105 protein-coding genes and 1 riboswitch (2 of these 106 running past the window's edge) are annotated in these 115,343 nt (G+C 60.4%); of the genes, 39 read left to right on the top strand and 66 right to left on the bottom strand.

The genetic code is table 11. The features are described 5' to 3' along the window. Positions 1-40, bottom strand: partial view of an outer membrane lipoprotein periplasmic chaperone LolA gene (gene lolA, locus DBAC_RS08415; RefSeq protein ID WP_015773861.1) — the beginning only. 599 nt of this gene lie to the left of the window's left edge; the window shows 40 of its 639 coding nt (coding positions 1-40); it begins with the start codon at positions 38-40; the stop codon falls past the left edge of the window. A 103-nt stretch (positions 41-143) separates the two neighbouring features. On the opposite strand from lolA, the gene DBAC_RS08420 reads away from it, so the two are divergent. Continuing rightward, positions 144-1,334 carry an MFS transporter gene (locus tag DBAC_RS08420; RefSeq protein ID WP_015773862.1) on the top strand — a complete coding sequence of 397 codons (1,191 nt, stop codon included), beginning with the start codon at positions 144-146 and terminating at the stop codon, positions 1,332-1,334. 44 nt (positions 1,335-1,378) lie between these two features. On the opposite strand, the gene DBAC_RS08425 is transcribed toward DBAC_RS08420, so the two are convergent. From DBAC_RS08425 to DBAC_RS08470, 10 genes are all read right to left on the bottom strand, one after another. Beyond that, positions 1,379-1,699, bottom strand: a complete 321-nt coding sequence (locus tag DBAC_RS08425) for a PilZ domain-containing protein (protein ID WP_015773863.1) — start codon at positions 1,697-1,699, stop codon at positions 1,379-1,381. Between the two features lie 83 nt (positions 1,700-1,782). Beyond that, positions 1,783-2,622, bottom strand: a complete 840-nt coding sequence (gene panB, locus DBAC_RS08430) for a 3-methyl-2-oxobutanoate hydroxymethyltransferase (protein ID WP_015773864.1) — start codon at positions 2,620-2,622, stop codon at positions 1,783-1,785. A gap of 11 nt (positions 2,623-2,633) precedes the next feature. Then, entirely contained in the window at positions 2,634-2,984 is a 351-nt protein-coding gene (panD, locus tag DBAC_RS08435; RefSeq protein WP_015773865.1) for an aspartate 1-decarboxylase, read from the bottom strand. Further along, complete coding sequence (panC, locus tag DBAC_RS08440) at positions 2,985-3,839, bottom strand: pantoate--beta-alanine ligase (protein ID WP_043812185.1); 855 nt, start codon at positions 3,837-3,839, stop codon at positions 2,985-2,987. A gap of 5 nt (positions 3,840-3,844) precedes the next feature. Beyond that, positions 3,845-4,069 carry a hypothetical protein gene (locus DBAC_RS08445; RefSeq protein ID WP_143890860.1) on the bottom strand — a complete coding sequence of 75 codons (225 nt, stop codon included), beginning with the start codon at positions 4,067-4,069 and terminating at the stop codon, positions 3,845-3,847. After that, positions 4,056-4,469, bottom strand: a complete 414-nt coding sequence (locus tag DBAC_RS08450; protein WP_015773868.1) for a DUF2721 domain-containing protein — start codon at positions 4,467-4,469, stop codon at positions 4,056-4,058. Before DBAC_RS08450 ends, DBAC_RS08445 begins: the two co-directional genes overlap by 14 nt. 11 nt (positions 4,470-4,480) lie before the next feature. Next, positions 4,481-6,358 (bottom strand): ATP-binding cassette domain-containing protein, encoded by a 1,878-nt coding sequence (locus DBAC_RS08455; protein ID WP_015773869.1) that lies wholly within the window; start codon positions 6,356-6,358, stop codon positions 4,481-4,483. A gap of 76 nt (positions 6,359-6,434) precedes the next feature. After that, positions 6,435-7,115, bottom strand: coding sequence for a zinc metallopeptidase (locus tag DBAC_RS08460; RefSeq protein WP_015773870.1), 681 nt, complete (start codon positions 7,113-7,115; stop codon positions 6,435-6,437). Beyond that, entirely contained in the window at positions 7,115-7,858 is a 744-nt protein-coding gene (locus tag DBAC_RS08465) for a SagB/ThcOx family dehydrogenase (RefSeq protein WP_143891053.1), read from the bottom strand. Before DBAC_RS08465 ends, DBAC_RS08460 begins: the two co-directional genes overlap by 1 nt. Positions 7,859-7,860: 2 nt before the next feature. Next, positions 7,861-9,000: an AI-2E family transporter gene (locus DBAC_RS08470; RefSeq protein ID WP_015773872.1), complete on the bottom strand. Its 1,140-nt coding sequence runs from the start codon at positions 8,998-9,000 to the stop codon at positions 7,861-7,863. 251 nt (positions 9,001-9,251) lie between these two features. Between DBAC_RS08470 and DBAC_RS08475 the strand changes: the two genes are divergently transcribed. Next, positions 9,252-11,141 carry an AMP-dependent synthetase/ligase gene (locus tag DBAC_RS08475; RefSeq protein ID WP_015773873.1) on the top strand — a complete coding sequence of 630 codons (1,890 nt, stop codon included), beginning with the start codon at positions 9,252-9,254 and terminating at the stop codon, positions 11,139-11,141. Between the two features lie 48 nt (positions 11,142-11,189). Continuing rightward, positions 11,190-12,728, top strand: coding sequence for an O-antigen ligase family protein (locus tag DBAC_RS08480; RefSeq protein WP_015773874.1), 1,539 nt, complete (start codon positions 11,190-11,192; stop codon positions 12,726-12,728). Here DBAC_RS08480 and DBAC_RS08485 read toward each other — a convergent pair. The 3 genes from DBAC_RS08485 to DBAC_RS08495 form a co-directional block, all read right to left on the bottom strand. Next, positions 12,725-13,438 carry a J domain-containing protein gene (locus DBAC_RS08485; protein WP_015773875.1) on the bottom strand — a complete coding sequence of 238 codons (714 nt, stop codon included), beginning with the start codon at positions 13,436-13,438 and terminating at the stop codon, positions 12,725-12,727. The two genes, DBAC_RS08480 and DBAC_RS08485, sit on opposite strands and share 4 nt — an antisense overlap. Positions 13,439-13,505: 67 nt before the next feature. Further along, positions 13,506-14,720 carry a hypothetical protein gene (locus tag DBAC_RS08490; protein ID WP_015773876.1) on the bottom strand — a complete coding sequence of 405 codons (1,215 nt, stop codon included), beginning with the start codon at positions 14,718-14,720 and terminating at the stop codon, positions 13,506-13,508. A 73-nt stretch (positions 14,721-14,793) separates the two neighbouring features. Beyond that, positions 14,794-17,052, bottom strand: a complete 2,259-nt coding sequence (locus tag DBAC_RS08495) for a GumC family protein (protein WP_167320925.1) — start codon at positions 17,050-17,052, stop codon at positions 14,794-14,796. 423 nt (positions 17,053-17,475) lie between these two features. On the opposite strand from DBAC_RS08495, the gene DBAC_RS08500 reads away from it, so the two are divergent. Continuing rightward, the gene (locus DBAC_RS08500) at positions 17,476-18,546 is read left to right on the top strand and encodes a polysaccharide biosynthesis/export family protein (protein WP_015773878.1); all 1,071 of its coding nucleotides are present in this window, start codon (positions 17,476-17,478) and stop codon (positions 18,544-18,546) included. A 432-nt stretch (positions 18,547-18,978) separates the two neighbouring features. Then, on the top strand, positions 18,979-19,692 hold the full coding sequence (locus DBAC_RS08505) for a hypothetical protein (RefSeq protein ID WP_015773879.1): 714 nt from the start codon (positions 18,979-18,981) through the stop codon (positions 19,690-19,692). A 218-nt stretch (positions 19,693-19,910) separates the two neighbouring features. Here DBAC_RS08505 and DBAC_RS08510 read toward each other — a convergent pair whose 3' ends face one another. Next, entirely contained in the window at positions 19,911-20,687 is a 777-nt protein-coding gene (locus tag DBAC_RS08510) for a tyrosine-protein phosphatase (protein ID WP_015773880.1), read from the bottom strand. Between the two features lie 161 nt (positions 20,688-20,848). Here DBAC_RS08510 and DBAC_RS08515 point away from each other — a divergent pair, with 161 nt between their 5' ends. From DBAC_RS08515 to DBAC_RS08545, 7 genes are all read left to right on the top strand, one after another. After that, positions 20,849-22,231, top strand: coding sequence for an undecaprenyl-phosphate glucose phosphotransferase (locus tag DBAC_RS08515; RefSeq protein ID WP_015773881.1), 1,383 nt, complete (start codon positions 20,849-20,851; stop codon positions 22,229-22,231). Between the two features lie 231 nt (positions 22,232-22,462). Then, complete coding sequence (locus tag DBAC_RS08520; RefSeq protein ID WP_015773882.1) at positions 22,463-23,662, top strand: MATE family efflux transporter; 1,200 nt, start codon at positions 22,463-22,465, stop codon at positions 23,660-23,662. A 10-nt stretch (positions 23,663-23,672) separates the two neighbouring features. Beyond that, positions 23,673-24,959 (top strand): nucleoside/nucleotide kinase family protein, encoded by a 1,287-nt coding sequence (locus tag DBAC_RS18390; protein WP_143890862.1) that lies wholly within the window; start codon positions 23,673-23,675, stop codon positions 24,957-24,959. Between the two features lie 260 nt (positions 24,960-25,219). Continuing rightward, positions 25,220-25,975, top strand: coding sequence for a phosphotransferase family protein (locus DBAC_RS08530; RefSeq protein ID WP_167320926.1), 756 nt, complete (start codon positions 25,220-25,222; stop codon positions 25,973-25,975). After that, a complete protein-coding gene (locus tag DBAC_RS08535) occupies positions 25,966-27,186 on the top strand; it encodes a glycosyltransferase family 4 protein (protein ID WP_015773884.1) in 1,221 nt (406 codons plus the stop codon). The genes DBAC_RS08530 and DBAC_RS08535 overlap by 10 nt, the downstream gene beginning before the upstream one ends. 48 nt (positions 27,187-27,234) lie before the next feature. Continuing rightward, on the top strand, positions 27,235-28,713 hold the full coding sequence (locus DBAC_RS08540) for an O-antigen ligase family protein (RefSeq protein ID WP_015773885.1): 1,479 nt from the start codon (positions 27,235-27,237) through the stop codon (positions 28,711-28,713). Next, the gene (locus tag DBAC_RS08545) at positions 28,710-29,942 is read left to right on the top strand and encodes a glycosyltransferase family 4 protein (RefSeq protein WP_015773886.1); all 1,233 of its coding nucleotides are present in this window, start codon (positions 28,710-28,712) and stop codon (positions 29,940-29,942) included. Before DBAC_RS08540 ends, DBAC_RS08545 begins: the two co-directional genes overlap by 4 nt. A gap of 130 nt (positions 29,943-30,072) precedes the next feature. Here DBAC_RS08545 and DBAC_RS08550 read toward each other — a convergent pair whose 3' ends face one another. From DBAC_RS08550 to DBAC_RS08575, 6 genes are all read right to left on the bottom strand, one after another. Then, positions 30,073-31,158: a M23 family metallopeptidase gene (locus tag DBAC_RS08550; protein ID WP_081434403.1), complete on the bottom strand. Its 1,086-nt coding sequence runs from the start codon at positions 31,156-31,158 to the stop codon at positions 30,073-30,075. A gap of 130 nt (positions 31,159-31,288) precedes the next feature. Continuing rightward, positions 31,289-31,681 carry a hypothetical protein gene (locus DBAC_RS08555; RefSeq protein WP_143890863.1) on the bottom strand — a complete coding sequence of 131 codons (393 nt, stop codon included), beginning with the start codon at positions 31,679-31,681 and terminating at the stop codon, positions 31,289-31,291. A 478-nt stretch (positions 31,682-32,159) separates the two neighbouring features. Further along, complete coding sequence (locus DBAC_RS08560; RefSeq protein ID WP_015773888.1) at positions 32,160-33,470, bottom strand: TRAP transporter large permease; 1,311 nt, start codon at positions 33,468-33,470, stop codon at positions 32,160-32,162. Then, the gene (locus tag DBAC_RS08565) at positions 33,467-33,952 is read right to left on the bottom strand and encodes a TRAP transporter small permease (protein ID WP_015773889.1); all 486 of its coding nucleotides are present in this window, start codon (positions 33,950-33,952) and stop codon (positions 33,467-33,469) included. The genes DBAC_RS08560 and DBAC_RS08565 overlap by 4 nt, the downstream gene beginning before the upstream one ends. 79 nt (positions 33,953-34,031) lie before the next feature. Beyond that, on the bottom strand, positions 34,032-35,036 hold the full coding sequence (locus DBAC_RS08570; RefSeq protein ID WP_015773890.1) for a TRAP transporter substrate-binding protein: 1,005 nt from the start codon (positions 35,034-35,036) through the stop codon (positions 34,032-34,034). 53 nt (positions 35,037-35,089) lie between these two features. Beyond that, a complete protein-coding gene (locus tag DBAC_RS08575) occupies positions 35,090-35,686 on the bottom strand; it encodes a TetR/AcrR family transcriptional regulator (protein WP_015773891.1) in 597 nt (198 codons plus the stop codon). Positions 35,687-35,814: 128 nt separating this feature from the next. Beyond that, positions 35,815-35,994, top strand: a riboswitch (cobalamin riboswitch). An 87-nt stretch (positions 35,995-36,081) separates the two neighbouring features. Between DBAC_RS08575 and DBAC_RS08580 the strand changes: the two genes are divergently transcribed. From DBAC_RS08580 to cobJ, 10 genes are read left to right on the top strand one after another with little or no spacing between them, the layout of a single operon-like run. Next, on the top strand, positions 36,082-36,963 hold the full coding sequence (locus tag DBAC_RS08580; protein WP_015773892.1) for a sirohydrochlorin cobaltochelatase: 882 nt from the start codon (positions 36,082-36,084) through the stop codon (positions 36,961-36,963). Positions 36,964-36,967: 4 nt separating this feature from the next. Next, on the top strand, positions 36,968-37,975 hold the full coding sequence (locus tag DBAC_RS08585) for a FecCD family ABC transporter permease (protein ID WP_015773893.1): 1,008 nt from the start codon (positions 36,968-36,970) through the stop codon (positions 37,973-37,975). Beyond that, complete coding sequence (locus tag DBAC_RS08590) at positions 37,972-38,757, top strand: ABC transporter ATP-binding protein (RefSeq protein WP_015773894.1); 786 nt, start codon at positions 37,972-37,974, stop codon at positions 38,755-38,757. Before DBAC_RS08585 ends, DBAC_RS08590 begins: the two co-directional genes overlap by 4 nt. Then, entirely contained in the window at positions 38,684-39,619 is a 936-nt protein-coding gene (locus DBAC_RS08595; protein ID WP_143890865.1) for an ABC transporter substrate-binding protein, read from the top strand. Before DBAC_RS08590 ends, DBAC_RS08595 begins: the two co-directional genes overlap by 74 nt. Further along, the gene (cobI, locus tag DBAC_RS08600) at positions 39,616-40,326 is read left to right on the top strand and encodes a precorrin-2 C(20)-methyltransferase (protein ID WP_015773896.1); all 711 of its coding nucleotides are present in this window, start codon (positions 39,616-39,618) and stop codon (positions 40,324-40,326) included. The genes DBAC_RS08595 and cobI overlap by 4 nt, the downstream gene beginning before the upstream one ends. A 15-nt stretch (positions 40,327-40,341) precedes the next feature. Beyond that, positions 40,342-41,694, top strand: coding sequence for a cobyrinic acid a,c-diamide synthase CobB (locus tag DBAC_RS08605; RefSeq protein ID WP_015773897.1), 1,353 nt, complete (start codon positions 40,342-40,344; stop codon positions 41,692-41,694). Then, on the top strand, positions 41,691-42,779 hold the full coding sequence (locus DBAC_RS08610) for a cobalt-precorrin-5B (C(1))-methyltransferase (RefSeq protein WP_015773898.1): 1,089 nt from the start codon (positions 41,691-41,693) through the stop codon (positions 42,777-42,779). Before DBAC_RS08605 ends, DBAC_RS08610 begins: the two co-directional genes overlap by 4 nt. Beyond that, the gene (locus DBAC_RS08615; RefSeq protein WP_015773899.1) at positions 42,776-43,987 is read left to right on the top strand and encodes a bifunctional cobalt-precorrin-7 (C(5))-methyltransferase/cobalt-precorrin-6B (C(15))-methyltransferase; all 1,212 of its coding nucleotides are present in this window, start codon (positions 42,776-42,778) and stop codon (positions 43,985-43,987) included. The genes DBAC_RS08610 and DBAC_RS08615 overlap by 4 nt, the downstream gene beginning before the upstream one ends. Then, positions 43,984-45,780, top strand: a complete 1,797-nt coding sequence (gene cobM / locus DBAC_RS19945) for a precorrin-4 C(11)-methyltransferase (protein WP_015773900.1) — start codon at positions 43,984-43,986, stop codon at positions 45,778-45,780. The genes DBAC_RS08615 and cobM overlap by 4 nt, the downstream gene beginning before the upstream one ends. After that, the gene (gene cobJ, locus DBAC_RS08625; protein ID WP_015773901.1) at positions 45,765-46,517 is read left to right on the top strand and encodes a precorrin-3B C(17)-methyltransferase; all 753 of its coding nucleotides are present in this window, start codon (positions 45,765-45,767) and stop codon (positions 46,515-46,517) included. The genes cobM and cobJ overlap by 16 nt, the downstream gene beginning before the upstream one ends. Positions 46,518-46,546: 29 nt before the next feature. Here cobJ and DBAC_RS08630 read toward each other — a convergent pair whose 3' ends face one another. Beyond that, positions 46,547-48,148: a glycosyltransferase family 4 protein gene (locus tag DBAC_RS08630; protein WP_015773902.1), complete on the bottom strand. Its 1,602-nt coding sequence runs from the start codon at positions 48,146-48,148 to the stop codon at positions 46,547-46,549. Between the two features lie 186 nt (positions 48,149-48,334). On the opposite strand from DBAC_RS08630, the gene DBAC_RS08635 reads away from it, so the two are divergent. Further along, positions 48,335-49,786, top strand: a complete 1,452-nt coding sequence (locus DBAC_RS08635) for a GGDEF domain-containing protein (protein WP_015773903.1) — start codon at positions 48,335-48,337, stop codon at positions 49,784-49,786. Between the two features lie 103 nt (positions 49,787-49,889). On the opposite strand, the gene DBAC_RS08640 is transcribed toward DBAC_RS08635, so the two are convergent. The 3 genes from DBAC_RS08640 to DBAC_RS08650 form a co-directional block, all read right to left on the bottom strand. After that, positions 49,890-51,164 carry a TRAP transporter large permease gene (locus DBAC_RS08640; protein WP_015773904.1) on the bottom strand — a complete coding sequence of 425 codons (1,275 nt, stop codon included), beginning with the start codon at positions 51,162-51,164 and terminating at the stop codon, positions 49,890-49,892. Then, complete coding sequence (locus tag DBAC_RS08645) at positions 51,164-51,658, bottom strand: TRAP transporter small permease (protein ID WP_015773905.1); 495 nt, start codon at positions 51,656-51,658, stop codon at positions 51,164-51,166. The genes DBAC_RS08640 and DBAC_RS08645 overlap by 1 nt, the downstream gene beginning before the upstream one ends. 103 nt (positions 51,659-51,761) lie before the next feature. Then, positions 51,762-52,814, bottom strand: coding sequence for a TRAP transporter substrate-binding protein (locus tag DBAC_RS08650; protein ID WP_015773906.1), 1,053 nt, complete (start codon positions 52,812-52,814; stop codon positions 51,762-51,764). Positions 52,815-53,096: 282 nt separating this feature from the next. On the opposite strand from DBAC_RS08650, the gene DBAC_RS08655 reads away from it, so the two are divergent. The 5 genes from DBAC_RS08655 (at position 53,097) to DBAC_RS08675 (ending at position 61,759) form a co-directional block, all read left to right on the top strand. Further along, positions 53,097-55,910, top strand: coding sequence for an FAD-binding and (Fe-S)-binding domain-containing protein (locus DBAC_RS08655; protein WP_015773907.1), 2,814 nt, complete (start codon positions 53,097-53,099; stop codon positions 55,908-55,910). Positions 55,911-55,972: 62 nt separating this feature from the next. Continuing rightward, on the top strand, positions 55,973-56,425 hold the full coding sequence (locus tag DBAC_RS08660; RefSeq protein ID WP_015773908.1) for a cupin domain-containing protein: 453 nt from the start codon (positions 55,973-55,975) through the stop codon (positions 56,423-56,425). A gap of 515 nt (positions 56,426-56,940) precedes the next feature. Beyond that, positions 56,941-57,573 carry a LutC/YkgG family protein gene (locus DBAC_RS08665; protein WP_015773910.1) on the top strand — a complete coding sequence of 211 codons (633 nt, stop codon included), beginning with the start codon at positions 56,941-56,943 and terminating at the stop codon, positions 57,571-57,573. Then, the gene (ldhH, locus tag DBAC_RS08670; protein WP_015773911.1) at positions 57,573-59,711 is read left to right on the top strand and encodes an L-lactate dehydrogenase (quinone) large subunit LdhH; all 2,139 of its coding nucleotides are present in this window, start codon (positions 57,573-57,575) and stop codon (positions 59,709-59,711) included. Before DBAC_RS08665 ends, ldhH begins: the two co-directional genes overlap by 1 nt. Positions 59,712-59,956: 245 nt before the next feature. Beyond that, positions 59,957-61,759, top strand: a complete 1,803-nt coding sequence (locus DBAC_RS08675) for a protein-disulfide reductase DsbD family protein (protein ID WP_015773912.1) — start codon at positions 59,957-59,959, stop codon at positions 61,757-61,759. A gap of 88 nt (positions 61,760-61,847) precedes the next feature. Here DBAC_RS08675 and DBAC_RS08680 read toward each other — a convergent pair whose 3' ends face one another. The 5 genes from DBAC_RS08680 to mqnC all read right to left on the bottom strand — a co-directional run bounded on the left by DBAC_RS08680 (position 61,848) and on the right by mqnC (position 65,761). Next, positions 61,848-62,123: a GIY-YIG nuclease family protein gene (locus DBAC_RS08680; RefSeq protein WP_015773913.1), complete on the bottom strand. Its 276-nt coding sequence runs from the start codon at positions 62,121-62,123 to the stop codon at positions 61,848-61,850. Positions 62,124-62,126: 3 nt separating this feature from the next. Next, complete coding sequence (gene trhA, locus DBAC_RS08685; RefSeq protein WP_015773914.1) at positions 62,127-62,771, bottom strand: PAQR family membrane homeostasis protein TrhA; 645 nt, start codon at positions 62,769-62,771, stop codon at positions 62,127-62,129. A 28-nt stretch (positions 62,772-62,799) separates the two neighbouring features. Next, positions 62,800-63,429 (bottom strand): NYN domain-containing protein, encoded by a 630-nt coding sequence (locus DBAC_RS08690; RefSeq protein WP_015773915.1) that lies wholly within the window; start codon positions 63,427-63,429, stop codon positions 62,800-62,802. Between the two features lie 74 nt (positions 63,430-63,503). Further along, positions 63,504-64,727 (bottom strand): M24 family metallopeptidase, encoded by a 1,224-nt coding sequence (locus DBAC_RS08695; protein WP_015773916.1) that lies wholly within the window; start codon positions 64,725-64,727, stop codon positions 63,504-63,506. Further along, positions 64,724-65,761, bottom strand: a complete 1,038-nt coding sequence (gene mqnC / locus DBAC_RS08700) for a cyclic dehypoxanthinyl futalosine synthase (protein WP_015773917.1) — start codon at positions 65,759-65,761, stop codon at positions 64,724-64,726. The genes DBAC_RS08695 and mqnC overlap by 4 nt, the downstream gene beginning before the upstream one ends. 182 nt (positions 65,762-65,943) lie before the next feature. On the opposite strand from mqnC, the gene DBAC_RS08705 reads away from it, so the two are divergent. Next, a complete protein-coding gene (locus tag DBAC_RS08705; RefSeq protein ID WP_015773918.1) occupies positions 65,944-66,402 on the top strand; it encodes a YkgJ family cysteine cluster protein in 459 nt (152 codons plus the stop codon). After that, positions 66,402-67,127 (top strand): J domain-containing protein, encoded by a 726-nt coding sequence (locus tag DBAC_RS08710; RefSeq protein WP_015773919.1) that lies wholly within the window; start codon positions 66,402-66,404, stop codon positions 67,125-67,127. The genes DBAC_RS08705 and DBAC_RS08710 overlap by 1 nt, the downstream gene beginning before the upstream one ends. A gap of 81 nt (positions 67,128-67,208) precedes the next feature. Here DBAC_RS08710 and DBAC_RS08715 read toward each other — a convergent pair whose 3' ends face one another. The 10 genes from DBAC_RS08715 to DBAC_RS08760 form a co-directional block, all read right to left on the bottom strand. Next, on the bottom strand, positions 67,209-69,215 hold the full coding sequence (locus tag DBAC_RS08715) for an elongation factor G (RefSeq protein WP_015773920.1): 2,007 nt from the start codon (positions 69,213-69,215) through the stop codon (positions 67,209-67,211). Between the two features lie 18 nt (positions 69,216-69,233). Beyond that, on the bottom strand, positions 69,234-69,947 hold the full coding sequence (locus DBAC_RS08720; protein ID WP_015773921.1) for a hypothetical protein: 714 nt from the start codon (positions 69,945-69,947) through the stop codon (positions 69,234-69,236). 97 nt (positions 69,948-70,044) lie between these two features. After that, on the bottom strand, positions 70,045-71,118 hold the full coding sequence (leuB, locus tag DBAC_RS08725) for a 3-isopropylmalate dehydrogenase (RefSeq protein ID WP_015773922.1): 1,074 nt from the start codon (positions 71,116-71,118) through the stop codon (positions 70,045-70,047). A gap of 267 nt (positions 71,119-71,385) precedes the next feature. After that, positions 71,386-71,880 (bottom strand): 3-isopropylmalate dehydratase small subunit, encoded by a 495-nt coding sequence (locus tag DBAC_RS08730; protein WP_015773923.1) that lies wholly within the window; start codon positions 71,878-71,880, stop codon positions 71,386-71,388. A gap of 12 nt (positions 71,881-71,892) precedes the next feature. Further along, on the bottom strand, positions 71,893-73,155 hold the full coding sequence (leuC, locus tag DBAC_RS08735; RefSeq protein WP_015773924.1) for a 3-isopropylmalate dehydratase large subunit: 1,263 nt from the start codon (positions 73,153-73,155) through the stop codon (positions 71,893-71,895). Continuing rightward, positions 73,140-74,672: a 2-isopropylmalate synthase gene (locus DBAC_RS08740; RefSeq protein WP_015773925.1), complete on the bottom strand. Its 1,533-nt coding sequence runs from the start codon at positions 74,670-74,672 to the stop codon at positions 73,140-73,142. Before DBAC_RS08740 ends, leuC begins: the two co-directional genes overlap by 16 nt. A 127-nt stretch (positions 74,673-74,799) precedes the next feature. Next, positions 74,800-75,558: a CDP-diacylglycerol--serine O-phosphatidyltransferase gene (gene pssA, locus DBAC_RS08745; protein ID WP_015773926.1), complete on the bottom strand. Its 759-nt coding sequence runs from the start codon at positions 75,556-75,558 to the stop codon at positions 74,800-74,802. A gap of 25 nt (positions 75,559-75,583) precedes the next feature. Further along, entirely contained in the window at positions 75,584-76,225 is a 642-nt protein-coding gene (locus DBAC_RS08750) for a phosphatidylserine decarboxylase family protein (RefSeq protein ID WP_015773927.1), read from the bottom strand. Positions 76,226-76,300: 75 nt separating this feature from the next. Beyond that, a complete protein-coding gene (locus DBAC_RS08755; protein ID WP_015773928.1) occupies positions 76,301-77,575 on the bottom strand; it encodes a CgeB family protein in 1,275 nt (424 codons plus the stop codon). Next, complete coding sequence (locus tag DBAC_RS08760) at positions 77,568-78,830, bottom strand: glycosyltransferase family 9 protein (protein WP_015773929.1); 1,263 nt, start codon at positions 78,828-78,830, stop codon at positions 77,568-77,570. The genes DBAC_RS08755 and DBAC_RS08760 overlap by 8 nt, the downstream gene beginning before the upstream one ends. 171 nt (positions 78,831-79,001) lie before the next feature. On the opposite strand from DBAC_RS08760, the gene DBAC_RS08765 reads away from it, so the two are divergent. The 6 genes from DBAC_RS08765 to DBAC_RS08790 all read left to right on the top strand — a co-directional run bounded on the left by DBAC_RS08765 (position 79,002) and on the right by DBAC_RS08790 (position 83,861). Continuing rightward, positions 79,002-79,691 (top strand): precorrin-2 dehydrogenase/sirohydrochlorin ferrochelatase family protein, encoded by a 690-nt coding sequence (locus DBAC_RS08765; protein WP_015773930.1) that lies wholly within the window; start codon positions 79,002-79,004, stop codon positions 79,689-79,691. Next, entirely contained in the window at positions 79,669-80,496 is an 828-nt protein-coding gene (locus tag DBAC_RS08770; protein WP_015773931.1) for a cytochrome C assembly family protein, read from the top strand. Before DBAC_RS08765 ends, DBAC_RS08770 begins: the two co-directional genes overlap by 23 nt. Positions 80,497-80,516: 20 nt before the next feature. Beyond that, the gene (gene hemA, locus DBAC_RS08775) at positions 80,517-81,845 is read left to right on the top strand and encodes a glutamyl-tRNA reductase (protein WP_015773932.1); all 1,329 of its coding nucleotides are present in this window, start codon (positions 80,517-80,519) and stop codon (positions 81,843-81,845) included. Positions 81,846-81,856: 11 nt separating this feature from the next. Next, entirely contained in the window at positions 81,857-82,189 is a 333-nt protein-coding gene (locus DBAC_RS08780) for a hypothetical protein (protein ID WP_015773933.1), read from the top strand. An 11-nt stretch (positions 82,190-82,200) separates the two neighbouring features. Next, positions 82,201-83,205, top strand: coding sequence for a tRNA lysidine(34) synthetase TilS (gene tilS / locus DBAC_RS08785; RefSeq protein WP_015773934.1), 1,005 nt, complete (start codon positions 82,201-82,203; stop codon positions 83,203-83,205). Positions 83,206-83,516: 311 nt separating this feature from the next. Further along, positions 83,517-83,861, top strand: coding sequence for a PilZ domain-containing protein (locus tag DBAC_RS08790; RefSeq protein ID WP_015773935.1), 345 nt, complete (start codon positions 83,517-83,519; stop codon positions 83,859-83,861). A 37-nt stretch (positions 83,862-83,898) separates the two neighbouring features. Here DBAC_RS08790 and DBAC_RS08795 read toward each other — a convergent pair whose 3' ends face one another. The 10 genes from DBAC_RS08795 to DBAC_RS08840 all read right to left on the bottom strand — a co-directional run bounded on the left by DBAC_RS08795 (position 83,899) and on the right by DBAC_RS08840 (position 94,882). Further along, positions 83,899-85,542, bottom strand: a complete 1,644-nt coding sequence (locus DBAC_RS08795; protein ID WP_015773936.1) for an FAD-dependent oxidoreductase — start codon at positions 85,540-85,542, stop codon at positions 83,899-83,901. 181 nt (positions 85,543-85,723) lie between these two features. Further along, complete coding sequence (locus DBAC_RS08800; RefSeq protein WP_015773937.1) at positions 85,724-86,800, bottom strand: glycosyltransferase family 4 protein; 1,077 nt, start codon at positions 86,798-86,800, stop codon at positions 85,724-85,726. Then, a complete protein-coding gene (locus tag DBAC_RS08805; RefSeq protein ID WP_015773938.1) occupies positions 86,797-87,747 on the bottom strand; it encodes an aminotransferase class IV in 951 nt (316 codons plus the stop codon). The genes DBAC_RS08800 and DBAC_RS08805 overlap by 4 nt, the downstream gene beginning before the upstream one ends. Before the next feature lie 108 nt (positions 87,748-87,855). After that, the gene (locus DBAC_RS08810) at positions 87,856-88,881 is read right to left on the bottom strand and encodes an aspartate-semialdehyde dehydrogenase (RefSeq protein WP_015773939.1); all 1,026 of its coding nucleotides are present in this window, start codon (positions 88,879-88,881) and stop codon (positions 87,856-87,858) included. An 18-nt stretch (positions 88,882-88,899) separates the two neighbouring features. Continuing rightward, positions 88,900-89,787 carry a methylenetetrahydrofolate reductase [NAD(P)H] gene (gene metF / locus DBAC_RS08815; protein WP_015773940.1) on the bottom strand — a complete coding sequence of 296 codons (888 nt, stop codon included), beginning with the start codon at positions 89,785-89,787 and terminating at the stop codon, positions 88,900-88,902. Positions 89,788-89,803: 16 nt separating this feature from the next. Then, a complete protein-coding gene (locus tag DBAC_RS08820; protein ID WP_015773941.1) occupies positions 89,804-91,009 on the bottom strand; it encodes a type II secretion system F family protein in 1,206 nt (401 codons plus the stop codon). A 66-nt stretch (positions 91,010-91,075) separates the two neighbouring features. Next, positions 91,076-91,480, bottom strand: a complete 405-nt coding sequence (locus DBAC_RS08825; protein WP_015773942.1) for a (deoxy)nucleoside triphosphate pyrophosphohydrolase — start codon at positions 91,478-91,480, stop codon at positions 91,076-91,078. After that, positions 91,477-93,420, bottom strand: a complete 1,944-nt coding sequence (gene abc-f, locus DBAC_RS08830) for a ribosomal protection-like ABC-F family protein (RefSeq protein WP_015773943.1) — start codon at positions 93,418-93,420, stop codon at positions 91,477-91,479. The genes DBAC_RS08825 and abc-f overlap by 4 nt, the downstream gene beginning before the upstream one ends. Further along, positions 93,420-93,842, bottom strand: coding sequence for a hypothetical protein (locus DBAC_RS08835; protein ID WP_015773944.1), 423 nt, complete (start codon positions 93,840-93,842; stop codon positions 93,420-93,422). Before DBAC_RS08835 ends, abc-f begins: the two co-directional genes overlap by 1 nt. 38 nt (positions 93,843-93,880) lie before the next feature. Next, positions 93,881-94,882, bottom strand: a complete 1,002-nt coding sequence (locus tag DBAC_RS08840) for a glycosyltransferase family 2 protein (RefSeq protein WP_015773945.1) — start codon at positions 94,880-94,882, stop codon at positions 93,881-93,883. Between the two features lie 251 nt (positions 94,883-95,133). Here DBAC_RS08840 and mutY point away from each other — a divergent pair, with 251 nt between their 5' ends. Both mutY and DBAC_RS08850 read left to right on the top strand, forming a co-directional pair. Beyond that, the gene (gene mutY, locus DBAC_RS08845) at positions 95,134-96,216 is read left to right on the top strand and encodes an A/G-specific adenine glycosylase (RefSeq protein WP_015773946.1); all 1,083 of its coding nucleotides are present in this window, start codon (positions 95,134-95,136) and stop codon (positions 96,214-96,216) included. After that, positions 96,213-97,067: an esterase/lipase family protein gene (locus DBAC_RS08850; protein ID WP_015773947.1), complete on the top strand. Its 855-nt coding sequence runs from the start codon at positions 96,213-96,215 to the stop codon at positions 97,065-97,067. Before mutY ends, DBAC_RS08850 begins: the two co-directional genes overlap by 4 nt. 42 nt (positions 97,068-97,109) lie before the next feature. Here the strand turns inward: DBAC_RS08850 and DBAC_RS08855 are convergent, their stop codons facing one another. From DBAC_RS08855 to DBAC_RS08880, 6 genes are all read right to left on the bottom strand, one after another. Then, entirely contained in the window at positions 97,110-97,970 is an 861-nt protein-coding gene (locus tag DBAC_RS08855; RefSeq protein ID WP_015773948.1) for an ABC transporter permease, read from the bottom strand. Beyond that, complete coding sequence (locus DBAC_RS08860) at positions 97,967-98,803, bottom strand: ABC transporter permease (RefSeq protein ID WP_015773949.1); 837 nt, start codon at positions 98,801-98,803, stop codon at positions 97,967-97,969. The genes DBAC_RS08855 and DBAC_RS08860 overlap by 4 nt, the downstream gene beginning before the upstream one ends. Continuing rightward, complete coding sequence (locus tag DBAC_RS08865; RefSeq protein ID WP_015773950.1) at positions 98,800-99,885, bottom strand: ABC transporter ATP-binding protein; 1,086 nt, start codon at positions 99,883-99,885, stop codon at positions 98,800-98,802. The genes DBAC_RS08860 and DBAC_RS08865 overlap by 4 nt, the downstream gene beginning before the upstream one ends. Before the next feature lie 59 nt (positions 99,886-99,944). After that, complete coding sequence (locus DBAC_RS08870) at positions 99,945-101,000, bottom strand: extracellular solute-binding protein (protein WP_015773951.1); 1,056 nt, start codon at positions 100,998-101,000, stop codon at positions 99,945-99,947. A 205-nt stretch (positions 101,001-101,205) separates the two neighbouring features. Beyond that, a complete protein-coding gene (locus DBAC_RS17895) occupies positions 101,206-103,434 on the bottom strand; it encodes a hybrid sensor histidine kinase/response regulator (protein WP_015773952.1) in 2,229 nt (742 codons plus the stop codon). Between the two features lie 151 nt (positions 103,435-103,585). After that, positions 103,586-104,623, bottom strand: coding sequence for an acyltransferase family protein (locus DBAC_RS08880; RefSeq protein ID WP_015773953.1), 1,038 nt, complete (start codon positions 104,621-104,623; stop codon positions 103,586-103,588). Between the two features lie 200 nt (positions 104,624-104,823). Here DBAC_RS08880 and DBAC_RS08885 point away from each other — a divergent pair, with 200 nt between their 5' ends. Beyond that, positions 104,824-105,720, top strand: coding sequence for a VgrG-related protein (locus DBAC_RS08885; protein ID WP_015773954.1), 897 nt, complete (start codon positions 104,824-104,826; stop codon positions 105,718-105,720). On the opposite strand, the gene DBAC_RS08890 is transcribed toward DBAC_RS08885, so the two are convergent. The 10 genes from DBAC_RS08890 to DBAC_RS08935 all read right to left on the bottom strand — a co-directional run. After that, positions 105,705-106,211: a GNAT family N-acetyltransferase gene (locus tag DBAC_RS08890; RefSeq protein WP_015773955.1), complete on the bottom strand. Its 507-nt coding sequence runs from the start codon at positions 106,209-106,211 to the stop codon at positions 105,705-105,707. The two genes, DBAC_RS08885 and DBAC_RS08890, sit on opposite strands and share 16 nt — an antisense overlap. Next, a complete protein-coding gene (locus tag DBAC_RS08895) occupies positions 106,204-107,226 on the bottom strand; it encodes a D-alanine--D-alanine ligase family protein (RefSeq protein WP_015773956.1) in 1,023 nt (340 codons plus the stop codon). The genes DBAC_RS08890 and DBAC_RS08895 overlap by 8 nt, the downstream gene beginning before the upstream one ends. Further along, on the bottom strand, positions 107,223-108,218 hold the full coding sequence (locus DBAC_RS08900) for a D-alanine--D-alanine ligase family protein (RefSeq protein WP_015773957.1): 996 nt from the start codon (positions 108,216-108,218) through the stop codon (positions 107,223-107,225). Before DBAC_RS08900 ends, DBAC_RS08895 begins: the two co-directional genes overlap by 4 nt. After that, positions 108,203-109,438 carry a KamA family radical SAM protein gene (locus DBAC_RS08905; protein ID WP_015773958.1) on the bottom strand — a complete coding sequence of 412 codons (1,236 nt, stop codon included), beginning with the start codon at positions 109,436-109,438 and terminating at the stop codon, positions 108,203-108,205. Before DBAC_RS08905 ends, DBAC_RS08900 begins: the two co-directional genes overlap by 16 nt. Positions 109,439-109,756: 318 nt before the next feature. Continuing rightward, a complete protein-coding gene (locus DBAC_RS08910) occupies positions 109,757-110,731 on the bottom strand; it encodes a hypothetical protein (RefSeq protein ID WP_015773959.1) in 975 nt (324 codons plus the stop codon). A gap of 1 nt (position 110,732) precedes the next feature. Then, on the bottom strand, positions 110,733-111,770 hold the full coding sequence (gene pyrC, locus DBAC_RS08915; protein ID WP_323740350.1) for a dihydroorotase: 1,038 nt from the start codon (positions 111,768-111,770) through the stop codon (positions 110,733-110,735). Beyond that, positions 111,742-112,176 (bottom strand): YqaA family protein, encoded by a 435-nt coding sequence (locus tag DBAC_RS08920; RefSeq protein ID WP_015773961.1) that lies wholly within the window; start codon positions 112,174-112,176, stop codon positions 111,742-111,744. Before DBAC_RS08920 ends, pyrC begins: the two co-directional genes overlap by 29 nt. A 1-nt stretch (position 112,177) precedes the next feature. Beyond that, positions 112,178-113,200, bottom strand: coding sequence for a tRNA dihydrouridine synthase (locus DBAC_RS08925; protein WP_015773962.1), 1,023 nt, complete (start codon positions 113,198-113,200; stop codon positions 112,178-112,180). Positions 113,201-113,273: 73 nt separating this feature from the next. Beyond that, positions 113,274-113,699 (bottom strand): DUF4079 family protein, encoded by a 426-nt coding sequence (locus DBAC_RS08930; RefSeq protein WP_015773963.1) that lies wholly within the window; start codon positions 113,697-113,699, stop codon positions 113,274-113,276. Positions 113,700-113,819: 120 nt separating this feature from the next. Further along, positions 113,820-115,343: the 3' portion of an efflux RND transporter permease subunit gene (locus DBAC_RS08935; protein ID WP_015773964.1), read on the bottom strand. Its footprint extends 1,608 nt past the window's final position; 1,524 of the gene's 3,132 nt are visible here — the last part of the coding sequence; the start codon falls outside the window, past its right edge; it ends in the stop codon at positions 113,820-113,822.

Genomic DNA, 115,343 nt, shown 5'->3' on the forward strand with positions numbered 1-115,343 from the left:
TGGTCAGGACGAAGAGAAGCCCCATAAAAAAGCGCGGCACACGTACCTCCTGGTTGATGTTGCTTTCACGATTCAATGGACGTATCGGAAAAACCCTTTACGCCAATTGGGCAAATACAGAGTTTCCTCACGGTTGTTAAGCTATGAACCCAGACCCGAAAAAAATTCCCCCGCTGCCCTTCACCCCGGTCCTGCCGGCCCTGGCGCTGCTGACAACGGTCTTTCTGGCCAATTTTCTGGCGCGGACCATGTTCGGCCCCCTGCTGCTACCCATCAGCGAACATCTTGGCCGCAGCCTTGCCGCCAGCGCCAACCTCTTTGTCTGTCTGGCAGCCGGATACAGCATCTCCGTCCTGTGCGCGGGCTTCGTGTCCCAGCGCCTCGGACACAAGGGCACCATCGTCGCGTCCGTGATCGGCATAGGCATCGGCCTGCTGGGCCTGGCCGGGAGCGACACCTTTACCGGCTTTTCGATCTGGATCACCCTCATGGGCATTGGAGCGGGCCTGTACATGCCATCAGGCGTGGTGACAATCACCGAGATCACGCCTCCGGCTTATTGGGGACAAGCCTTCTCCATCCACGAATTGGCCCCGAACCTGGCTTTTATCGCAGCGCCCTTCATCAGCGAACTGTTCATGAAATCCCTGGGCTATGCGGCCCTTTTCCGCCTGCTCGGAGTTGCATGCCTGATTCTGGCGGCAGTGTACGCCCTGCGCGGTCGGCGCACCGTGCGGCCGGGCATGGCTCCCGTGCTTGGCAACATAAAGACCATCGTAACCAGGCCGGCCTTCTGGATCATGGTTCTGCTCTTTGTTCTGGCCGTGGGCGTGGAAATAGGCATCTACAATCTTGTGCCCGCTTTTCTGGTCATGGAAAAAGGAACAACCCGGGAAATGGCGAACATCATCCTGGGGTGTTCGCGCACCGCGTCCCTTGCCTTTTTGCCCGCCACGGGGTGGATCATCCGGCGCATCGGTTATCGCCGCACTCTGGCCCTTTGCCTGCTGGGCACGGGGCTGACGACGCTGCTGGCCGGATACGGCCCGCTGTGGTGGACCGTGACCATGCTGACCCTGCAGCCCATCTTCGTGGTCTGCTTTTTCCCGGTGGGATTCGCGGTCCTGGCCCTGGTCTGCCCCAAGGCCACGGGCGACCTCTCCGTGTCCCTGACCGTCACATGCACGTCCATAATCGGGGCCGGACTCATTCCCGCCGTGCTGGCCTGGAGCGGGGAGCGGTTCAGTTTCGCCCTGTCTTTCACGCTCTTTGGCGCGGCCCTGTTCGCGGTGAGCCTTATGGCCATATTGAAGCTGCGCATCCCCGAATCCTAGAAAATCCGCGAAGCCCCAAAATGGAAAAGGCCCTTTGCGGGGCCTTATTCGTATCTGGTCCAGAGCAGCGGCTCTTCGTACCGGATACCGATGGAGTAGCCTCCCTGGCTGGAAGGCACGCACCATGTGACTTTGGCTTTCACGTCCCGGGCCAGGCCCACCAGATCCTGCGGCAGGCGGACCATGACCCCGCTCCCCTTGTCCAGTGGTTCGGGATGGACGAAACACAGGCCCCCGCGACTGAAATTATACACCGTGGCCGGGCTGTACCCGCTTTGCAGCGACGTGGATATCTGCACCAGATATTTCTTTTCGTGACGCGGCCACTGTCGCCGATTGATATTGGGGCGAATGATGTTGGGCATGCTCATCTCCTCGCGGCTGATCGTGAATCTTCACACCGCGTGCATCCCTAGCAAAAAAAACGAAAACCGAACAGAGCCGGATGTCAGCCCTGAACGTCGCCGTAAATCTTCTGCAACTGCTCTTCATTCATGGAAAAGGAATGCGCGGCATCAGGAAATGTGCCGCTGCGGACTTCATCGGCATAGACGCTGAGCGCGTCCCTGGCTTTCACTCCAAGCGTCTCGAACTGCTTGACGAATTTGGGCACGAACCGCTCAAAGAGGCCCAGGGTGTCGTGAAAGACCAGCACCTGTCCGTCGCATGCCGCTCCGCCGCCGATGCCGATGGTGGGTATGGAGAGACGCGTGCTGATCAGCTCCGCGACCTGCGCCGGGATGCACTCCAGCACGATCATGAACGCGCCGGCCTCTTCAAGCGCCACGGCGTCGTGCAGCAGCTTCGTGGCCGCCTCGGCAGTGCGCCCCTGGACCTTGTAGCCGCTCAACGCGGTGGCCGACTGCGGGGTCAATCCGATGTGCGCGCAGACCGGAATTCCGGCTTTGACCAGGGCCCGGACCTGCGGCGCGATCTCTTCCCCGCCCTCGATCTTGACGCCCTCGCATCCGCCCTCCTGCACCAGCCGGGCCGCGTTCTCCATGGCCTGAGCCGGGGATATCTGAAAGGTAAGATACGGCATGTCCGTGAGCATGAACGTGCCCTTGGCCCCGCGCCGGGCAGCGCGGCTGTGATGGATCATGTCGGCCATGGTCACAGGCACGGTGGAATCGTAGCCAAGCACGACCATTCCCAGCGAATCCCCCACCAGCACAATGTCGATCCCGGCCTCCTCGGCCAACCGGGCCGATGGATAATCGTAGGCCGTCAGCATGACGATCTTCTCGCCGTTCTTCTTCATCTGGAGGAAATCGCTTATGGTCTTCATGCTTTTCTCCGCTAGGATCGGGTGATTTCGTTGTCCGGTCCGACCAGGACCACGGTGGGCTGGTGGCCGGGGATCTCTTCGGGGGCCAGTTGCACATAGGAGGCGATTATGACCCTCTGGCCGCGGCTGCCCTTGTGCGCGGCGGCACCATTCAGGCAGATCTCGCCCTTCTGGCCGAGAATGACGTAGGTGGAGAGTCGCTCTCCATTGTCCACATTGTAGATATCGACGCGCTCGTTCAGATAAAAACCGGCGGCACGGATGAGGTCGGGACAGATGGCCACGGAGCCCTCGTAGTCGACCTCGGCCCCGGTGATGGTGGCGCGATGCAGTTTAGCCTGCAAAAAGGTACGTAAAGACATTTATTTCTCTAAGTTGATTCGTTTGTTGTCAATGAGCCGCGCCTTGCCGATTCGCAGGGCCACGGCGGCCAGAACATCGGTGCGGATATGATCCACGGTCTCGATACGCTCGGGGTCGACCAGCTCAAGATAATCAAGCACTCCTGTAGGAATCCGCGCAGCGTAATACTCCATGACTCCCCGGCGCAGCACGGCGCAATCGTCCTCTCCGGCCCGGATCATGCTTTCAAGCAGACAGAGCCCCTTCTGGATATGCGGGGCCACGGCCCGTTCCTCCGGAGTCAGATAAACATTGCGCGAGCTCATGGCCAGCCCGTCGGCCTCGCGCACGATGGGCCTGCCCTCGACGCGCACCGGAATGTCCAGTTCACGCGTCATCTTGCGGATCACGGCCAACTGCTGCCAGTCCTTCTCGCCGAAGGCGGCAAAGGTCGGCTGCACAAGATTGAAAAGTTTGCAGACCACCGTGGCCACGCCCTGAAAATGAACCGGGCGCGAACGTCCGCAGAGATTTTTCGTCAACTCCGGAACAGTGACCCAGGTGCCGTGGTCCGGAAGGTACATCTCGTCCTTGCGGGGCGTGAAGAGCACGTCCACGCCGCACTCGGCGGCCAGGGCGGAGTCGCGCTTGGTGTCGGAGGGGTAGTTTTCCAGATCCTCGCCAGGACCGAACTGGGTCGGGTTGACGAAAATGGAGGCCACCAGCAGGTCGCAGTGTTCGCGCGCCCAGCGCATCAGGCTCAGATGGCCCTCGTGCCAATAGCCCATGGTCGGCACCAGACCGACGCGAAGCCCCTGCCTGCGCCACTCAAGACCCAACTCCTGCATGGACTGCGGGTTTTGGACGCAGCGCATCGCGCTCATTTGCCCCTCTTGGAATGGATCTGCATATCGAAAAATTCACACCCGCAATCGCACACGATCTGATCTCCCTGGCGCCGTCCATCCGGGTCGTCGATGACGTCGTAAAGAACGCCTGTGGCCGGATCGTACACGAACTCCATGCCGATGACATCGACCATTCCGTACAGGCCGCATTTTCTGCAAATGAAATCCCGAAACTCACCAAAGTCAGCGTGCATCATCTTCCTCCTGCGAGAGGCTCAGGCTCTCCAGTTGGATGTTCAGGGCCTGGGTGGAAATGTGGATCTCGCGCGTGGACAGTCCCAGGGAGACCAGCATGGACAGAAGGCTCAATCCGAATACGATCTTGCCCATGATCACAAGCCCGGCAAAAAGAAAAAACATGCAGAGAACACACAAAAAAAGACTCAAAACCCCGTACAGCTGCATGAGACGGATCAGGTTGACCCGCAGGCGCAGACTCTCGATCTGGGCCAACAGGGACTTGCCGTGACTGGACTGATAGCGGTCGTGCAGAGCCCGAATCCTGCTGCCCAGGGCCAGAAAGCGGTTGGTATAGGCCAGGAGGATGAGCGACAGGGTCGAAAAAAGCAGGGCCGGAGTGGTCAGAGTGATATCCATAACATCCTTGTCTACGCTTCGCAAAGCCTGCGCAGCTCTTCGAGCTCGTCCCAGCGGGTCAGGAGCGAGTCCAGTTCGGTTTCCAGAACCTCAAGCCGAACGGCCGCGGCAGCGACGACAGTGTGATCGTTGGTGTAAAATTCGGGGTCGTTCATCTGTTCCTGCACGGCCGCGATGTCCGCCTCAAGCTGCTCGATGCGCCCGGGCAGGCCGTCCAGTTCCAGATTTTCCTTGTAGGTCAGCTTGCGCGCCTTTGTAGACCTGGATTTTTGCGCCTTGGCCGGAAGCGGTTCGGGCTCCCGGGTCTCGGGCCGCTGTGAGAGCCAGTCGTCATAGCCGCCGGCATACTCGACCACCCGCCCCTCGCCCTCGAAGACCAGACAGGACGTGACCGTGTTGTTCAGAAATTCCCGGTCGTGACTGACCACGAGCACGGTGCCCGGAAAATCGCCGATAAGTTCCTCCAGAAGCTCAAGGGTCTCCTGGTCGAGATCGTTGGTCGGTTCGTCAAGAACGAGTACGTTGCAGGGCCGGGTGAAAAGCTTGGCCAGAAGCAGGCGGTTGCGCTCCCCGCCGGACAGGAGCCCCACCGGAGTCTGGGCCCGGTCCGGAGTGAACAGGAAATCCTTCAAGTAACCAATGACGTGGCGGCGGTTCTCGTTCACGTCGATGTAGTCCGCGCCCTCGCCGACAATTTCGCGCGCGGTCCTGGTCTCATCAAGCAGGGATCGCATCTGGTCCGAATAGGCGACCTCCAGATGCGTGCCCTGCCGAACCTTGCCGCTCTGGGGGGCGAGATCGCCGAGGAGCAGCTTCAGGAGCGTGGTCTTGCCCACGCCGTTGGGGCCGACGATGCCGACCTTGTCGCCGCGCATGATGTTGGCCGAAAAATTGCGAATGACCGGCTCACTTCCCCAGGAATAGGAGATGTCCGTGACCTCCAGAACCAGCCCCCCGGTCTTGCGCCCCTCCTGAATCTGCATGGACACCGTGCCGGTTCGTTCACGCCGCTGACTGCGCTCGGCGCGCATGGCCTGCAGCGCGCGCACGCGCCCCTCGTTGCGGGTGCGGCGGGCTTTGATGCCCTTCCTGATCCAGATCTCCTCTTCCTTGAGCTTCTGGTCGAACTTGCGCCACAGGGTCTCCTCCGTGGCCAGCACGTCCTCCTTGCGCTGCAGGAAGGTGTCGTAATCGCAGGCCCAATCCACCAGCACGCCCCGGTCCAATTCAAGGATGCGGTTGGCGACATGACGCAGGAACATGCGGTCATGGGTGATGAAGAACAGGGTCCGGGACTGCTTGATCAGAAATTCTTCGAGCCAGCGGATGGAGTCCACGTCCAGATGGTTGGTCGGTTCGTCCAGAAAAAGGATATCCGGCTCCCCGGAAAGCGCCCGGGCCAAGAGAGTCTTGCGCTTCACGCCGCCGGACAGGGAAGTGAACTGCGCGTCCGGGTCCAGACCCAGATGGGTGATGACCGTGTCGATCTTGCGGGTCAGGCTCCAGCCGGCCTGCTCGTCGAGCATGCGGTGGGCCCGCGCGAGCAGCGCCGGGTCGACGCAGGCGTCGTCATGACCCTCGTGCCGCAAGGCCGCCAGGCAAAGCCCGGCCTCCCCGGCTCCGGAAGCCACCACGTCATAGACCGTGCCCGTCAGATCCGCCGGGACCTCCTGCGGCAGGGATGCCGTGGTCAGTCCCTTGCTGAGGCCGACCTCGCCCGAATCAGGGGAAAGTTCACGGGACAGGATGCGCATGAGCGTGGACTTGCCTTCGCCGTTGCGGCCAAGCAGGCAGATGCGTTCGCCCGCATGAATCTGCAGGCTGATGTTGTCCAGCAGGAGCGGGCCGGAAAATGAAAGGGAGATATTGCTTGCGCTGATGAGTGCCATGGATTGGGGAAAGCGGGTTGGTTGTTCGGACGCCCCGACTAGTAGGGAGAATCACCCGGATTGTCCAGAAAGGAATCTACCGCCTGAAAAGCCTGACCCAGCGCAGGATGTTGAACATGCTGGCCAGGGCCTGGGCCAGGTAGGTCAGGGCGCAGGCCGTCAGAATCCGGCGGGCCGCCCTTTCGTCCTCGGGCGGAATGTATTTCCCGGTCTTGAGCAGCGGCAGCGCGCGGTTGAAGCTCGCGTCCAGTTCCACGGGCAGGGTCACGAGATGAACGACCACCGGGATGCCGAGCACGAATACCGCGCCGACCAGCAGCAGGCGGCCGACCATGGGCACCTGCAATGCCGCGCCCAAAAGCGGCGCGATCATGAGGGCCGCCGCCCCGATGCGCTCGGCCCAGATCCCGAACATGACCAGCCCGGTGCGGAAACGCAGCAGTCCGTCCCCGGACTGGTCCTGCAGGGCGTGCCCCACCTCGTGGGCGGCCACGACCACGGCGGTCAGGGAACGCTTGCCGCTGCTCGCGGGATTGAGACGCACAACCTTGTCCCTGGGGTCGTAGTGGTCGCCAAGCTCCGTCGTCTCCACGCCCACGCCCGCAAGATTCAGATCCCGCACCAGAATCCGGGCCAGATCGATGCCGGTGCCGGAAAAATATTCATCCCGGCCGTAGCGCTCCAGCACATGTCTGGCCCATAGTCCTGGCCCGGCTATGAGCACGATCAGGACGACAAGCCAGGCAACATAGGGCATCAGACCTTGCCCACGGGAGCCAGGTACAGGGCGAACTCGTCTTCCCCGTCAACGCCCAAGAGCTCGTCCAGCGCCTGCTGGTGAAAGGCTGCCACGGCGCAGGTGCCGCAGCCCACGGCCTGCACCGCCAGATACAGGTTCTGGCAGGCGTGCCCGGCGTCGAGGGCGATGACCCGGTGGGCGGCCTCCATGTAGCGCCATTCCATGCGGTACGGAATGGTCGCCCAGACCAGGACCACGGGCGCCCTGGTCACAAAGGTCTGCATGAGCACGGCCTCGTGCTGACGGGCCGTGAACTCCGCGCTGGCCACAGATTCCAGCACCAGGGCGTGGTCAAGGGGCAGATAGCGGTACACGCCCTGCTCCAGGGAACTACAGTTGTTGACCAGTACGTATGTTTCCAGGGCATGCCTGCACCCGGCCGAAGGGACGGTGCGAAAGACACTGGCCGGACCGCCCTTCCTGCGCACGCCCTGCACAGCCCAGAGCAGAAAACCAAGCTCTTCGGGACGAAGCGGCTCATCGCGCCAGGCCCGATGGCTTTTGCGTTCAGCCAAGGCGCGGACCAGATCGACGCGCCCGGCAAAGGCCGTGGCCGGGTCGCCCGGCAGCGGGATACGAATCTGACCCTCCCGGACTGGTTTCTGCACCGGAGGCGGCGCGATGCCGCGATTCTGGTCCGAGCGGGAAAAATCGAGCTGCAACCGCAGGTCATCCCTCAAAAAATCGCGCATGGTCCGCATGTTCACGATCCACCCTCCTCTCCTGGGTTGACAATCAACCGTGACGCGGCAGGCGCCAGCACCAGCCGCCGATAATAGGCCAGCACCAGACAGGTCATGGGCAGGGCGATCAGGAGGCCGAGCATGCCCAGGAGCTTGCCCCAGATCGAAAGCGACAGGAGCATCACGGCCGGGGACAGACCCATGGCCTTGCCCAGAATGCGTGGCACGAGCACAGCGTCCTGGATGATCTGCACGACCACGAAGACAAGTCCGGTCATTCCCATGACCACCCAGAAGGACTGGCCGGTCTCGAGAGCGTGGATGGCGGCCAGCACAACGGCCGGAATAAGACCGATCAACTGGAGATACGGCACGAGATTAAGGAGCCCGACGAAGAATCCGAGCAGGATGCCCATGGGCAGACCCACCAGGGAGAAGCCGGTGGCAAAAAAAATACCGAGGATGCCCGCGATGGTCGTCTGTCCACGAAAATAGCGGTTCATGGCCACATCGAATTCCTCGACGAAAGACACCACGCTGTCTCGGTACTGGGGCGGAATCATTTCTTTCCAGGCGACCCGAACCTTCTGGAAATCCATGAGCAGAAAGATCAGGTACAAAAGAACCACGGCCGGCACGACCAGAGCCAGGAGCACGCTGTAGGTGCCGCTGATGATCCCCATGAGTCCCGGCAAAACCTTGCGCAGGGTGGACTGGGCCATGGAAATGAAACTGTCGGTGCGAAAGAAATTCCGCACTTCGGGCGTGTCGAAATAATCCCGCAAGGCCTGCCACACATCGGGCGGCAGGCGGTTGGCGGCCTCCTCGGCCAGTTTGGAGTTGCTGACCAGATCGGAAATGAGCCGACCCATGTGCGCCGCCTCGCGGCCCATGAGCGGGATGACGATCCAGCAAAGCCCGCCGAGCACGGCAAAGAAAAAAAACAGGGTCAACCCTATGGCCAGCCCCCTGCTCTTCACGAACATCTGCACGCGGTAGACCAACGGATTTAGGATATAGGCCAGGAGCAGGGCCACGGCAAAGGGGATGAGCACGTCGCTGAGGTACCCGAGGGTCGTGATGACGCCCCAGAGCAGTCCTGCGGCCAGGGCCATGCGCACGACGCGATCGAAGGAATACGGTGTCTTGTCGAGAATCATCAGCCCTCCCGAGGCTTGGCGATGCAATAAATGCGCAGGAAAACGACTGTCTTGCTTGCCGATAGCAGAGTAGAGAATGCCTTGGAAGTCCCGTATTCGTACCCTTGATTTGATACCGGGCTTGTCATACATTCATTAACTTATTCAATGCTTACCGCTTCGTGATCATGGCATCTTCTTCCGTTTGGCATACCCGTTGCCGGAGAAGTTTTTATCGATCGGATTCATTTCCATACCGGGAGACCATCAAAATGGCCTTTGCACCCACGTTTTTCCACACCTTTTTGGAAACTTGCGATCGGCACCGCGACAACCTCGCTTTCATCTACCGCGTGGGCGAAGACGAATTCAGGGTCACCTACGAAAAATTCTTCGAGGACGTGCTCATCCTTGCCCGGGCTTTCAAGGCCAACAAAGTGCGCAAAGGCGACAAGGTCTTCATCCTCTCCGATAACCGCTACTCCTGGATCGTCACCGACATGGCCCTGCAGGCCCTGGGAGCGGTCAGCGTTCCGCGCGGCACCGACACGCCTCCGAGTGAAATCGAATTCATCGTCAACCATTCGGACGCCGAATTTCTAATCGTCGAGACGGACAAAATCTACAAGGATTGCCAGGCGCTGATCAAAAGCCTCAAACTCAAGGGCGTGTTCATCTGCGCCAGCTCCGAAAAGCACTCCTGGTTCGAAAAGGCCACCTCATACGCGGAACTGCTTGAAAACCGTTCCATCGAGCCAAAAGAGATCGAATGGTTCAAGGGCCTTGCCGACAGCATCTCCCCGGAGGACGTGCTGACCATCATCTACACCTCCGGCACCACCGGCACCCCCAAAGGGGTCATGCTCGACCATTCCAACATCATGCACAACGTGCGCACCCTGCCTCCGCTCATCAGGCTGCAGTCCGATGATGTCTGGGTATCCATTCTGCCGACCTGGCATATCTTCGAACGCACGGCGGAATATATCGGCATCGCCAACGGCAGCTGTCTGGTCTACTCCTCCATCCGCACCTTCGCCGCGGATCTGGAATCCTACAAACCAACGCTGGTCGCCACAGTGCCGCGCATCTGGGAGTCCCTGTATTCCAAAATCACGACGGGCCTGAAGAAGAAGGATCCCAAAAAAGCCAAGATCTTCAATCTGCTGGTGCGGGTTTCCGCCGCCTACCGCCGCAACGCTCGCGTGCTGCGCGACCAGTTGCCCGTGTTCCAAAAAAAATCCTTGCCTGTGCGCTTTGCGGACAAGGTGCAGGCCCTTGTTTCAAACATATTCCTCTTCCTGCCCAACCTCTTGGCCAAGAAAAAACTTGTCCTCGTGCAGGAAAAATTCGGTGGCCGACTGAAAGGCGCCATCAGCGGCGGCGGCAGTCTGCCGCCCTATCTGGATGAATGGATCGACGCCATCGGCATCCGCATCATCAACGCCTACGGCATGACGGAATGCTCGCCAGGCATCGCCGGACGCGGATTCAACTGCGACGTCTTCGGCACCATCGGCCCCCCTGTGGGCGAAACCGAACTGCGCATCGTCAATGACCAGGGGGAGCCGGTTCCCAATGGCATTGAAGGCGAAATCCAGGTTCGCGGGGCGCAGGTCTTCAAGGGCTACTACAAGAACGACGAAGCCAACGCCGGTGCCTTCACCTCCGACGGCTTCCTGCGCACCGGCGACCTCGGACGGCTGACCCTCACCGGGGAACTGGTCATTACCGGCCGGGCCAAGGAGATCATCGTCCTGGCCAGCGGCGAAAACGTCGACCCGACCAACATCGAGGCCACCCTGTCCATGTTCCCCTTCGTCCAGGATGCGGTGCTCGTGGGCCAGGACAAGAAGGGCCTGGGCGCGCTTATCGTCCCGGATCTGGAGAAGCTGCGCGAGTTCGTGCTGGAGAAGTACAACCAGGTGCTCGAAGAGACAGAGGGCGCCCTGCGCGACAAACAGCTTCTCGACCGTCTGCGCGAAGAGATGAACAAGCTCCTCAATGCCAAGAAAGGGTTCAAGCCTTACGAAAAGCTCCAGAACATCCATTTTCTCGACAAGGAGTTCACCCTCGGCGAAGAGTTGACCAACTCCTTCAAGAAAAAGCGCCATGTCATTGAACAGAAATACAAGGATATCATCAACCGATTGCTGAAATAATTTTGCCGCCTTTGGGCAGGACGCGCGAAAAGTCCGCTCAGAGCGGCCATGGCGCGATTTAACCCCCGCGTGATTGCGGACATGCTCCATCCCGGCTGCGACGAGGATTCCACAATGGCCTCTCACGAGCTTGTTCGGCATTGGACGCGCTTCTCCGACACCGCGATCCTGCCGGATCGGGAGCGCGAAACGAAGACGCTGCGCGTGCTGGTCCTTGCACCCATAGCGCTGCTGACTTTTTTCTTCGGCGGCGCCAGACCCTGGATCTGGCAAAGCGTGGCCGGACTTTTCTTCATCTGCCTGGGGGCATGGCTTTTGCGGCACTCGATTCCCGCGTCCGCAAAGCGTTTAAGCGGCTTTGCGGGCATGGCGTGCGCACTGCTGCTCGTGCCGCTCGCGCAGACCATCCCGCTCCCAGCCGCGCTGCTTGAAATCCTCTCGCCGGTCCGCGCCCAATGGACCCAGGCCCTGCTTCAATTTGGGAACACCTCCAACGTGACCATCAGCTACGATCTCCTGACGACCTGGACGCAGCTGGTCTGGTGGCTCTTCCTGGTTATTTTTGCTGTATTGCTGAGCCAGGCGTTATCTCGCGAGGCGAAATTGCCGACCTGGCTTCTGCACTTTCTTTTCGTGCTGGCCGGACTGCAAGCCATGTACGGCATCGCCCAGACCCTGCTTCCTTCCCTGGGCGTATTGTGGGACACCCACGCGGCCACCGGACAGGCATACAAAGGGTACGCACGCGGCACGTTCATCAACCGCAACCATTTCGCGGCTTTTCTGGGACTGCTCTGGCCCGTGCTCCTGGCCTACCTCCTGGTCCTCAAATCCCCGCGCAAAATGGAACAAATCCTGGGCGAGCGGCAACGGGCGCAACTCCTCGTGCAGAAAAAAGCCTTCGGCATCTTCTGCCTTGCCCTGGTCGTTCTCGCCCTGTTCTTCAGTCAGTCACGGGGCGGCATTCTGGCTGCCATGCTCGCGTTCACCCTACTCTCTCTTTTTGCCGGGCTCTGGCGCAAACGGGTGGCCGTCGCCCTGGCGACCTGCTGGATCATCATGCTCGGGTACGGGGCGGTCATCGGCCTTGAAGGCCTGACAAACCGATTCCTGCAGCTCGACCACGGTATGGCCGGAAGGGTGGAGATGTGGAAAGACGGTTGGAAAATCCTGCAGGACCACCCCCTGACCGGCACCGGGCTGGGAACCTATCCCGAGGCTTCCCGCGCCTACCAGAACGCCTTCAGCCCGGAACGGCGGGCCGACCATGCCCACAACGACTACCTCGAGACTGCCGTGGAACTGGGTCTGCCTGCCGCCTGCGTTCTCATCGGGGGTATCTGGGGACTGTGGTGCCTGCGGGCCGTTCTTCTGTGGCGCGCGCGCACGACCATGGATCCCGACCGCCTGCTCCTGGCCGCGGGTTCCCTGGCGGCTCTGGGAGGATACATGCTGCACGGCTGGGTGGAGTTCAACAACGCCATTCCGGCCAATCAACTGACCGCGGTGACCATGGCCGCGTTCCACTTCCACATCACGGAACACGGGATTTTCCGGCATCCGGTAAGACCGCAAAAGGCCCTCTAGCGGTGGGGATGGTTCGTCTCGCCGCCAGGCGTTGACGCGGTCCTTCCAGTGCAGCGAGGAAGACAGGACGGTTCCAGCTTAAGGACCGAACCGGAGCAAACCGAGGCGTCGATGACAGGACCAAACCCCACAGCCGCCACGCTGGACAGGAACGCGGAACGCACGCGAGGGCTCTCAAGATCCGTCACCGCCACGGCCAGAACAAGGACCCCCACCACAAGAATGAGCGGCATCAGGAGTCGCATGCGGGTCCGGGTCCGACGCGGCCGGCCATAGGCGACGTCGTCCCAGGCGCAGGCCCCGGACCCTGCCGCCCCTGCCGACTGTCCGCACGCCTCCCCGGCCGCTGCCAGCATGTCGTAAGCGGCCTTGATCTGCAAAAATCGCCTGGCGGCCTCGGGATCGCCCGGATTCAAATCGGGATGCCAGGTGAGGCACAGCTTGCGAAACGCACCCTGGACGAGTTTCGGTCCCGCCCCGGGCATAAGGTCCAGAATCCGGTACGGCGCGAGCCGGACCGGCGAGCCGGGAAAAAGCGACGCCATGGCCCACAGCCTGGATCGCAGAAGCCCCTCGGAAACGCCGAAGCTCCGGCACAACGTGCGGCAGTGCTCCGGCACATCCTCGCCGCGAAGCAGGGGCTGGGCCAGGGTTCTGGCCGCCGTCACCACGCCCTGATCCCCGGTCGCGCGCGCAATGAAGGCGTGCACCCCGTGCTCCTCGGCAATAATGTGAAGGAGCCGCCGCAGGGATGAATCCCCGCCCTGTCCGCTCTTTCTATCTCGCGCTCGACTTTTCAACCAGTTCCACGGCATCGATCCACACGTCTCCCCTGATTTTACTGTCAAATTTCAGACTTTCGTCGCGCTGGAACGCGATTTTCGCCATCCGGCACTGATCAGGCACATCAAAAATCAGATTTTCCGCGCTCCAGTCCCGGGTGCCGGTGATCGCGGGGCTGCGCACGGACAACCCGTCGCAACCCACGCCCCGCACTTCCGCGTACATGCCCTGGTCCGTGTTCAGCCGCCTCGACTTCCAGAAAAAGCGCAGTTCGCAGGTTGTTCCGGGCCGAAGCGGCAGATACTGCCAGAAATGGGCGAAACGCAGGTTAACGGTGCCAAGAAAATGAAAACGCATGGCGGAGTGAGCCCCGACTCCGTCGCGAGGCTCCCGCTTCGTTTCGACGCCCGCAACTCTGCCCATCCGCCAGTCAAAGGCCTTGCCGGACACGGGCGCGTCAAAATGGCCATTGGTCACGCGATCGTTTCGGAACAACCCGCCGCTTTGCCCGGCGGCGACAGCCTCGTCCCACCTTTTGTTTCTGAGCAGAAAATCCATGAATTCAGCCTGCCGCAGGGGCTCAAGGATCGCGCCGCAGTCACTCTCCAGAAGCGGATACAGCCCGATGCACGTGTCGACCGCCTGTCTGGCCATGCATTCCGCAAGCAGCGTCCACCTGTTTTCGCAATCCGTATGACGGAGGATGGCGGGCCACCCGCCCCAGAACCCCAGCGCCATTTCCACAGCTTCCTGGCGATATCCGGACTGGCGTTTCAACACAAAATTGAAGGCGTGCTCAAACCGGGCCTCATCCCTTCTGTCAGCGGCCAGCAGCAACTGGTGCCAACGCCAGGGAGTGGAGACGGGAGCGTGCGCGAGCAGGAAATCATGCAGAGCGTCCGAGCGAGGCCCCGCGTCGAGCTGTCGCTCCAAGCGGGCCAGGGCGAACCAGCCGCCGAGCAAAAGCGGATTGCGACCGACCCCGCGCCAATACGCGTCCATGGCGCGGACGGTGTCCAGGTCCTGAAATCTCGCGCGGTCTCCTCGCCACAACCAGGTCTGGGCCCAGGGCTCCATCCACGGACTGCGCAACACAAAATCCAGGTCCCGGACAGCGAAGCGGGAGGAGCAAAACGCCACGAAAAGCAAAACGCAGCCCAGCCCGACGCTCAAAGCGGCGCACAGATACCGGCCCTGGTTTGACTTCATGGACACGACCGTGATGCTGCCAATTATGTCCCCTCACCTTCCACGCACCGCAGCCCAGAACGCATTCGGCGAGTCAGGACGCGCGGGGTTCTTCCAGTTGCGGAACGCCGCCCTGCGCACGTTCGGTACTGCCGTCGCCGTAGGCGTAAGGATGGTAATAATACCTGCCATATTTGGAATAATAATCCCCAAACCGGTTCTGCACATTGAGGCGATTGACGATGGTGCCCAGCAGCCGGGCGTTGATATTGAGCAAAGAGCGCCGAAACAGACGCAGCGCCTGCCTGTGGGTCCTGCCCAGGGTGCTTATCAGAATGACTCCGCTGGCCAGGCTGCTGAGCACGAGCACATCGGCGAAACCCACCGATGGCGGGCCGTCGATAATGATGCGGTCGAAATCCTCATGCAATTGTTCCAAGTACATACGCATCCGCCTGGAGGCCAGAAGCTCGGCAGGGTTGGGGGGCACCAATCCCGCCGGGATGAAAAACAAGTTCTCATGCTCGGTGGCGCAGATCACATCGTCCAGACTCTTGCTGCCGATGAGCAGTTCGCTCAGTCCCCCACCGCCTGAAGCGGACGGGGAAAACACCTGGTGCAATCTGGGCCTGCGCAGATCCGCGTCGATGATGAGCACCCTGTCGCCTGCGGCGGCAAAGGTCAGGGCCATGTTCACCGCGATGGTCGACTTGCCCTCCCCTTCCGAAGTGCTGGTGATGAGCAGCGTACGGGTGCCGCCCTCGGCGGCGGTGGACAGCTGAATGGAGACGCGGGTGGTGCGGATGGCCTCGGAAAACCCCGCCCGGGGATCGGAAACCACCAGGCGGTCCAGCCTGTCCGCGAATTTCTTTTCGGCTTCCGGGAGCACGCCCAGGATGCCGATGCCGAAGCGGTCGGTGATCTCATCAATGCTTTTGATCGTGTTATCCAGAAATTCGAGCAGGAAGGCGGCGGCCACGCCAAGCAGCAGACCGATCCCGATGCTCAGCATCAGGTTCAGCTGGATACGCGGCTTGTCCGCCTTCACCGGGAGCAAGGCGTGGTCCACCACCTGGATATTGCTGATGTCCGTGCCCACCGTTGCGTCGATCTCCTTGCCGCGCTGCAGCAGGGACTGATGAATCTCCTTGTTTGTCTCGACTTCGCGCTCAAGAATCTTGTACTGCGTGGCCCGATCGTTCAGATCCAGGGCGCTGGTCTTGGCCAGATCGGCCTGCGTGCGCAGGGACTCCTCGTTTTTGAGGGCCACAAGATAGTCGTTGCGGATGCCGCCCTGGATCCTGCTCTCCTCATGGCGGATCTTGGATGCGACATCGTCGAGCCGGGCCTTCAGCCGCCTGGCCTCAGGGTAATCGGGCTTGAAGACGACAAGCTTATCCTCGTATTGGGACTCAAGCTGGACGTATTGCTGCCGAAGTTCCTGAATGAGCGGATTGTCGATGACCATGGGCAGGGCCGAAACGCCGACTTCACGGGCCTGCGCATCCAGGGCCTCCCTGCCGAGGCGCTGGGCATGGGCCAGGGCCAGGGCGGAATTGATCTCCTCAAGCTGCTTGTAAACAAGGTTCATGCGGCTATCCAAAGAGACGATGCCTGCTTTCTGGGCAAAAGCGTTCATCTCCGCTTCGGATTTCTCCAGGCGGATCCGCGCCACCTCGACCTGCTTGCGCAACTGCTCGTTGGCCACGCCGGCGGCCCCGATCTTTTTGTCAAGCTGCCAGGCGATGAAGGAGCCGATGAACGTGTTGACCACGTCCCGGGCCAGCGCCGGGTCCGGGGAGGAAAAGGCCAGGTTCAGGATGGTGGTGTCCCGCTCCGCCTTGATCTCCAGATTGTCCAAGAAGACCTTGAGCAGTCGCTGCTGCACCTCGGCCTCCCGGACCTGCGCATCAAGGTCCTCGCCCTGGCCGGGCATCGTGGTCAGCATGCGGCGAAGATCGCTCAGAATGCCGCCGGAATCCTCGCCCTCGGCCGTGATCTCCGTGTTGAAGCGAGGGTTGTGGACCAGATCGAGGGTTTCGATCACCCGCCACGCCAGCGAGTCGGAGGTGAGCAGCTTGGTCTGGGTGTTCATGAACTCCCGGGTCTGAGTCTGGGGAACGAGCATGTCCTCAAACGTGGTGACCTTGGGCGGCTGCAGATTGAATTCAAGCTTGCCCGTGGCCTTGTAAATCGGGGTCATGGCCAGAGTCACGATGAACGTGGTCACGAAAACAGCGAACAGCACACCGCCGATGAGCCATTTACGGCGAACAAGCACCTCCAGGCAGTCCCGCAGATCGATCTCGTCTTCCGCCTGCGGAAATGACGCTGGAAATTCCGATGCATGCACCACGGCCTGACTTGGGTGCACGGCCGGGAAAAAAGAAGGACTACCAGAAGGAAGCGAATCCAAAGGGCCATTTTCACGCATATACAAAAAACCTTGTCAACATATACAGGTTACGACTACTTGAACATCGAACCGCCTATCCATGTCAACAAAGCATTGTCAATCGCATAAAAAACAGAAAACACGCAAATAAGTCTTTATGTGCATAAAATATAAATCATATATAAATAATTACGTACACACAAAAAATAAAAATACATAATAATACTTATTCAAATACATCAATAATTAGTCTTCAGACCAATCTCAAACGCATCACTCATTTCGCATAACGCATCAGCATCACGCGCAGCGATGGCAGACGGGCATCGGCAACGCCGCCGCAATTATCCAAGAAATTACCAACAAAAAACGGATCCCGACATGAAAAAAATCCTGCCCTTCCTCATCGCGCTCAGCCGCACCGCACAGAAAGTGAGCGTCCTCTGCCTGCGGCTTCTGCCCATGGCCCCCCTGATCCTGTGTCTGGCATGCGGAGCCAAAGGTCCGGCCGCCACAACCGAACTCGATCAGTTGGCCGACCCCGCCGCAACGGAATACAACGCGCTGGAAGTGGCCGAACTGAACGGAAAGCTCTACGAATCCTTCACCGCCACGCCCATTTACGAGGACTACGTCATCGGCGGCGGGGATCTCATTGAACTGACCATCTTCGAAGCGCCGGACCTGAGCATCGAGACACGGGTCAGCGCGCGCGGAAGCGTTACCCTGCCGCTCTTGAGCACGGTGCGGATCGCCGGCCTTTCCGTACTGGAGGCGGAACGGCACGTGGAGGAGCTTTATCGGGAGAAATACCTTCAGGACCCTCACATAACCATCTTCGTCAAGGAACAGTTCGGGTCGAAAATCACCATGATGGGGGCGCTCAAAAAGCCTGGTACCTATGATTTTTACGCCAGCATGAACCTCATGGACGTGCTCGCCATGGCCGAAGGCTTGAGCGACGCGGCCGGAAGGACCGTGCAGATTCGCCGCAAGCCGGAAAGCAGTGAAGACGCGAGCTCGCTGGTCATCGACCTGGACCAGCTGGTCAAGGATGGGCAGGGCAATCTCAATGTGGGCATCAAAGGCGGGGATGTCATCTACGTGCCGGAAGCGGGCTCGGTCTATGTCGACGGAGCAGTCCGCAAGGCCGGATCATACCCCATCCGCAAGGAAATGTCCGTCCAGGAGGCCATTGTCGCCGCAGGCGGCCTGCAGTCCTTTGCCGATGCCAAGAACGTCAAGCTCATCCGCTACCTCGGCGAAGGCAGGAGGGAGGTGGCCAAGCTGTCCCTCGCCGAGCTGCAGACCGGCGAAACCGGCAAACTTAAAGTCCGGGACCGCGACGTCATCTTTGTGGAATCAAGCGCGGTCGGCACCTTTGTCCAGGGGCTGCGCCTGACGCTTGGGGCGGGGCTGTTTGGTGTCGGCTACACGCCACCGTCTCAGTAGGCCGTCCGCCGCAACGAGAAGATTCAGAATTCATTGCGCCCGGTTAACGTTCCGGAAATGCCATGCGAAAACACGCAAAAGACCGTCAAAGCCATTCCCGCAAACGCTCGCCCAGCAGGGGTTGGAAGCATCCTGCGTTTACAGGCGATTGAGTCCTTCCCTTTTTACATAGGGGTGACGGCTTTTTGCAGTCGCCCCAAGTACTCTTTTTCAGAAGTCTGGGCACTCAGTATCTACATAAACATACGTAACGCGGAAGTACTTCACACCGTAATTGTAAGTATTGACTTACACAGCACAAATTGTTTTTTTGCTGAACTGATATTGGCGCGTCGTACAGATATACGGCCATCATCGCCAAACTTATTTTCGCGATAACGACAGCCCAAAGGCGACAGGCGCGAACCACCACGAACAAAGCAGGCAACCATCATGCCCCAACAGCTTCTCGCATTCCTGATCTCGGTCATGTTGATCATGCAACCGCTACTGGCCGCGGCTGGTTCGTCCCCCATGCTGATACCCACGAATCACGTAACCCTGCTGGCCACCGGCCTCGTCGTGGACAAGGAAATACCGGCACCTTCGGGGATGCTCATGGCGTGTACGGGAGAATGCGTGGTCGAAGCTGACGGATTGCAGCTCATCGGCGCCGACAAGACCGTTTTTTCCCTGGAAGAAGGGAGCACCAGATATCTGGTCACCATCATGGAGGGCGAGCTTGGTTTCGCACTGCGTTCCGATGCCAAACCGCTGGCGATCAAGACTCCTTTTCAGGATTCAGCAGACACCAACAGCTACCTTATTCCGGCCAGTTCCGACGAGGTTGTGAGGGGCACCCTCCAGATAGACACTCAAAAAGGCAATGCGATCCTGGCCATGCGCAAAGGCTCGCTCAAGCTTGTGGCCATAGATGGGCAAAAACTAGTTCATGCAGGCAACGCCATCTTCCTGCCCCGACATCCTGCGCCGGGAGAAAACTCGCTGAGCTTCACTTCCGCGTCTCACCAAGCGGAAACCTCGTTCAGCGGTCTGGCCGTTGGAGCGGGAGCCCTGGCCATCCTGGCTGCCACGGGCATGGCCCTGGCCGGCGGTGGGGGTGGGGGCGGAGGCGGCGGGGGCGGCAGCGAAGCCAGCCCGAGGTAACGTCCAAAGTTCGCTGGTTGCATTGGCGCGTAAAACGACTGGCGCGGCAAAAAGGTTTCACCCCCTTGAAGAAAGGGAGCATGCGCTTTCGTTCTTGCAGATAGCAGACCGCAGCCTGCTCGCACGGAACAGTTGTCCGCAGGAATTGCATAGGACGGCATTGCCCGGCTCATTGCCGTGAGCGCCGGACAACACGATACGCAGCGCCAGGCGAATTCTCACCAGAATTTGAACCAAGAGCGTTTTCTGGGCAGGGACAAGGGCGTGAAATCCGTCAGGGGCAAAGGCTCGTTGTGAACCACCGCCTGAGGGTGCATCTCGGTCAGTCGCATGGCATCATCGATCCCCGCAATTTCGCCCGCAACCCTGCAAGCCTCCCGCAGCAAGGGACGACGATTTTCGACACCATGGCCATCGCTGGCCAGGAAATGAACCAACCGGTGCTCCAGCAGAATGCGGCACAGTGTTGCGATTTCAGGCCCCAGTCTGCCGAGCAGGCTGGCCGCCGTGATCTGCACGGCCACGCCCATCTCGACCCAGGCATGCAGCCGCGCAGGATCGCGCAAGATAAAAGGATAACGTTCGGGGTGGGCAAGAACTAGCCGTCGGCCCGAACGGTGAAAATTCAGGAGAAAATTGTCGATGCCCGAGGGCGGGAAAGGACCGGGCAACTCAAGCAACACCCATGATCCGCCGTTCAGGGTTGCCAGACGCCCGCCTGCGAGCCCGGCCTCCAGATCGGCGTCCAGGCTGAGTTCGCTTCCGGGCCAGACATCAAAAGCAATGTCTTCGGCCTGCAAACGCAGCCGAAGCGTATCCACGGCAATGGCAATGGCGTTTCGCTCATTGGGCCAAAACAGTGGATGCCAATGCGGGGTGCAGATCGCCCCCCGGATTCCATCAGCCACGGCCAGACGGACCATGGCCAGGGATTCGTCCATACTGGATGGACCGTCGTCCATTCCGGGAAGCACGTGACAGTGGATATCAATCATGGAGTCCGCTTCAATGCCGTCGCGTAAAATCGGTTAAGAGACGATAAAATCATCGTTCAGGCTACAACCATACCTAAAATTGTTCGTTTCCGTCACGATACGTTTGCATCATGATCGTTGACGTTCATGCATGGTTTGAAAAACAATATCAAGGACCTGGAATGGCGAATATTTCACCGGGAATTTCCACGCTGACCCGCATCGCAGAAATCCTGGCGATTGCCGGTGGCATGCTCGTGGCCCATCGAATCCATCCCATTGGCGATCCTGCCAGCCTCGCCATCAGTGCCCTGCTCGGCGCCATCGTGTACTCCTTTGCCGCAGAACTGACCGGAGCCTACGGCGAATTGCGCCTGCGCCCCTTCATCATCGAGGCCCGCCGCGTTCTTGGCGCCTGGATCCTGACCTTCCTCTGTCTGGTGCTCATATCCTGGGCGCTGAGGTCCACCGCCGCCTTTTCCCGATTGCAGATCGGTCTCTGGATCGTCATCGGCGCGGCCATGCTGCTGGGTTCACGCTGGAGCATCCGGGCGCTGCTGCGCGTCCACCGCCGCCGGGGCCGCAACCAACGCCACGCCGTGCTGATCGGCGCGGGCAATCTGGCCCGGCAGTGGGTCCAGACCATAAACGCCTATCCGGAACTTGGAATCAGGCCCGTGGCAGCCTTCGACGACGACCCGGCCAAGATCGGCGGCACATGCGAAGGCGTCCCGGTTCTGGAGCGTTGCGCCCAGGCGGTGCGGTACGTCAACGAACATCGCGTCCCCATGGTCTTCGTCGCCCTGCCCCTTCGCGCCGAAGAACGCATGCACTTTGTTCTTGGGCAATTCCTCAATAGTCCGGCCAACATCTATATCATCCCGGACATCTTCACGTTTGAGCTCATGAATCTCAATGCCTTCCAGGTCGGCGGAACACCCGTCATCGCCCTCTCCGCATCGCCCATGTCGAAACGCAAGGTAATTCTCAAACGCGCCGAAGACCTTCTCCTCGGAACCCTGGCCCTCATCGTCGCCAGCCCGCTGATGCTGCTCATCGCCCTGGTCATCAAGCTCACCTCGCCTGGGCCGGTTTTTTTCCGGCAGCGGCGACATGGGCTGGATGGAGAGGAAATCCGGGTCTGGAAATTCAGAACCATGCGCGTGACGGAGGACGGACGCGAATTCAGGCAGGCGGTCAAAAACGACTGCCGGGTCACTCCTTTCGGTGCCGTGCTTCGCCGCACCTCCCTGGACGAACTGCCGCAACTCTTCAACGTGCTGGACGGCAGCATGAGCCTGGTCGGCCCCAGGCCGCATCCCGTGGCCCAGAACGAAAGCTTTCGCAGACTCCTGCCCGGCTACATATGGCGCCTGAAGATCAAGCCCGGCATCACCGGCTGGGCCCAGGTCAACGGCTGGAGGGGCGAAACGGATACGGTCGAGAAGATGGAACAACGCATGCTTCACGATCTCCATTACATCGAAAACTGGACCCTGTCCTTTGATATCTGGATCTTATGGATGACTATCCGGCGCGGTTTTGTGAACACAAATGCGTACTAAACACCTTGCCCCGACAACATATTTTGCCTGACTTATACCGCATACAATACTCCATGAATTATCCGATAGACGATGCAGCAATTCAAATATCCGGATTCAGGCACAACAAGACTAGAGCGTATCAAATAACAACCATGCATCAACCACAGATCAATTTTGTGTAAATCTCCAACACAACAGCATGAAACACGTGCTTCCCTTCGGAATTGGACAGGAAGGGGCTTTTGGGCCGTGACCGATCAGGCCCTCTTTGCCGGAGCCAATTTTCTGGTCAGCATCCTCCTGGCCCGCTGGCTGGAACCGGCAGCATACGGGGCCTTTTCCTTGGCCTATGCAATCTTCCTGCTGCTCGGCACCGTGCATACGGGCCTCTGGACCGAACCCATGCTGGTCTACGGCTCGGGACGCTTCCGCGAGGCTTTCACCTCATATCAACGGATTCTCCTGCGCTCCCACTGGCGTTTCGGGGGCGCTGCATGTCTTTTCTTTCTCGTGCTGCATCTGGGATTTTGGGTCTGCGGAGCACGTGAAATCGCGCTGAGCTTCCTTGGACTCTCCCTCGCGGCCCCGACCGTGCTGTATTTATGGCTCGTGCGCAGGGGGGCATACGTGCTTCTGAAACCACGCCTGGCCGCCCTGGGCGGAGGGTTTTACCTCCTCCTCTACCTGGCCCAGACGTTCTTCTTTTTACGCACGAACACACTCAACACCTTCACCGCGCTCCTGGCCATGGCCGTGGCCGGCCTCGTTTCGGCGGAAACTATCCGATGGCGCATGAATACAGAAACCGAGCAGGTCGTGGATGCAGAGGAAGTGCACAACCTGCATTGGCACTACGGACGCTGGGCACTGCTGGCGGGAATATTTTCCTGGGTGCCGGGAAATATCTTCTATCTCATCCTGCCCGCATTTCATGGCTTTGAGGCCGCAGCGCATTTCAAAGCACTCATGAACCTGCTGATGCCGATTCTCCACGTTAACGGAGCCCTGGGACAACTTCTGGTGCCGGGGATGGTGCGGGCCGTGGATCAAGGCAAGCTTCTACCATTTGCATTAGCCAACCTGGCGGTCCTTTCGACACTTGCTTCGCTCTATTGGCTCTTACTCATCGCCATGGGTCCACAATTCATGGAGTGGATGTATGGTGGGAAATACACTCATGATGCAGACTGTCTCCTCTGGCTTGGCCTGTTGCCGGTTTTGGCGGGCGCCGTCTCGGTCATGAATTCAATGCTCCGGGCATTGGAGAAATCAGATGCTGTAGCCCGTGCGTATGCGCTTATGGCCGGATTTTCGTGTATAGTTGGATTATTTTTAATCTCAAATACAAAAATTCAAGATGTATTTTTATTATATTTCTTTACATATATTTTTGGAATTATAATTTTTTACTCATACACAAATAAACTAAATATTCATATCACAAACTAATGAGATAATAGTGAAAAATATTGATCATTTTATAAATTTTCTCAAAAAAAATAGAGATTACACACTACTACGAAATACTGATGTAAAAAAACATGTAGAAAATGGTGGAGATATTGATATATTATCTAATGATTTTAAATGCTACATGACAAACCTTTTAACATCGACCGATCTCCCATTAATGTATATAAACAGAAGCTATCTGCATTCTTTTTTCTGGAAATGGGCCCATATTGATATTTTCACTTCCATTGAGTTTCGTGGGGCCAATTTTATTTCAAATGAAGAAATAATTTCAGCCAAAATTATAAACTCTAACGAATTACTTGAAGCCCCCCTTCATATTCAAGCGCTGGTGTGCTGGCTTTCCAACTTGCTCTTGGGCGGCTTTTTCAAATCAGAATACAAATCCATGATTATCCAAGCAGCCCAGGAATCAGGAGAGGCTTTCCATGCGTCCCTTGAATACGCCCTTGGACCGGTTTGGGGTCAACGTTTGTTCTCCTTGGCATGCGAGGAAAGACCTGAAATTTCCGAAAAATGGATACGGCCACTTCGTCACGCGCTATGGTGGAGAGCTTTCAGGCGTGCACCCTTCACCACCCTCACTCGTTGGGCTATTTATCGGAAAAATCAAATATCACGTTGCGCAAATCCTCCTGCGCCTTGGGTTGCAATCCTCGGGTTGGATGGAAGTGGAAAGAGCACCATTGCAAAATCCATTAAAGAAACACGCGGTCGTGGCAAACCATTTATGGATGTTCACATTACACATTGGAGACCGCTTTTTTTCCATAAGAGTCAAGACATGGGTCCAGTTGTCGAACCACACGACAAACCGGAGCGTGGGACTCTTTCCTCCTTGGCCAAATTGGGCTTTCTCGTTTTGGAATGGATTTTCGGATTCTGGCAATACGTTCTGCGTCCAAGAGCAAAGGGCCAGCTCGTAATTTTTGACCGCCACTACGTAGACCTTCTGGTTGATCCCCGCCGCTACCGCTACGGCGCTCCTCTCTGGGCAGCGCGACTGATTGGCACCCTCATCCCCAAACCGGACCTATTCATCCTCCTTGATCTTCCGGCTGAAGTGGCACGTTCCCGTAAGCCGGAGGTTTCCTTGGATGAAGCCCGGCGACTGAGGAAGCGCTATCTGGATCTGCCGCGAATCTTGCCGAACGCGCATGTGGTCAATGCCGCCCGCCCCCTTGATGAAGTGGTCGCCGAGGTGGAAGAAATCATCCTGACGGCGCAGCAGAAACGGACCACGGCGCGGATGTGTAAAGCGGGACTGCTGTGAACTGGGCAAACTTTTTCCCGGAAGGCACGCACATCTTGGCCATGCCCGATTGGAAGCAACCGCGCCTTTTCGTTTCAGCCCAACCACGAGGCCTGCGCTGGAGGGCGAGCAGGCTTTTTCCGGCGACGACACTGCTGGCTCGCGTGCGCCGCTGGTTGCTGCGGGGATGGGCGCAGGTTCCGGGCCAAACGCGCCAATCTCATGTGCCGTATGTTTTGCGAACGCGCCTGCCCGAAATGTGGGATCACAATGTCCTACCCGTGGCGGCACTGCTGGGAACCCCGGGTCCGGCGCAAAAGCTGGTGGTGCAATTCGCAGACGCCAATGGAATCGCGGTGGGATACATGAAATTCGGGGAGAGTCCGGCCGCCATGCGCCGACTGGAGCAAGAATTTCGCGTGCTGACCGGTCTTCCAAAAGGCCTGGGACCTGAGGCGCTCAAACTGGAAAAAATCGGAACCGGGCTCGGACTATTTCTTTCCGCCTTGCAGGGTTCCCCTTTGCCGGGCCGTGTAGCGCCCTGTGCACATACGATAACGCTGCTGCGCAGATTCCAGAACGGCGCAGAATCGCTTCCGGTGCACGACCATCCATGGCTGCAACGCGCCCTTCGCGCAAACCCTGCTGCCGCACCCTGGATCGAAATATTGGAATCCCGGCCGTGGCCGGTGACAGCCATTCATGGAGACTTGGCTCCTTGGAACATTCTAACCGGTCCTCATGGGTTGCATTGCGTAGATTGGGAGTGCGGCGCACTGGATGGATTCATCGGCAGTGATGCGGCACATCACGTCCTTCAAACGGCTTTTTTGCTCAAAAACTGGACTCCGGAAAAGGCAAGACTGAAGTCCACGGATTGGCTTTCGCAAAAAATGGAATTTGAACCGCGTGAAGCAGAGGCCGTGGTCCGTCTCACGGCCCTCATGGCTCGCCACGAGAGCTTGACGGATGGCCATGCCGCAGATGCCCCCTTACAGAAGTGGCGTTACAAGGTCTGGGGTGAGTTGTGCGACTGAAAATTCTTCTGTCGGCCTACGCCTGCGAGCCAGACAAAGGCTCCGAACCCGGGGTGGGCTGGAATTTCGCCCGGCACATGGCCGAGCGTCACGAAGTGTGGGTTCTCACCCGATCCAACAACCATCAGGCCATCGAAGATGAGTTGACTCGAAACCCGGTTCCGGGGCTGCACTTCATCTACCATGACCTTCCGGCCTGGGCCCGCTTCTGGAAGCGAGGCCAAAAAGGCGTCCAACTCTATTACTATCTCTGGCAACTCACGGCCATTCCCGTGGTGCGTCAAATGCACCGTGAGATGAAATTCGATCTGGTTCAGCACGTGACTTTCGTAAAATACTGGGCACCGAGCGCCCTGGCATTTTTGGACGAGGTGCCTTTCATCTGGGGGCCGGTGGGCGGCGGAGAATCCGCGCCTCTGCCATTCTGGCCATCCTTTGGGCTCCGGGGGATCATTTACGAAACCCTCCGCAGCTTGGCCCGAAGACTAGGCGAATTGGATCCCTTTGTGCGCCGCACTGCGCGACGTGCAACCCTGGCCCTGGCGACCACTCCGGAAACCGCATCCAGGCTCAGACGAATGGGGGTACAGCAGGTAAAAATTTTCGCTCAGCTTGGCCTGTCAGAAGAAGAACTGACGTTGCTCAGCGCCCTCCCCAATTCATCTCATAACACCATAGTTTTTCTGAGCCTTGGACGTCTTCTCCACTGGAAGGGTTTTCACCTGGGAATCATGGCTTTCGCCAAAAGCGGGCTCTCCGACGCCCAATACTGGATCTTGGGCGATGGCCCGGAACGGAGACGCCTGGAACGCTTGGCAAAACAACTAGGCGTGACTGACCGGGTCCATTTCTTCGGCCAACTCCCCCGCACTGCGGCGCTGGAATTGTTAGGCCAGTGCCACGCGTTGATCCACCCCAGCCTGCACGATTCCGGCGGATGGGCGTGCATGGAAGCCCTGGCCGCCGGTCGCCCGGTCATCTGTCTGGATTTGGGCGGACCGGCAGTGCAGGTCGCTGATGAAACGGGATTCAAAGTCGCCGCCCGAAATCCGGATCAGACTGTGGCCGAATTGGCAGAGATCATAAGACAATTAGGGACCTCGAATGATTTATGGCGACAGATGGGCAATCACGCACGGCAACAGGTTCAACAAAACTGCTGCTGGCCAAACAAAGTGAAAGTCTTGAGCAAACTCTACCGAGCACGATAAATGGCGCAACGCATAATGAATAGCACACAGCACGGGACATGACCGAGCATGCGAAATAAACTCACAACCAAAAACTTTGGAATGGAGTTGCGGGATTCACGGACTGTCACTGTCTCGCGCATTCCTGCCACTCACCGCCTACGCGGAACGGCACGTCTCTTCGTCTTCATGTTAGGACTTGCGCTAGTCGGATATACCTATGGAAACAAAGGATTCGCCTACATCGGAGTTGCTCCGTTTTATATAGACACACTTATCGTCGCCACGGCAGTGCTCGCGCTCATTTTGCGTCCGCGCTGCTTGAGAATGATTAAGGATCCGACCATTGCACTGCTTTTATTGTTCATGATTTGGGGAACCGCACGAACGATTCCATTTGTCGAGATTTATGGAATAAACGCGCTTCGCGACAGCGTGGTCTGGGCATGGGGAACGATTGCCCTGGTGGTCGCCCTCCTCGTTGCCCAGGGCTTGTCGCTGCATGCCGTAGCATCATGGTACGGCACGACCATGAAGTGGTTTGTTGCATGGATCACTCTTACGTTCCCTTTATACATATTCCTGGGCGACATGCTTCCACGTTGGCCGTGGGGGCCGGATGGGGGAGTGCCAATCATTGTTTTCAAGGGGGGCGATGTTGGCGTCCAACTCGCTGGAATCATCGCCTTTTACCTTGTCATAGCTCCATCAATGCCAAGCAGGGGTCCCATGCTGCCAGCGTGGATGACGCTACCCTGCTGGCTCGTAAGTTTTGTTATCGCTGCGTCCATTAATCGTGGCGGATTTCTTGCCCTGCTTATTGCATCTGCTTTTGTCGCCTACAACGCCCGATTCAAACGAGTTGGATTATTGGGACTTGTTTTTGGCCTGTTCGTCCTGGTTGGCGTGTTCAGTTCAGCCAATGACATGTTGCCGGAATACAGGCGTGGAGATCGCGCCATCAGCATCGAACAGCTTTCTAACAACATTCAAAGCATATTTTCCGATGTCGATAATTTTGGAGGAGCCGGAACCAAACGTTGGCGCCTGGAATGGTGGAACTCGATCATCGCATACACTTTCGACGGGGAGTATTTCTGGACCGGCAAAGGGTTTGGAATCAACCTCGCTGACGACGACGGGTTTCAGGTTACGGCCGATAAATCGCTACGCAGTCCGCACAACGGTCATCTGACCATCCTCGCTCGCATGGGAGTTCCCGGTTTTGTAATCTGGATATTGTTTCTCCTGACACTCCTATCCAGGCTATGGAGACGTTACAAACAGTGGAAACGCCTAGGTGAAGACTTCCACGCCAGCGTTTGCATCTGGGTACTGACCTTTCTAGGGGCAGCCCTGATCAACACGGCCTTCGATGTTTACCTTGAAGGGCCAATGGGAGGAATCTGGTTCTGGTCGGTGGTTGGCTTGGCCATCGGCTTGATCAATCAGAGACATGAGACCAAGGGCACGCCAGAGCTTTACCCAATGGGACGAAGCCCTAATGTCCCCTCAATCAACATAAGCTCTTGTCACATGTGGCGATGAAAATCCTCATCCTCCACACTCACTACCGACAGCCAGGTGGTGAGGACCAGGTTTTTGCCGCTGAGACTGCCTTGTTGCGAGAAAAAGGACATGCGGTGCAAACCGTTGCCTTCCACAACCGGGATTTGGAGGTCATGCCGTCCTGGAAGCAAGCCAAGAATGCAATGTGGAACAGGACGGCGTACCTTCAGGTGAGGGAAAGCATCAGAAGATATCACCCCCACTTGCTGCATATCCACAACACGTTCCCTCTGGCCTCGCCCGCCGTCCTCCACGCGGCCAAAGCCGAGAAGACTCCTGTAACCCTGACTCTGCACAACTACCGGCTGATCTGCCCTGGTTCCCTGCTCATGCGCAGTGGCCAGTTGTGCGAGGACTGTATCGGCAGAAAGATTCCTTGGCCGGGGGTGATCCACAAATGTTGGCGCGGCTCAAGGACGCACACCGCAGTGGCGGCGACCATGCTTGCCACGCAACGTTTTCTGAAAACCTGGTCCGAGCAGGTTGCCCTTTATATCGCCTTGACCGAATTCTCGCGAAAAAAATTCATCCAAGGTGGGATTCCGGGCGACAAGACCGTGGTCAAGCCGAATTTCGTAACTGACAGCGCGCTAAGCGAGGCGAACGAAGTCACAACTCACGGATTACAGAACGCATTTCTGTCATCAGAGATCCCCCCCTATGCCCTCTTCGTCGGCCGTTTGTCTCCGGAAAAAGGCATTCAAACCCTGTTGCAGGCATGGCGCACGCTGCCGGAGATCAAGCTCATAGTAACCGGAGACGGCCCTCTCCTGGGTGAGACTCAACGTTTTATTCACCGATATAATATGAAGGACATTTTGCTTCTGGGCAGACAGCCGCAGGCCGATGTTTTGCGACTCATGCATGGAGCGCGGCTCCTGGTGTGCCCATCAGAATGCTACGAGAATTTTCCTATGACTCTTGTTGAAGCCTTCGCCAGCAGCCTGCCCGTCATTGCCTCCCGCCTTGGTGCAATGGCTGAGATCGTCGAGGATGGCCGCACGGGGCTACTCTTTGAGCCAGGTAATGCGCACGACCTGACGAATAAAGTGGCCTGGGCCTGGGCGCATCCTGAAGAGATGGCCGAGATGGGCAAAGAAGCCAGGCGCGAATACGAAGCCAAGTACACGGCGGAAAAAAATTACGGAATGCTGATGGAGATTTATGAACGGGCCATCGCAAATCATGGCCGGGGAAGTTGGAAGTAGTTTTAAAGTTGTAGATTATTTACAGCGACATGGCAGGAGATAACGAGTTGCATGGACATTTGCGATATGGTCGCACAAAACAAGAAGAGCTGAAATCCGTATGGCGTAGCAGTCATTATTTCCGATCTCCTCACGGCACCTCAATCCCGCGCACCACCGACACCACATCCCCCGCCCCCTCTCTGGTCAGGCGGAACTCTCCCCGATAGAAGCCGGGCTGCCAGCCTTTGCCTCTTTTTTTACCCACGTAGCGCATGGCCTGGGCCTGGTGGCGGTCCTGGGTTGTGCGGGATTCGGCCAGGATCTGGCCGTCCGGACCCACGACTCGCAGGGTCCAGACATCCCCTGACCGAGGCCCGAAAACCTGCACGCCGAAGACCAGGACGTCCGGATCGCCTGCACGGCCTTCGATCCAGCCGTGGCGACGCAGCAAGGCAATGGGATCTTTGGGCGGCGCGTTGAAGAACCCGGCCTCAAGAAGCCCGCTGGCCCGGTAGGTCAGCACGGGGGAATGTAGCGCGGCCCGACTCCAGAGAACTTCGCGCGGCCCGCCGCAACCGCCGGAAACCAGCCCCATATACGGGTCCACAGGTCGGTCCTGATGGCGCACGCTGATCTCCAGATGGGGAAACTCCGTGATGCCGGACAACCCCACCAGCCCGAGGACGTGCCCGGCCTTGACGTGTTGACCCGAGCGCACGGCCACCGAGCCTCGCTTCAAATGGCTGTATTGGGTCTCAAAACCCCCTCCATGAACCACCACGACAGCGTTGCCCGCCCCGCGCCCTGTCACCGACGCCTTGCCGCGCAGAGAAATCTCCCCTTCCGCCTCGCCATCCCGCACGGCGCGCACCACCCCGTCGGCAACGGCCAGCACCGCCACTCCCCGCTCCATGTCCGCGTAGGAAATCCGGATATCGGTGCCCGTGTGCGTGTCGTAGGAGAGAGGCCCGCAGACATAGTCAGCGTATGCGGGTGAAGGGTCGTGATCGAAATAGTTCTGCGGAGCGCAAAACTCGGCCCCGGTGCAATTCACCGGCAGTTCCATGGAAAAAGCCCGGGCTGAAGCCGGCAGGAAAAAGAGCCCCGCCAGCGCGAGCATCACGCTCATAAGCATTGTGACCGGATGCGCTTCAAGCAGTGCCGGCACGTTGAAATCATAACCGTTCAAGTCCTGGAAGCTAACCGTCAGCCCGTTTTGCCGATCACGCATCATTGTCTCCTGTCGCCGTCCGTCACCGCTGTCCGACACTTTGACGCACCCAGTCTCTGCCGTCGAATCTCGATCCGGCTACGCAGGGCCTCCAATTTGTCCCTCCAAGTCGCCAATAACAGTGACAGAGCCCTCAGCTCCCGCCGTGCTCACTCAAAAGAAGATACAACAGGCCCATCTTGCCTGCGGATTTCGCCGCATCATCGAAGGATATGTCGCCCGTGTCCTGTTTCTTGCCCGCTTTGAGGGCAGCACTCAAGGATCGATGCAAATTTTCAACAGGGACAACGGTTTCACAATCGCACTTATCCCATTTAACCCGACACATATCTCCATCAAGAGTGGTGATGTATCCAGACTCGATACGTGTCGTACTCCCACGCAGCACAACGACATGCACTCTGTTTCCATCACTCCAGGATAAGGCTGAAGAATATGCCGCGTTAGCAATAAAAATAAAAACGCATACTATGAAAACGATTGTTTTTTTACTGACACAGGTTGCCTTCATTTCATGACCATCCACGTTCGTCCCTCGTCGATCAAAAATTCTGCAAAAAAAGAAGATACCAATCTGACATTAAAGGAATACACACATATTTATATTATAAAATAGGCAAAATCACGACAAAACGCACAAAAATATCCGTACAAATATTTAGTCACTCCTAAAAAAAATATATAATTTAAACGTATCGAGATCACTGCGAATAGGAGCGAGGACCCTGAGCGTCATTCCCGCGAAGATGAGCCCGGCATGGAGGGGCGGGCTCGTACCCGCCAGGGTGATTTTTTGACTTTCAGGGAGTTAAAAAGGCAGGCGCCCCTTCTTCAAGGGGATGACGGCTTTTTACCGTGACGTCATTCCGGGACGCAATCATAACCGCCACCGTGAATGCGATTTCATGGACCATCAGAACGAAAGAGGCCGGAATTTTTCCGGCCTCGGGCGAGTTGAACAAAAAACGCGACGCGCGAGCTCATGCGTCACTTAGGCCAGCCCCTTACATCAGGGACGGCAGATAGGTCACTATCTGGGGGATGAAAAACAGGATTGCAATGCCGATGACCGTGGCCACCAGAAAGGGGTAAATGCCGCGAAAGATGGATTCCAGGCTGATGTTCTGCTTCATGGCCGTGGTCACGCCGTAGACCACATAGACATTGATGCCCACGGGGGGCGTGATGACCCCCATCTCCGTGACCAGCACGATGATGACCCCGAACCAGATGGGATCGTAGCCCAAGTTCATGACCACGGGGTAAAAGACCGGAACGGTCAGCATGATCATGGCCAGGGAGTCCATGAAGCATCCGCCGACAAAATAGATGAACACGATGATCGCCATGACCGCCAGGGCCGGAATTTCAAGGCCGCCGATATAGCTCGCCGTGGTGAAGGGGATGCGGGTCACGGCCAGAAATTTGCCGAAAACCACGGCACCGGCCACCAGAAAAAGAATCATGCATGAGGTGCGCAGCGTCTCTTCCAGCGACTTCATGATCAGCCGCCAGTTCAGTTGCCGCCGCGCAAGGCCCAGCACCAGGACGCTCACCGCCCCCACCGAGGCCGCTTCCGTGGGCGTGAACCAGCCCTTGAACAGCCCCGTCAGAACCACGGCGAAGATGATCAGGGTGTCAATCAGGCCGGTCAGAGACCTGAACCGGGCCGCCCAGGAGAAATGTTCGGCCACGGGACCGTATTCGGGATGACGGCGGCAGGTGACATAGACGGCGCACAGGAAAAGAGCGGTCAGCAGAAAGGCGGGCAGGATACCGGCCACGAAAAGCTGCCCGATGGACTGCTCCGTGAGCACCCCGTAGATGATCAGCACCACGCTCGGCGGCATGATCATGCCGAGCCCCCCGCCCGCGGCCACCGCTCCCGCCGCCAGACGATCGCGGTATCCGAAGCGCTTCATCTCCGGAATGGCCACCGTGGCCATGGTCGCGGCCGTGGCCGGGCTGGACCCGCAGACCGCGCCGAAGGCGGTGCAGGCCGAAACCGTGGCCATGGCCAGTCCGCCGCGGATGTGTCCGAAAAAATGGTACGTCGTTGAAAAAAGACGCCTGCTGATGCCCGCGTTGAAGGCCAGTTGCCCCATGAGGATGAAGAGGGGAATGGTCGTCAGGTCGTAGGAGACAAAAACCTCGTACATGCTGCGGCTGAGCATGTTCAACCCGCCCTGAACGGAAGTCAGCACGGAAAAACCCACCAAGCCGACCACGCCCATGACAAAGGCCACGGGCATGCGCGTGGCGAAAAGCAGGAGCATGATCGCTATGCCCAGAAATCCGATACCGGCCGGGCTCATGATTTTCTCCACTGCAGCAGAAAAAGCAGCAGGTCGACGAACATGGTCAGGGTGGCCACGGCGAAGCATGCGCCAAGGGCGTACAAAAGATGGTACTCGGGCAAACCCAGGTTCATGGAGACCTCACCCGAAAGATGCTTGTCCCGGGCATACGCGAACATCATGACCGTGACCGTGGCAAAAAAGGCCACGGACAGGGTTTCGCGGAATAGCTTGAGCCGACGGCGCACCGTGGTCGACATCAGCTGCACGAAGACCTCCACCCCGATGTGCGAACGATGGGAATGGGCGTACGGCAGCGACAGCCCCAGCGCCAGAACGGCCAGAAAGGTGACGACCTCTTCGGAGCCGAAAATGGGGCTGCGATTGAGCCGCCCGGTAATGTCGGCCACGGTCAGAAACGACATGCCCAAAAGGCACAGGCATCCGCCGATACGCATCACGCTTCCGATGCGGGCCAGAATCTTTTCAACGATCTCCACGAACACTCTCCCGTTCTTGCATGACGCAGGGGCAGGAGCCTTGCGGCTCGTGCCCCTGCGACTATCCGACAAAACCAGACTATTTCAAATTGGCGCGCATGAATTCAAGCACGGCCTTGCCGTCCGCTCCGACCTTGGCGCATTCGGCCTCGTATTCGCCGAAGATGGGTTCCATGGCCTTGGTCCAGCGCTCGGCCTCGGCCGGGTCCAGGGTGACCACGGCGTTGCCCTGCTGGGCCAGGAAAAATTCCAAACCTTCCTTGTCGCTGTCATCCCAGGCCTGCCCGTGTTTGGGCGTCCATTCACGGCTGACCTCGGTCATGGCTTTTTGCACCTCGGGGGAAAGGGAAGCCCAGACATCCTTGTTGATGACCACGAAAAAGGTGGTCGTGTAGGCCACGGCGGTGGTGTCCGTCAAATAGTCAACAACCTCGCCCATTTTCCAGCCCTTGTTGGTTTCAACGGGATAGATTCCACCGTTCACCACGCCCTTCTGGATGGACTGGTAGGAGTCGGGCATGGACATGGCCACCGGATTGCCGCCCAGGGCGGAGATGACGCTTGCGCTGTTGCCGGTGGCGCGGATCTTCATGCCTTTGATCTCTTCCATGGACGTGACGGGCTTGCCTGCGGTGTGCAGTTTGCCCGGGCCGTGGGCGTGAAAATACAGGACATGCACGTCGTCGAATTCCTTGGGCTTGAACTGCTCGTACACGGCGTTGGCCAGCGTTGTGGCCTGCACGCCGGTCGTGTAGCCCATGGGCAGATCGACTCCGGACAGAACCGGGAAACGCCCCTTGGTGTATCCGAGGGCGGAGAGCCCGATGTCGGAGATGCGCTGGACCACGCCGTCATAGCAGTCCTTGGGCTTGGTCAGGGTTCCGGCCGGATAGTAGTCGATGACCACTTGGCCGTTCGAGCGCTTCTCGACCTCGCGGCACCACTCTTCGGCCAGGATCGACTGGATATGGGTCGGGGGGAAGAAATTGCTGTAGGACAGCTTGACCGGCCCGGCAGCCATGGCCTGCGCCGAAAATCCAAGAACGATGAAAGCCAGGGTCGCGATCCGTACGAACAGCCTCATGACAACAATCCTCCGTGTGAAAAAGTAGGGCCGCGCACCATGCGCGGGCCCGATTATTCCTGGTCGTCCAGGGCGTTGGCCAGGGCCAGCTTCATGGCTGCCCGGCGAAAATCCTTGCGGTCGATGGTTCCCGTCCCGAGCAGGGAATGAATCAGAAAACCCTCGAACAGGGCCGTGTTCAGCGCTCCGATCTTGCGCGCCGGATAGCCGTTTTTGACGTAGGGCGCGACGATGTCGTCGAAAATTTCGTTGGAGAGGCGATAGAGGGACTGGTTGAGCTGGCCGCGCAAATCCTCGTTACGGGAGGCATGGATGGTGAATTCAAGAAAGACCGAGCTCCAGTTGCGGTCGTCGATCATGGTCTCCAGAAAGTCGAGAATGCGGTCCATGACCTCTTCCAGGCTGTGGGCATCCTGCAGAGCTGCGTCACGCATGGCGCGGTAGGACTGCATCTTGATGGCGATGATGGCCAGCATGATCTCGTCCTTGCTCTGCCAGTGCCGGTAGAAATTGCCCTTGGCATACCCCGCGTCGGAGGTGATCTCGGCCACGGTGGTGGCGACGAAACCTTTGGCGGCGAACAGTTTTTCCGCCGAGTCCAGCAGTTCGCGCTGCGTCTGGAGTGATTTTTCCTGCTGTTTTCTGGCCACGGGGCTCCTTTTTGGATCATGGTCACAAAGTGACCGGAAGTCATTTTGTGACCATGTATTCGCAGGACCCGCTTCTGTCAAGCATATGCTTTCCTCAGGATTTCTTGACACCCCCCAAGGCCGCGACTAGCGTCTTTTCCACTTCGGATACCTTAGGGTGTAAAAGGGAATCCCGTGCAAATCGGGAGCGGACCCGCCGCCGTAAGTTTCAAAAAAAGCCATGCTCCACGCTGTCCACTGGGATCGGTTCCGGGAAGGACGAGAATGGTGAAACGAGCCGGAAGACCTGTCCGAGGTCCAGTCACAAGTCTGTGCTGCCTGCAACGGGGGTTTTGCGGGCCGCGCCATTGGACAGCCGTCCTGTCCTCACCGCCCCCGCCAAACCTGGAGGTCTCATGTTCAAAGCCTCGCATGTTTGCGGACTCTTTCTTTTCCTTTTTCTGCTCGCCCTGTGCGGCCCGGCCGTGGCCGGGCACAAGGAACGGCCACCCAAAAAGGGCATTCTGCTGGTGGCTTTCGGCACTACCGTGCCCGAAGCCCGCAGCGCCCTGGACCATATCGGGGAAAAGGCGACGCAGCGCTTTTCCGGCCTTGAAATTCGATGGGCCTATTCCTCCCGCATCGTGCGCGACAAGCTCTCCGCCCAGGGACAGCACTTCGACTCCCCGGCCATGGCCCTGGCGCGGATGATGGACGACGGCTTCACGCATGTCGCCGTGCAGTCGCTGCACACCATCCCCGGCGAGGAATTCCACGCCTTGAAGCAAACGGTCGACGCCTTCTCCGGCCTGCCCAAGGGCATGGACAGCGTGGTTCTGGGCCTGCCGCTGCTGGCCGAACCGGATGACGTGGAGGCGTGCGCCAAGGCCATCATGGCCAGCCTGCCGCCTGAACGCAAAAAAGGCGAGGCCGTCATCCTCATGGGACACGGCACCCATCATCCCGCCAACATCTATTATCCCGGCCTGCAGTATTCCCTGAACAGGCTCGATCCGCTGGTGCTGGTCGGCACCGTCGAGGGCACGCCATCGCTGGACGACGTGCGACAGGCGCTCAAAATAAACGCGGTATCGAAAGTCTATCTCCTGCCCTTCATGGCCGTGGCCGGGGACCATGCGGTCAACGACATGGCCGGTGACGAAGATGACTCCTGGAAATCCGTGCTCACGGCCGACGGCCTGACCTGCGTTCCCGTCCTGCGTGGAACCGCGCAGATCCCCGCTTTCGTCGACCTCTGGCTGAATCATCTGCAGGCGGCCCTGGAGCGCCTGCCCTAGCCCCATGAACGACACGCGACACATTCGGGCATGGCTGGCCATGGCGGCCGCCGTGCCCCTTTCCATCTACGCGGCCCTGTTTTTCGGGTCCTATCCCTTGCCCGCCGATGCCATCCACCAGGCTATCGGCGCCATGCTCCATGGCCAGGCCGAGACCCAGGCCCTGGTCATCGTGCGCGACATCCGCCTGGGCCGCATCCTGCTCTCCTTTCTGACCGGAGCGGCCCTGGCCGTGTCCGGCGGCGTTTTCCAGGGCCTCTTGCGCAACCCCCTGGCCGACCCGTTCACCCTGGGCATCTCCAGCGGCGCGGCCTGCGGGGCGGCCCTGGCCCTCGGTATGGGCTGGACGGTGGCCGGGCTTTCGACCCTCCCCCTGGCCGCTCTGGGCGGAGCCTTCGCGGCCATGATTCTGGTGCTGGCCATGAGCAGGCTAGCCGGGGATTTTTCCCGCGAGAGCCTGGTCCTGGGCGGGATCGTCGTCTCCACCTTTCTCGGTGCCCTCATCGCCCTCATCAAGTCACTGAACGAAGAGTCCGTGGCGGCCATCGTGTTCTGGATCATGGGTAGCTTCCAGGGCCGGGGATTCGAGCACATCGAACTCATGTTGCCCTACATGGCCGCAGGCTGCGCCCTGGTCCTTTTTCTGGCCCGCGAGCTCGACATCCTGGGGCTGGGGTCCGAACAGGCGGCCCAGGTCGGCGTGTCCGTGGGACGGGCGCGCATCGGCCTGCTCGTCGGAGCCGGAATGCTGACCGCCGCGGCAGTCAGCGTTTCCGGGATCATCGGCTTCGTCGGGCTGGTGGTTCCCCACCTGGTGCGCATGCTCATCGGGCCGGACTCCAGGCCCCTGCTTCTTTTTTCGGCCCTGGGCGGAGGGATTTTGCTGCTCTGGTCCGACGTCCTGGCCCGCACCATTCTTTCTTACGGAGCGGAACTGCCCGTGGGCGTGGTCACGGCCCTGTTCGGCGGCCCCTTTTTCTGCCTGATCCTGGCCAGGGGACGCAGACCATGAGCACTCCAATGATCGAGATTTTAGACCTGAGCACTGGCTACAAAGGGCTGCCGGTGCTTCGCGGCATCTCCCTGACTGTCCGCGAGGGCGAATTCACGGGCATCCTTGGCCCCAACGGCAGCGGCAAGACGACCCTCATCCGCGCTCTGTCCGGAGTCCTGCCGTGCGCCTCGGGCAGCATCCGCATCGCGGGCCATGACATCAAGGCGCTGCCGGCCAAGGCCCGGGCCCGGCAGTGCGCCACCGTGGCCCAGAAAAACCCCGGCCTGTCCGCAGTGCGCGCCCAGTCGCTGGTGCTCATGGGCCGTTACCCGTATGTCTCCTTTCTGGGCGGCTATTCCCGGCATGACCATCTGCGCGCGCGGGAAGCCATGCAGGAGACGAGTTGCCTGCACCTGGGGCAGCGCAGCACCGAGGCCCTCTCCGGCGGCGAATTGCAACGGGTCATCACTGCCAAGGCCCTGGCCCAGGACACCAGGCTGCTGCTGCTGGACGAGGCTGCGTCCAACCTCGACGTGGCCCGGACCATGGATCTCTACGAACTGCTCAAGGCCAAAAATGCCGCAGGCCTGACGATTCTGACCGTGGCCCACGACCTGAACCTGGCCGCTCTCTATTGCCAGCGCCTTGTCTTTCTGAAAAACGGTTCCGTCGCGGCCGATGGCCCGACCCGCGAAATTTTTACGGCCCAAACCTTGAGCGAGATTTATGAAACACCCCTTGCCGTGGCTGCGCATCCCCTCACCGGGGCTCCCCAGGCTTATCTGGTACCTCGTGCTTAACCTTTTCCTGCTCCAGATTCCTGCAAGCGCCCTGGCCGCAATCTTTGTCACCGACGATCAGGGGCGTCAGATCAGTCTGGATGCGCCCGCGACCCGGATCATCGCCCTTTACGGTGCTTTCAACGAGATCCTGGCCGACCTTGGACGCGAAGACCTGCTCATCGCCCGCACGGCCACCGACGACCTGCCTGCGTCCATCAAAGCCAAACCGTCCATCGGCACCCACCTGCGCCCCAATGCGGAGCTGATCCTGGGTCTTGCGCCGGATCTGGTCATCCAGCTCGGGGGACGGGGCGAGGCCATGGAGCCGGTGCGCTTTCTGGAAAAACGGGGCCTGAACGTCGCGGTCTTTGATCTTGAAAATTTCGAGCAGCTTTTTTCAGTCATGGAACGTCTGGGCACGCTGACCGCAAGCACGGATCAGGCCGCCAAGCGCATTGCCTTCATGCGCTCGGAACTTGCGCGTATCGAGGCCGCAAACACTGCCCCGCGCCCCCGAATCTTCTTCGAGGCGCGCTACCCCACGCTTCTGGCGGCCGGACAGGGTTCCATGGCTTCGGAAATACTCTACAGGGCCGGCGGGGAAAACTGCGTCGCCGCTCCGGACAAGCTTGTGCGCCTGGGCGAAGAGGAGCTCTTGCGCCTTGATCCCGACATCTACCTTGTCCAGGAGGGGCCCATGAACCCCCGCCCCGTGCCCATGGCCGAGCGCCATCTCTTTCGCACCCTCGCCTGCGTGAAATCCGGCCAGGTCCATACCGTGGACCAGAAGGTCTTTTCACGGCCCGGTCCACGCAGCCTGGAGGCCGTGCGCCAACTTGCAACCATCATATCAAACTGGAAAAAGGAGGTCCGACCATGAGCGGCCATCTCTACGGCATCGGCGTTGGACCAGGAGACCCAGAACTCTTGACCATCAAGGCGGCGAAAGTGCTTGGCCGGGTGGACCTCATCCTGGCGGCGTCCTCGACCAAGAACGACGACTCCCTGGCCCTTGACATCGCGCGCCCCCATGTGAAGCCGGACGCGCGCATCATCCGGCTGGGCTTTCCCATGAGCCGCAACGAGGGCACCCTGCAGACGGCCTGGGAGGAAAACGCCCGCTTGGTCCTCAAAGAGCTTGAAGCGGGGCACGATGCGGCCTTTATAACACTGGGCGATCCCCTGCTCTATTCGACCTTCGCCTACCTCTTGCGCACCCTGCGCACCCTGGCCCCGGAGCAGGAGGTGACGGTCATCCCCGGCATCACCTCTTTCCAGGCCGTGGCCGCGGCCACGCAGACCGTGCTGGCCGAGAGCGCCCAGAACCTGCTCATCCTGCCCGGCATCCGCGAAGCCGGGGAGCTGCGCAAGAGCCTGGAGGGCGCGGACAACGCCGTCATCCTCAAGGCCTACACCAATTTTTCCGCCATTCGCGAGGAACTGCGTACTTTTCCGACCCCGACCCATTGCGTTTTCGCGTCAAGAATGGGCATGAAGGAAGAGTTCATCACGCGCAGCCTGGACGAGGCGCCGGACAACCCGACGTATCTCTCGCTCATGCTGCTGACCAAAAACGAATCACTTTGAACCAAGGATACGCGTATGCCCAAAGCCATCGTCATTGCCGGCACCTCCAGCGGGTGCGGAAAGACCTCCGTCACTCTCGGCCTGATGAAAGCCTTCGCCCGCAAGGGCCTGGTGGTGCAGGGCTTCAAGTCCGGGCCTGATTTCATCGATCCCGGCCTGCACCGCATGGCCTCCGGCCTGCCCAGCCACAACCTCGACGGCTGGATGCTTTCCGCCGACGAAATCCATCGCATCTTCCGCCGCAACCACGAGGGCTGCGACATTTCCATCATCGAGGGGGCCATGGGCCTCTTCGACGGCATCGGGGCCGTGAGCGAAGAAGGCTCGGCCGCGCAGCTGGCCAAGATTCTGGGCGTGCCGGTCATGCTGGTGGTCAACGCGCGCGGCATGGCCCGCTCGGCGGCGGCGCTGGTCAAAGGCTACGGCGAATTCGACCCGGACCTGCGCCTGGACTCCGTGCTCTTCAACATGACCGGCAGCCCCACCCACGGGCAGATCCTGGCCCAGGCCATGGAAGGCCGGGACATAAAGGTCCTGGGCAGCCTGCCGCGCCAGGCCGACCTGCCCCTGCCCTCAAGGCACCTCGGGCTGGTCACCGCCGACGATTTGGACCGCCGCGAGGAGCGTCTGAACGCCCTGGCCGACTGGGTCGAGGCCTCCATCGACCTGGACGCCCTGCTGGACGCCTTGCCGGAATACTCCCTGCCATCGCTCAGCGACGGCGGGGTCAAGATGCCGGAAATCCGCATCGGATACGCCCGTGACCGCGCCTTTTGCTTCTACTACGAAGAAAACCTGCGCATGCTGCGTCAGGCCGGGGCCGAACTGGTGCCCTTCTCCCCCTTGCACGATACAAACCTGCCCCCGGCCCTGAAAGGCCTGTATCTGGGAGGCGGGTACCCGGAACTGCACGCGGCGGAACTGGCCGCCAACACGGCTATGCTCGGCAAAATCCGCGACTTCTGCCAAAGCGGCAAGCCGGTCTACGCCGAATGCGGCGGCTTCATGTATCTGATGCGCTCCTTGCGCACGCGCGCAGGACAGGAACACGCCATGGCCGGAGTGTTCGATTTCACCTGCGCCATGGAAGGCCGCCATCAGGCCCTGGGATACCGCGAAGTGAAACTCGTCGCCCCCTCCCCCCTGGGCGCTCCCGGCGCACAGGCCAGAGGGCATGAATTCCATTATTCAAAAATGACCGGCAGCGACCCGGCCGCCGCCCAGGTCTACGACGTCCATGACCGCTGCGGAAAAACGAATGCCGGAGGCGGCTACCTGAAAGGCAACTGCCTTGGATCGTACGTGCACCTGCATTTCGGCTCCAATCCGCACATGGCCGCCCATTTCGCCGGAGTCTGCGGGGCATGACCCTGCGTCATGGCTTCACCACGGGCACGGCGGCCGCCGCCGCCGCCAAGGCCGCGACGCTGCGCCTGCTCACGGGCCGCGCCCAGGACAGCGTGGAAGTGCCGCTGCCCGTGGGCCAGCGCATGACCATCACCATCCTTGAAAGCCGGGTCGACGGGGAAGGCATCATGGCCGCCGTGGTCAAGGACGGCGGCGACGACCCGGACGTGACCCACCGCGCCGTGATTCGGGCGCGGGTGCGGCGCGGCGTAGGGGATGGCGTCGTTTTGCGCGGCGGGGCAGGCGTTGGCGTCGTGACCAGGCCGGGCCTGCCCGTTCCCGTCGGCATGCCCGCCATCAATCCCGTGCCCCGCCAGCAGATCACCCTGGCCGTGACCGAGGCCATGGCCGCTGCCTGCGGCATGAACGAAAAAGTGAGTCTGGAAGTGGAAATCAGCGTGGATCGCGGGGAAGAACTGGCCCAAAAAACCTTCAATCCGCGCCTGGGCATCATCGGCGGTATCTCCATTCTCGGCACCCGGGGCACGGTCAAGCCCTTCAGCAACGCGGCCTACCAGGCCACAATTCGCCAGTGTCTGGATGTCATGCAGGCCTGCGGAGCGCGCACCCCCTGTCTGACCACGGGCGGACGCAGCGAACGCTTCCTGCGTCAGGCCCGCCCCCGGACGCCGGAAACCGCGTGCGTGCAGGTGGCCGATTTTTTTGCCTACAGCATGAAGGAAGTCGGGCGGCGCGGCTTTGATTCCGTGCTCTGGGGCGTCTTTTTCGGCAAGCTGGTCAAGCAGGCCCAGGGACACCGCTACACCCACGCCCGCAGCGCGGAGCTTGACCTGACCATCCTCGCGGGCTGGTGCGCGGATTGCGGCTTCGACCGCCACGTCTGCCAGAAGGTCGCCGGCGGCAACACGGCCATGCAGGCCCTGGAGCTTCTGGCTCCCCTGCCGCAAAGCGCAACCCTCTTCGCCCTGCTCACGGACAAGGCTGCGGCCGCAGCCCGCCTCTTTTGCGGGCGAGAGGTGGGCGTTGACTACATGCTTTTCGATTTTTCCGGCCAGATTCTGCACCAAACCTCGGAGGCCGCATGATTCATGTTCTGGGGCTTGGACTGTGCCCGGCCCATCGTTCCCCGGAGACCCTGGACCTCATCCGCTCGGCGGATCTGGTGGCCGGCGGAAGACGGCTCCTCGACGAACTGGGCATCGAAGAGAGCAGACGCCTGCCCCTTGGGGCCCTGGAGGAATTCGCGGCCCGCATCCAAAGCCGCGCAGAGGACGGCATCGTCTGTGTCCTGGCCGACGGCGATCCCCTACTCTACGGTATCGGAGCGAGTCTGCTGCGCTTCTTCGCCCCGCGCGAACTGACCTTTCACCCCAATGTCTCGGCCCTGCAGACCGCCTGCGCCCGTTTCGGCCTGCCCTGGCACGAGTGCCGCGCCTTGTCCCTGCATGGCCGCGACGATCAGACCCCGCTCTTCGCCGCCCTGACCCACGGCAGCCTGGCGGCCCTGTACACGGACCACCTCCACAGCCCGGACGCCATAGCCCGGCTGTTGCTTGAGCGCGGCGTGACGGGCTGGCGCATGCACGTGGCCGAGGCCCTTGGAGGCCCGGAAGAACAGTTGACCACAGTCACTCTGCCGGAGGCCGCGCAGCGCTCGTGGCACACGCTGAACATCATTCTCCTGGAACGCACACAGGCCCCAACGCTTACGCTGGAACTGGGCCTGGACGAAAACGCCCTGGCCCACGCAGGTGCCCTGATGACAAAGCAGCCGGTCCGGGCTTTCGCCCTTTCCCTCCTGCGCCTGCCTCCGGACGCGACCCTGTGGGATCTGGGTGCTGGCAGCGGCGCCGTCAGTCTGGAAGCCGCGCGGCTCCTCGACAAGGGGCGGGTGGTGGCAGTGGAACGCCAGGCCGAGCGCGTGCGCCACATCAAGACAAATGTGGAACGCACCGGAGCGTGGTTAGTGAAGGCGGTGCATGCTTCGCTGGAGTATTTTTTGGAGGATGGGAAGTATGCCCCCCCCACCCACATCTTCCTCGGCGGCGGGGCCTCTGAGCCTGTCCTTTCCCGGTGCGCCGCCCTGCTTGCCCCCGGCGGGCGGCTGGTGGTGGCGGCCGTGCTCCTGTCCACCCTGGAAACGGCCCGCGCAGTCTTCAGCCGACTGGGCTGGCCGTTAACCGTGCATCAGCTCATGCACCACGCAAGCGCGCCTCTGGGCGGCGATGTGCGGCTGGTGCCTTCCAATCCCGTTTTTCTTCTGGAAACCCAAAAACCTTCAAGCGACACATGAATAATTCTTCGCAGGTGTATTTTATCGGCGCAGGCCCCGGCGATCCGGACCTGATCACGGTGCGCGGCCGGGACCTTGTGGCCCGGGCGGACCTGGTGCTGTATGCCGGGTCCCTGGTGCCCGCCAAGGTGGTGGCTTGCGCCAGGCCGGATGCCGCGGTCGCCGATTCGGCGGGCATGAGCCTTGATGCGACCCACACCCTGATGCTGGAAACGGCGCGCAAGGGCGGACTGGTGGCGCGGGTGCACACCGGAGATCCGTCACTTTTCGGCTCCGTGCGCGAGCAGATCGCCCTCCTGGAGCGGGACGGCGTAAGCTGGGAAATAGTTCCCGGAGTGACCGCCGCCTTTGCCGCGGCGGCCCGGGCCGGGGTGTCCTTCACCGTGCCCGAGACCACCCAGAGCCTCATCATCACCCGGCTGCACGGCCGCACGCCGGTCCCGGAATCCGAGCGCCTGAGCTCCCTTGCGCGGCACGGCTCGTCCGTGGCCGTGTACCTCTCGGCGGACAAGGCCGGGGAGCTGGCCAGTGAATTGCGTCTGGCCGGATCGCCTGAAGACACGGTCATCGTCATCGGCCACAAGGTCGGTCACCCGGAGGAGAAAATCGTCCGCACCACCCTGGCGGAGCTGGAACAAAGCGTGCAGGCGGCCAACATCACCCGCCAGGCCGTGTTCCTGATCCTGCCCGGCGAGTCCGCGCCGCAGATTCAGTCCCGGCTCTACGCCGCCTCCTTCGGACACGGGTTTCGCGAGGCCGAGCGCCCGCAGACCTGGCCGCGCATGGCCGTCTACGCCATGACACGCCAGGGTCTTGGCCTGGCCGGACGCATCGCCGCCATGGCGCCGTCCGACCTGTTCGCCACCAGCCGTCTGGCCGAAGGCGAGGTGCGCGGCTTTGAACGCATCGCCGACCAGGTCCGCGCCAATTTCCCCCTCTACCACGCCCATGTCTTTGTCGCCGCCACGGGCATCGTGGTGCGCAGCATCGCGCCCCTGCTGCACTCCAAGACCACAGACCCGGCCGTGGTCGTCTGCGATCAGAACGGCGAGCATGTCGTAAGCCTTCTGTCCGGGCATCTCGGCGGGGCCAATGACCTGGCCCGGCGCATCGCCCTTCATATCGGCGGTCACCCCGTCATCACCACGGCCACGGACACGGCCGGCAAACCCGCCATCGACACCCTGGCCCAAAACCGGGACTGCGTCATCGCCGACCCCTCCCGCCTTGCGGCGATCAACAGCGACCTGGCCGAAGGCGGACGCGTCACGGTGCACGACCCGGAAAATCGTCTGCGCCTGCGCGATGACACGGATTCGAATACTTCCTTTGAACTGGTCGATGATCCGCAAGCGCAGGTGCTGGTCAGCTGGAAAACGGTCACCACGGCAGGCCTGCTCCTGCACCCGCGCTGCCTCTGCGTCGGCATCGGGTGCCGCCGGGGCGCTTCGCGAGAGGAAATTCAGGCGGCCCTGGCACAGGTCATGGAACAGCACGATCTGGCATGCGGCAGTCTGGCCGCGCTGGCCAGCGTCGAACTAAAGAGGGATGAAGGCGGGCTGCTGGACGCGGCCAAAAAACTGGGACTGCCTCTGGAATTTTTCGCAGCTTCAGTCTTGAATGAAACGCACGTCCCCAACCCCTCGGAGCGGGTACGGGAAAAAATAGGAGCGGGAAGCGTATGCGAAGCAGCGAGCATGCAGGCGGCCTTGAAAATGAGCCCCAAGGCGCGGCTCATCGTGCCCAAGACGATAAACGGAAACGTGACGGTGGCCATATGCCTGGCCGGCTGAGCGTGATCGGGCTCGGCCCCGGCAGCACGGCGCTGCTCGCCCCCATGGCCCTGTCCTGTCTGGCTCAGGCCGGAGCCGTGGTCGGATATGACCGTTATATGGAAATGGTTGATCCTGACCTGCTCCAAGGCAAAACTCTTTTTTCAAGTCCCATGAAAAAAGAAATGGAACGCACGGCCAAGGCCGTGGAATTCGCCCTGGCCGGACTGGACACGGTGGTGGTCTCCTCCGGGGACAGCGGCATCTACGGCATGGCAGGACTCGTCCTTGAATTCCTGGAACGCGAGGGACTCCTGGATACGGTCGATCTCGAGATCGTGCCGGGCATCCCGGCCCTGTGCGCGGCTGCGGCCCTGCTCGGCGCACCGCTCATGCACGACTTCGCGTCCATCTCCCTGTCCGACCTTTTGACCCCGCTGCCGACCATCATGAAGCGGATCCGCTGCGCGGTGGAGGGCGATTTCGTCATTGTCCTCTACAACCCCAAATCCCGCAAACGCGACTCCTACCTGGGGCAGGCCCTGGCCATGGCCGCCGAACACCGGGGCCCGGACACCCCTGTCGGCTTCGTGCGCAACGCCTACCGCCCGGATCAGGACGTGCGCGTCGCGACCCTTGGCAGCTGCGACCCCGAGTGGGCCGACATGCTGACCACCGTGGTCATCGGCAACAGCGCGAGCCGCCTGGCGGGAAATAAAATTCTCACGCCGCGCGGTTATTTTGAAAAATACGGGTAGCGCGTCAGGAGTCCTTGCGAAAGGGCGGTTCAGGATCCTGCGGACACGCGCAGCAGATCCCCTTTGAGCATCCACAGCACCGTGGCGGTCAGACGGTCCTCGCTGGCTGCCTTTTGGCGCAGGGCCGTCCATGAAAGCGGATTACGGGCCCAGACCAGCACCTTGCGCATCAGCTCAAGGTCAATCCTGGCTTCGATGCCCGCGTAAACCACCGGAAAATCCTGCCCCCGATACACGGCCCTTCCCAGCTCCGTTACCTCCAGCACATCCCCTGCCGCCAGACGCCGCGACGGATATCCGGCAAAAAGCCGTTCATAGCGCATGGCCAGCGGATGGCGGTGTTCGCCCTCGCCCGGCTTGGGCGCGGGCGCTGCCGACAGACGCTCCCACAATTCCAGATAGCGTCCGATGACTACGGACCAGTCAAACCCCTGCGCATGTTCGCGGGCCGCCCGGCCCATTTCCTCGCGCACGCTTTTTTGCAGCAAAACCCGCAGTTGTCCGGCCAGCTCGCCCACATCCACGGCCACGTCCTGGGCCAGCCACAGGTGGTAGGCGCTGTCGTAGAGAAGCGGCGCCAGGAGCGAAACATCGTCCACCTCGCCGCTGTCCAGGGTGGGAACCAGAAATCCCGTGCGCCCGTGACGGACCAGGTCGCGATAGCCGTCGTAATCCGATGCGATGACAGGCTTTGCGGCGGCCGCCGCTTCCAGGATCGTCAGCCCGAAAGTTTCCTGGGGGTTGTCGGCCAGGGACACGACCACGTCGGCGCGATGCAGCAGGGCCGTCCTGGTCGCGTCGTCGGGACAGCGCACGAGAACAAGTTCAAGCCCGATGTTGGCCGCCAGGTTGGTCAGGGTATGCGGCAGGGATGCCCCCTCGTCAGGGCTCCCGGCCAGAACCAGGCAGACCCCGCCCAGGTCCACCCCGCCCTGACGCAAGCGCTGGAAGGCCCGCAGCAGGGGCAGAAGATCCATCTTGGAATACGGGCTGATGCGCCCCGGCACCAAAAAGACGGTCTTCGTGGCCGGAACCGCAGGCACGCCCTCCAGCGTGGAAACATCGAAGTCCCGGCACCAGATGCCCAGCGGCACGACGGCCACCTGCGCAGCCGGAGCGTGGAACGTCTCGGCCAGGGCGGACAATTCTTCCCGCACCACGTCGGCGCCGGCCCTTGAAGTGGCCACGATGCAGTCTCGTCCCGTCACTCCGGCCCAGACATGCTGGGCGAAGGACTGCCCGTAGCGTGCATAGGACAGGGAGTGGGTCACGCCGGTGATGGGAAAGATGTTGGCGGCCAGACGGTTCCTGAGCGCGGCCAGGAAGCCCTGGGCGGTCAGGCAGTCGGAGAGGTGGAAGGCGTGGTAGGCGTTCGCGGCCAGGTGTTCGGCCAGGGCGGTGCGCGGCAGGATGCGCACCTTGGCGGCGGCCTGCGGGCAAACGGCGTTCACGAAGGCTTCAAGCGCCGTGCCGCTGTGCCGGTCCGGAAGAAAAAAATGATATTCCCGGAAAGGATCGGCCCCAAGCAAAGCCTGCAGAAAGCCGGAATTGGCGACCTTGCGCCCGATAACGGGACCGCCTTCGACAAACGGATCAAGAGTGCCCCAGATCGGGCCGGAGTGTTGCGCCATGCCCGCATAAAGCAATATCCGGGCCTGATTTCAACGTGATCCGGCCAGCTTGAAATAAACGGCTGTCAGTGGCGCAAAGAGAATCATAATTCAATTCGGCCGCAAGGTTGCAGCCGACGATACGCTTGGCAACAAACTTGCTAAGTACCAGCAAATCGTCAATTTTTCGTATCCTTGGAGGATTCCATGAACGCCCTTACCCGCCCCTGCCTGGGCCTCGCTCTCAGCTCCGAGTTGGCATCCCAGCTGGAGGGCCACCTGCCACGAACACGCGTCCTCGAAAATCGTTCGCTCAGTTCGGCACAGGAATTCATGAGCGCGAGAACCCAGGGTGGGCTTGTCTTCATTGCCGTTTCCACATGGAAGGAACTTGCCCCGGACGACAGGGAGCGATTGATTGCGCACAAGTCCTGGCAGTTCATGCTCATCGCCGATCAGCATGACCCGGATGCTCTTGAATACATGTCCTCCGGCACGTTCCTGACCCTCATGACCTGCCCCCTTGATAGGGCAAAAATTTCCCGCGCCCTGCAGCAGGCGGAAGAAGTGTCCAACATGTATGACGACATCTTCCACATGGCACGCGAAATCAGCCTCGAACGGGAGCTTCTGACGCGTAAGAATGAGCAGCTTGCCTTTCTCAACCAGCTCCTGACCAGGGCCAGTCAAACCCTTGACCCGGCGGTCATCCTTGCCAATTGCTCCGAAGACTTCGCCATGCTGCTTGACGTCGGAAACGTGCTCGGCGTCTTCTGGGCCGAAAACGAAGGCCAGACCGAGGCCGAGCTTTTCTTGCCGGGTACATTGCCGCATGCCCAGCAGGCGGAATGGATCAATCACCTCCTGAGCGTCGCGGCCCGCCTGGGCAAGCAGGAGGTGCGCGGGTATCAGGTGTCGGCGCTGGAACTCAAAGACTGCAAACCGGGCAATCCCCCGGAGCTTGAAGAGCTGATCACCCTGCCCCTGACCTTGGGCTCCGAACCCTTCGGTGCTTTGGTCATCTGCTCGCAGGATGCCTCAAAGCTGGGTCAGGACCGCTTGCGCATCCTCAGCTCCGCAGCCAACCATCTGGCGCTGGCCATGCGCAACGGCCTGGAATTCCGCAAGACCAAGGCCAGAGCGGACCATGACGGCCTGACGCGCATCTCCAATCGTCACCATTTTGACATCCGTCTGCGTGAAGAGATGAAGCGCCACCAGCGCCACCAGGATGAACTGAGCCTGATGATGATCGACCTCGACTATTTCAAGTCAATCAACGACACTTACGGCCATCAGGCCGGAGACATGGTGCTGCAGGAAGTGGGCAAGATTCTGAACAACACGCTGCGGGAATCGGATTTCCCCGCGCGCTACGGCGGAGAGGAATTCGTCGTCATCCTGCCCCAGACCAGGGAGGATCAAGCCTGGATCCTGGCTGAACGCCTGCGCTCCCAGATCGGCCAGACCTTTTTCCGTTCCCAGAAAAAACGTTTCCGGGTCACGGCCTCCATCGGCATCGCCGGCATCAAGCCCTGCGCGCTGACCCCGCCGGAGACTCTGCTCCGCAATGCGGACACCGCCCTCTACCAGGCCAAAACCAACGGGCGGAACATGGTCTGTTGCTCGGCCATCGAAGAAACGCAGGCAGCCCACTAAAGGTGCCAGTGCCATAAATCCGGACCGTAAATTCTTTCCGGACGCAAATAAAAACCGCATGGGGTATTCCTCATGCGGTTTTTATTTGCGTCCGGACGCCCCTCTACCGAAGTATCGAGGGCAGCCAGGTGGAGATGATCGGGATGTAGGTGACCATCAGCAGGCAAAGGAAGAGCAGCAGCAGAAAAGGCATCACGGACCGGGCGATGTAGGTCAGGGGCCGCCTGGTGATGCCCATGGCCACGAACAGATTCAGACCGAAGGGAAAGGTCAGAAAGCCGATCTCCACGTTGACGATCATCATGATGCCCCAGGCCACCGGATCAATACCGAAATGGTCCAGCATGGGCAGAAAGATGGGCGTCAGGACCAGGATGGAAGTCACGATGTCCATGACGCAGCCGACCGCAAGCAGGAGGAGGTTGACCAGAAAGAGGAAGACGTACTTGTTGCTGATATGCGCGGCGATGAACTCGGCGGCCTGTACGGGGAGCTGCTCTCGCGTCAGCAGCCAGATGAAGGGCATGGCGCAGGCGATGATAAACAGCAGGGCCGAGGACAGCACGGCGCTCTTGGTCAGAATGACCCTGAGCTTCTCCCAGGTCAGGGACCTGTAGATGAAGGTCTCCACCAGCAGGGCGTAGACCACGGACACGCCCGCCGCCTCGGTAGGCGTGAAGATGCCGGAATAGATGCCGCCAAGCACGATAATCGGCATGGCCAGGCCCCAGGACGCGCGGCCCAGGATGCGCAGGGTCTCAACCAGGGAATGGGACGAGGTCGCGCCCCAGTTGAAGCGCCGGGCCATGTACACGGCAAAGGCCCCGAAAATGACCACCCGCACCACGCCCGGCACGATGCCGGCCATGAACATGTCGCTGACCGAGGTGTTGCCCACCAGGGAATAGAGGACCATGGGAATGGACGGAGGGATGAGAATGCCTAAGGTCCCGGCGCTGGTGATGAGGCCGATGCTGAATCTCTCGGAGTAGCCAGAACGGATCAGGGCCGGGATCATGATGCTGCCCACGGCGATGACCGTGGCCGGGCTTGATCCGGAAATGGCCGCGAAAAACATGCAAGTCAGAATCCCGGCCAGGGCCAGGCCCCCTCGAAAACGCCCGACGCAAGCGTCCATGGTTTTGACCAGATAATGGGCGATGCGACCCTCGGCCATGATGTTTCCGGCCAGGATGAAAAATGGGATGGAAAGCAGCAGAAAATTGTCCAGTCCGCGAAAAAGCTGCTGCACCAGCGCGGTCAGGGGTACATCCAAGAAGAATGTCACGGCTCCGGCCGTGGTGGCCAGGACGACTATGGAAATGGGCGTGGAGAGCAGCAGCATTCCAAGAAAGGCGCAGACGATGAACCATACCATCAGTCAAGCTCCTGTGCGGGCGCGACCATGACACGCAACTGCTCCCAGGCCCGGAGGAGAAAACGCAGGGCGATGGTCGCCCCGAAGACGGGGATGGGCAGATAGGCCACCCACATGGGCATGCCCAGGGAAGCGGTGGTCATCCCGTAGCGGGCCAGCAGCGCGGTCTGTTCCCATCCATACCAGGCGATGACCAGCATCACTGCCGCACTCAAAAGGTTCGCCAGGGTCCGCAAAGCTGCGGCCATGCGTGGTGGAGCATACTGGGTTACGGCCTCCATGGAGAAATGCGCTCCGTGTTTGACCGCCATGCCCGCTCCGGCAAAGGTCACGAAGACCAGCAGATACCGGCTGCCCTCGTCAAACCAATCAAAGGTCATACCCAGAAAATAGCGGGTACAGACCTGGATGGTGGTGCCAACGGCCAGAAGCAGGAGCAGCCCGCCCACGGCCAATTCCTCGATGTGTCCGAGGGTGCGCAGAAAATTCTTCATCGTTCTCTCAAAAACGGCAGAGCCGAGAGGCCCTGCCGTTCTGTTTCAGACATGCATTGGTCTGCTGCGCGTATACGTGTTGCAACGCGGCCGCGAACAAACCCTACTTGCTGTACTGGTTCACCTTTTCGACGATCATGTCATAGTAGCGCTTGCCTGCGTACTTGCCGAATTTGGGGTCGTTTGGAATGACGCCGACCTGGTCCGCAAATTTTTCGTGTACGGGCAGCACGGCCTCGTGAAAGGCCTGGCGCTCTTCGGGGGTCAAGTCCGCGATGGTGGCTCCGAATTTATCCACGGCCAGCTTTTCCAGCTCGTTGCGCATGTTGGTGTTTTCGGTACGGTTGATGTCCTCGGCGATCTTGGCGGCATCCAGAAAGATCTGCTGCTGCTCGGGGGTCAGGCTCTCCCAGACCGGACGGCTGACCATCTTGTAGAGACAGGTCAGGGAGTGCGAGGAACGGGTCAGATACTTGGCCACTTCCGTGAATTTCATCATGACCGAAGTGGGGATGGGATTCTCCTGCATGTCCACCGCGCCCTGCTGCAGGGCCGTGTACAGTTCCGGAAAGGGGATGCCCACAGGATTGGCGCCGAGCGCCCGGAAACTCTCCAGGAACACGGGCGAATCCATGACCCGCACGCGCACGCCCTTCATCTGCTCGGGAGTGGTGATGGTCCTGTCGCGCACGCCGAAGTCACGCATCTCGTTCTCGGCGTACCCGATGGGAATAAGCCCCATGCCGGGCATGAGGGCGTCCATGACGGTCTTGAATTCCTCGTCGGCCAGCACCTTGTAGGCGACTTCCTTGCTCGGAAAGAGAAAAAAGAGGTCCAAGAGTCCCACCTGCGGGATGAGGTTGGACATGACCGCCGTGGTGCAGTCCATCATGTCCAGAGTGCCGAACTGGACTTGCTCCAGCATGGAACGCTCATTGCCGAGCTGCCCCAGGGGGAAAACCTCGATCTTGATCTCGCCGCCTGTCTCCTTTTCCACATGCGCGGCAAAGGCCAGAGCCGCCTTGTGCATGGGGAAGTCCTTGTTCTCGATCTTCGTAGGCGCGATATGTCCGAACTTAAGAACCCGCGCCGCCTGGGCCGATGCGGCGGCGAACATGGTCAAAGCCAGAAAGATCACCATAACTTTCATTTTCATCGATTCCTCCGGGGCTGCCCGCACACCACGCAAAGCGAATGATGCAAGCATTTGTTTTCATTTAATTTCAAAAGCAAGAACACAAAGAATAAACAATTATCGATCAGCAAGAAGCTTTGCAACCCTTTTCTGCGCATCACTGCGCCCTAGATTTGGGTCTGAACGGCCCAAATCGTCCCGTCACGTTGACTTCGACGCGGCACGTCCCTAGTGATCTTGTGCTTCCAATGCACGCTCCGACCCGTCCGCCACGGGTGGGGCATCGATCCTACGGAGCGCCCAATGTCCCTGCCATCCATTCTTGCCGACGCCCTGATCCGCATCGTCCCTGCAGAACGCCTACATCTGGACGCCGTGCGGGTGCGCGTTTTTGCGCTTGACGCCAGCATATACCAGCCCCGGGCCCAGGCGGTCATCGACCTTGAGAGCGAGGCCGAAGTGCAGGGCGTGATGGCGACGCTGCGCGAACACGGCGGCGGGGTGACCTTTCGTGGAGCGGGCACGAGCCTCAATGGCCAGGCCACGGGCGAGGATATCGTGGCGCGCATCCGGGGCCCATTCTGGCGCAAGCATGAGATCCTGGACGAAGGACGGGCCATCCGGCTGCATTGCGGCCTGACCGGCGGGGAAGCCGATGCGCTCCTGGCTCCGTACGGGCGGCGCATCGGACCCGACCCAGCTTCGGCGGCAGCCGCGTCCATCGGCGGCATGGTCGCCAACAACGCTGCCGGCATGTGCTGCACCGTTGATCAGAACACCTTCGCCACCATGCGCCACATGCGCCTCATCCTGGCCGACGGCACGATTCTGGACACCGAAGACCCGGACAGCGTGGCCGCGTTTCGCGTCAGCCATGCCCGCGTGCTGGAACGCCTTTCGACCCTGCGCCGCCAGATCATGGCCGATTCCCCGCTGGTGGAACGCATCCGGCGCAAGTATTCCATCAAGAACACCACCGGCTACAGCGTGAACGCGCTGACCGAATTCGACGACCCTTTGGACATCCTGACCCATCTGATGATCGGCTCCGAAGGAACCCTGGGCTTTGTCAGCTCCGTAACCCTGGCCACGGTGCCGGTTCATCCCCTGCGGGCCACGGCGCTGATGATCTTTCCGAACCTTGACGCGGCGGCGCGGGCGGTCATGGCCCTGCGCGGAGGGTGTCCGGTGCAGGCGGCGGAGCTTCTGGACCGCACCTCCATCCGGGCCGTGGAAAACCTGCCCGCCGCCCCGCCGGTGCTGCGCGAACTGGGCGGGGAAGCCTGCGCCGTGCTCATGGAGACCAGAGCCGACGACCCGCAAACCCTGACCCGCAACACCGAGGCAATCCTTTCGGCCCTGGACGGCATCGAACAGGTCGCAGCGCCCCGTTTCACCACGGACGCAGCCGAATGCGAGCGCCTGTGGAACGTGCGGCGCGGACTTTTTTCCGCCGTGACCAGCTTCCGCGCCGCCGACGAATTCGTCATCACCGAAGACATCAACATCCCGGTGGAGCGCCTGGCCGAAGGATGCGTCGCCTTCCAGCGCCTGTTCGCGCGCCACGGCTACGATGCCGGGATCATGGGACACGCCTTTCACGGCAATTTTCACTTCACCCTGCCCACGCGCATCAGCGATCCCAAGGAGCTGAAGCGGCTGCACGGATTCCTGGACGACCTGGCCGAAGTCATCACCCGCGACTTCGACGGGTCGCTCAAGGCCGAACACGGCACGGGCCGGGCCATCGCGCCCTATGTGCGCCAGGAATGGGGCGACACGGTCTATGCGATCATGCAGGAGATCAAAACCCTGCTCGACCCGCAGGGGATATTGAACCCCGGCGTCATGTTCAATGAAGACCCGCATGAGCATTTAAAAGGCCTGAAACTGCCCCTGACCAGCCACCCCAAGATCGACATGTGCGTGGACTGCGGATTCTGCGAGCCGGTCTGCCCTTCGCGGCACATCGCCTTCACCCCGCGCCAGCGCATCGCGGCCTGGCGGGAAATCACCCGTCTGGAACAGGCAGAGTTTTATGACGAAGCAAGCACGTGGCGCGCCGCCTTCACCGAACTGGGCGAATCGACCTGCGCCACGGACGGGCTGTGCACCACTCGCTGTCCCCTGGCCATCGATGTGGCCTCCTTCATCCGCGACCTGCGCCATGTCCGGAACACGCCCGGCACGCGCGCAATAGCGGGCGCGGCGGCCTCGAATTTTTCAGCGGCGACAGCCTTGGTTCGAGGAGTGCTGCGCGCGGCCGATCTGGGGCATCTGGCCTTGGGCGCGGACACGATGGAGGCCTTAAGCCGCATCCTGACCCGGATGAGCGGCAAGCGTCTGCCCCTTTGGCACCAGGCCCTGCCCAAAGCTTCTGCGGCATTGCCCGGGACCGCGCATGCCGCCGGCGAAGGGGATGTGGTCGTTTACCTGCCTTCCTGCGCCACGCGGACCATGGGCGACACCAGAGGCGACCGCCGGGAGCCCCTGCCCGAGGTCACGGTGCGACTTTTGGAACGGGCCGGATTCACTGTGCGCATCCCGGAAAACATAAACGGGCTGTGTTGCGGCAAGGCCTTTGAAACCAAGGGGCTTTACGATCAGGCCCGGATAAAAATCCTGGAACTGGAAAAGGCGCTGCGCACAGCCTCCGATAATGGCCGCTACCCCATCCTCTGCGACACAAGCCCGTGCCTGGCGCGCATGAAAAAGGAAATCCCCGGCCTATCCCTTTTTGAACCCATTGAATTCGCGGGCGCTTTCCTGCTGCCCCGGCTGCGCTTCACCCCGGTGGACCGCAGCATCGCCCTGCACCCGACCTGCTCCACCCGCCTCCTGGGCCTGACCGACGCGTTCACGGATCTGGCCCGCCATCTGGCAGCGGACGTCGTCCTGCCCACGGGCATCCTCTGCTGCGGCTTCTCCGGCGACAAGGGCTTCCACCGCCCGGAACTCAACGCCTCGGCCCTGGCAGGGCTGGCAGAGCAGGTGCATGCGTGCAGCGAAGGATATTCCACATCGCGGACCTGCGAGATCGGCCTCAGCCTGCACGGCGGCATCCCCTACAGCAGCATCCTCTATCTGCTGGAAGAATGTTCCAGGCCGGACAAATGAAAATGCAATCACGGCGAACGCGCCGAACAATCCTTTCACTGTTTCCATAGCAAGGCGATTCCATGAAAAAGCACACCCAGCTCCTTCTTGCGGCCATGTCCGTTTTGCTTCTCCTCCAAACCGGCTGCGTCCCACGCCAAAAACAGCAGGACCCGCACGCCGGCGCCGCCGTGGTCAGGGAACTCGTCAAAAGCACAACAAGCTGGGACGGCAACAAACTGCCATCCTATCCGCAAGGCCAGCCCGAGATCACCATCCTGCGTATCGCCATCCCGGCCGGAACCCGCCTCAAGACCCACTCCCACCCGGTCATAAACGCCGGCGTGCTGCTGAGCGGACAACTCACTGTCGTGGCGGAGAATGGGAAAACGCTGCATCTCAAAGCCGGTGATCCCATCGTCGAACTGGTCGACACCTCGCATTACGGCGTGAACGAAGGGAGCGAACCGGCGGAAATCATCGTCTTCTACGCCGGCACCGGCGGCGCGCCGATCACGATTTCCGAACCGAAATGACGCGCATGGCCCTTGAAGGGCCATGCGCGCGTACCTCAAAAGCCACCCTTCGGGACTTTTTCGACCCCAAAAACAACATCCCTTTGAACTTTTTGCGGGACTTTTCCTTGAATCGTGCTTAACAGTTCACATTAATCTCGCACAATTCACCAAGGAACCTTCCGATGCACGCCAAAGAGTCAACTTCCCGGAAGTTGTCCGCCTTGATGGCAATGCCGAAGCACATAAGCGGTCTGCTCCGCAAGAAAGGACGCGTTGACCTGGAGGCGCCGGGCGAACCGACTGTCGCGCCGCTGTGTGAGGGGCTGCTGATCGCGAAAGATCGCCGCACGACGACAGGACTGCGTCAATCCCCCCATCGACGCTGGGTGAAATCACCCAATCCGGCTGGGTCATTTTTTGCCACAGGCCATTCGATACGCCTAATACACTAAAATAATTATGCTAAAATCTACAGGATGAGCTGGCACGCATCCTGCCTAAAGAATGCCAAATGAATTCATCCAGGAGGACGTATGGGACCAACCCCAGAGGTTTTGGAAAAGTTTCGGAAAAAAGCGGAAATCGTCTCGGCCATTGTCTCGGAAGTGGACTCCATGGCTCAGGCCATCGCCTATACTGTTGATCTGTGCGCCCAGAAAGAAGCCTGTCAGCTGCTCATGAGCGGCTGTGAGGAAACCTTGTCGGACAAGGGCAAGGATCTGTGCGAACTCAAAGAATGGGGCAAGATCATCGCCGCCCCCGCCCTAAACGATACGGACATGGCCGAACTGGTCAAACAGGCCGCAAGCCGCGATATCTCCGTCATCAAAGACGGAATGCGCAGCCATCTGGCCGGTGTCGACATCGGGTTCACGGTCGCGGACTACGGCATCGGCGAGACCGGCAGCCTGGTCATCGATTCCTCCAGCGAGGAACTGCGCCTGGCCACGATGGTCAGCGAAATCCACGTCGCGGTCATCCCCAAATCACGCATCAGGGCCACGGCCGAAGACCTGTACGACGAAATCAAAGGCTTCCAGAGCCGCAAGCCCAATTATCTGGCCTTTGTCACCGGGGCCAGCCGCACCGCTGACATCGAACGCGTTCTGGCCCTGGGCGTGCACGGGCCCCTGGAACTGCACATCCTGATCCTGGAGGACAAATAATGCAGAAGGCCAAAAATCTTTCCGAATATAACGACGAACTGCGCGAAGCTCTGGACAACACCTTCCTGCGCGGAGCCATGGACAAATTCGCCACGGCCTACCCCGTTGGCCGGGCCAACGCCTTCCGCGAATACGACGTGGAGGCCCTGATCCAGGAAGTGGTCAAGGCCAAGGATGCAGGCCTGACCCGCCTGGACGAACTTTATGCCGAGTTCAAGGCCAAGGCCGAAGCCAACGGCGTGAAAGTGCACATGGCCAAGGACGGCGACGAGGCCAACGAGATCGTGGCCCGCATCGCGGCCGAAAACAAATGCAAGATCATCGTCAAGTCCAAGTCCATGACGGCCGAGGAAACCCTTTTGAACCACCGTCTGGAAAAAGACGGACTTGAAGTGGTCGAGACCGACCTTGGCGAATGGATCATCCAGCTCCGGCACGAAGGTCCCAGCCACATGGTCATGCCGGCCATTCACCTGTCCCGCTACCAGGTCGCCGAACTCTTCTCGCAGGTCACCAAGCATGACCAGTCCTCGGACATCCAGCGTCTGGTCAAGGTCGCCCGTCGCGAGCTGCGCCAGAAATACGCCGATGCCGACATGGGCGTGAGCGGAGCCAACTTCGCCATCGCCGAGACCGGCACCATTGGCCTCATGACCAACGAGGGCAACGCCCGCCTGGTCACCACCCTGCCCCGCGTGCATGTGGCCATCGCCGGCATCGACAAGCTCTGCGGCACCCTGGACGACGCCCTGAAAATCCTGCGTGTTGTTCCCAAGAACGCCACGGGTCAGGCCATCACCTCCTACGTGACCTGGATCAGCGGCGCCAACGAGTGCCAGACCGCGCCCGGCGGCAAGAAAGAGATGCACATCATCTTTCTGGACAACGGCCGCAGCGAAATGGCCAAGGATCCCCTCTTCGCCCAGGTTCTGCGTTGCGTGCGCTGCGGCGCCTGCGCCAACGTCTGCCCGGTCTACCGCATGGTCGGCGGCCACCAGATGGGCCACATCTATATCGGCGCCATCGGCCTCATCCTGACCTACTTCTTCCATGGCAAGGACAAGGCCAAGAACCTGGTCCAGAACTGCATCAACTGCCAGGCATGCAAGCACATCTGCGCGGCCGGCATCGACCTGCCCCTCCTGATCAAGGAAATCCATGCGCGCATCCTGGATGAAGACGGACATCCGCTGCCGTCGATGCTGCTGGGCAAGCTGCTCAAAAACCGCAAGCTCTTCCATGCCTTCCTGCGCACGGCCAAGATGGCTCAGCGTCCGCTGACCGGCGGCACGCAGTACATCCGCCATCTGCCCCATATCTTCTCCAAGGATCATGGATTCAAGGCACTGCCAGCCATTGCCGCCAAGCCCTTCCGGGATCGTTTCGCGGCGCTGAAACCCACGGTTTCCGCACCCAAGTTCCGCATCGCCCTGTTCTCGGGCTGCGTGCAGGACTTCGTCTATCCGGAGCAGCTGGAAGCGGCGGTGAAAGTTCTGGCCGCCCACAATGTGGCGGTGGACTTCCCCATGGATCAGTCCTGTTGCGGGCTGCCGCTGCAGATGATGGGCGAGAAGAAAGCAGGCGTCGACGTGGCCAAGCAGAACATCGCGGCCATGAGCGGCGACTACGACTACATCATCACCCTCTGCGCCTCCTGCGCTTCGCACCTGAAGCACAACTACCCGTTCCTGCTTGGTGAAAACGACGCGGAAGCCAAGGCCTTCGCCGACAAGGTCATGCCTTTCTCGGCCTTCATGACCGATGTGCTCGGCGTGACCGCCGACGGGTTCAAGCAGACCCACGAGCGCGCCACCCTGCACGCCCCCTGCCACCTCTGCCGTGGCATGGGCGTGGTCGAACAGCCCAGACAGCTTCTGGCTCTGGGCGGCTATGAATACGCCCAGGCGGAGCAGGAGCAGGTCTGCTGCGGATTCGGCGGCACCTACTCGGCCAAGTTCCCCGGGATTTCCGAGCAGATCCTCAAGAACAAACTGACCGATGCGGGCCGTACCGGAGCGGAAGTGCTGGTCACCGAATGCCCGGGCTGCATCATGCAGCTGCGCGGCGGCGCTGAAGTCAACAAATCCGGCTTTGCCGTCAGGCATATCGCCGAAGTGCTGGCCGACCACCTGAAATAACAAACGGGCCGGGATTTCCCGGCCCGAAATTTTCTCTCCTTGCGCGCCGGGAGTCTTCCACTGGAAGGCTCCCGGCATTTTTCTTGCGGAGAATTCAAAAATAGGTCCCAGAGGTCGGATGGGACCTAGAGGACCTGTTCTTTCAAAAGGAAAAGGCGCTTCCCGTCCTTGCTTCGCGCTGGCAAACCTTTTAAAAGCTACAATTCAAAGGCGCTTTGCCGATTACGTTACAACCCCAAGAGACAATGATATTTCAGCCCAGATTTTTCCTGACATGCCTCATGTTCCTGGCCTTGGCTTTTCCCGCCGCTACGTGGGCGGATGAACCATACCGGATCACGCTTCAGGCCTTTCGCACGAGTAGCGCGGATGCCCCCATACTAGCCGTGCTGACCCTGACCCCAAGCCCCGACTGGCACGCCTACGGCTACATTCAGGGCCCATCCGGATTCCCTACGGAAGTCAGGGCGACACGCGACGGCAAGGCCCTGTCGCCTCTTTATCCACAGCCCACACCTGGTCCGGACCCTCTTGATCCGAGCCTGACCGTGGAGCTCTACGATGGCCCGACGCCGTTTTTTGTTCCTTTGGCCGACGGATCCTCCAAGGTCGTGGTGCAGATCAAGGCCCTGCTCTGTTCCTCGACCACCTGCCAGCCTGTCAAAGAAGAGCTTGAACTCGTGATCACGCAGACAGACGCCTTGCCGCCGGCCGAGCAGCAGGACTGGTGGCCGCGCTTTCTGCAGGCCACCCCGGGCCCGGCCCCGGACCTTGACGTCGAGCCCGTCATTTCCGTCGAAGAGACGCAAACGGCTGCCGTACGGACATTCACGCCCCGCTATTTCGCTCCCGGTCTGGAAGTCCACACCCTCTCCAAGGCGGCCGCCCTGGCCTTTTTGGCCGGACTGATCCTCAATTTCATGCCCTGCGTGCTGCCCGTCATTACCCTGAAGCTTCGCTCCTTTATCCCTGCGGCGGACAGCGTACCCAAAAGCCAGCGGCACGCGTTCCGCACCCACAACCTCTTCTTCGCCCTCGGAATGATGCTGTATTTTCTGGTCCTGGCCGGGATCATCGCCGTCACCGGCATGGCCTGGGGTCAGATTTTCCAGGAGCCGGCCGCCATCATCACCCTGACGGCCATTGTGTTTGCCCTGTCCTTAAGCCTCTTCGGGGTCTATGACCTTCCGCTCATCGATCTGAAAGGAAAAGCCAAAGGCGTGGTGCACCATCCGCGCCTTGAATCCTTCACCACCGGCATCCTGGCCACCATCCTGGCCACGCCCTGCAGCGGCCCGTTTCTGGGCGGTGTGCTGGCCTGGGCCCTGATCCAGCCTCCGGACATCATCGCCCTGGTCTTGAGCTGCATCGGGCTGGGCATGGCCTCGCCCTATCTGGCCATGTCCCTTTTCCCTGGCCTGTACCGTTTTCTGCCCAAACCCGGAGCCTGGACCCTGCATCTGGAACGCATTCTCGGTTTTCTCCTGGCCGCGACCTGCGTCTATCTCTTTGGACTGCTCCCAACTTCGCAGTACGTGAGCGTGCTCATTCTGCTCTGGATCATCGCTCTTGGGGCCTGGATCTGGGGAAAATGGACAGACCTGAACCAGTCCAGAATCCGTCGGTGGTTCGTGCGCGGCATTGCCATCGGTATGGTCGCCTTGGCCGCCGTATTTCTCTTCAGGCCGGCAGGCCACCCGGACCCGTGGGAAAACTTCGACATGGGCCAGTTCGACGCCCTGCGTGGCCAGCAAAACCTGATCCTCGACTTTACGGCGGACTGGTGTCCCAACTGCAAATTCCTGGAAAAAACCGTACTGACGCCGGAAAAAAGCGCCGCATTCGCCGCAGAGCACAACGCCGTGCTCATGCGCGTGGACCTGACCCGCCACGATCCGCAGCTCATGGCCCTGCTGGAGAGCCTGGGCTCCAAATCCATCCCCATCCTGGCCATCTTCTCCAAGAACAACCCAGGCAGCCCGCTTGTGCTCCGGGACATGTTCACCAGCGGCCAGCTCAAAGAGGCATTGGAACAGGAACTGCCCTGAACGCAAAAAAGGCGCTGGTACCTGCCCGCGCCTTTTTTTCTGCCTCCCCAATCAGCCCTTGTCCCACTTTGCCCCTTGGCGAATTGCTTCAATCCGAATCCGGCCAGCGCAGCCTGCCCGCGATCAGCTCTTCCTTGCGGCTTTTCGGCTGCGCCTTGATCCATCTTTCCATTGACAAAGCGGCGGACTTGTCTTCCGCCGGAACTGAAAAGGCAAGCTCCAACGGCCCTCGGCCGCGCAGGTACTTGGCCGCCCTGGGGCCGCCCGAGGCGTGTTCGGCCAGGCGCCGGGGCACGTTTGTGGTGATGCCGGTGTAGAGGCTCCCGTCGCCGCAGCGCAGCACGTACACGAACCAGTCGGACACGGGCTATGAGGGCAGAGTGTGCAGCACCGAGAAGAAATGCATGGTACTGCCCGCGATGACAAAGAGATGCCAGATGGCGTGATTGTAGGGCAGACGCTTCCACACGTAGAAAACGACGCCCAGGGTGTAGGCCAGGCCGCCCAGAGCCAGTAAAAGCAAACTCGTGCCGGACAGGGTGGCGTACATGTCGCGCCCGATGAGCACGCACAGCCATCCCATGCCAAGATAAATGGTCAGGGACAGGCGCTTGAAGCGGTACACGAAGCAGCACTTGAGCACGATCCCGGCCACGGCCAGCAGCCAGACCACGCCGAAAACGGTCCAGCCCACGGTCTCGCGCAGATTGACCAGCATGAACGGCGTATAGGTGCCGGCGATGAGCAGGAAAATGGCGCTGTGGTCCAGGGTTTTCAGAATGCGCTTGGCCCGCGGCAAGGGGATGGCATGATAAAGGGTCGACGCCATATAAAGCAGAATGAGCGTAGCGCCGAAAATGGAAAAACTGACCACGTGCCAGGCGTCGCCCTGGGACACGGCCCGGGCGATGAGCACCACCAGGGCGGCGATGGACATCCCGGCGGCGATGGCATGGGTGATGCTGTTGGCGATCTCTTCACCCAGAGAATACTCGGAAGCAGACTGGTTCATATAATCCTCCATCCCCGGGCCTCGGCCCTCAGGGGTTGTCACCCTCTCCTACCGCATCACGGAAGGAATTGTCCACTTCGGACGCGAAATCGTTGATCCAGTAAATGCGGTCGGCCCGGCACTGCAGCTCCGAAGAGACGCCGTCCCTGAACACCACCAGTTCGATGCTCTTGCCCTGTTCCGAAAGGTGCTCCACGGCGTCGAGCAAATCCGAATCGCCGGAGGACAGCATCAGGGTCTCGTAGTTGCGCTGGTGAATGAGCGACAAGGTGGCGATGGCCACGTCCACGCCCTTCTGGATCTCGTTGAAAACCCGGTGCGTGAAATCTCCGTGCTGATTCTGGCAGCGCAAGGATACCTTCTGCCCGCACTCCTCGCAATAGGCCTTGTCCGCGCGTTGCTGCTTGAGCGTGTAAAACTTGGTGATGATCTTGGGGCCGAAGGGCGGCCCGCTGCGCAGCCAACGGTGAAAATTGTCCTGCCCGTCCGAAGGCGGATTGGGCGTGGAATTGAGATAATAGGCCCGCCAGATCAGTCCGTCCTGCTCCAGATAGTTTCGCAGCCGCAAGTAGCTGAATTCATAGCCGCTACGCACGCTATGCCTTGCGTTGAAAAGATAACCTGCGTCGATAAGCCAGAGCTTGCGTTTTTGTGTCATGAATCCTCGTACATGGTTCCGAAAAATGCCTTAGTAAATGACGTAGCACATCATAAAAACATCCGCCACAGGCGCTAGCTTGGAAAAGTCGGACCAAACCGCTCGCCGGTCAGGCACTCGCCGCCTTTGGGGGTAACCACGAAGGTATTTTCCACGCCGACCATGCCCAAGCCAGCGATGCCGATCTTGGGCTCCAGGGCCAAAACCATGTTCTCCTGCAGGGGGCGGTCGAAGGTGGGGGCGATGACCGGCCACTCGTCGATGGCCAGACCGATGCCGTGCCCCAGGAACCCGACCTTGTTGCGGCCCAGGCCCATGAACCCCTCGCCCATGTCGTTGGCGAGCACGATCTTGATGCAGTCGCGGTACAGTTCCGCCGGGATGGCGCCGGGCACCAGACGGCTGCTCAGATGTTCCTGGATCTGCAGGCAGAAATCCTGGGCGCGGTCAGCCTCCTCGGGAATCACGGATTCATCGGCCCAGTAGATCTGGGTCTTGTCCGTGTGGTAGCCCTCAAGACAAAACCCACAATCAAGGGCCAGGGGCTCACCGCGCTGCCAGACCTTTCCGGCGTAGCCCAGGAAAGGCAGCACCGGATGGGCCCCGCGCAGGCCCAATGGTCCGTTGAACACGCTGGGGTAGTTGGCGGAATCTCCGGCCGAGATGTGGCCGAGAAATATCTCCTCGCCCGCGTTCTGCATGCGCATCATGCCCTGGTGACCGTGCCGGTAAAAAGCGTCCCACACGGCCAGGGCGATCTCTCGCTCGGTCATGCCGGGGCGGATGAGGTCCGGCAGGGTGTCGTTCAATGCCTGGTCGTGACGCATGCCGGCCAGACGCAGCTTGGCCAGCTCCCACTCGGTCTTGACGGCGCGGGTCCAGGCCAGGGCGGTGTCGCCGGGCACCAGATTCACGCCGGGGAGCTTCGAGCGCAAAAGCTCGCCCATGGACCAGGAAAGGCCCGTCATCTCCACCGCGGCCGTGTCGCCCAGAGGCGCATCGGCTTCACGCAGCAGAGCGGGCAGCTGCGAATACGACTTGAACTCCAGGATGCGTTCAAGGGGCGAATCGAGACGCGCGCGCTCCACGCCCTTGCGGCACAGCAGCACGGGCTCGCCGCAGGCGGGCACCCACAGCACCCCACTGGCCCAGACTCCGCTCAGGTGGTAAATGGCCAATCGTGAAAAAACTAGCATGCCCGATGCTTCGGGGCAGAGTTCGCCCATGTGCGTACGCAGTCGGGAGATTCGGTCCTGGGTCTCGGCCAGGGGCATGTGTTCAAGGGAGACAAAACTCATACGGCCTCCTCGCGCAGGGTGTAGTCCATGCTCCGCCGCCGGGGCGTGAATCCCGCGCGCTCGACCAGGGAGCGCAGCTGGGATTCGGGCAGCAGGAAATGCACGCCCGTGGCCGCGACGACATTTTCCTCAAGCATGGTCGAGCCGAAATCATTGGCGCCCCAAAAGAGGGCCAACTGCCCGACCATGGGACCCTGGGTGACCCAGGAGGCCTGGATGTTGCCAATGTTGTCCAGATACAGGCGACACAGGGCCAGAAATTTGAGATACTCGTGAGACGAGGCTTCGGGCATGACCATGCGCGTGTTACGGGGCTGGAAGGTCCAGGGGATGAAGGCCGTGAAACCGCCAGTGCGATCCTGCAGGTCGCGCAGCCGGTCGAGGTGTTCCATGCGCTGCGCGAAAGTTTCGCCCTGACCGAGCATCATGGTCGCGGTGGTGCGCATGTCCAGGCCGTGAGCCGTCTCCATGACGGAAATCCACTGATCCGCCGTACATTTGCGCGGGGAGACGCGGGTCCTGACCTCGTCGTTGAGTATCTCGGCCCCGCCGCCAGGCATGGAATCAAGCCCCGCCCGGCGCAGATCGATCAGGATGTCGGCCACGGGCCGGGACTCTTTTTCGCTCAGATACCAGACCTCCGAGGGTGAAAACCCGTGCACGGCAACACCCGGAAAATGGCTCTTCAACGTGCGCAGCAGATCCGTGTAATAGCCTAGGGGCAGGTCCGGATTCATCCCGCCCTGCAGCAGAATCTGATATCCGCCGAGGTCAACGGTCTCTTGCACCTTGGACAGAATCTCCTCCGTGGACAGGACATAACCGCCCTCCTCGCCCGGGCCCTTGAAAAACGCGCAGAATTTGCAGGCGGAAACGCAGACATTGGTGTAATTGATATTACGGTCGACAATATATGTGACGATCCCCTCGGGATGCATTTCCATGCGACGCTGGTGGGCGAGCCCCCCGAGAGTGAAGACGTCGTTCATATCCCAGACGTATCGGGCCTCGTTCTTGTTCAGGCGGGTGTTCATAAGCTTTCCTTGGATGATGGTGGGATGGCGAAGTGCTAGCGTTTGCCCGGGCGTAAGGTCAAGGGTTTGCAGGAGGGCTGGGGGCCACGCGCAATCCTCCCGGGGACGTTCGACCCCGCGGCTGGAGCCCTTGCCAAACTCCGCGCCTTGTGGTTCAAGTCGGGCCCAAGCACGAGGTGACAATGACCGAATCCGTATTTGACTGCCGCATGTGCGGCCACTGCTGCCAGGGCCAGGGAGGCATCGTCGCCTCGGCCCCGGAACGCGAAAGACTGGCCGCATACCTGAACATGGCGGTCGATGAATTTTGCGCCCGCTACACCGAGGCGCAGGGAAAAAAACTGGTCCTGCGTTGCGGCGAAAACGGCTACTGCGTCTTTTTCGACCCCAAGACCGCCTGCACCGTGCACCCGGCCAAACCGGACGTATGCCGCGCCTGGCCCTTTTTCCGTGGCAACCTGGTCGACCCCGTAAGCTGGGAACTGGCCCAGGAGTACTGCCCGGGCATCAGACCAGAATGCGGACACGCCGAGTTCGCGCGCCAGGGCATCTCCTATCTGGTGGATAACGGACTGACCAAAACGGGCCGCGAAGATGAAGCAAACGCCCTGCGCATCGCGGATCTGACGGAAAAAATCTGATGCGCCTGTCCGAATGCTATTCCCTGCTGGAAGTCTCGCCCGGCGCGTCCCTTGACGAGATCAAAGCCAGCTACCGCAAACTGGCCTTCAAGTACCATCCGGACTTAAATGCCGGAGATGCCCGCGCCGCCCAGCGCTTCAGCCGCCTGAACGAAGCTTACGTGCTGCTCAAGAAAAACCTGGAGACCTCCTCCACGGACAATCGGCGATTCAATGCCGAAACCATCCGCCAGGAGGAAGAAGCCAGGGTCAAGCGCGGCGGCAAACCTGCAGGCGGATTTTCCGCCAAACAGGAGGAGGTGCTGCGGGACATATTGAATGACCCCTTCGCCAAGCAGGTCTTCGAGGACATTTTCAGCAAGCTCAAGCGCGGCGTCCAGCCGGAAGGGGCCATCTCCAAGCCTGTCACGACGAAAAAACTGGACCTCAAATGGGGAGAGCGAGGCGTAAGCATAGATCTCGGCAAGGGCCTCGTGCAGAGCGTGAAGGACTGGGCCGCCAGCCAGCTCGACGACCGCCAGACCGTGCGCATGCCCGCTTTCAACCTCATCCCCGGCACCACCCTGCGGGTCCAGATCCGGCACCGCTTCAACGCCGAACCCCGCACCATAGACGTAACCCTGCCTCCGGACTTCGTGGTCGGCAGGCCCATCCGCCTGAAAGGCATGGGCAGACGGCTCGGACCATGGCGGGGGGATTTGTATCTGCGGCTGCTTGCGGTTTGAAAACGGCCCGTATGGACCAAAAGGTCCAGATCATGCCATTTCGTATTTGAAGCCGCACATCGAAGCCAAAAACCCGAGCCCTTACCCTACCACATCATAGCGGCTGAAAACCAGCGAATAGAACGCCTTGCCCTTGGTTCGCGACCTGAGCTCCGTGGAAAAACCGAAAAGCTGGCGCATGGGCGCCGTGGCCGTGATGCCGGATTCGAAATCCGAGGCGCGTACGTCCAGGATGCGGGCATTCTTGGCCCCCAGAAGGTTGACGCAGTCACCGACATATTCCGGGGGCATGCGCAGCTCAACGTCCATGATCGGCTCAAGCAAAACCGGCGAGGCCTTGACAAGGGCCGATTTCATGGCATCCAACGCGGCCATGCGGACTCCCAGATCCGTCAGACCATCCTCAAACGGAGCGATCTCAAGCAAGGTCGCCTCCACATCAGAAACCAGACAGCCCTGAAGCATCCCGGCCTGCAGCGCGTCTTCCATGGCCTTGAGCGCGATATCCGCATGGTTCGTGGCAGGGAGCGTGGTCACGCAGCGGTTGCCCTGACCTCGCGGTGCCGGACGCACCGTGACCCGGACCAGGGCGCGGTGCTGCTGATCACCGATGAGCTTACGGCAGCTCCCCTCGCCCGTCGCATCGGCGGCAATGGTCTCACGAAAAATGACCTGCGGATTCCCGTAACGAAAACTCACCCCGCTCTCGCGGCGCAGCCGCTCCAGTACCACCTCCAAATGCAATTCGCCCAGGCCCGCCACGATGAGCTGGTCCGTGTCCTCGTCCGTGAAGGATTGCAGGGTCGGATCTTCGATGCAATATCTTTGAAGCAACGCTTGAAGTTTGTCCGTGTCGCTGGCGCTGCCCGGCACCAGGGCCACGTTCAGCACCGGCTGGATGATGTCGATGTTCTCCAGGCGCAGAGAGGCTTTTCCGGAAAAAAGAGTGTCTCCGGTGATGCATTCCTTGAGGCCCGTGGCCAGGACAATCTCTCCGGCCCTGGCCTCGGGGATGGGTTCGTGCCGGTTGGCGTGGACCGTGTAAAGCTTGTGGATCTTCTCGAAGCGCTCCAGCCGTGAGTTGTAGACCGCGCTGTTCTCGCCGATGCGGCCGTTGTAGACGCGCATGAAGATCTTCTTGTGCGCACCCTCGAAAAGCACCTTGAACACAAAGCCCACAAACTGGTCCGCACGCACGTTCTCCGCTTCCATGCGCTGCAGCACATGGGCGTGGGAGTGCGACTCCACCGGAGACGGCAGAAAATGCACGACCCCGTTCATGAGCGGCTGCACGCCGATATTCTTGAGCGCGCTGCCGCAATAGACCGGCACGGCCTGCCCCGTCAGGGTCGCCTTGCGCAGGGCGGCCCGCAACTCAGCTTCGTCGATGGCTTCATCGGCCAGATAGCGCTCCATGATCAGGTCGTCGAAATCAGCTGCGGCTTCTATCAATTCCTTCCGCCGGGCCTGCAGGACTTCGCGGTCCCGGTCCTGTGGTTCATGCTCATGCACCGTGGCGCCCTGATCGCTTGCGTCAAAGACCAGAGTCTTGCCGCGCAGGAGGTGCAGTACCGCGCCGTCCAAGCACGCGGAAGGAACAGTCACAGGCAGCGGCCTGACCGCAAGACGGGCCTGGATATCCGAGACCACCCGCCAATAATCAGCACCGGGGCGGTCGGTCTTGTTGACGAAAACGAGCCTGGGCAAGCCATATTTGCCTGCCTGCCGCCACACCGTCTCGCTCTGGGACTCGATGCCGTTGACCCCGCAGAAGACCACCACCGCGCCGTCGCAAACCCGCAGGGAGCGTTCCACCTCGACGTTGAAATCCACGTGACCGGGAGTGTCGATGATGTTGATCTGGCTGTCATTCCAGGCGATGGACGTGCAGGCCGAGGTAATGGTGATGCCGCGCTTCTGCTCTTCCTCAAGATAGTCCATGGTCGCGTTGCCGTCGTGGACTTCGCCGAGCTTGTGGATCTTGTGCGCGTAAAAAAGCAGGCGCTCGGTCAGGGTGGTCTTGCCGGCGTCGATGTGGGCGATGATGCCGATATTGCGCGTGGAGGAATCGATGTCGTGTTTTTTCATGAGTTCAGTTGAGTCGGGTTAGGAGTAGGAGGACGTGTACTGGCGGAACGTGTCGGGACAGATCACGTCCCAGACCCAGCATCCAAGCAGACGCTCGGCCATGACCACGGGCGCGCTTTCGGGCTCGCCGCCATAGCTGATGTAGGGGCGGCCCGTGGTCGCGACCTCGGCGGTGACGACCTTGTAGGCCTGCGCATATGGACTGTCGGGCAGACGCAGCTCCACCCCGTATCCTGCCGGATCAGGGCGCAGCATGCGGGAATACTCAAGGTTCAATCCGGCCAGATCGACGCATATCCCGGGGCCGCTGCCAGCAAGAAGATTGACCATGGGCTGCGGATCGGAACGAAAGACCTGGTGCGCGGACAAAAAATCGCACCCGAACAAAAGCGGGTCGGTCACTGGCCCGCTGACATGCACGACCAGGCCCTGCGCCTTGGCCACCAGAGCCTGCACTATGGCCGAAAAAAAAGCCGGCAAGGGAAAACGGCGCACGTCCACCGCGAAAAAGGCCCACTGCAGCGGCTCGCACCGCAGGGAATGCTCCACGTGACCAAACCGCCGGATCTGCGATACCGGCTCGGTCCCATTCTGAGCCAGGGCATAGGCAAAACTCACCGCGTTCTTGATCACCGATTTTTGCACAGCCGGACAACGCTCGTACGCCTCGCCAAAAGCATCGTCGTCAATATCCGGTACAAATCCGTTCTCCGCCAACAGCTCTTCGATCACCTTCAAACTCCTTGCAAAAAAAATGGGCAGGCCATGCATGACCTGCCCGACATTTCCATATTTCAAGGCGTTGCACAACAGGGCGCAGCCCGAAAGTTCAGATCGCGCCCAGCACCAACGCGCCCATTTCCGAACAGCCGACTTTTTTGCCCTCGCCCACGAAGATGTCGCCGGTGCGAAAACCCTGGGCCAGCACGCTCTTGACCGCCGCGTCGATGGACTCGGCCTCGGCCTCCAGGCCAAAGGCGAAGCGCAGCATCATGGACACGGACAGGATGGTCGCCAAGGGGTTGGCGATGTCACGGCCCGCGATGTCCGGAGCCGAGCCGTGGATGGGCTCGAACAGGGCCGGTCCGCCGGAACCCATGGAGGCCGAGGGCAACATGCCGATGGAACCGGTGATGATGGAGGCCTCATCGGAGAGGATGTCGCCGAAAAGGTTCTCGGTCACGATGACGTCAAACTGCGAAGGGTCGCGGATGAGCTGCATGGCCGCGTTGTCCACGTACATGTGCGACAGTTCCACGTCCGGATACTCGGCCGCCGTGCGAATGGCCACCTCTCGCCACAGCCGCGACACGTCGAGCACGTTGGCCTTGTCCACGGAGCACAGCTTCTTTCCGCGCTTGCGGGCAATCTCGCAGGCCACGCGCACGATGCGCTCGATCTCGGACTCGGAGTAGATCATGGTATTGAAGGCCGCCCGCTCGCCATTCACCACGGTCTCGCCGCGCGGCTCGCCGAAATAGGCGCCGCCGGTCAGTTCGCGCACGACCATGATGTCAAGGCCCTGCCCGATGATGTCCGGACGCAGATACGCCGCCGCCGCCAGCTCCGGAAAGAGCACGGCCGGACGCAGGTTGGAAAAAAGGCCCAGGGCCTTGCGGATGCCGAGCAGCCCCTTTTCGGGGCGGATGGCCGGATCGATGGTGTCCCATTTGGGGCCGCCCACCGCGCCCAGCAGCACCGCGTCCGCCGCCTTGCAGGCGGCCACAGTCGCCTCGGGCAACGGGTTGCCCACGGCGTCGATGGCCGCACCGCCGATGAGCGCGCTCTCGGTTTCAACTGTGTGGCCGAACTTTGCCGCCACCTTCTCCAGCACCTTCACGGCCTGGGTCACTATCTCAGGGCCTATGCCGTCGCCGGGCATGAGGCAGATTTTCATGTTCATTGCAAACTCCTATATATAAGCATGCCTTCGGCGGGCAGGGGGCGCGCCCCCTGCACCCCATTCATTGGGGTGGGGGGAAGCCCGGGGCTCGCTGGTAGGGCGTGCCGAATGGGTCTATCTGACTGTTGAAAAATTCAAAATTCGCAGGCCGTTCAAAAATGGTGAGATGCAAGGAAGCGGAAAAAGCTAGGACGCGCAGTCATGCGCATACATAAGCGGTCTGGCTTTTTTCGCTGACGCAGCAGATCGCCGTTTTTGGGCGGCCTGCTATTGCGCCACCTTGCGCTTGACGTACTCCACCAGACCGCCGCCGGAGAGCATTTCCATCATGAACGGGGCCACGGGGATGAACCCGATGGTCTCGCCGGTGGTCAGGTTCTTGATCGTGCCTGCGGCCACGTCGATCTCAAGTTCGTTTCCTTCCTTGATGCGCTCAATGTCGTCGCCCAGTTCCAGCAGCAAGAGGCCCATGTTGAACGAGTTGCGGTAAAATATGCGGGCGTAGCTGCGGGCCAGAACCACGGGAATGCCCGCGCCCAGAATGGCCAGGGGCGCGTGTTCGCGCGAGGAGCCGCAGCCGAAATTGTCGCCCGCGACAAGGATGTCGCCCTTCGTTACGCGCTTGACCCAGCCGGGCTCAAGCCCTTCGAAACAGTTCTTGCCAAGCTCGGCCGTGTCGGCCGTGACCAGAAACCGGGCCGGGATGATGGCATCGGTATCAATATTGTCGCCCACAACGTGGGTTTTACCTTTGAATGTCATGACTTCTCTCCTTTAACCAAGTTTGGCCGGATGGGTGATGAACCCGGTCACGGCCGTGGCCGCCGCCACCGCAGGGTTGGCCAGGTAGACTTCGGACTGCAGGCTGCCCATGCGTCCCTTGAAATTGCGGTTGGTCGTGGCTAGGCAGCGCTCGCCGCCGGCCAGAATGCCCATGTGTCCGCCCAGGCACGGTCCGCAGGTGGGCGGGCTGATGATCGCCCCCGCGTCGAGAAAAATGCGCAGCAAACCTTCGTCCAGAGCCATCGAATACGCGCCGGGCGAGGCGGGGATGACGATGAAGCGCACGCCTTTGGCCACCTTGCGGCCCTTGATGATTTTGGCGGCCTCGCGCAGGTCGCTGATGCGACCGTTGGTGCAGGAGCCAAGCACGACCTGATCCACGCGCACGTCGGAAACCTCTTCCACCGGCCGCACATTGTCCGGCAGGTGCGGACAGGCGATCTGAGGCGAGAAGGAGGACACGTCGAAGGTCATCTCCTTCCAGTAATGCGCGCCCTCGTCGGCGGCGATGGGGCTGTCGCCCATGCGGCCGTGAGCCTGGCAATAGGCCAGGGTCTTTTCGTCGGCAGCGAAAAGCCCGGCCTTGCCCCCGGCCTCGATGGCCATGTTGGCCATGGTCATGCGCGCTTCCACGGAGAGCCCCTCAATGATCTCGCCACCGAACTCCAGGGCCTTGTACAGGGCCCCGGCCACGCCGGTCTGACCGATGGTGAAAAGAACAAGATCCTTGCCGCCGACATGTTCGGGCAGCTTGCCCGTGAAGTTGACACGGATGGTCTCCGGCACCTTGAACCAGGTCTCGCCCAGGGCCATGGCTGCGGCGATGTCCGTACTGCCGAGGCCCGTGGCGAAGGCGCCGAGCCCCCCGTAGGTGCAGGTGTGGCTGTCCGCGCCGACCACGATGTCGCCGGGTCCGACCAACCCGTATTCGGGCAGGATGGCGTGCTCGACACCGACATTCCCGCCTTCGTAATAGTGGGTGATGTCCATCTCGCGGGCAAAGTCGCGCACGACCTTGACCTGCTCGGCCGAGTCGATGTCCTTGTTGGGGGTGAAATGGTCGCAGACAAGGGCCACCTTGTCCTTGTCGAAGACCTGCTTCACGCCCATGCCCCGGATGGACTTGATGGCGAGCGGCGCGGTTATATCGTTGGCCAGCACCATGGAAACGCGGCACTGGACAATCTGTCCGTCCGCGGTGATGGGCTGGTCCGTATGCCTCTGCAATATTTTCTGTGCTAAAGTCTGGCGCATATGCTGTCCTCCTGTCTTTTGGCCAAGCGGTTCAGGGCGTTCAGATACGCCTTGGCGCTGGCCACGATGATGTCCGCGTCGGATGCGCGGCCCACCGAGGTTTTTCCGTTCTCTTCTATCTTAACGGTCACCTCGCCTTGGGCGTCGGTGCCGCCGGTTATGGCGTTGACCGCATACCGGATCAGTTTGGGGCTACGCCCCACGACCTTGCCGATGGTGTTGAACACGGCATCGATGGGGCCTGTCCCGAAATCCGAAAGAATGCGTTCCTCGCCGTCCACATACATTTTGACCACCGCGTTGGGGATGGCCATGTTGCCGCTCAAGGCGCTCAGATATTCCAGGCGGTACTTGTCGGGAAGGCGGAAGATCTCGTCGAGGACCACGGCTTCCAGGTCTTCGACGAAAATCTCCTTCTTGCGGTCGGCCAGTTTTTTCATGGCCGTGAACACAATGCCGAGTTGTTCCTCGTCCAGGCGGTAGCCGAGGTCTTTCAATCGCTTGTCGAAGGCGGCGCGGCCGGAATGCTTGCCCAGAACCATGTCCTCTTCCTGCCGTCCCACGGACTCGGGCGTCATGATTTCATAGGTCTGACGATTCTTGAGCACCCCGTCCTGATGGATGCCGGATTCGTGGGCAAAGGCATTAGCACCGATAATCGATTTGTAAGGAGGTATAGGCTGACCGATGATCAAAGACAAGAGCCTGGTGGAGGGGAAAATCTGCTCTTTTTTGATATTCGTAGTCAACTGGTAGAAATCCTTGCGCACGTCCATGGACATGACCACCTCTTCCAGAGCCGCGTTGCCCGCCCGCTCGCCGATGCCGCTCAAAGTCACCTCGGCCTGACGCGCACCGGCCTTGAGCGCGGCCAGCGTATTGGCCGTGGCCAGCCCCAGATCGTTGTGGCAGTGCACGGAAAAAACGGCCTTGTGGCTGCCCTTCACGTTTTCAATCAGATATTTGAGCAGTTCGGCAAATTCCTGCGGCTGGGTGTAGCCGACTGTGTCCGGGACATTGATGGTCGTGGCCCCGGCCGCGATGACCCGCTCGAAGACCTGCGCCAGAAAGGGCCAGTCGGAACGGGAGGCGTCCTCGGCGGAAAACTCCACGTTGGAGGTCTTGGACACAGCGTATTTGACGGCAGCCTCGGCCATGTCCAGAACCTCGTGCCGCTCCTTGCGCAGCTTGTACTTCATATGAATGTCCGAGGTGGCCAGAAAGGTGTGGATACGGGCCTGGGGGTTGCCTTTGACCGCCTCCCAGGCGCGATCGATGTCGCTGGGCAGCGCCCGGCAAAGCCCGGCCACCTGACAGTTCTGCACGGCCAGGGCGATGTCGCGCACGGCCTCGAAGTCGCCCTGGCTGGCCGCCGGGAAACCGGCCTCGATGATGTCGACGCCGAGTATTTCAAGCTGCCGGGCCAGGCGCACCTTTTCGTCACGGTTCATGGTTGCGCCGGGTGACTGTTCGCCATCACGCAAGGTTGTGTCGAAAATGAAAATTCGTTCTGACATGATGCACTCCTTCTGGTGGATGATGTATAATCGATTATTTTTATAAAAAATCGCAGCTGATCCTGGCTGACTGTACGCCGGGATGGCCGTTTCCTGCAAACGATGCTGAGGGGGTTACGTGTTTCCTTTACGAGATCTTGTGAGAAGACTCTCGTAGGAAGGATTTCCCGCGTAGGGGCAAAAAGAAGTAGGTGTAGATGAGACCGGAAATAATGTAACCAATGAAAAACACAAAGCTCAGAAGCTTTGGTTCGGAAGCGACGAGCACGAAGACAAGCAATGCCGTGACCGTGGCGCTGAAACGGTGCGCGCGAATGACTTCGGCATCCTTGAAGGAGGCGTAGCGGACATTGCTGACCATCAGAATGGAAACCAGAAAAGCCAGTCCCAGCGTAATGCCGGGCACCAGTTCGGTCATGGTTTCGGGAATGTAGGAAGAAAAGAGAACAAAGGTCGCGAGGGTGCAGGCCGCAGCCGGAATGGGCAGACCGATGAAGAACTTCTTGCTGATCTTGCCCGTCTGGATGTTGAAGCGGGCCAGCCTGAGCGCCCCGCAAGCCATGACCAAAAAGGAGGCCATGATGCCCAACCGACCGAATTCAAAAGTATTCCACTGGTGAATCATGACGGCCGGACCGACGCCAAAAGCGATCAGATCGACCAGAGAGTCCAGCTGAACTCCGAAATCCGAGGCCGAATTGGTCAGTCGCGCCAGCTTTCCATCCAGTCCGTCGAAGACGCAACTGACGATGATGGCCACGGCCGCCATCTCGAAACGACCGTCGATGGACCACAGAATACCCATGAACCCGGCCAGCAAACTGGCCATGGTCATCATGTTGGGGAGCAGATAGTATCCCCGATGCTTGGGCTTCAAATGTTCCATAAACGGTCCTGAAAAAAGCTCTTTTTTATTTTTTGCGGGCCAAAATCGACTGCCCGGCAAAAACCTTGTCACCAATTCGAACTATTGGTTCATACTCTGCAGGAAGGTAAAGGTCAACTCTTGATCCGAACTTGATTAGTCCGAAACGCTGACCCCGGACCAGAGAGTCGCCCTCCTCGCCCCAGCAGATGATGCGCCGCGCGATGAGCCCGGCGATCTGGACCATGGTCCAGGACCGGCCGTCACCGTCTTCGATCAGGAGCGAGTTGCGCTCGTTGTCGGTGGAGGCCTTGTCGAAGGATGCGTTCAGAAATTTTCCGCCAAAGTAGGAAATGCGAGCGATGCGGCCGGCCACGGGCATGCGGTTCACGTGCACGTTGAAGACGTTCATGAACACGCAGATCGCCGTACGGTCCTCGCCGGTCATGGGGTCACGCATGGTCTCGACCTTGATGACCTTTCCGTCGGCCGGAGACACGGCCACGCCCTGTTCCTGCGGGACCACGCGTTCCGGGTCGCGGAAGAAATTGAGCACAAGGAAAAGGGCCACAAGCAGGACAGTCGCCATGAACCAGCAGTCGAGCAGCGCGAAGGTCAAGGTGGCGATGGCGGTAAAGAAGATAAAGGGCAGGCCTTCAAGAGAAAGGCCGATGGACGGCTTGTACATGAGAACTCCTGGTCAATTATTGGCAATGGCTTGACTACTCGCGGGCGCCGCGAGTTTCAAGCCAATTTTTCGTGGTTATTTCCCCGGCCGTGGGCCAGCGTACAGTTTTTTCCATTCATCAAGAAAGAGGATGGCGGTTTCCAGACGATCAAGACGGCCTTCCCGGCTACGCACGGCCCAGACCAGATCCTCGAAACTCACCGTGGGCGCAAGGCTCAAGCGCGCCAGAAGGGCTTCCACTTCCGCGCGCAGGTGCGGCGCGATCTGAGCACGCCAATCCTCGGGCTGGATTTCCTTGACCTGCATGAACGCCGAGGCGTGCTGCAAAAGGGTTTGCATGCGGTGCGCGTAGGTGTGCTCGGCCAGAACCCTGGCCTGCCCCCTGGCCGCGACCTCGGACCGGGCCTCGGGGTGGGCCAGGTAAAATTCGATGCTTTGCCGCAACTCGGCCATGTCGGAAAATAGGGCCAGCTCGCCATCGGCGAAAAGTTCGGACAAAAGTGCCCGCCGGTCCACCAACTGAAACGCTCCGCAGGCCGCGAGCTCAAAGGTGCGCGGGTTGACGAAATCCCCGTCCCCGACCAATACGCCCGGCCTGACGGAGGAATGCAGGTTCACGTTGATGGTCGTGGCGTTGAAGATGCGCACCACCTCATCGGTATCTATGCGTGCCCCTTCCCGTTGCAGATAGGGAGCAAGGGTCGTCTCCCCGTCCCAGTCATTGCCCCAGATGCGCAAGGCATGCCCGGTCAGTTGCCGGAAAGCCAGTCTGCGATTGGGATAGCCCGCGCCCACAAAGGATATCTCGCTGCCGTACTTGCGCCGCTCCACGGCGGAGAGTTCGAGGGGGCGATGCACTCCCGGGTCGGCGGCCAAAGGAAGGTAGAAGGAATTGGGCTGTCCCAGGGCCGCGAGCTGCTGCGCGAAATCACCTTTCTGGATGACCGCGAACAGGTCGTAGAAGGGCGCAAAGGCCTTCCAATACGGAAAAACCTCGCGGTCCTCCACGAACCACATGGCCGTGGGCACCTTGTCGCGTCGCAGGCGCTTCAGTGCCTGCCGCGACAGGGGCGCCTGGGCCATGGCCAGGACCAGATCCGGACCAAAGGCCTCGACCTTGGCCAGGATAGCCTGGGACACGACCTGCAGGAAGCTGTTCTCCAGATAATCAAGGCGGTCCGTGCCCACGCGCAAGGTCTTCAGCGCCGAAAAGGCTCCAAAAAAATCCGGGGCCTCGAAATATTCCACCACATGCCCAAGCTCCCGCAGGGCATTGCCGCAATAGCGTCCAATGGGCAGGGAGCCGCCGTACATGGGCAGCACAACCAGAATTCGCCGAGTCTCAGTCATGGGCCCTTCCTCGCAGTGTTTGGGGCAGCATCCAGTCCCGCTCCCGCATCCAGTTCTCCTCCGGCAAGAGTTCCGCGCTGTCCGGCATGCGCACCCCGGCATAGGCGGCGGCCATGGCCCTGAAAGCCCTGCGCCGCGCGGCTGCGGGGTCCAATCCGGCGACAGCGGTAAAAATCAGGCCCAACTCGTCGAAGCCGCTCGCCATGATCGCGCATCCGGGAGCAAGCTCCCGGGTCGTGTGGCCGCTGACATGGCGCAACACGGACGGATCGCCAAAAACCCGGCGACAGGAGATCCCGTGCGGACAGGAGGCGGTTTCCAGACAGGGCGCGCACTCTTGCGTGGCCTGCAGCACCAGATGCCCCCGGCCATAAGGCCCGGTCTCGTGACACCAGGCCGAAGAAAGAAAAAACGCCAGCACCGGCACGCCCAGGTGGGCAGCCAGATGCATGGTTCCGGTGTCCGGGGAGACGAGCAGATCGAGTCCGCTCACGGTGTCGTGGAGCTCCTGCCAGCCGGTACGGCCGACCAGGTCGCGAACCTCTCCCCGGAGCGTCGCGGGCAACAGGGCGGCAAGCTCCTTGGCGGCCCGCCGCTCCCCTCCGGAGCCAAGCAGGTAGACGGGACCGCGCCCGACACGGCCGAAAGCGGCCTGGACAAGGGGGGCCAGCATCCCGGCAGGAAGGGATCTGCGCGCATTCTGCCCCGCCATGACCACCCCTATCCCGCCGCCGCGCGGAGCCGCATCGGGATTGACCAGTTCCGGAAGGACCGGCTGCTCGGCGTAGAGCCCCCAGACGTCAATCAGATTGAGGCCGGTCAACGCCCGCGCCCTGGTCCAGCGCATGACCTGGTCGGGCCAGGAGTCCACGAGTCGCTGCCCATGATGCCAGCGGTATCCGCGAACCGCGGAACATGAAAACATCCCGGCCAGTGCGAAACTCGGCCCGGAAAAATTGAGATTGTAGACGCGGTGGAAATCAAGTTCCATGACGCCGCCCAGATCTTCATGTACCTGCGCCAGAATATCGGGGCCATGCGTACCGTGGGCGGCGATGCCGTGTACCTGAGTCCCCGGATAAACGATGTGGGCCAGGGCTTTGAGGGAGCTGTCCACCAGCAAATGCACCTCGCCGCCCAGCTGCAGGGATCGCAGCAGACGTTTTGTCTGGAGCAGGTCGCCAAACCTCGCCAGCTGAATGACCAGATACTTGGGAACGGACTGGCCGCGCATATCGGAATCGCCGGAATTCATGGCCCTTCATCTGGCAAAAAGCTGTAAAAGTCCAGAACTCCCCGGATTTTCAGACCGTCTCGCCTGTTCGGATCAGACCGGACCGCTTCGGTCCAGCCCTTACCGAATCAAACCGGGCTGACCGGGGCGGACGTCTTGGACAAGTGGGACCTGCTCTGCTAGACGGCACTCATGCGTTATTATCCTCTGCTTTTGGACCTGACCGACATGCATTGCCTGGTCATCGGCGCGGGCGAAGTCGGCCTGCGCAAGATCCAGGGGCTGCTGCAATGCAGAGCCGCGCTGGTCACAGCCATCGACCCCGCGCCGCCAAGCCGTGAGCTGACCGAGCTTCTTGCAAGGCAGGACAACTTCTCGTATGAACAGCGGCCCTTTGCCGAAAAGGACCTTGACCGGGCGCGGATTGTCTTTGCCTGCACCTCCGACCGCGAGGTGAACGCCGCCATCGGCAGGGCCTGCGCGCAGCGGGGGATTCTGTGCAACATGACCGATGCCCCGGAGCTTGGCACTTTCGTGCTCCCCGCCAGCATCACCCGCGGCGACCTGACCATCTCCATTTCCACCAGCGGTGCCAGTCCGGCCCTGGCCCGGGTCATCCGCCAGGATCTGGAGAAGCGATACGGACCGGAGTACGAGGCCATGACCCGTCTTCTGGCCGACATCAGGACCGCGCTGCTGGCCATGGGGCGCGGCAGTGATGAAAACAGGGAGATCTTCCGCAGGCTGGCCGCCTCTTCCCTGCCGGACCTGATCAAAAACGACGATCGGCACGCCTGCCTGGAACTGCTCCGGCGCGTGCTACCCACTGACCTGCACACACGAATCGGAGAATGGTGTGATGACTGCTTCCCGACTTTTTGAACTGATCATAGCACTGCTCTACCTGACCGGATCGGTCTCGTACCCCCTCGGGCTGGTCCTGCGCCGCGCGTTCCTGAAACGCATCGCGGCCTGGACATCGGCAGCGGCCTTTGGGCTGCATACCGTGGACCTGGCCTTGCGTTTTCAGGAACTGGGAGCCGCCAACCTGCAGCACGGCCAGTTCTACATGAGCCTCCTAGCCTGGTTTTTCGTGCTCATCTTTTTTGTGCTGTGGTGGCGCCTCAAACACGATTTTCTGTCCATGATCACCGCGCCCTTGGCGCTGATCCTCTTTTCCTCGTCCCTGGCGGTGCGCACCCAGGTCCTGGCCGTGCCCGAACACTTCAGCGCGCTGTGGTTCAGCCTGCACGTCGGCACCATCTTCGTTTCGCTGGCGCTCATCGCCATGGCCTTTGGCGCCGGGGTGGCCTATCTGCATCTGGAACGGCTGATCAAGACCAAAGCCAAGCTGCCCGGATTCTCCAAGGAGCTGCCCTCCCTGGAAACCTTCGACAGGGCCAATCACTGGGCCGTGAGCATCGGATTTCCCCTGTACTCCATAAGCGTGCTGGCCGGTTTCCTGTGGGCGTCCTTCACCTGGAAGAAGGTCATCAGCTGGGATCCGAAGGAACTGATCACCATCGTGATCTGGGCTCTTTTCGCCCTGCTTTTCCACCAGCGCATGGTCCTGGGCTGGCGGGGCCGCAAACCGGCCCGGACGGCCATAATCCTTTTCATACTTTGTCTTGTGTCCCTGGTCGGGGTCAACTTCCTGTTGCCGTCACACCACAGCTTTAGACAGTAATCTTTAGACATCACATATCCATGAATCAGGAAATCTATCTCGTTGGTTTGAATCACAAGACTGCTGGTGTCGATGTCAGGGAACGCTTCGCCCTGGCCGATTGCGACCCTGCCGCCGCCGGGCTGGTCAGCGACGCCGGAGCCGTGAGCGAAGTCATGATCCTTTCGACCTGCAACCGCGTCGAATTTTTGGTTGTCGGATCCAGCGACACCGACATGCGCGCAAAAATCCTGCGCTTTTGGGCCGACCAATGCGGGCAGCCCAAAAGCGATCTGGAAAACCACACCTACTGCCACGTAGGCCTTGATGCCGTGAACCACCTCTTCACCGTAGCCTCAAGCCTCGACTCCATGATCCTGGGCGAGCCCCAGATCCTGGGCCAGCTCAAGACGGCCTACCGGAACGCCGTGGAAAAAGGCGTGGCCAAGGTCATCGTCAACCGTTTGCTGCACAAGGCCTTTTCCGTGGCCAAAAGGGTCCGCACCGAGACGGCCATCGCCTCCAGCGCCGTGTCCATCAGCTATGCGGCCGTGGAACTGGCACGCAAGATCTTCACCGACCTGACCAACCACCGCGCCCTCTTGATCGGCGCCGGAGAGATGGCCGAGCTGGCGGCGACGCATCTGCTTTCCGCCGGCGTGCGCGACATCACCGTGGTCAACCGCACCCTGGCCAAGGGCGAGGAGCTGGCCAAGCAGTTCAAAGGACGCGCCATGCCCTTCGAAGAGCTGCCTCAGGCGCTGCTTGAAACGGACATCGTCATCAGCTCCACGGGCTCGCCCACGGCCATCATCCGTGCCAAGGACATGAAGGAGGTGCTGCGCAAGCGCCGCCACAGGGCGATCTTCTTCATCGACATCGCCGTGCCCCGCGACATCGACCCCGACATCAACGGCCTCGACAACGTCTATCTGTACGATATCGACGACCTCAAAGAAGTGGTCGAGGAAAACCTGGCCGGAAGGCAGCAGGAAGCGCAGAAGGCCAGAGGCATCGTCGCCGAGGAGGTCGGAGCCTTCATGCGCTGGCGGGACGGCCTGGAGTTGCAGCCAACCATCGTTGCGCTGCTGGATCAGGGCGAATGCATCGCGCGCAAGGAGCTCAGGAAATCCATCAAGCAGCTCGGCCCCAATCCGGACCCGCAGATGGTCGCCATCCTGGAACGACTGGCCAAATCCCTGTGCCATAAAATCTATCACGAACCCATCAGCTACCTCAAGCGCCGCTCCCTGGAAGAGGGCTCGGCCCAGCGCTTCATCCACAATGCCCGCCGGATGTTCAACCTGGACGAGGAAGCCATCCCCGAAGACGCCCATCTGGACCGAAAAATCCCGAGCGGCAGCAAATAACGGAGAATTCCATGCGCGCCTTTGTCATCGACGAAATCACTCCGGAAGACATGGAGAAGCTCGAAAGCCGTCTCAAGGAGCAGGAGCTTTTGAGCATCGAGCACCTTTACCACTTCAACCTGCCGCCCGCACTTCTCTCGCCCATGCAGCAGGAGCACGCCCCTGAATGCGGCCCGTTCTACATGGCCGTCGAAACAGGCCGCGACTGGGTCCGGCTTGAACTCCTGGTCCGGGCCAAACGCATCCTGCGTTGCGCGTGCATCGCCTACGCAACGCCCGCGCAACAGGAGCACATGATCTCCTACCTGGAAAACCTGCTCACAGACCTCAGTATTCCCCTCTGATCCCCAAAGTCATGCGACTTCAGGACATCCCTCGACACCTGGCCCGGCGCTGCCTTGGCATCCCACGCTTTTGCAGGGAGAGCCTGGGGGTCGAACTGCGCGGCACGCGCCTTGTCGTCGCCTATTCCGCCGGTCTTGACTCCACCGCCCTGTTGCATCTGCTACACCTGTTGCGCGCGCCCCTGAACCTGACCCTCATCGCGGCCCACGCCCACCACGGCCTGCGGCCCGAATCGGACCGGGAACTGGAGCATGCCCGGGAAGTCTGTTCCCGTCTGAGCATTGCCTTCCAAGCGGCGCACCTCGACATCCCTTCGCTCCAGGCCGCGTCGGGACGCGGTCTGGAAGAATGCGCACGCCAGGCGCGCTATGCGTTTTTGGAATCCGTGCGGCAGGAGCATCAGGCGGATTGGATCACCACGGCGCACCATGGCGACGATCTGGCCGAAGACATCGTCATGCGTCTCTTGCGCGGCACGGGCTGGCCTGGTCTGGGCGGAATGCCGGGCGTGGACCCGAAACGCGGACTGCTGCGGCCGCTGCTGGATTGGGAAAAAAACGGACTACGCAGCTTTCTGGAAGAAACCGGGACAGGCTGGTGTGAAGACCAGTCCAACGCCTCGCCGGACCGCACCCGCAACAGGGTTCGCCATGACATCCTGCCGCTCCTGCGCCGCGAGAACCCATCGTTTGCCAAGACCTCCATGCAGCTGTGGACCCTGGCCCAAATCGACGAGGAGTACTGGAGCCAGGCGCTCCCCCTCCTGCCCGCTCCGATGCGGAATTTCCTTCTGGCTTCGGCACTGCTCGACGTGCACCAGGCAAAGCGCCTGCGCCTCTATAAAACCATCCTTGACTCCATGGGACCGGGCCAGGTCCTGGCGAGCCATCTTTTGCGCCTCGACACGGCCTGGATGCGCAAAAATTGTGGCCGCGCCATCCAGTTTCCCGGCGACAAGGTCGCCTCCGTGCAACCCGAAGGCATCCGCTTCCACTTTCAAAAGCGTTCCTCGTAAAATCCACAATTTCCGGAAACAACCCCGCCATCGCCGCGACGATCTGAAAAGACAGCATTTTTTATCACTACTCTTCCAAAATTTATAACAGCTATATTCCACCACCTGTTTCGCTGAAAAAATCCCCCACCCGAAAATTATCCGGAAAAACTGGAACAGGTTATTAATCCTGCGCATAATTCACGCCGTAATCGTACTTAAACAGATGGGCCCAAAACACAAAACTACCCGGCATATATTTTGCTAACACCTACGCGAAATACGTAGTTCAGATACAGAGAGCCTGATGCCGGAGCAAGAACGAGGTGCGCATGAGAGTCAGAAACAAAGGGGATAATCGCGAAAAAAATCGCATTCCACAAGAGGCCATCATTCGCTTTTGTACCGGAGAACAGGAAGAATGCCGGCTTGCCAGGATGATCAATTACAGCAGCACCGGCATGTACCTGGAATTGAACTACCCGCCTCCAAAGCTTGGCGCCAATCTGCTCATCGAAGTTCTGGAGGAAGACGCGCTCCTGGACCCTCTGGTAGAATATCAGAACCCGAAAACATGCTATTACGCAAAAGTCGTCTGGAAAAAGAACCTGCCTGACTCAAACGCCGAGTTCGGCGTCGGGTTGCGCTACCTTTCCTCGGTTCCTCAGGAAAGTTGAGGTTGCGCGACTGCTTTGGCCCCTTGCGGGGCCATTTTCATGCCTTGCGCGCCGCCGCTTCCGTCTTGCGTCTGGTCAAATCCTCGAAAACGGCCATGGCCGCCGAAGCGCCCTCGCTGACAGCCGTGACGATCTGCTGCACCCCGCCGGTTATGTCTCCGGCCGCATAGATGCGCGGGATGCTGGTGCGGCCCAGTCTGTCGACGCGGATATAGCCGCCCGGCTCCTGTGCCAAGCCCAGATGAGACACGGCCTCGACATTGGGCACGATGCCGATGGCCAGAAAAACTCCGTCCACGGGGATGCGCTCTGTTTCACCGGTCTTGACGTGCCGGACGCTTATGAACGTAAGCGTCTCTTTTCCGCCGATCTCCTCGACAACGCTGTTCCAATGCACGGGAATCTCCTCCCTGAGCACGGAATCGACAAGATGCTGTTCGGCCCGGAAACTGTCGCGGCGATGCACGATGAATACATCCACACCCAGATTCTTCAGGTGCAGGGCGTCGGTCAGGGCGGTGTTTCCGCCGCCGACCACGGCGACCTTTTTGCCCTTGAACATGAATCCGTCACACGACGCGCAAAAGGACACACCCTTGCTCATGAAGCGGTCCTCGCCGGGCACGTCCAGCTTCTTCCAGGACGCACCCGCCGCATATATGACGGCATCCGCCACATATACCAGATCCTGGGTCAAAACTTCCAGTTTCCTGCCGACCTTGATCTCCTCGACGGTCTGACCGGTGATGACGTCCACGTACTGTTTGGCCTGCTCGTGGATCATGTCCATGAGCATCTTGCCGCCGATGTTGATGAAGCCGGGATAGTTCTCCACTTCCGGAGTGATGCTGACCAGGCCGCCGACAATGCCTTTTTCCAGCACCACGGCGTCAAGACCTGCGCGTTTGGCGTATATTCCGGCCGTAAGACCCGCAGGTCCGGAGCCGATAATGACCACGTCATGATAGCTTGCATCTGCACTGTCTTTCCCGCTCCTTTCCTCCGCCATGTCCTTGGCGGCCTTGAGCGTCACGAGTTGCAGAACAAAGGCCAGCTCCGACTCCATGCCCACGGTGGACAACTTTTCGTCGTCATAAACCGTGTGCGGGATGGAGCCCACGGAGTACTCTTCCGCGTACTCCGGGTTTTCCCCGGTCTCGACGCATTCGACACTGACCAAAAGCGGTTTCTCGATGGCCGCCTTGATGGCGTTGACGCACTGCCCGGGGCAATACGGACAGGTCGGGCTGACAAAAACCTTGACCTGGCGGGGCTCCTCCAATTCCTGCAGCAGCTCCTTGCTGCGCGCGGACAAGAAGCTGTTGCCCGTTGAGGCCATCATCAGGGCGTGCAAAAAGGCCTGCCCTTCCTCACCGGCCGGAGCGCCGGTAAAACGAATGGAATATTTTTCGGGTGCGATGAGCAGCGTCGGGAACCGCTCCACGCCAAACTTTTCGTTGGCCTTTTCATCTGCGGAATGCAGGTTGAGGGTGACCTTGTCGGTTAGGCGAACAAGATCCTTCATCAGATTGCGCGCGAAGTCGGCGTAGGCATCGTTCTGCCCGGGCGTAACGAACAGATGCACGGGCACCACTTCCTTGAAATCCTTCAGATAGGAGGCCAGAGCCTTGCGCTGATCCTCAGGCAGAAACCATTCGTCTTTGTTGCTTGCTTTGGTCATAAGAACCTCCGGAGAAAGAGTAACGAGGATTGCGAACTTTTTCTCTAACGTCTTATGCGAATTTGTCAAAGCGCGACCAATGGTTGCGACGAATCGCCACACTGGTCCCGGCATAAAAAACGAGAATTTGAGGGAGGGTCACGAAAGAAGAAGCATGAAGACCATGCGCATCCGGCACGACTTAAACAGGAAGAGCCGAGGCATAGGCCCGAAGATAGGCCGCATGCATCCCGGATGCATCATACGCCGCGACATCAAGGATCCCTGCCGAAACGAGCTTTTCGACCAGGGCGGAATTTTCCCGCAGGCGATCAAGTTGCCGCGCCAGGGAGGCAGGGTCCCCGTTGGAAAAGACGAGCCCGTTGACCTCGTCGCGAACCAACTCAAGGTTGGCAGGAAGATCGGAACAGACCACGGGCACGCCCGCGGCCCATCCTTCCTTGATGACCCCGCTTGAACCCTCGCCATGAGCCGATGGCACAACCAGAACGTCAAGGCTGGGCAGAATGAGAGAACTCTCGACCCGCCCTTTCCACGCGATGTGTTCTGAAAGGCCCAGGTTTTCGGCCTGACGCTTCAGGTCCGCCTCCAAGGCCCCATCGCCGACCACCCAGACCTTTGGCACATGTGCCAGCAGCGAGAGGGCCCTGAAAAACTGGGCGTGGCCCTTTTGTGGGGAAAGAGCGCCGATGATGCCCACCCGCCCGAAGTTTCCGGGTTCCCGGCGGGAGTATCTATCAAGCACGATGGCGCTGGGGATGACCGCTGTGCGGCGAACTCCGGCTCCGCGAACCACATCCTCCACCTCCCGGCTGACACAGACCACCAGGGTTCCGAGCCGGTATTTCCAGCGACTCCATCCCTGGCCCAGAGCATAGGACACCCGCCGGGTATGGATCAGGGTCAGGTCCCGTCGGAAGAGGTGCGCCAAGGCCCCAAGAGAGGCGGCGCGGGCGTCGTGAGTGTGCAGGATGGTAGGCGAGGAAGGAAGTATGCGGAGCAGTGCGAGCAGATTGAGGGGATGATAATCACGTCTGCGAGGCAGCGTCGCAATCTTTATCCCGAGTTCAAGAGCGGCATCAAGAATGGGTGCGCCTTGCGGCGCGGCCACGCGCACCTCTACCCCGGCCTTGTGCTGTTCGCCGGCAAGATAGATGACCTGCCGTTGTCCGCCCCTGAATTCGCAGCCAAGATCCAGATGCGTCACTCCTATAGCCGCAAGCGACGCCATCTCCCGGTCTGCCGCCTGACGTATCATGCCCGCAGCAGCCGCTGGCCGTGGGCCTTGCGGTCCTCCACCAGCAACCCGCGCAGGCGCAGGCCGACAGGACCGGGGACGCCGTCGCCCACGACACGGCCATTGTAGCGAACCACGCCCACCGCGTCGATGCTGGTGCCAAGAAGAATGATTTCACGGCAGTCGTACAGCTCGGATTCGGGCACGGGGCGGGTGGCGACCGGCATGAAACCCTCGGCCAGGCTCATGGCCCGCTTCAGGGTGGTGCCCATGAGGGCGTTCTTGAGCTCGGGCACGACGAAAACCCCGTCCCTGTCCACCAGCACCGCGTTCTCCGTGGAGCCTTCGGCCAGAAAGCCGTCCCCGTCGAAGCAGAGCGGATAGTCCGCGCCCTGCTCCACGGCGTCCTTTTTCATCAGCACGTTGGGCAGGTAATTCACGCTCTTGATCTGGGACATCCAGCCCTGCTTGGCCGGAATGCGCGTACGCACTGCGCTGACCCCGACAGTCCAGAAGGATTCGGGCTTGCGGACGAAACGCTTGGCCGCGATGTACAGGCTCGACTGCGGGCATTCACGAGTGTCGAGGGTGAAGCCGCCCGGGCCGCGTCCCACAAAGACCATGACGTTGCCTTCGCTCGCGCCGCTGGCCAGGCAGACCTGCCGGATCAGATCGTCCAGTTCGGCGGTGCCGATCGGCAAGGCAAGTTCAATAGCGCCGGCGGAACGCTCCAGACGCAGCAAATGCTCGTCCAGCTGATAGATGGCTCCGTCCTCAAAACGCAGCGCCTCGAAAACGCCGTCGCCGCGGTGCACAAGGTGGTCATCGAGGGGTATGAGCATGAGGCGCGGATTGGTGAAAATCGCACCCAGCCGATGATCGTAGAAAGCCAGAAAATTCTCCTCGCCGGGGCGCGGGGTAGCCTGCAAACGTTCCCAAAAGAGCTGCTCGTTTCCGATTTCAACCATCTTTCCCTCCATGACGGCATGGGCCACCCCGCTGCGCGTCGCTCGCAAAACACGCCCCGAGCCGTTTTTAGGTTCGGGGCGTGCGGACAACTAGAAACGTGTAGGAACTTACGAAATGCGCAAAAGATCGCGTTCCAGGAGCACCTCCGCGATCTGGACGGCGTTCAGAGCCGCGCCCTTGCGGATATTGTCGGCCACGATGAACATGTTCAGGCCGTTCTCGATGCTCTCGTCCTCGCGGATGCGGCCCACGAAGGTCTCATCCTCGCCCGCGGCGAAAATGGGCATGGGATAGATCTTCTCGCCGGGATTATCGAGGACGCGCACGCCGGGAGCCTGAGACAGGATGGCGCGGGCCTCCTTGGAGGTGAGCTTCTTTTCGGTCTCGATGTTCACGCTTTCGCTGTGGCCGTAGAAAACCGGCACGCGCACGGCGGTGGCGGTGACCCGAATGGAATCGTCGCCCATGATCTTCTTGGTCTCAAGGACCATCTTCATCTCTTCCTTGGTGTACTCGTTGTCCAGGAAGACGTCGATCTGGGGCAGGCAGTTGAAGGCGATGCGGTGCGGATAAACCGTATTGGTGGCTTCCTGGCCGTTGAAAAGCTGACGCACCTGATTTTCCAGTTCGACGATGGCCTTCTGGCCGGTGCCGGAAACAGCCTGATAGGTGGAGACCACGACGCGCTTGATGCGGGCGGCGTCATGCAGCGGTTTTAAGGCCACGACCATCTGGATGGTCGAACAATTGGGGTTGGCGATGATGCCCTTGTGCCAGGCGAGATCATCGGGGTTGACCTCGGGGACGACCAGGGGAACGGCCGGGTCCATGCGCCAGGCGCTGGAGTTGTCGACCACCACGCAACCGGCCTTGACCGCGCAGGGCGCGAATTTTTCGGACGTGGAACCGCCGGCGGAAAAAAGGGCCAGATCAACGCCGACAAAGGAATCTTCGGTCAATTCCTGCACCGTCAGTTTTTTCGCGCCGAATTCCACTTTGGTACCCGCGGAGCGCGAAGAGGCAAGAGCCCGCACTTCCGCATGGGGGAAATTCCGGCGAACCAACGTATCGAGCATCTCTCTGCCAACGGCGCCAGTCGCGCCAACCACGGCCACTACGGGAATCTTCTTCATCGTCGCCTCCAAAATATGTTACTTCAGCCCATCCCTGCTCGAAAAATCCTTCCAGATATCCAGGCAGGTATCGGCTTTATTAAGAGTGTAGAGATGCACTCCAGGGGCTCCCCGGTCAAGCAGATTTCGGATCTGGCTCTTGGCGTAACCCAGTCCCAGCCCGCGCACCCCGCTCTCGCCGTAAACCTTGTGCACATGCTCCAGATCGCGCATGTACCCTTCAGGCACGGAAGCCCCGCAAAAGGTCAGCATGCGCTGCAGGGCCCCAAGGTTCTGGACCGGCAGAATGCCCGGGATGATGGGCACGCCGATGCCCGCCGCCCTGGCCCTAACCACGAAATCGAAATACCTGTCGTTATCGAAAAAAAGCTGTGTGATGACGAAATCGGCGCCGCTTGCGACCTTGTGTCGCAAACGCTCCAGATCATCCGCCATGCTCGGGGCTTCGGGATGTTTTTCAGGATAGCCCGCAACGCCGATGCACAGATCGGAAAACTCCTGCCGGATGAAGGAGACCAGGTCGCTGCCGTGCTGAAACTCTTCACTGTCGGGGGTGAAGGATGTTTCACCCCGAGGCGGGTCGCCACGCAGAGCAAGCACGTTATCGACGCCGGCCTCACCCAGGCCGGACAAAAAGGAGCCAAGCCTGGCCCGGTCCGCTCCGACACAGGTCAGATGCGCCAAAGGCTCCAGGCCATATTCCTGCTTCATGCGGGTCACTATCTCCAGCGTGTTGTGCTGGGTGCTGCCGCCCGCGCCATAGGTCACGGAACAAAACAGGGGCGCGAGCGCTCTGAGCTGACGCACGACATCAAAAAAACCGGGCCACTGCGCCCGGTCTTTGGGGGGAAAGAACTCCAGCGACAGGAAAGGTTCCTGCCGCTGAAGCAACTGGGAAATACGCACGAAAAACTCCCTGAACTTACGCTACGGTGTCGGCGATGGAGAAGATGGGCAGGTACATGCTGATGACCAGTCCACCAACGACCACGCCCAGAAAAACGATCATGATCGGCTCGATGAGAGAGGTCAGGGCGTCAACGGCCACGTCGACCTCGTCATCATAGAAATCCGCGATTTTTGTCAGCATGGAATCGAGCGCGCCCGTGGTTTCGCCGATGGCGATCATGTGGATGACCATGGGCGGGAAGACCCCGGTGTCATCAAGCGGTTCGGCCAGGCTCTGGCCTTCGGCGATGGATTTCTTGGCTTCGAGCACGCCCTTTTCAACGGTCTTGTTGCCCGATGTGCGCGAGACGATATCCAGCGCGTTCAATATCGGCACGCCGCTTGAAACCATGGTCGCCAGCGTCCGGCTGAACTTGGCCACGGCGGCCTTGCGCAGCAGGGGGCCGAAGACGGGCAGAAAAAGAACCCAGCGATCGACAAGGATCTTCCCCTTCTCCCATTTGTAGAAAAACTTGAAGGCGACAATAAAAGCGATGATGCCGCCCACCAGCAACATGAAATTGTTGATGACGAAATTACTCATGTTGATGACTATCTGGGTCGGCAGGGGAAGCGCGCCGCCGGATTCGGTGAACATCTGCTCAAAAGTCGGGATGACGAAGATGAGGATGACCGCGATGACCGCCACGGCCACGGTCACGACCACGCCCGGGTAGATCATGGCGCCCTTGATCTTGGCTTTGAGCTTGGCGGCCTTCTCGATGTATTCGGCCAGACGTATGAGGACCTGGTCCAGAATACCGCCTGTCTCACCGGCGTTGACCATGTTGGAATAGAGCGCGTCAAAAATGTCGGGATGTTTTTTGAGGGCCTCGTACAGGGAGCTGCCGCCCTCGATGTCGTTTCTGACCGCATAGAGCTTGCGGCGCAGCTTGGGGTTCTCGGTCTGCTCGCACATGATCTGCAAGGCCTGCAGGATGGGCACGCCTGCGTTGATCATGGTGGCGAACTGCCGGCTGAAGACGACCATGTCGCGATCGGACACACCGCCCTCAAGAAAGGTGCCTTCCAGAATGTCCTTGGGTTTCGGCTTGACCCGGACATTGCCATATCCTTTGCGTCGCAGGATATTTTCGGCAAATTCAAGGCTTGGAGCGTCCAAATCCCCTTTGACCGATCTACCGCCGCGTGTTTTTGCCTTATAGATAAAGACAGGCATGAACGTCCTCCAGAAGTTGGGTCGGAAAAATACGTAACCAATCGCTACCGCGAGTCCGGTGGGGGTTCAACGCGTTTGCAGGCATGCGGAAAGTTCGGACAGAATTTCCTCGTCAGCCGGCAAAAAAGAATACCCCCGGGCTTCTTCACATGTGATCCATGCCAATTCCTGGCCTTCACGCGGCGTTGGTGCGCCGGAAAATTCAGTCACAAGATGAAAGAAAAGCCGAATTGCACGTCCTTTAACCTTTTTTTCCTTTACTTTCCAGAGGGAAAAAGCATCTATTGCAATGGATAATTCCTCTTCCAGTTCCCGGGCAAGAGCCTGCCCAAGCGTCTCTTCAGCCTCGACCTTGCCGCCCGGAAATTCCCAGAATCCGGACTCGGACATGGATAGAGATCGCCGGGCGGCCAGAAACCTGTCGTCGCGCACGATGATCCCGGCCACCACGTCAATGCTGCCGACCGTCATGCATCCCTCTGAATTTCAAGCTCCTGCAGTTCCTTTTCCAGATAAGCCAGATCCGACATCAAATCTTCGGCCCTGTTCTGCAAGGCCGCGAAGCGCTGCCCCAGTTCGCGGGACAGGGACACGTCCTCGTAGGTGACCGGGTCAGCCAGCTGCGTCTCCAGCGTTTCCTGCTCGACCAGATTGGCTTCCAGTTCCGCTTCGAGCTTCTCGTATTTTTTGCGCAGGGGTTTGAGCTGCTGGTAGATCCTGTTGCGCATCTCCGCCTGCTCGCGCTTCTTGAGCTTCTGCTCGTTGCGCACCGCGCGAGTCATGTCCGGTTTTTCCAGTTCCTGCGCCTCGCGAGCCTTCTTGCGGGCATGATACTCATCAAAGCCGCACTGATGCATCTCGATGCCGTCGGCATGCAGTTCCCAGATTTCGCTCACCACCTCGCTCAGGAGATAGCGGTCGTGGGCGACCACCAGCATGGTGCCCTGGTAGGCCGAGAGGGCATCCATGAGGGCCTCGCGGCTCTCCATGTCCAGGTGGTTGGTCGGTTCGTCAAGAATGAGGAAATTGGCGCGGCTGAGGAAAAGGGTGCTCAGCACCAGACGATTCTTTTCGCCGCCGCTCAGGTCCTCGACCTTCTTTTCCCAGTAGCGTTCGCCGAGCATGAACAGGCCGAGGGCGGATTTGAGCTGCAGGTCCGTGCATGACGGCGAGGCCAGGCGCTTGATCTCGGACATGACCGTGGAGGCCGGTCGCACGATGTCGGTCTGGTGCTGGCTGAAGTACCCGGTGACGATGCTTGAGCCCATGTTGATGTGGCCCTGGCTGGGCTTTAATTGACCGTTGATGAGCTTGATCAAGGTCGATTTACCCCGGCCATTGGGACCGACCAGCCCAATTTTCTGACCGCGATAGAGGTTGAAGGACAGATCGGAAAAAAGGGCCGCGTCCGGAAAGGAAAAGGACAGCTCCACTGCGGACAGCACGGTCTGATTGCCCCGCTCGGGCTCGGGCCAGCTGAAAGACAGGGTGCGGGCGCGGGTCTCGGGGGTCAGAGTCTGAAGTTCGCTCTGGAGCTTGCCAATCTGGCCGAGCCTGCTCTGGGCCTGCCTGGCTTTGGTGGCCTTGGCCCGAAAGCGGTCCACGAAGGCCTGCTTCTTGCTGATCTCCGTGCGCAATTTTTCGGCTTGCCGCCGGAGCTGATCGCTCCGCTCGGCGTTCCATTCCAGAAATTGGGAAAAATTGCCGTCGCGCAAAAAAGGCTTTTCCCCGCCAAGAAACAGCACCTTGTTTGCGACCCGGTCCAGAAAATAGCGATCGTGAGCCACAAAGACGAGGACGCCCTCGAAGCCCAGCACGTAGGACTCAAGCCACTCCACCGCCTCAAGATCGAGATGGTTGGTCGGTTCGTCCAGAAAGAGGATGTCGGCCCCGGCCACCAGCACCCGGGCCAGCTTGGCCCGTTCGCGCCAACCACCGCTCAGTTCGCCCACGGGGCGGGAAAAGACCGCAGGGGCAAAGCCCAGTCCGGACAGGATGGCGTGGGCCCTGTGCTCGGGATTATACCCGTATTGATGCTCCAGCTCCTCCTGCCGGTCATGCAACCGGATCAGGGCGGCTTCGTCGTTCTGATCCAGGGCGGCACGCCACTGGGTCCAGAATTCCCCCCACGAGGGCAGCACCTCGAGCACGAAATCCTGCAGGGGTTTGGCGAGATCGGCCGCCCCCAGTTCCTGCTGCACGAACCCTATCTGCGAGCCCTTGGGCACGGTCACCTTGCCGGAGTCGGGCGAAGTCTCCCCGGCCATGATCTTCAGCAGCGTGGACTTGCCGCACCCGTTGGGGCCAACCAGCGCAAGCCTGGTCCCGGAATGGACCTCCATGGACAGGCCCATGAAGAGATCCACTCCGGAATACGCCTTGGAAACAGCTTGAACAGTAATCTTGGACATTATTCCGCTTCGAAGAAAATGGACATCTGAGTCATAAGAGAAGTGACGGACTTGTTGAACATGTCTTCGGAGAAATCCGTGGCCACGAACTTGGTCTGCAGCATGAGGAACTCTTCCTGCTCTTCGCCCAGCGGCGGGGTGATGGTCAGGGACGCGCCGAGCAGGTCGCCATTGATGATCAGAAGGTCCATCAGATCTTCCTTGCTGACCTCTTCGATGGAGCCCAGGGACAGGGAAACGGTCACCGTGGGCACATCGAGGGTGCCCTCGTTGGATTCCAGGGACAAAAAGCCGCTGGCGTCCTCGCCAAGTTCAAATCCCCAGATGGCGCCGTCTTCCGAGGCCGGAGAAACCAGCTCGCTCTCGGTCGCGGCCGCTTTGAGTACGGTCTCCATTTCTTTGGCAAACTTAATCAGATCCATATATCCACCTCAACGTGTAAAAGTGTGATGCCGGCCCTTCAGGCGGCCAGCAGAAAATGTATCCCGGCAATCCAGCCTCGCTCTTCAAGTTCCGAGGCGATGCGCGCCCCGGCTCCCCTGCTCCCCACATAGGACACAAGAAATTCCCCCTGCGGAGCGCCCACGTCGTGCCACGAACAGACCGGACGGCCGCCGGCCCGTTGACCGATCTTGTCCGGATCGACCTCCAGCCAGCAATCGATGACAATGCCGTGTTCCTCAAGCATCAGGGCCCGACGCCGGGTGATGCGCCCGCCGCCGATGATCGACACCCGGCCTATGCCCCTGGAAGCAAGCCACCGGGCCAGGTATCCGGCCTTGGTGCGGTAGAATGCATCGGGATCATAGCGGGGGTCCGTGCGCGTCAGCCGGGAAGGCGGATCGTTCCAGATCAGCACCTCCCGGGGAATCTTGTCCATGCGCACGCCGGCGGCCATCAGGCGCAGCAGAAATTCGTAATCTTCCGGAAACGGGCCGTCATAAAACGGGCCGCACCGGCTGACAAGCTCTTTGCGGAACATTATGCTAGGATTGGCATAAGGCGACTCCACAAAGCGGGACACAGAAATTTCCTCTTCCGTGACCAGGGTGTTGGTCCAATCCACGTAGGCTTTGTAGCCCCGACCTGTCTCGGGATCACCGCCGAAACGGACCAGTCCGCCGACCAGGCCCAGGTGGGGGTGACGGTCCAGATGGGCCTTTTGCAGGGCCAGGCGCTCGGGCAGGCAGACATCGTCGCTGTCCATGCGGGCCACATACTCGCCCCGGCAGTGCTCTACGGCAAAATTCATGGCCTGCACCACGCCCCCGTGCGGACGGTCGAAGACACGGATTCTGGAATCCCGGGCCGCGTATCTCCGGAGCAGGGCCAGGGTGTCGTCCAGGGATCCATCGTTGACGGCCACAACCTCGAAATCCTCCCAGGTCTGGGCCAGCAGACTCTCCAGGCAGGCCTCAAGACCTTCCTTGGAATTGTAGCACGGCAAGGCAACGGAAATCATGCCCAGCCCCTGCCAAGCCAATGATCATCGACACGGACCTCGCTCACGGCCGCAAGGCAAACACAGGCAAAAGACATCAACCCCCCGGAACGTCAATTTCGGACCGGCCTTGACAGCGCTCCAAGCGCTGACCAAAGCAAAGCACAGATTTCATATTTCCCGCATAAGGTAAATCAATCCCGCCAACCCGGAACCACGGAAGCCCGTCAATGCCTTCACCGCCCCGAAGCAACGCAGCTTCAGAGAAACACATGGCCGCAGCCCTCTTGGACTGGTTTTCCCGTCACAAGCGCGACCTGCCCTGGCGTGAGACCTACAGCCCCTATCATGTCTGGATCTCGGAGATCATGCTCCAGCAGACGCAGATGGAACGCGGCGTGGACTATTTCAACCGCTGGATCGCCCGCTTCCCCGATCTGACCAGCCTGGCCACGGCCCAACAGGACGAGGTCCTGAAACTCTGGGAAGGTCTTGGCTACTATTCGCGCGCCCGCAATCTGCACAAGGCGGCGCAAATCGTCATGGACCAGCACGGCGGAACCCTGCCGACCTCCACGGAAGCGCTGCTGTCCCTGCCGGGCATCGGTCCGTACACGGCACGGGCCATCGCCAGCATCGCCTTCAAACAGGATGTCTGCGTCGTGGACGCCAACGTCGAACGGGTCGTTAGCCGCCTGTACGACATCGAGCAACCCATAAAATCCCGCCAGGCGCAGGAGGAAGTCGGCAAATTCGCGCTCCGGCTCCTGCCAAAAGGCCATGCGCGGGACTTCAACCAGGCGCTGATGGAATTCGGCAGCCTCGTCTGCTCCCCCCGCAATCCCGCCTGCACCGGGTGCTGTCTGGCAGATTTCTGCCTGGCCAGGAAAAACGGCGTGCAGGAGGATCGCCCCGTCATCGTCAAGGCGCCCTCGCCCATCTACATATCCATGGCCACGGGAGTCCTGATCCATGACGGCCGCATCCTGACCCAGAAACGTAAGGCCGACGACATCTGGGGAAATCTATGGGAGTTTCCAGGCGGGGTCGTGGAGGCCGGTGAGACGCCAGGTCAGGCAGTAATCCGCGAATACCTGGAAGAAACAGGGCTGATCGTAAACCATCCCGAGCCCATCGCCTCCTTCAAGCATTCCTTCACGCGCTACCGGGTCACCTTGCACGCCTTCCGCGTCACCCTGCTCTCAAGCCCGGAGGAACTGATTCTGAAGGCCGCCCAGGAGCATCGCTGGGCCGGGTGGTCCGAAATCATGAAGCTGGCCTTTCCGGCCGGTCATCGCAAACTCGTCCGCCACCTTCATAACGACTCGAAATTCCTGGCAAAGGTAAACCCATGATCACATTTCTGCTGACCATCCTGCTCACGGCGATACTCATTCTCGCCCTCTTGACCTACACCCTGTTCTGCTACGAGGAGACCAACCAGACAGGCAAGCCGCTGCGGCCGTACCTGGCCCTGGCCGCAAAAACCGCTCTGCGCAGCATGCTGAGCGAGATCATAATCCTGCTTCTGCACCCTTTGGGCCTCTGGCCCCGCCTCTGGAAGAAGCCCGCCGGGGGGCGGGATCTGGTCGTGCTCGCGCATGGACTTTTCCACAACCAAAGCGCCTGGATCCTCTTTCGCCGCTGGCTGCAGGGCCACGGTTTCGCCCCGGTCTGTTTATCCTACGCAAGCTGGGGAGCCGAGTGGAACGAGACCGTCGACGCGCTGCGGGAGGATCTTAAAGCCCTCTTGGCCACGCATCCGGACCGGGAAGTGCATCTGGTCGGGCACAGCATGGGCGGCCTTTTGCTGTGGTCGGCCCTGGCCCAACTCGACGACAAGGACAGCAGACGCATCAAGAGCCTGGTCACCATGGGCACGCCCTTTGCCGGGAGCAAGCTCTCCCCCTTCGGCCTGTCCTCGCTGGGCAGGTATCTTGGATATGAGGGCGAGACCGTGCGCCGCGTGACAGGCTTGCCCCTGCCCGCCCATGTGCGCCGCCTGGCCCTGCATTCCCCCGCGGACAACATGGTGCTGCCGAACTCGGCCCTGCGCTGCCAGGCTCCCGGATGGCATGAATTGGAGACAACGCCCGTCAGCCATGTCGCCATGCTCCATTCTCGCGGCGTATTCCGGGAAGTCCAGCGCTGGCTCAGCGCTGCCTGCGCAGACGAAAGGCCACAAGCCGCTCGGGAACGCGCCTGACCCATGCCTGTCCCGTCTGTCCGGGATGGGCATGGGCTGTCCTTACTTGAGGCCTTCCTTGCGATCGATGTACAGATTGGTCAGGGCCAGAATGGACGTACCGACGATGAGCAGGAGCGAGATGGCGTTTATGACCGGGGTGGAACCGTCGCGGACCTGCAGGTACAGATTGATGGGCAGGGTGGGCTGTGAGCCGACCAGAAAGAGGGTGGTGTTGAAATTCTCGAAGCTCATCAAAAAGGCCACGGCCCCGGAGCCGATGATCGATGAGCGCAGATAGCGCAGGGTGATGTGCCAGATGACCTGAAAGCGGGTCGCGCCGAGATTCAGCGCCGCCTCTTCCAGGGAATGGTCGAATTTGCGCAGCTTGGCCGAAACCACCAGGGTCACAAAGGTGGTGATGAAGGAAAACTGCCCCACCACCACCAGCCAGAAGCTGGGCCGGAACAGTTCGACGTCCAGGTTCCAGTGGTCCTCGAAATAGATGCCCGCCGTGGTCGCGCCAAGCAGGATGGAAATGCCCAGGATCACGCCCGGAATGACCAGCGGAGCGAGCATCAGAAAATACAGAAAATTCTTGCCCTTGAAATTTTCCTGCTCGAACAGGAACGCGGCGCAGACTCCCACCACCACGCACGAGGCCGAGACCCACAGCGCGGTCTTGAAACTGACCCAGATGGCGCGCAGGTTGTCCGCGTCCTCGAAGATGCCGACCCGTTTCGGCCCGGCGGAGAAGAACCAGTCCAGGGTGAAACCGCGCCAGGGCAGGGACGGGAAATCGGAATTGTTGAAGGCCAGCACGCAGGTCACCAGGAGCGGCGCGAAAAGAAAAATGAAATACAGCAGGATGAAAACCACGAAAGCGCGGTCATAGGCCCGGGATCTGGGCAGGGAGCGGATCATGACGCCACCTCGCCCAAACGCTGGCCGGAAATCTTCAGCCCGACCCAGATGATGCCCGAGCTTAACAGCAGCAGCAGAAAGCCGAAGGCCGCTCCCTGATTCCAGTTGAAGCTGGCGATGAACTGGTTGTAGATCTGCTCCGTGAACCACAGGGAGTTCTTGCCGCCCATGAGGTTGGGGGTCAGGTAGTTGCCGAGCACCAGCATGAAGACCACGATGGCGCCGGAGGTAATGCCCGGCTTGCAGTGCGGGATGATGATCGTGCGCCAGATGCAGGACTTGCTTGCGCCCAGGTCGTAGGCGGCCTCGACCAGGCTGTCGTCCAGGCTCTCCATGACCGAGACCAGGGGCACGACCATGAAGAGCATGGACGTGTAGACCAGACCCATGATCATGGTCGCGTCATTGTAGAGCATCTCGATGGGGCGCTCCACCAGGCCAAGCTGCAGCAAAAAATAATTGATGACCCCGGATTCGCGCAGCAGGATCATCCAGCCGTAGACCCGCACCAGCTCGCTGACCCAGAACGGCAGCAGCAACAAAACCATCAGGAAACCGCGCACGCCCGGCCGGGAAAGCTTGGTGATGTAGAAGGCCACGGGCAGGGACACGACGAGGGTCAAAAACGTGGTGATGATGGAATAGGCCGCCGTGCGCACGAAGGTCAGCCAGTAAATGGGCTCCAGAAAGAAATTGCCGTAATTTTCAAGACTCCAGCTCTTGCCGACCCGAAAGCTCAGGATCAGGAGGTCCAGATGCGGCAGCACGATGAGCAGAAAAAGCCACATCAGAACGGGAGCCAGGAAGATCCAGAACAGACCGGAGCGCTTCATGCCGTCTCCTCCCGCGCAAAGGCGACGCCGGACTGCGGGTGCCAGCCCAGGGTGATGTTCTCGCCGGGGCGGATGTGATCGAAGGCGCGGTTCTGGGGCAGGGCCACGAGCAGTTCGTGACCGGCGGCGGTGGCGGTCAGCAGTCGGCTGTTGGCCCCGTCGAAGAGGATGGCCTTGACCGTGACGCCGAAGGTGTTGAGGCCATCCCTTTCGGCCGGTTCGATGACCATGGCCTCGGGACGCAGAAAAAGGGTGGCCGGTCCCTTGCGCGCATCGGCCTTTTTGCGGGCGCGGAAAATCAGGTTTTCATCGGTGCGTATCAGCACCGTCTCGTCATCCATCTCCTCCACGTTCCCGGCCCAGCGGTTGTTGTCGCCCACGAACCCCGCCACGAAGGGGGTATGCGGGTCGCCGTAGAGCTCCTGCGGGGAGCCGACCTGCTCGAAGCGCCCCCTGTTCATGACCGCCACGGTGTCGGACATGACCAGGGCTTCGGACTGGTCGTGGGTGATGTAGACAAAGGTCGTGCCGATCTTGGCCTGCAGCTTCTTGAGCTCGACCTTCATTTGCTCCCGGAGTTTCAGATCAAGCGCGCCGAGCGGTTCGTCCAGCAGCAAGACCTTGGGTTCGAGCACCAGGCAGCGGGCAATGGCCACGCGCTGTTTCTGGCCGCCGGAGAGCTGCTGGATGCGCTTGGCCCCGAACCCGGGCAGGTCGACCCGTTCCAGGATCTCATCCGTACGGCGGCGAATCTCGGCGGAAGGAAAATTGCGGCGTTTCAGGCCAAAGGCGATGTTCTCGGCTACGTCCATCATCGGAAAAAGGGCCAGATGCTGGAAAACCAGATTGACAGGCCGGTTGTTGGGCGTGACCCCGCGCATGTCCTGCCCGCTTATCTCGATGCTCCCGCTGGTGGACTCCTCGAATCCGGCGATCATGCGAAGCAGCGTGGTCTTGCCGCAGCCCGAAGGCCCGAGGATGGAGAAGAAAGAGCCTTTGGGCACGGAAAAGGAGACGTCGTCCACGGCGACAAACGTCCCGAACTTCTTGACCAGACTGGTAATGACCAAATCGAATTGCATGCGACTTTCCGTTGTAAAAAAATGAGGTCCGAAGCCTGCGGGGCTTCGGACCTTCTTGCTTAGTTGGAGGCTTTGACCTTGTCCAGCACCTTGCCTTCCATGGCTTCAAGGTTGGCCGGGACCGGCGGGTACCATTTGATGTTGTCGATGGTCGCCTGCGGGAAGGAACGGTCGAAATTGGCCTGGAAAGCAGGGTCGATGAACGGACCTGCGCCCTTGGAGGCCGTAGGGGTCTTCTCGGCGGAAGTGAAATAGCCGCTGTTTTCCGGCTTCAGCATGAAGTTGATCCACTTGTAGGCGGCTTCCACATTCTTGGCCTTGGCCGGTATGGTGAAGGTGTCGATCCAGCCCAGAGCGCCCTCGCTCGGAGCCACGAAGTCGATATCCTTGTTGTCTTCATGCAGTTTCCATCCGCCGTTGTCCCAGGCCTCGGCCACGGTCACTTCGCCGGAGCGCACGGATTCCAGCAGCTGGTCGCCGTTGGCCCAATAGTTCTTGACCAGAGGCTTGGCCTTGATCAGCTCGGCCTCGATCTTGGAAAGCATCTCGGCGTAGGCCTTTTCGTCACCGTAGAGGGCAAAGGGGTCGTAACCCAGCGCAAAACCCAGGCCGATGAGAGCAGGCCGTTTCAGGCGGTAGCTGATGCGTCCCTTGTACTGCGGATCGATGAGCGCCTTCCAGGAGGTCGCGCCCGAAGCCTGGGCGGTGTTGACCACCAACCCGGATGTGCCCCAACAAAACGGCACCGCGTAGGACTTGCCGCCGACCAGGGTGTTCTTCTTCACGGCTTCAAGCATGGAGGGGATGAACAGGCCTTCCTCAATTTTGGAGTAGTCGATGGGCTGATAGATGCCGAACTCCTCCTGCACCGAGGAGATGCGGTCCTGGCTGGGCTGGGCCAGATCAAAACCCGCCCCGCGCGTAGCCCGCAGCTTGGCGATCATTTCCTCGTTATTGGAATAGGTTACCTCGACCTTTACGCCCGTCTCGGCCTCGAACTTGTCCACCAGCTCTTTGGGCGCATAGCCTTTCCAGGTCAGCAGCTGCAGAGTGTCGGCCATGGCCAGGGATGAACCGAACATCAGAAAAACGACCATCAAGACAATCCGTTTCATGCGTAATTCTCCTTATAAATGTGTAGGAAAAAACAAACATGTACCAATCACAGCCAATTCCGACAAGAGCGTGGCAGGCTGAAGTCAAGACAAAGGCAGGGCGATTCCCAGGAAAATCCGTACACGTCATACGCCGAAAATACTATCGAATCTGTACAGGTTCCGGCAGGAAATCTAGGCCCTTCAGTCCTGGGGACAATCACCCTCAGACCAGAATCGAGTTGACCGTCTCTTTCAGGCGGGCCATGTCCACAGGTTTGGAGACGTAGGAATCCATCCCGCCTTGCAGGAAACGCTCCCGGTCTCCGGCCATGGCGTAGGCGGTCATGGCCACGATGGGGACATCAAGCCCCAGCTCTTCGCGAATGATCCGCGTGGCCTCCATACCGTCCATGACCGGCATCTGCACATCCATGAAAACCAGATCAACGTTCTCGCGCTTCAGTATTTCGACGGCTTCCAGGCCATTGCCGGCGCTTATGACCTCGCAGCCAAACTTGCCCAGAATCCGCTCCATGGCCATGCGGTTCACGCTGTCGTCCTCCACCAGCAAAAAGCGTCGTTCGCCGAGATCCCTTTCCACGCCGCTGCGTTGCGGCCTCGCAAGGGTGGCCGAACCGACGGTGAAAGGCAGGGTCACGCCGACCAAGGTCCCTTCACCCTGCGTGCTTTGAATCTGCAACTGCCCGTGCATGAGATCGACCAGCCGACGCACGATGGCCAGCCCCAGACCCGCGCCCTGGTGCGAGCGGACACAGGAGCCGTCGACCTGAATGAACGGCTCGAAAATATCCTTGAGACGCTCGCTTGGAATGCCCACGCCGCTGTCCTGAACCGTGAAACGGATCTGGCAGGTGGATTCCCCCGCTGCCGAGACAAGGACAAAATTCACAGCGACCTGCCCTTTGGGCGTAAACTTGACGGCGTTGCCGACCAGGTTGAAGAGAATCTGGCGCAGTCGGGCCTCATCGCCAAAAAGATGGGCCGGGATGCGCGGGTCCACCCGCACCTCCAGCCGCACGCCCTTTTCACGGGCCGGAGTTTCAAAGATGTCGAGAATGCTCTGGCGTACGTCGGCTACGGCAAAGCTCTCTTCCTGAATGACCAGCTTGTTCGATTCGATGCGGGACAGGTCGAGAATGTCGGAAAGCAGGCGGGTCAGGCGATTCGTGGAGCGAATGGCCGTCTCGACATATTCCCGCTGTTCGGCGCTGGGTCTGCCGGACTCAAGCAGCTGCAGCATGCCCAGCACACCGTTTAGCGGGGTGCGGATCTCGTGGCTCATGTTGGCCAGAAACTCGGACTTGCTGCGCGAGGCGTCTTCGGCGGCATCCTTGGCCGCGCGCAGCGCATCGACGGCGACCTGCCGCTCCTGCGCCATGCGATCAAGAGCCGAGGCCAGAAGGCCCAGCTCTCCGGCGTCGTGGTTCACGCCCGTTGGCGTGCCGTAGTCCCCGATGCGGAACCGCTCCGCCGCCATGACCAGCGCCCTGACCCTGGGCATGAAAAAAGCGCGCTCCGCCACCCAGGCCATGACCAGCGCCAGAACGGCCGCGCATGCGGACAGGACCAGCCCGGTTCCCATGGCTTTGCGGGCATCGGCGCCTATGGCGGCTTCGGGCATGCCGATGAAGATGGTCATGTAGGCGGGAGCGTCCCGGTCCAGTCTGATTTTATGAAACGCACTGATGCGGCTGAGTCCGTCGGAGCCTTGGCTGACAAAAACTCCGCTCTCCCCGCCCTCTTTCGCGGCCTTCCAGGCCGAGGGGCTGATAAACGCACCAAGGGGAAAGGATTCGTCCACAAACGATCGAAAAAGCCGCCTGCCCTCGTGGTCGGCGACGCCCAGAAAAGAGCCATCCGGCAGATGCTCTCCCGCAAAAAAAGAATGGAACTTGCTCAGGTCCAGGGCCACGGTCAGCACGCCGCTGACCTCGCCCAGTTCATCAAGGATCGGATAGGCGAAGGGAAAGGACGAAACCGCGGTTGCGCGGGAAACAATGTATTCTCCAGGAGAAAACACCTTGGTCCGCAGGGCGTCCTTGAAGTGTTTGCGGTCGGCCAGACTGGGAAAGGTCATGGGCATCGCCGAAACCAGGATGCCACCGGAGGGGTCGGTCAAGGTGATATTTGTGTAAAGCGGATTATGCAGCAGAATTCTGGTGAAAATCTCGGTGCAGGCAACAATGTCCTGATTCCGCACTTCATCCATGATCGCGAGCGTGGTCAGGGTCTGCCGGGTCACGTCGGTCGTGCGCAGCTGTGCTCCGGCCAGGGCGGTGACAATGCGCGCGAGCTCCTGCCGGGCATGCAGCACGGCGTCGTCGCGGCTCGCCAGACCGTTATGAAGAATGATCCCCAGCGCCGGCAGCACAGCCAGGAGCACCAGACTGAAAAGCATGCCCCGAAATGACTGAAAAAAAGCCAGACGCATGGAAACCTCCCAGGTTCAAGGCAAAGCCCTGACAAACTGATGAACTCCCCATAGCCTGCTGAAATGAAAAAGGGAAGAAAAGTGCGCCCATCTCTGAGCACCTTGGGGCGAACAAATCCCGCGCGACCGGACGCGCAGAACGACCAGTCCGCTACCAGCCTATGATCATTCTGCTTTTTTCGGGAAAAGCTTTCTTCACTCTCTTGGCGACGGCATAGGAAGCCCAAATGACCAAAGGGGACAGAATGGGCAAGAGGTGCACCCCGTAAAAAGGCTTGTAATAGGACTGGACCGTCGAGATGAGATAGATAATCCAACCGTGCAAAAAGTAGATGGCAAAACTTGATGCAGCCAGGGTCTTCAGAAGAGGGCTGTCGATGTGCTCGTACTTATGCAAGAACACCATGAAATAAACACACAAAATCTGCTTTTGTATATAAGCTATATCTATCCAGTTAAAATCGAATGGATTTTTCTGCAAATTTCCGGACGCATCAAAAAACAAAGCCTGCACTATCGCCAGGAACAAAACACATCCTAAAAGATGAAAATCCTTTCCTTTGAATTTTTCATATATATAATCTCGCTCAATGGAACACAATATTCCAAACATATAAACTGGAGAAAAATATATTACGGACTGCAATATTGACCAATTATTAATTGGCCTATGCATAAAAATTGATATGATCGACATAAATATCAATACATATATTTTATATCTCGTAGTCATTTTTATAAAAAATATAAAAACTGGAGATATGACAAACATGGCCATTATGAACGGTATATACCAGTAAACCATCACACCGCCATACCAATAATAAAGAAAAATGGGACGAATAATTTTGTCATAGAAAGAATCGCCCGGCCCAAAGTAAAATTCAGGAAAAGGCTCTTTGAGAATCAAAGCCAGCACTATGGGAAGCGCCGACAAAATAAGATATGGAATGTATACGTTCCTGAACTTCTTTTCCAAAAACTTACGGTAGACAAATTTTGGATAGAAAACATGATGAAAAAGAAATCCGGAAATGAACACAAACAGCGATGTCCCACCCGAAATGAGATTAGCCAGCACCCGTTCGCCAAAGCTGTCGATCCACCAGCCGGAGATACCGTAGGAGTGGCCGATGACTATCAGAACAATGGACACTGCACGAAAATACTCAAAAGATCTCAGGTGCATAAAATCTCACTCAAGAGGTTTGCCGGCAGTCGCTCTGCCGAAATCGACACCACAAAAAAACACCGGAACAAAATTCCCGGTCCAGGTCTGGCCATGCCGACCGTCCCGCGGCATGCCGCTGGCAGCCAGGGCTGGCCCGAAATCTGCTAAGACCGGACTGAAGCCTTGGCAGCGACATGATTTTGACACGGAGACGTTACATGAGCCTTCTTGATCCCATCCAACTGATGACCCTCATGGGCACCACCCCCGACCGCAAGAGCCATAAAGCCGCGCTGGCCGGCGGATTTCAAAGCCACATGCGCCAGGCTCTGGGAAGCAGGGACATAAACGCCTTGAGTTCGAGCATGGGGGGAAGCTCCATGGAAAACTCCCTCATGCAGGACGCCCTGCATGGATTGGCCGCGATCATGAGGCATGAACAGGCGGGTATCCGGAGCGGAAGCGGCACCGGCAAGCAACCCGCCATCGGCGCCCTGTCCTCGACCTTCGAGTCCGGCACCGAGGGCGTGAACGCCATCGGATACGACAGGAATGGCGGCACCTCCTATGGTACCTACCAGATCGCGTCCAAGCCCGGGACCATGAAAGGCTTCATCGAATTCCTGCGCGAAAAAGAGCCCGCATGGGCCGGAAAACTCAAAGCCGCCGGACCTGCGGACACGGGCTCGACCAAAGGGCGCATGCCCGATGCCTGGCGGAGCATCGCGGCCGAGGACCCGGAAAAATTCGGCCAACTGCAACGGGATTTCATCGAAGCGACCCACTACGCCCCCGCGCGTGACAAGATTTTGGCAAGAACCGGCGTGGACATGGACACCATGCCCGCAGCTGCCCGTGAAGCCCTGTGGAGCACCTCGGTGCAACACGGACCGGCTGGAGCGGCCAGAATATTCAGCCGGGCCATCAAATCCTTAGGCACTGACCAGTCCGAACACGAATTTGCGCAAAAACTCATCGACACGGTCTACGACAACCGCAAGTCGCAGTTCGGCTCTTCCACGGCCAGCGTGCAGGCCAGCGTGAAAAACCGCATGAACGTCGAAAAAGAGATGGTCCTGGCCATGCTCGACGACGAAAGTCAGTCCCAGGCCTGATCGCGGCCTATCTTCTTGGTGAAATACAGGATGTCCTCGCCGGGGGCGTAATAGTCGCCAATGCGGGCTTCCTGCTTAAACCCGCAGGACAGATAGAATCGGTGCGTCGGCGCATACTGCTGCCTGGACGATGTTTCAGCGATGAGCTTGCCGCCGCCCATGCCCTTCAGCCTGTCCTCCACTTCAACAAGCAGCAATTTCCCCAGTCCCCGTCCGCGCATGGATTCGTGCACCGCCACCCAATAGAGATCAAAGGTACAGGCGGTGCATGGCGTGGGTCCGTAGCAGGCGTAGCCCAGGCTGCGGCCTTGCGGGGAGTCGGCGAAGACGAAGAGATACCCGCTCTCCTCCCCTTTGGCCAAATGCTCGGCCACCAGTTCTTCCGCCACATCCACTTCCGCCCCTGAAAAAAACGCCGTGGAGGTCACGATCTCGCGTACGGCCAGACGATCATCTTCACGCACCCGGTCCCGGAAGAGTATTTCAGACATGGCGTCCTTCCTGCGTTTTTCCCGAACGTTCCAAGGCATCGAACACGATCTCTTGGACCAGCGCCGCGTGGTCCAGACCCGCGCGCTGGGCTGCGGCCGCGAAACCCGCGTCCGGCGTAATGCAGGGGTTCGGATTGACGTCGATGACGTAGATTTGGCCCGGACCCGCGACCCGAAAGTCAATTCGCGCATACCCGGCCAGGTTGAAAAGCTCCCAGCAGGCACGACCGATCCGTTTCATTTCCAAGACCAGATCCTCTTCCCCGTCCAGATCGAAACTGCGAACCGAGGCGGCGTAGTCCGCGCTGCCCTGGTCCCACTTGGCCGCATAATGCAGGATGGCCGGCCCGGGCATCGCGGAATCGAAAACCATCTCGGCCAAAGGCAGGTCGCGCACTCCACCGCCAGGCTCGGCCAAGAGGGCCAGATTGAATTCCCGTCCTCGCACATACCCCTCGGCCACGCAGTCGCCGCCCATGCGCGGCGCGAATTCCCGCATGGCCGCCAGTAATTCCGCACCTTCCCGCACATCCACGACGCAGTCCGGACCCAGCCCCAGGGACGCGTCCTCGAACCTCGCTTTGATTATATAGGTACCGGGGCCGGGGAAAACACCCCGTTGCAGCTCTCCCATGGTCACTCCGGGAGGAACGGGCAGACCGGCCGCATGCAGCAGGCGTCTGGCCAAGGCCTTGTCTCCGGCCAGGGCCATGCTGCCCTCGTCCGCGCCGGTAAAGGGAAAACCGGCCTTGCGAAAAAGTGCCGGAGCCAGACAGGCCAGGCTGGCCAGCCCGTGGCAGGACTCGACCAGGTTGAAGATGACGTTTGGCCTGCGATGCGCAAGGCTGGTCTCCAGGGCCGACGGGTCGGAGCCGAGAACGTGCTCCGACGTGCGCCAGCCACACCGGGCCAGGCTCTCCCGCACGCTGCGGGCCTGCGCCACCGTGTCGAGGGCGTCGGGAGAGGCGGCGTCGGGGATGCTTTCACGAACCACGGCCACATGCAAACCCGTCATGAACGGTTCCCATGCCGCTTCCCGGCCCTGGCCATGGCCGAGTCCATGATGGACGCGATCAGCTCGTCGTAACCCAGCCCGATCTTGCCGCAGAGAATGGGCAGATCCGAACTCTCCGGATTGAGCCCGGCCAGCGGGTTGACCTCGATGAAACGGGGCTGACCCTGCGCGTCCAGACGCACGTCGATCCGCCCCGCGTCCAGACATCCCAGGGCCTGCCAGGCGGCGCGGGCCACTTCGGCGGCCTGCGCGGCCCGGTCGTCGCCGGCCAGTTCGTAGAGCGCCCGCTCCCGCCACTCCTGCTTGTTGGCGTAGGTGTAGGCGCAGGCGTCGCCCCGGGCCGTGGCAAGCACCTCCATGACCCCAAGCACGCGGCACTGCGGGCCGCTGCCCAAAATGCCCACGGTGAACTCCCGGCCCGGCAGAAAAGTCTCCACCAGCGCAGGCTGGTGGAAAGTTTTGAGGACATGGGCGCAGATATCGCGCAATTCCCACCGGTCCTTGACCAATGACTTGTCGCTCACGCCCTTGCTGGACCCTTCGGCCACGGGTTTGACAAAGAGCGGAAAGGGCAGATCGATGGCGTCCACCTCCTCCACGCTGTTCACGATCCTGAAATCGGCCGTGGGCACGCCGTGCGCCCGCAGCACCGCGTTGGTCCAGCCCTTGTGCAGGGACAGGGCCAGTACTTCGGGTCCGGAAAAGGTATAGGGAATGTCCCAGGCGTCGAGCAGGGCCGGGACCTGGGCCTCGCGGGCCAGGCCGCGCATGCCCTCGGCGAAATTGAAGACCATGTCCCAACGACGGCCGTCGGCCAGGGCACGCGCGAGCGGCATCACCCCGCCGACCAGCTCCACCTCGTGGCCCTGGGATGCAAGCGCCTGCCGGATGGCCTCGACGGTGACGGGGCTGTCCAGCTCCGCCACCTCGTCCTTGCCGTATCCCCTGTCCAGATATTCCTGCTGCAGGTCATAGGTCATACCAACGAGCACGGGGCCTCCCGCAAACCGAGCTGATCGGGATAATGGAAAATCCGGTCTTCGTAATTGCGCAGCACCACGCCCTGTTCGTCGCGGCCCTGGAAATAGCCCGGCTGCAAAGGCACCTTGCCCCCGCCGCCGGGAGCGTCGATGACATAGGTCGGGATGCAGTAGCCCGAGGTATGTCCGCGCAGCCCCTGGATGATGGAAAGTCCGGTGTCCACCGGAGTGCGGAAATGGCTCGACCCGGGAATCGGGTCGCACTGATACATATAGTATGGGCGAACCCGGTTGCGGACCAGACCGTGCATGAGCCGCTTCATGGTCTCCACGTCGTCGTTGACGCCGGAAAGCAGCACGGTCTGGCTGCCGAGCGGGATGCCGCCGTCGGCCAGGCGGTTGCAGGCCAGGGCCGTGTCGGGGGTGATCTCGTCGGGATGGGTGAAATGCAGGCTGATGAACAAGGGATGGTAGCGACGCAGCATGCGCACCAGATTGGGCGTGATGCGCTGGGGCAGCACGGCCGGAACCTTGGAGCCGATGCGAACGATCTCCACATGGGGAATGGCGCGCAGCTGGGACAGGAGCCACTCGATCTTCATGGCCGGCAGGGTCAACGGGTCGCCGCCGGAAAGGAGCACGTCGCGCACCTCGTCATGCTGGCGGATGTAGTCCAGGGCGACCTGCCAGCTGCGCATGTCGGAGCGGTGTCCGGCCTTGCCCACCAGCCGGGAGCGCGTGCAATAGCGGCAATAGGTGGAACAGAATTCCGTGACCAGAAAGAGCACCCGGTCCGGGTAGCGGTGCACGATGCCCGGCACGGGGCTGTGCCCCTCCTCTCCGAGCGGATCGGAGGTCTCGAAAGGCAGGACCTGCGTCTCTCGGACATCGGGCAGGATGCAGCGGCGCAGAGCCTCGCTGCGGGAAGCGACCCACAGGTAATACGGCGTGGCCGCGGCAGGCAGACGGCGCCGGCTCTTCTCGAACACCGGCGCATCCACCCCGAGAATCCCGGCCATGGCCTGAACGGACGTCACGCGGTGCTTGAGCTGCCAGCGCCAGCTGTCCCAGTCCTTTTGCACGGCCCCGGGAAAATGGGTGTTCATGAAATTTTTGCGATGGGCCCAGATGCTGAGCTCAAGGTCTTCGGAAGGGGAGGATAAAGAGGGGGGTTCGGCCAGCTCCGGGCCTAATTCTGTAGGCTGTGTTGCGACAATTTCGACAACGTCCATGGTTTCCTCTGCGCACGTAAAAGTATTCAAGTGATGAAAACGCGCCTATCCAAAACAACATATTTAAATAATTACATATTACTGACAGCATTCTTGCATGCGCGCCCGCCCTTGAAGTCGGGACAAAACGCATGTCCGCTGATGCGACGGCTCATATTCCTTTCCTATATCCTTGTCATCAGATTGGAAGGTACGACAGCGCAATTATTTTGAAATTTCGTGAATTAATTTGGAAACGGCGCGGCAGGCCGAAACACGGAGGCGAAAAAATCGGTTGATCGAATGTCTTTCCGACGCGGCAGGAGCAAAAAAGCCTGTCTATTCGGGCTTTGAGGCCACGATGCACTTGTAGGTTTCAAGCAGTTCCACAAAGGCGTCATGGTCCCCGCCCTTGTCCGGATGCATGGACATGGCCTTCTTGCGGAAGACGCGCGCGAACTCGCGCCGAGTCATGCTTCGGATCTCGGACATGCCCATGCCGAAGAGTTCACGCACACGCTCCGGGGCCACTGGTTTGGGACGCGGTCGGTGACGGCGGAAGTCGTTCATGAAATCCTGAAAGATGCGCTCGAAACCGCCCGCGGTAGCAAAATAGAAATCAAAATGCAGGCACGCGTAGCGCCGCAGATACGCGTGGACGCCGCCTGGCAGGCCGAACCCGAAGGCGGCGTCATCATGCAGGCGGCAGAATTCGTGCATGAACGCCTCGTCCAGCTGCTTCTGGTCCTGGGCTTCGGGCATGGTCCGAGCCGTGAGATTGGCGAAATGGCGTTGCAGATTGAGCGAGGCGTGGACATAGTGCCGCGCTTCGTCACCGGATAGGGAGCGCTCCATGCGCAAAAAAAGCTGTTCCAGCTCGTCGCGGCTCTTGCCCAAAAGTCGCAGAAAAAGCTTGGGGCTTATCTCGTCGATGCGGCTCAGGTTGACTTCGCCCGAACGCAGGTAGGCCATGCGTCTGCGGTCGAAAGGATGCAGGAGGCGGATGGCGTCCTCCTGCGCGCGGGTCGGCACCGTCCGCTGCCACGCGCCGCCGCGGGAAGCACGGTCCATGAAACCCGCAGGCGCGAACGGGCCAAAGGCCTCGTCCAGGGCGTCCATGTCGAGGTCCAGATGGGCGAGGCGCTCAAGCAGGCTCTCGGCGTAGGATATGCCGAAGCGTCCGAAATGGACCACGCGCCCGGGATCCGGACCCAGGTCCGCCAGCGTCTCGAACCCGAGGCCGCCGGTACGGGGCACCGTGCGCCGCAGTTCATAGCGTACGCTTCGCCCTTCCCTGAGCACCGCCACGTACATGTCAGTCCACCACCCGCCAGTCCAGGGACTGTCCGGCCAGATAGGGCACGACGCACCCGATGCTCTGTGGCACGGTCCAGGCGCTCCGCTCAAGCCGCACGTCCCTGGCCATGGGAGTCAGGCCATAGGCCGCGCAGGCCCGGTCCGAGACAAAGGCCTGCAGTCTGTCCAGGGCGTCCAGTTCCTCGAAGAGTCCGGCCAGGGCGGGCAGGGCCACGGGCGCGGAAAAGATTCCGGCAGCGCAGCCCGGCGCTTCCTTGGCCGTGACCGGATGCGGGGCCGTGTCGCTGCCGAAGAACGCCTGGGGATGGTCAAGGGCCGCCCGGCGCAGGGCGTCGCGGTCTTCGGGCCGCTTGGCCACGGGCTTGCAAAAAAGATGCGGGCGCATCAGTCCGCCGAGAACATCGTCGAGGGTGATGAACAGATGATGCAGGGTGATGGTGGCGAAAAGGTTCTCGAAACGGTCCAAAAGCTTCACCCCGGCCTCGGTGGTGACGTGTTCGAGGACGATACGCAGGCGCGGAAATGCTCCTGCCCATTCCCGGACCACGGGCAGAAACGCCGCTTCGCGGTCCATGACGAACCCGCAGCCCTCACCGTGGATGAGCAGCGGAATGCCCAGCTCCTCCATGATGGCCAAAGTCGCGTTGGCCTGTCTCATGTCGGCCAGACCGTCCTCGGAGTTGGTCGTCATTCCGGCGGGATAGAGTTTGAGTCCGATGATGTGCGGCCTTGCGGCCAGCAGTTCTTCCCTGGAGTAGGCCCGAAAAAAAAGAGTCATGAACGGGGTGAAGGACTCTCCCGTCACGCGAAGTATTTCCTGCCGATAGTCCAAAACCTGCGCGAGGCTGGTCACGGGCGGGGTCAGGTTGGGCATGACCACGGCGGCGGCGAAATCCCGGGCCGTGTGCGGCGCGACCAGGGCCAGCATGTCGCCCTGACGCAGATGGACATGCATGTCCATGGGGGAATGCAGAATCAGCATAAAACCTCCAGGAACCATTATTATATCAGGAAAGAAGATAGGCAAGTCCGGCATACCGCGCCAGCTTGCCCAGCAGTACCGGAGGAATGAAGCGTTTCAAAGTCAGCCCGAAAAGACCGGCCACGGCGCAAAGCGGATCCCCGATTATGGGCGTCCAGGCCAGCAGCAGACTCCACGAGCCGTAACGGGCGAAAATGCGCACCGCCCGCTCCCGCTGCGCAGCGGAGAGACCCAGCAGGCGGGTCAGAAACGGTTCGCTGCCCCACCGCCCCACTCCCCAGGTGGTCACGGCGCCCACGGTGTTGCCGATCGTGGCCACCGCCACGCAGGCATACGGATCGGCGCCGGCCAGGATCAACCCTCCCAGCGCGGCCTCTGAAGCCACGGGCAGAAACGTGGCGGCCAGGAAGGACAGGACAAAAAGCCCGTACAGCCCGTATTCAAGCAGCAGCTCTTCCATGTCAGGACGTGAACAGGAAGGCGTTGGGGGTGGAAGCGACGGCAGGCCTTTTTCCCAGAATCCGCGCCGCGTTGTGCGTCATCTCCTCCCGGGTCGTCCCGCGCGCCAGCTCAGGCCACAGGCTGTGTCCATAGACGAAATTGGCGGCCAGGTAGGGAAGATACTTCTTGTACATCTTGATGGCCCTAGCCTGCTCGAAATGCCTCCAGATGGCGTCGATCAGTTCCAGCGCGGTGCGCAGGAAAATATCCTCGTCCGGCTCGAAACCATGCGCCAGTTGGGCGAAAATCCAGGGCCGGGCGATGGCCATGCGCCCGATGGACACGCCGTCGCAGCCCGTCTCTTCCATCATCCTCAAACAATCGGCGGCGCAAAAGGCGTTGCCGTTGCCAAGCACGGGGATGGACACGGCCTCGACCACAGCCCGGATATGCGCCCATTTGGGCGGACGTGATCTGCGATCCGGGGCGATGCGCGGGTGAAAGGTCAAAAGGTCCGCGCCCGCGTCCTCGAAACGTCTGGCCAGATCCACGGCCAGGTCCGGTGAATTTTCCCAGCCGCTGCGAAACTTGACCATGACGGGGCAGCGCACGGCCCGGCGCACGGCCCGCACCATGGCCACGGCGCGTTCGGGGTCTTTGAGCAGCGCCGCCCCATAGCCCTTCTTGCAGATGGCGGCCACGGAGCAGCCCATGTTGATGTCAACGCCCATGAGCCCTTCGGCCTCGATGCGCCGGGCCGCCGCGGCCATGACCTCAGGCTCCCCGCCGAAAATCTGGCAGACCAGGCTTGCCGCCTCCTCGTCGCGCCAGCGGAACACGGGGGAATGATGACGGCTCTCCTGCGGCACGGCGCGGGCGTTGCACATCTCCGTGACCATGAACCCAAAACCCCCGAAGCGGCCCAGCACTTCGCGATACGCCACATGCCCCAGCCCGGCCATGGGCGCGAGCACAAGGCGCGAGGGCAGGCTGCGGGAGCCTACGTTCAGGGGGAGGGAAAACAGGGGATTCAGCGACGGCATAAAAGCAAAACGCCCGGGTAAAAAAAAGCGCCCCCGATGAAGAGACGCTTGTGCTTGACGGTCATCATCGTTCTCAAGCCAGCATGAAATCCCGGATGACGGCGATTCCGGTGACCACCTGCGCCAGGGCCAGGATCAAGGCCACGATATTGAAAACTGCATGCGCCAGCGGCAGGTAGCGGCGCTTCGCCCGGTTGCGGTCCATGATCACGCCCGTGACGTAGCCCCCGGCGATGCAGGGCATCATGGACTGGCCGATCCAGTAGTGGCCCCCGGTAATCGTGTTCTGGCCCCATGCCTGGCCCACGGCGTAAAGGCCCAGGACCAGCCCGGCCATCCACAGGATGTGCACGTACTTGCCGAGCCGGACATGCTCCGCCCACATGAACTTGCCTTTCCTGCCCAGATGGTTGGCCTGAAAGCGGGGCCAGCCCAGGTGCAGGACGTAGAGGGCCAAAGCGGTGGCGGCGAGTTGAAGCAGGGGATGAATCCAGAGCATGAGGCACTCCTTGCGGGCGTTTTGTGAAAGAAAGAAGCCGGGACCGAAATGAACAGGGAAGTGAATAGATGAGGGGGGCAGAATTGACAAGGTCCACAAGCCCCCTCTTCCGGCGCGCCGTCACGTCCTGGCGACAGCCTCACCGGCCTTGCCGGACCGGCGCCGGGTCAGCCACGCCCTGCCGCCATCCTGCAGGGAGCAGAGCACCGGCACCACGACCAGAGTCAGCAGAGTGGCCACAAGAAGCCCGAAGATGACCGCCACGGCCATGGGTCCCCACCACTGCGCCGACTCCGACTCCGTGATCAGCTTCCACTTGAAAAAGTCGAAGCTCACCCCCAGGGCCATGGGCAAAAGACCGAGGATGGTGGTCACGGCCGTGAGCAGCACCGGGCGGAAACGGGTCAGCCCGGCCTCGAGCAGGGCCTCGCGCGTCTGCATGCCTTTGGCCTTGAGCTGCTCGAAATAGTCGATGAGCACGATGGCGTTGTTGACGACCACGCCGGCCAGGGAGATGACGCCAACGCCAGTCATGATGATCCCGAAAGCCGTGCCGGTGATCAGCAGGCCCGTGAAGACCCCGATGAAGGACAACACCACCGAGGTCAGCACGATAAGCGGGGTGACCATGGAATTGAACTGGGCCACCAGCACCATGAAGATGAGAAAAATGGCGGCGACAAAGGCCTCGCTCAAGAATTCCTGGGCCTTGCGCTGCTCTTCCTGCTCACCGGCAAAGCTGTAGGTGTACCCGCGCGGCCAGGCCAGGGCCCCCAGCTTGCCGTCAAGCTCGCGGATGATGTCGTTGGCGAGCCTGCCGCTGACATCGGACGAGACCGTGACCACCCTCTTTTGATCCTTGTGGTTGATGGCCCCGAGGCCGCTGGCCAGATCCACCCGGGCCAGGGTGGTCAGGGGCACGGGCTCGCCGTCCAGACCGGAGACTGTGATGCGGCGCAGGGACTCCACCGACTCCCTGTCCTTGCGGGGCAGCTTGGCGACGATATCGTATTCGTCCTTGCCCTCGCGAAACACCCCGACCTTGGCCCCGTTGATGGCGGCCTTCACGGTGTAGGCCACGGTGTAGGTGTCCAGGCCCAGGAGCGATGTTTTCTCCTTGTCCACTCGAATCTGGATCTCCGGCTTTCCGGTGACCAGGTTGTCCTTCATGTCGACGATGCCGGGGATGTCGCGCATGAGCGCGCGAACCTGCTCCACGATCCCGGCCAGCACCTGCATGTCGTCGCCGTAAATTTCCAGACTGACGGGGTCGCCGGTGGGCGGTCCCTCGTCTTCCTTCTCCACGCGCAGCTCCGCGCCGGTGATCAGCGCGGAGAGCCTGTCCCGAACCTCCGAGATAATCTCCGAGGAGTGTCGCGAGCGCTCGCCGATGGGTACGAAATCCAGGGTCACGGAGCCCAGATGCGTGCCGCTTCCGCCGCCGCCGAAATCTCCCCCCGTGGCCGCGCCGGTGCTGCCGATGACATAGCGCACGTCTGCATATTCGGAGCAGACGTCTTCGATGATCCGGATGTAACGATCCGTGGCGTCAAGATTGGTGCCCACGGGCAGCTTCACGTTGGCATAAGCCCGCTTGGGCTCGGTTTCGGGAAAAAACTCGACGCCCTTGCCGAATTTGCCAAA

The sequence above is a fragment of the Desulfomicrobium baculatum DSM 4028 genome, assembly GCF_000023225.1.
GTDB lineage: Bacteria > Desulfobacterota > Desulfovibrionia > Desulfovibrionales > Desulfomicrobiaceae > Desulfomicrobium > Desulfomicrobium baculatum.

Bases quoted from the DNA above. Each gene is read 5' to 3' on its own strand.
- DBAC_RS08905 (WP_015773958.1), bottom strand. From the start codon at position 109,438: ATGGACGTTGTCGAAATTGTCGCAACACAGCCTACAGAATTAGGCCCG.
- mutY (WP_015773946.1), top strand. From the start codon at position 95,134: ATGGCCGCAGCCCTCTTGGACTGGTTTTCCCGTCACAAGCGCGACCTG.
- DBAC_RS08795 (WP_015773936.1), bottom strand. From the start codon at position 85,542: ATGACCAAAGCAAGCAACAAAGACGAATGGTTTCTGCCTGAGGATCAG.
- DBAC_RS08800 (WP_015773937.1), bottom strand. From the start codon at position 86,800: ATGATACGTCAGGCGGCAGACCGGGAGATGGCGTCGCTTGCGGCTATA.
- DBAC_RS08810 (WP_015773939.1), bottom strand. From the start codon at position 88,881: ATGAAGAAGATTCCCGTAGTGGCCGTGGTTGGCGCGACTGGCGCCGTT.
- leuC (WP_015773924.1), bottom strand. From the start codon at position 73,155: ATGCGCCAGACTTTAGCACAGAAAATATTGCAGAGGCATACGGACCAG.
- DBAC_RS08910 (WP_015773959.1), bottom strand. From the start codon at position 110,731: ATGTACGTGGCGGTGCTCAGGGAAGGGCGAAGCGTACGCTATGAACTG.
- DBAC_RS08585 (WP_015773893.1), top strand. From the start codon at position 36,968: ATGAACGACACGCGACACATTCGGGCATGGCTGGCCATGGCGGCCGCC.
- leuB (WP_015773922.1), bottom strand. From the start codon at position 71,118: ATGAACATGAAAATCTGCCTCATGCCCGGCGACGGCATAGGCCCTGAG.
- DBAC_RS08750 (WP_015773927.1), bottom strand. From the start codon at position 76,225: ATGTACAAGCCGTCCATCGGCCTTTCTCTTGAAGGCCTGCCCTTTATC.
- DBAC_RS08890 (WP_015773955.1), bottom strand. From the start codon at position 106,211: ATGTCTGAAATACTCTTCCGGGACCGGGTGCGTGAAGATGATCGTCTG.
- cobM (WP_015773900.1), top strand. From the start codon at position 43,984: ATGAATAATTCTTCGCAGGTGTATTTTATCGGCGCAGGCCCCGGCGAT.
- DBAC_RS08705 (WP_015773918.1), top strand. From the start codon at position 65,944: ATGACCGAATCCGTATTTGACTGCCGCATGTGCGGCCACTGCTGCCAG.
- DBAC_RS08605 (WP_015773897.1), top strand. From the start codon at position 40,342: ATGCCCAAAGCCATCGTCATTGCCGGCACCTCCAGCGGGTGCGGAAAG.
- DBAC_RS08640 (WP_015773904.1), bottom strand. From the start codon at position 51,164: ATGGTATGGTTCATCGTCTGCGCCTTTCTTGGAATGCTGCTGCTCTCC.
- DBAC_RS08740 (WP_015773925.1), bottom strand. From the start codon at position 74,672: ATGTCAGAACGAATTTTCATTTTCGACACAACCTTGCGTGATGGCGAA.
- DBAC_RS08510 (WP_015773880.1), bottom strand. From the start codon at position 20,687: ATGATTGATATCCACTGTCACGTGCTTCCCGGAATGGACGACGGTCCA.
- DBAC_RS08545 (WP_015773886.1), top strand. From the start codon at position 28,710: ATGAAAATCCTCATCCTCCACACTCACTACCGACAGCCAGGTGGTGAG.
- DBAC_RS08835 (WP_015773944.1), bottom strand. From the start codon at position 93,842: ATGGATCTGATTAAGTTTGCCAAAGAAATGGAGACCGTACTCAAAGCG.
- DBAC_RS08870 (WP_015773951.1), bottom strand. From the start codon at position 101,000: ATGAAACGGATTGTCTTGATGGTCGTTTTTCTGATGTTCGGTTCATCC.
- ldhH (WP_015773911.1), top strand. From the start codon at position 57,573: ATGCAGAAGGCCAAAAATCTTTCCGAATATAACGACGAACTGCGCGAA.
- DBAC_RS08635 (WP_015773903.1), top strand. From the start codon at position 48,335: ATGAACGCCCTTACCCGCCCCTGCCTGGGCCTCGCTCTCAGCTCCGAG.
- DBAC_RS08465 (WP_143891053.1), bottom strand. From the start codon at position 7,858: ATGCGGACCATGCGCGATTTTTTGAGGGATGACCTGCGGTTGCAGCTC.
- DBAC_RS08645 (WP_015773905.1), bottom strand. From the start codon at position 51,658: ATGAAGAATTTTCTGCGCACCCTCGGACACATCGAGGAATTGGCCGTG.
- DBAC_RS08590 (WP_015773894.1), top strand. From the start codon at position 37,972: ATGAGCACTCCAATGATCGAGATTTTAGACCTGAGCACTGGCTACAAA.
- DBAC_RS08420 (WP_015773862.1), top strand. From the start codon at position 144: ATGAACCCAGACCCGAAAAAAATTCCCCCGCTGCCCTTCACCCCGGTC.
- DBAC_RS08805 (WP_015773938.1), bottom strand. From the start codon at position 87,747: ATGGTTGAAATCGGAAACGAGCAGCTCTTTTGGGAACGTTTGCAGGCT.
- DBAC_RS08615 (WP_015773899.1), top strand. From the start codon at position 42,776: ATGATTCATGTTCTGGGGCTTGGACTGTGCCCGGCCCATCGTTCCCCG.
- cobI (WP_015773896.1), top strand. From the start codon at position 39,616: ATGAGCGGCCATCTCTACGGCATCGGCGTTGGACCAGGAGACCCAGAA.
- DBAC_RS08840 (WP_015773945.1), bottom strand. From the start codon at position 94,882: ATGATTTCCGTTGCCTTGCCGTGCTACAATTCCAAGGAAGGTCTTGAG.
- DBAC_RS08630 (WP_015773902.1), bottom strand. From the start codon at position 48,148: ATGGCGCAACACTCCGGCCCGATCTGGGGCACTCTTGATCCGTTTGTC.
- DBAC_RS08445 (WP_143890860.1), bottom strand. From the start codon at position 4,069: ATGATGCACGCTGACTTTGGTGAGTTTCGGGATTTCATTTGCAGAAAA.
- DBAC_RS08425 (WP_015773863.1), bottom strand. From the start codon at position 1,699: ATGCCCAACATCATTCGCCCCAATATCAATCGGCGACAGTGGCCGCGT.
- DBAC_RS08515 (WP_015773881.1), top strand. From the start codon at position 20,849: ATGGCGAATATTTCACCGGGAATTTCCACGCTGACCCGCATCGCAGAA.
- DBAC_RS08715 (WP_015773920.1), bottom strand. From the start codon at position 69,215: ATGAAAAAACACGACATCGATTCCTCCACGCGCAATATCGGCATCATC.
- pyrC (WP_323740350.1), bottom strand. From the start codon at position 111,770: ATGCCGGACTTGCCTATCTTCTTTCCTGATATAATAATGGTTCCTGGA.
- DBAC_RS08610 (WP_015773898.1), top strand. From the start codon at position 41,691: ATGACCCTGCGTCATGGCTTCACCACGGGCACGGCGGCCGCCGCCGCC.
- DBAC_RS08690 (WP_015773915.1), bottom strand. From the start codon at position 63,429: ATGACACAAAAACGCAAGCTCTGGCTTATCGACGCAGGTTATCTTTTC.
- DBAC_RS08850 (WP_015773947.1), top strand. From the start codon at position 96,213: ATGATCACATTTCTGCTGACCATCCTGCTCACGGCGATACTCATTCTC.
- DBAC_RS08790 (WP_015773935.1), top strand. From the start codon at position 83,517: ATGAGAGTCAGAAACAAAGGGGATAATCGCGAAAAAAATCGCATTCCA.
- DBAC_RS08930 (WP_015773963.1), bottom strand. From the start codon at position 113,699: ATGCTCTGGATTCATCCCCTGCTTCAACTCGCCGCCACCGCTTTGGCC.
- DBAC_RS08920 (WP_015773961.1), bottom strand. From the start codon at position 112,176: ATGGAAGAGCTGCTGCTTGAATACGGGCTGTACGGGCTTTTTGTCCTG.
- DBAC_RS08865 (WP_015773950.1), bottom strand. From the start codon at position 99,885: ATGCAATTCGATTTGGTCATTACCAGTCTGGTCAAGAAGTTCGGGACG.
- DBAC_RS08820 (WP_015773941.1), bottom strand. From the start codon at position 91,009: ATGCCTGTCTTTATCTATAAGGCAAAAACACGCGGCGGTAGATCGGTC.
- DBAC_RS08780 (WP_015773933.1), top strand. From the start codon at position 81,857: ATGCGCGCCTTTGTCATCGACGAAATCACTCCGGAAGACATGGAGAAG.
- DBAC_RS08770 (WP_015773931.1), top strand. From the start codon at position 79,669: ATGACTGCTTCCCGACTTTTTGAACTGATCATAGCACTGCTCTACCTG.
- mqnC (WP_015773917.1), bottom strand. From the start codon at position 65,761: ATGAACACCCGCCTGAACAAGAACGAGGCCCGATACGTCTGGGATATG.
- DBAC_RS08650 (WP_015773906.1), bottom strand. From the start codon at position 52,814: ATGAAAATGAAAGTTATGGTGATCTTTCTGGCTTTGACCATGTTCGCC.
- DBAC_RS08855 (WP_015773948.1), bottom strand. From the start codon at position 97,970: ATGATCCGCTCCCTGCCCAGATCCCGGGCCTATGACCGCGCTTTCGTG.
- DBAC_RS08570 (WP_015773890.1), bottom strand. From the start codon at position 35,036: ATGAGGCTGTTCGTACGGATCGCGACCCTGGCTTTCATCGTTCTTGGA.
- DBAC_RS08500 (WP_015773878.1), top strand. From the start codon at position 17,476: ATGAAAAAAATCCTGCCCTTCCTCATCGCGCTCAGCCGCACCGCACAG.
- DBAC_RS08880 (WP_015773953.1), bottom strand. From the start codon at position 104,623: ATGCACCTGAGATCTTTTGAGTATTTTCGTGCAGTGTCCATTGTTCTG.
- DBAC_RS08550 (WP_081434403.1), bottom strand. From the start codon at position 31,158: ATGATGCGTGATCGGCAAAACGGGCTGACGGTTAGCTTCCAGGACTTG.
- DBAC_RS08540 (WP_015773885.1), top strand. From the start codon at position 27,235: ATGCGAAATAAACTCACAACCAAAAACTTTGGAATGGAGTTGCGGGAT.
- DBAC_RS08765 (WP_015773930.1), top strand. From the start codon at position 79,002: ATGCGTTATTATCCTCTGCTTTTGGACCTGACCGACATGCATTGCCTG.
- DBAC_RS08580 (WP_015773892.1), top strand. From the start codon at position 36,082: ATGTTCAAAGCCTCGCATGTTTGCGGACTCTTTCTTTTCCTTTTTCTG.
- DBAC_RS08895 (WP_015773956.1), bottom strand. From the start codon at position 107,226: ATGACGGGTTTGCATGTGGCCGTGGTTCGTGAAAGCATCCCCGACGCC.
- panC (WP_043812185.1), bottom strand. From the start codon at position 3,839: ATGCGCTGCGTCCAAAACCCGCAGTCCATGCAGGAGTTGGGTCTTGAG.
- DBAC_RS08675 (WP_015773912.1), top strand. From the start codon at position 59,957: ATGATATTTCAGCCCAGATTTTTCCTGACATGCCTCATGTTCCTGGCC.
- DBAC_RS08560 (WP_015773888.1), bottom strand. From the start codon at position 33,470: ATGAGCCCGGCCGGTATCGGATTTCTGGGCATAGCGATCATGCTCCTG.
- DBAC_RS08655 (WP_015773907.1), top strand. From the start codon at position 53,097: ATGTCCCTGCCATCCATTCTTGCCGACGCCCTGATCCGCATCGTCCCT.
- DBAC_RS08455 (WP_015773869.1), bottom strand. From the start codon at position 6,358: ATGGCACTCATCAGCGCAAGCAATATCTCCCTTTCATTTTCCGGCCCG.
- DBAC_RS08470 (WP_015773872.1), bottom strand. From the start codon at position 9,000: ATGATTCTCGACAAGACACCGTATTCCTTCGATCGCGTCGTGCGCATG.
- DBAC_RS08660 (WP_015773908.1), top strand. From the start codon at position 55,973: ATGAAAAAGCACACCCAGCTCCTTCTTGCGGCCATGTCCGTTTTGCTT.
- DBAC_RS08595 (WP_143890865.1), top strand. From the start codon at position 38,684: ATGAAACACCCCTTGCCGTGGCTGCGCATCCCCTCACCGGGGCTCCCC.
- DBAC_RS08885 (WP_015773954.1), top strand. From the start codon at position 104,824: ATGAGCCTTCTTGATCCCATCCAACTGATGACCCTCATGGGCACCACC.
- pssA (WP_015773926.1), bottom strand. From the start codon at position 75,558: ATGGAACATTTGAAGCCCAAGCATCGGGGATACTATCTGCTCCCCAAC.
- trhA (WP_015773914.1), bottom strand. From the start codon at position 62,771: ATGAACCAGTCTGCTTCCGAGTATTCTCTGGGTGAAGAGATCGCCAAC.
- tilS (WP_015773934.1), top strand. From the start codon at position 82,201: ATGCGACTTCAGGACATCCCTCGACACCTGGCCCGGCGCTGCCTTGGC.
- DBAC_RS08695 (WP_015773916.1), bottom strand. From the start codon at position 64,727: ATGAGTTTTGTCTCCCTTGAACACATGCCCCTGGCCGAGACCCAGGAC.
- hemA (WP_015773932.1), top strand. From the start codon at position 80,517: ATGAATCAGGAAATCTATCTCGTTGGTTTGAATCACAAGACTGCTGGT.
- abc-f (WP_015773943.1), bottom strand. From the start codon at position 93,420: ATGTCCAAGATTACTGTTCAAGCTGTTTCCAAGGCGTATTCCGGAGTG.
- DBAC_RS08925 (WP_015773962.1), bottom strand. From the start codon at position 113,200: ATGCCGTCGCTGAATCCCCTGTTTTCCCTCCCCCTGAACGTAGGCTCC.
- DBAC_RS17895 (WP_015773952.1), bottom strand. From the start codon at position 103,434: ATGCGTCTGGCTTTTTTTCAGTCATTTCGGGGCATGCTTTTCAGTCTG.
- DBAC_RS08825 (WP_015773942.1), bottom strand. From the start codon at position 91,480: ATGACGGTCGGCAGCATTGACGTGGTGGCCGGGATCATCGTGCGCGAC.
- DBAC_RS08450 (WP_015773868.1), bottom strand. From the start codon at position 4,469: ATGGATATCACTCTGACCACTCCGGCCCTGCTTTTTTCGACCCTGTCG.
- DBAC_RS08665 (WP_015773910.1), top strand. From the start codon at position 56,941: ATGGGACCAACCCCAGAGGTTTTGGAAAAGTTTCGGAAAAAAGCGGAA.
- panB (WP_015773864.1), bottom strand. From the start codon at position 2,622: ATGAAGACCATAAGCGATTTCCTCCAGATGAAGAAGAACGGCGAGAAG.
- DBAC_RS08505 (WP_015773879.1), top strand. From the start codon at position 18,979: ATGCCCCAACAGCTTCTCGCATTCCTGATCTCGGTCATGTTGATCATG.
- DBAC_RS08460 (WP_015773870.1), bottom strand. From the start codon at position 7,115: ATGCCCTATGTTGCCTGGCTTGTCGTCCTGATCGTGCTCATAGCCGGG.
- cobJ (WP_015773901.1), top strand. From the start codon at position 45,765: ATGCCTGGCCGGCTGAGCGTGATCGGGCTCGGCCCCGGCAGCACGGCG.
- DBAC_RS08475 (WP_015773873.1), top strand. From the start codon at position 9,252: ATGGCCTTTGCACCCACGTTTTTCCACACCTTTTTGGAAACTTGCGAT.
- DBAC_RS08755 (WP_015773928.1), bottom strand. From the start codon at position 77,575: ATGACTGAGACTCGGCGAATTCTGGTTGTGCTGCCCATGTACGGCGGC.
- DBAC_RS08710 (WP_015773919.1), top strand. From the start codon at position 66,402: ATGCGCCTGTCCGAATGCTATTCCCTGCTGGAAGTCTCGCCCGGCGCG.
- DBAC_RS08760 (WP_015773929.1), bottom strand. From the start codon at position 78,830: ATGAATTCCGGCGATTCCGATATGCGCGGCCAGTCCGTTCCCAAGTAT.
- DBAC_RS08490 (WP_015773876.1), bottom strand. From the start codon at position 14,720: ATGAAGTCAAACCAGGGCCGGTATCTGTGCGCCGCTTTGAGCGTCGGG.
- panD (WP_015773865.1), bottom strand. From the start codon at position 2,984: ATGTCTTTACGTACCTTTTTGCAGGCTAAACTGCATCGCGCCACCATC.
- DBAC_RS08480 (WP_015773874.1), top strand. From the start codon at position 11,190: ATGGCGCGATTTAACCCCCGCGTGATTGCGGACATGCTCCATCCCGGC.
- DBAC_RS08860 (WP_015773949.1), bottom strand. From the start codon at position 98,803: ATGAAGCGCTCCGGTCTGTTCTGGATCTTCCTGGCTCCCGTTCTGATG.
- DBAC_RS08730 (WP_015773923.1), bottom strand. From the start codon at position 71,880: ATGACATTCAAAGGTAAAACCCACGTTGTGGGCGACAATATTGATACC.